Here is a 115,343-nt window from a genome sequence, read left to right on the forward strand (position 1 = left end):
CCTGCGTTGGAGGCTGAGCAGCGATTTTAGCGACAGCCTTGTGGAAACGCTGCCCAGCCAGGCCGCAGTTTTTCAACCGACAGGGGAAAGATTGGCAGTTGTTGGGCACCGCCGTGTCTCGCGGACACGATCCGCCGGTGTTCGGGAGTGCGTACTTCCGGACGGCGGAAAATCAGCCGCGGCGGTCCACATCGCCAAGCTGCCTACCCTGCCGTCGCAACCGGGCCCTATCGATTCTAAGCAAGGTCGAATGCCAGACCCTGCGGATGGCGTTAAAGATAAGTAGCATTTCTTCGTTCCTATGCAGCCCACCGCCAGGACGTCAAAAGCCCTCCACCATCTCATTCCGATCTTCAGTCAGCCAATTTCATCGTGCTTCAAAAATAGCTATCGACCCGAATCGGGTCGGTATCAGTCTGTTTTTTTCGCTGCCTATGCAAGGCGTTTTTGAGCGCCGTCCTTCGCACGGTGCCCTTCTGCGTTTGCGGCTGCGGCGGGGCGATGCGGAAGCAGCGCAGGATCGCCGTTCCGTCGTTGGGGAAGAGTGCCTGAAATGGCCGCGTGCGCGGCAAGTCGGCTTGGAATGTCAGCCAAAATCTGGGATTTTCTAGGCGCACCACTTCCATCCGGGAATTGTAAAACGAACGCATGGCGTGCGAACGATCAAGCGGGCCGTTGGATGGCTGGCTGCCTCCGGTCAGGCAAGATCCCGATTCTCCGCCACGATAGCTGTAAACGTCAACAGGCTGCATCGATGTCAGCTTTGCCCTTCGATGGCGGCAACACATCCCGCACGGAGGCGATTATGATGCAGCTGATAAGCCCTGACCTCTGCAATGAGTTCGCAAGCGAGCTCAAAGAGATGCACGGGCTAAGGTATCGGGTTTTCAAAGAACGGCTCGATTGGGAAGTTCAGACCAACGGCGAAATGGAAACAGACGCATTTGATGATCTCAAACCAGTCTATCTGCTTCTCAAGGGATCGGACTGGCGAATCCGCGGGTGCGTTCGCCTTTTGCCCACCACCGGACCCACGATGTTGCGCGACACATTCCCGGGGCTGCTGGGTGCTGACGTTATGCCCTCGACTCCCGGAATATGGGAAAGCAGCCGTTTCGCGCTCGACCTCCCTCCATCAGCGCCCAAGGCGGCGGGCGGGCTGGCCCAAGCAACCTACGAGCTCTTCGCCGGCATGATCGAGTTCGGCTTGGCCAACAATCTGACCGGGATGGTGACGGTGACCGATACGCGTGTGGAACGGATCCTTCGCCTCGCAACATGGCCATTGTCGCGCATGGGACAGCCGAGACCCGTCGGCAAAACGGAGGCTGTGGCCGGCTTTCTCGAGATTTCCCACGCGAGCCTTTTGCGCATCCGCTGGAGGGGACGCCTGAGCGGACCGGTACTGTGGCAACCGGCTCTTAGCCGCTCAGCATAGCGCCGGATATCCAAACCGTGAACAATGCTCGTTTGCCCATGCGCGCAACGGAGTGTCGTCAGGCTGGCCGGACTGGCGCCATCGCTCAGCTTACGACTATGCAAGTCGGTTGCCACGCACCGCCTGGGCCTGGGAATTTCTTCGGCGCAATCCGCAATTCCAGCGCGACCGCACCAAACGGCGCCGCCCGCGTTCATTGCCCGAAGACGCGCCGAAATGATGATTATCGAACTGAAGACACGAGCCTCCCGCCCACGCAATGGAATCTCCTGTTTCGCGGACGCCCCGCAGTTGGACGCCACGTCAGCAAGGGTGTTTTGGGATCCGCGCAATTGCGCGCACATCCTGCAAGCGGCTGCGGAGCCGTTGGGCGCGAGCGCGGCTTTGAACTGCTGGACCTTTCTTCACTGTCCTGCGGTAAGGACATTCTGCTGACGTTGGCGGAAATGCAGCATGTGCTGCTGAGACAGGACTGCCGTAGCCTGCAAATCGCCGTTTCCGCTGCCTCCGTGCTCCGCCCGGTCCGGCTACGCGTCGACGCGATCGTGCCGCCGCAGCGCTTGAACTCCTACATCGCTGCCCTTCAGCGCCTGAATGAGATCCACGGCAGCGACCGCCTGGCGGCCGCTTACTGTCCACCGGAGCCTCGCGGAGAGGGTGTCTGCGTGTCGTGCTCCAGGCCTTTGGATAGCTCACTTGCAGGGGCATCCCATCAGGAGATCGCCATAGGCCTGTTCGGGCGACCGCGTGTCGAACAGGATTAGTCTCATCAAGGCGGCCATCTTCGCGATCAGGTCCGTCGCGCCGTCCGACGCGGCCGCTACCTGATGGGTGGCGGCGATAGGCCGTTCCTCACTTAGTTCAAGGGACAAAGCCCGCGCCAGTTGGCAAGCAGATCCCGGTCGCGGCTTGTTCACGAACATGGCAGTCTCGACGCTTCGAGATCATCGGCGGACGGCGGCGTTGCCAAGGCGTAAAGACCATCGCCGATGAAGGCCTGGCGGCCGAGACCCGGGTTGCGCCATCATGGAACCGGGCCAAATGCGGCCGCTCGAAGCCGCGCTAATCGAGAACATCGCCCGGCTCGACTCCAGATGAAGTTTCCAAGGGAGACTTCATCCGGCTGCTCAAAAGACAGGTCGCAAACGCGGCACGCCAGCGAAAACTTTTTCGCTGTTGCAGCCGTGACCGTCTCTTGCTTGTGCGATGGCACGACGCCTTGTCAAAGCCGTTTGCGAGCTGACTGAGCATGGCGACCGTGGGCTTGTGTCAAGATGCTGAACAACGAGGGATTTGGATTTTGAGTATCCACAGTGTCGATGGTTCTCCATCCAAACAATCGATTTTGCCGATCTTGCCGAGTGCTACTAGAAGGCACCGAATTTCACCCGGATCCGGCGCGAAATCGCCGGCCTCGGCTATGATCCAGCCCCGAATTGAGACGGCGGCGCGAGCAGCGTATCTCTTAACTCCCTACTTTTAGGAACCGCAAACGCTAGCGAATGAAGAAGTCCCTAACCGCTCAGTCCAGACCTGCCAATCCGAACTGACCATCGAAGAAATGCAAGCAAATAACGGATCTAGTCGGCGCCAAGCTTGAGAGTCCGGCGCTTCGACTGGACTTACGAGACAGGGCAGCAGGAGGAGCTTTCCGTGATCACGAGAATTCCGATTCGGATCGAGCTGGAAGCGCTTAACTCGCGAGTCATCGAGCTGTTCGAACAATCTCTCCACGTGTATTCAGTAATCGAGGAATGCTATGCTGTTGCTGGCAATACCGATTACCTTTTGTTCGTCTCCGTGAAGGAGGTCCAGGAGTTCGAGGCGATACACCGGAACGTTCTTTCAAAGCTACCCGGTGTGAAGAAGATTAAGGCCGAGATCCCCTTGCGGCGCGTTCTCCCGACTTGATGGAAAGTGCTCCATCAGCCGAGCTGATAAGACGTTGGATGTGCCACCATCACGCCGCGGGAGCGAAGCGTCCAACTGGCGCTCGCCTTCGGCACCGCTTTCAAAAAGTTTCTGGAGGGAGGCAGTTACAGGCACGTGAACGGACCATCGGAGGCAAGGAAGTGTCGCTTCCACAAGCCCTCGGGTGCGTCCGGGACGAAGCGGGAAAGAGGTGCTGCGGGTTGTTGTCACGCTGAATGAAGTGCCGCGGCCCCGCGAGTGCACTTCAACAGGACAGCAGCAAATGCCGTTGCTGCCGCACTGAGCGCGGCAAGGCGTAATCCGCCGTAAATCCTGCTAAGCAGCCCAGCGATCGTTGTTTTCCACGATCGCCAGCAAGCCAGCCTTGTCTTGGACGCCGTTTTCGAACGCGGCAATAAGTGCTTTCGCCAAATAGCTCGCAGCTGGAGAGTCCGCCGCTATCTCGTTATGTGCGCACACCTCGTTGAAGACTTCCTTCAAGACCGCGATATCAAGGGAAGTGAGATAGGTGCACTTTGACATCGCATATTCCTCCCAAAATGGCTGAGGCATTAACTCACAATACGCGTCCCTCCCGTCATAAATGTGACGGGTGAGTGCATGATTGGTACGGAGTGTGCCCGGCGCCCGCCGCCGGCAAAACGAGAATGGCTGATGATCCGGCAAGGGGATATGCCACGGGCCTTACCGCCGTCGGCCGGCGATTTCGTCCATTCGTTGGAACCGCCGGTCGGGATCAGGCAGCGCGTAGTTCCGGACGCTTGCTTCAACTCGCCCATATCAACAGTCTCAATTGGGGTTTTGAACATCGCGGCCTTCGGCAATTCCTTCGCCCGCCAACGGGACCGGCATCAGGGCTATCATCCCGGCGAGGAGTCCGGTAACCGCAATGATCTTGGACTGGAGACGCTGGTTTGCACCTGTGGCCAGGTACGATGCGCAGTGGGCCTCGCGGCTTCGCTGTTGCGCTGCAGATCACGCGAGCTCCGCGTTGTCTGGACGTTTCCATCCACCGACTGCGCCTCACGGGCGAGGGCGGTCCGAATGAGGGTGGTGCGACGACATGGCGTTCCGCGAACTCGACTGATGATTGGCTTCAGGATGGCGCGACGGCGACGATCTGATGTCACAAGCTGAAATGCGGGCATCGGGGGCCCTTGGACCTCAAAGCGCTCAAGTGACGGTTGGGCGGCCGCCGCGGCATGCTGCTGGACGAGATCAAATCATGTGCTGGCTTGCCGGGCCCCGATAGCAATACTCAACCCGGCAGATCACCTCGCCGAAGATCGTGCCCTTCTCGTTGAACCTCTGAGATCCGCCAGGACCGCATCGGTCAGCGCGGCGCCGTCGGACACGACGGTGCCGAGCAGTCCGAACTCGCGCGGAGCCTCTTTAGGCCCCGTAGATGCCACGATTTCCGACATAGCCATCGCCCGCTTCTCCCCGCAGTCAAATTTCGACACAGCGGCCGATGGACCGCAGGAAGGCGACGATCCTCGGTAGCAAGTGATCGCGCTCACCAAACATCTCATGGATCTCACGCAGCCGCGGCTCGATCGCTGCCCGTTCGTGCAGTGACAAATCGGCGTCGCCGAATACGTATCCTTCGTGGCCGACAGCGCAGATGTAGCAACCCGCGTCAATGACCGCTTGCACGAATCGTGGGATATCGGCCTCTTGCATCACCCTGACCGTATACAGCACGGAACGCGGAGGCAACAGGCGGGACAATCCGGATCATCTCCGTTCGTCGGTGCCGATAGCCGACGCCATGATGTATGTTGAGGTGGAATTTGCCCGCCTCTCCAGCAGGGCCGAGCAGATTTGCTGGACGCACCATGTTGACGTTCGCGGCGACAGGCGACCCGACGACAATCTAACCATCTTCCTGACAGCCGGGCAGGCTATCGATCTTTCCTTCGCATGGCAGGACGTTCAGGCCAGGGCAGCGCGGTTAGAAAGGCCTATCAAGCCGCGTGCAACAACGTCGATTTTCGTTGCCCGCACAAACCCGCTACGGTTCCCTTTGGCGGGCTGTTTCATTGGCAAGCGGTCAGCGGCCCAGGGGATTGGCGGGGTCGTGACGTTCACGCATAATGGAAAACCGGCTTGCCGTTCGGTGTGAAAACCTGATCATCTTTGACGAAATAAGCAGCTGCGCCGCGTTCGATTTGATACCACCAGCCGCCGTTTTCGTAGAATTCGCATGTCCCGGTTTCGGGTGCGTAGATCCGCTGACCCTCCTGGCGATATGTGGGCTTTCCCTCGGTGTCATAAATCCAACGAATGGCCATCCGATCCCTTTTCGAAGTTGCGGCTCGAGGTCGAAGGAGCAGTGAAGTCCGTCTGCATTTCCATGTTGCTCCCCAACGTTGCCAAAGGTTGCGCGACTTTTGTGGTCTTGTTGCCCTCTTTGAGGGGGTACACGGGTTCAAGGGAGGAGCGCATCGCTTCTCTTGCGCATTTGCGTGCAGTCACCCTCGTTCCGTGTTGCCACCTCCCAATTTGCAAAGGCCGTGCCAGCACCTCAGCGCCCAGCAAGCGGGATTTGCCGTGAAAACCTCGACAGTGCCCAGATGTCGGTTGTAGTGAACCTGACATTTTGTCTGCCGCTGTCAGCTTTTGGACACGGGATCACACGCTTCGCACCGCCAGAAAAGGCGTGGCCAGCGCCCAACGTCGTCTGACGCATCGATGCCAGGCGCCACGGTGTTGAAGTCGCCACACGCCAGATCGTCGTGAACGAGACGTTCAAGCTTGACCCGGGAGCTCGAGCCGAAAACGGCCCGAGGTTTTGGCTTTGTCTGAGGCGCCGGATGAGGACGGCGCGAAGCCGGCGGCAATGGCGGCGACTATACCACGGCGCCAATCTTCCCCTGCATTAGGAGGTCTCCGACGACGATGTGGTGCGCTCTTACCATCGTCATGGCGAGTTGCTGGAGGGCCGGATGTGCCGTGGTCCAAGGGGCGGCACCATCTGAATGTCGGCATGAGCGCATCGTGGCAGCCAGACGAGACCTTCCTCGATCTGCATACGTGACAAGGAAGTAGCCAACGCGATGCTGGCGCACATCGCTGGAACGCAGGTCGCTGACGCCAATGTCTCGGAGAAGGTGAAGACGCAAAAGCAGATCGTGCGCGTCTTGCCCGAAGGCACAATGGGGCGCTCGAAGCTGGCCGCCTGGATGGCGGTTCCGGCCCGCGCCTATGCCGATCGCGGCGGCTTTCCGGACCGCTGACCAGTGGGCCGAGGCCGCGCCGCTGTTTGCGCCGCCAACCGCTGAATGAGCGGACAGGGCAGGGCGGCGGGGATTCCGCCGCCGGTCCCGCCGCCCGTCGCCGAGTTGACTGTGCGGGTATTCGCCAGCAGAGAGTGCTGGGATCCGCACAAGCGCGGCGCGAGAGGCCCTTATGAATCCCCGAAACCTGCGTTTGTCGGCGCTGTCGCAATTGGCGCGGAGCTTGCAGCTTCCCCTTGGCGCGTTCGATCGGAGCGCAGCGACGGGAGATGCCCGGGAGGGGGAACCCACCGTGATCCGGTCAGGAGACAGTAAGTTGCTACTTGTGACCTGCAAACCGCCGCGCGAGCCCCGCGGCCCGCAAGCCCTCTTTGGCGTCAAAAAAGGCCAGCCGTTGCTGCCCTGCCGTTCACTGTTGATTGGAGCCTGACCCATGCCGGAACAAAGAATCCGCCTTATCGGTCTTTTAGTCCTGGCCCTGCTTCTCGCCGGGCTTGTAGCGCAACTTCCGGTTATCAAAAACTACCTGCACCCTTGCGACGACCGTTGCCAGCTCGAGGCGGATTTGCAGAAGCTCATTCCGGAGCGGCGCGACGCACTCTTCAACGATCCCGTCGCGCCAACTGCTGGCAACCCAAATGGCGACGTCGCTCTGGTGGAGTTTTTGGACTACAACTGTGTGCACTGCCGAGCGGGAGACGTGGTCCTCCAGCAAATCCTCAAGGACGATCCCAAGCTGAAGGTTGTCTACAAAGAGTATCCGGGCCAGGCACCGGGTTCCAAATTCGCCGCAAAGGCGGCGCTCGCCGCCCGCAAACAGGGAAAATTCGAGCCGTTTCATCACGCCCTTTTGGCTGCTCCCGGTCAGCACAGCGAATCCTCCGTCTTGACTATCGCACGACAGGTGGGCCTCGACGTTGAGAGGCTCAAGCGGGACATGGAAGATCCCGCCATCGAAGACGCCCTCAAGCGCAATCGCGCGCTCGCCACGGAGCTGTACATCACCGGCACGCCGGCCTTGGTTCTCGGCGACGAAGTGATCGCAGGGGTGCCCGCGATTCCCACGCTGGAACGCTTAATCGCCAAAGCGCGGGAAAGCTAAGCGTCGATACAGCGCCGGATCACTCACTTCGGCATTTTTTGACAGTGATGACGGCCGGTGCAATCTTGATCTCTGGCGATGAGTGCCGCGTCTCGCGCCGGCCAAATCGCTTATATGGCCAGGCAACGCGGTCGTGGGCGCACCACGCCGTTCCTTCGGCAGCGTGCAGTCGCGCATTCAGCGGCGCTTTCCTCAACCTCGTCGAACGGAATCGCACAGCTCGGCACCCGTTCGGCGGCGTTGGTTTTCCATCCTTCCGTCGGCGTTTTTTCACCGAAAGCCTCGCCAAAAGGCGAACGACCAGGGGTCCCCATGCAGCCGCGCCGAACAGGCATTACACACGGAGATCGACGCCAAGCGCAGCCGGTTCGACTTCGAGTCGGAATGGCAAGCCTGTGGCGTCAATGCCTGCCGAATGTGCGGAGTGACAGGATCTCGGGGCGTGGCCGACGGCTGACGATGAGAAGCCCGGTCACCGCACATCCTGACCGAGCCGCGCGGTGCCAAGTCGTTGAGCGCCTCGCGGAAGGCCGACAGTTCCTGCGCCCGCCCCCCAAGGGTCATCACCGGCTCAGCGGATCGTCAGGCGTATACACGCCGCGCTCCTGCAGACCTGACAATTCGATCACTCTCCAGCAAAGGACAACAACATGCTCCAAACATACGTGCAGTCGCCGAACGGCCGGACGCGGGCTGCCGCGCGAGAGCAGCGCCAAGCCGGCCCATCAACAGCGGCGGCGCGAGCAGAATGCAAGTCTGAGGCAGCACACGGCGTATCTGACGTAAGAAATCTCTACACGGAGGCGCTGGACGAAACACGCGGTCAGCTGATGAAGCGCGCTGTCATCGGATCGGTAGTCACTTTCTGTTTTCTGATGGCCACCTCGTCATTCGCCGCCGCGGACGACGTTGTGTTTTCCTCCGACGCCGGCAATTTCATCGTTTTCGGCGGACTCAGCCTCGCTAACATCAAGGCTCAGGAATTTGTCTATGGCGATGAGGAAGAGTGCACCGGCGCGGACTCCAAGTGCAGCCAACTGAACTGGCAGAGCAAGGGGGTTACGCTTTTCACCCTCGGGGCGGACGCGCAGATCGACAATGACTGGAGCTTGAAGGGCAACGTCAGCCTCGGCGTCGGCGGCAACGGTCACATGGTCGACACCGACTGGGAGGTTCCCGGCCATGATGACTGGAGCCACCGCTCAATCCATCCCCACGCCAAACTCGATCACTATGTCGCCGGAGCGATCGAGCTGGATCGGATCATCTACAGCAATGAGACCAGCAGTTTCTCAGTCGGCGCCGGTTTCCGCTACACCGACGTTAAGTGGACGGACTATGGCGGATCGGGTATCTATTCCAGCAAGCACGGCTTCCGCGATCAACCCGTGGCATGGCCAGACGGGGCAAGAGGCATCAGCTACCGGCAAAAGATTCCGGTCGGCTTCCTCAGCTTGGGCGGCAAACAGGCCCTAGGCAATCTCACGATCAGCGGCGGCCTTCTGGGCGGCTTGAGCCTCGGCATCAGGGGCATCGACGACCATTGGACGAGGCAGTTCCGGGCCTATGACGACATGGATCCGGCGCCGACGATAGGCGCGACTGTTGGCGTCAACTACGCATTGACGCCGGGTGCTTCGCTCTATCTGTCCGGTTCATGCGAGCGGGTGTTTCAACAACTCGGCAAATCGCAGGAACAGAATACTGTGGATGGCACACGCTCCGCTTGGGAAAAGGATGTGACAGGGGCAAACTTCGAGTCGATGTCGGTCTCCTTCGGGCTCAAGGGCTCGTTTTGATTGACAAACGAGTCAACACGAACGCGAACGCCATTGGCAAGAAGGAAGTTTGATGCGTCCAGAGCGCTCGTCCAAGGTCGGGCCCTCACTAACAAGGCCTAATCGGCCCGAAGCTCCGATTTGGCCAACTCGCGGAACAATCGAGAATTTTACCGCTTGTGCTCCTTGGCTTGGAGGAGCATGTCGACATTTTCGGGAATTCGCTCGGCGGAGATCGGGTCGGGCGGCCGCTTAGGGTCGATGCCGATGATCCGGGACCGTTCACTTCCAGTGCGGTACTGGCGTTCGAAGTCCGAAGGCGCCAATCCGTATTGCGCAGAGCATCGACGTGACGATGGACGGCGGCGACCGGTTCGCACAGGCAAAGCAGCGCTTGGCGGCTTACGGCTCTCTCGTGGGCAGGCTGCTCGCTTCGGAACTCGACGCTTTGCGCGCCGCCGTCAAGGGCAAGGGCAAGGGGCTGATCCTGATGACGAGCGGTCCGAAAGTGACGGCCCACGACAAGGATTCCCGCTTCGGCTGGGTGCATTTCCAGCTTCCACCGGCAGTCGAGGATATTGACGCCGTCACCAACGGTGAAGCGATCTCCTCCGAGTTCCTCCGTGCCTGCTAGATCCCTTAAGGGCCGCTTCGACTCTTAGTCGTGCCGAGCGAGAGGGCCGGTGCTCAGACTGCCACCGAGTGTCTCGCCGTGTCACTCTCGAAATATTTATCGAATTTCACCGCAATGCTCCTCACGAAGGGACGACTTTCTCTCGGCACGACAAAACTGTCCCCCTGTAGTTCAAGCAGTCGAGCAGGACGATGAATTGCGATGGAGCCTGCCTGGACAAGGAGCCTCCGGCCGGCTTCCCCGAAGCTCTCCACCAGCTCGGTTGCTGAAAAGGCGAAGTCGCACATCAGCCGCTCGATGATCCAGCCTCGGACGCGATCGTCGTCGGAGAGCACGATGCCGCGCACAGTCGCCAACCCGCCGTTTCCAACCATGCGCCCGTACTCGCCGGCCGAAGATATGTTCTGCGCGTAGCCCTGGCGAAAATGGCTGATGGATGACGGGCCAAGTCCGATCAATGTCTCGCAGTGATCCTCCGTGTAGCCCTGGAAATTGCGATGCAAAGCCCCTGTGCAGGCTGCCACCGCCAGCGCATCACCCGGCTTGGCGAAATGATCGAGCCCTATTGCTGCATATCCCTTGTCCATAATCGCTCGCGCAGCGATTTTCGATTGGGCGAAACGCTCTTCGGGACCTGGCAGCCATGCCTCGTCAATCATCCTCTGATGCTTCTTGAACCAGGGTACGTGACCGTAGCCGAAGAGAGCCATCCTATCCGGTTCCAGAGCCAGCGCTTGTGCGACGGTGGAACAGACGCTCTCCTTATTCTGGTGCGGCAGGCCGTAAAGCAGATCGAGATTGACCGAAACGACTCCGCGTGAACGAACTCCATCGACGACTGCCTTAGTCTGTAAAAAGCTTTGCTCGCGGTTTATCGCCTTCTGCACTTTCGGATCGAAATCTTGTACGCCGAGGCTCGCCCGGGTCATGCCGATTTCGGCGAGCGCGTCCAGGTGAGCGTTGTCCATATCGTTCGGATCGATCTCGACGCTGATTTTCACATCGGGAACAAAAACGAAGTTGTCCCGCAAGAACGCTGCCAGAGCCACCATATCTTCAGGCTTCAGCATGGTCGGCGAGCCGCCACCGAAGTGGATTGCGCGGACGGAGGCCTTGCCGCTGACGCGATCGGCAACCGTCGCTATCTCCGCGTATAGGGAGCGCAGATAGGTGGTCACCGGTTCATAGCGGCGCGTCTGCTTGGTATGGCACGCACAGAACCAGCAGAGCCTGTCGCAATAGGGAATATGCAGGTAAAGCGATATCTCGTCACCGGCTTCGAGCGCTTCCAACCAGCCGCGGTAAACGGCGGCATCGACGCCAGGATGGAAATGCGGCGCGGTCGGATAACTGGTATAACGCGGGACGTTCTCGCCCAGTCTGGCAGCTAATTCCGGCCGCATATCGTTGTCCACCGTGTTTGCGTCGGCGGAGCTCTGGGCGCAAGAGCCACCCAAAGCCATGATTTCGGTCAACGTCCAGCACAGACAAACTGCCGCAGGATTTCTCTACGGTGGATTGCTATCGTGCCGGCACTTGGGATTCGTTGGACGAACGCGATGACAGTACGCCAGGACATTCACAGTTTCCGAATTCCCGTTCTTTGCGGGCCTTGCAAGGCACGGCATCACGGCGTCTGCGGTGCGCTCGATCCCGACCAATTGGTTGCCCTCGCCAAAACTTCGTCGAGACAGAAGCTCGAGCCAGGGGTCGAACTGATCGACAACGCCGAGGCCATCGGCAGCTTCTCAAACGTGCTTTCAGGCGTGGTGAAGCTGACGAAGAGCCTTTCCGATGGCCGCCAGCAGATCGTCGGACTCCAGTTCGCACCGGATTTTCTGGGACGGCCCTTTAGGGTGGAAAGCGCAATCAATGCGGAGGCGGCAACAGCTGTTTGCCTGTGTTCGTTTCCGAAAGCGGCCGTCGAACGGATGATGAAGGAATCGCCGGAACTCCAACATCGCCTGCTTAGGCAGACGCTGAACGAACTCGACGAAGCACGCGAATGGATGGTGACACTGGGCCGCAAGACTGCACAGGAAAAGGTGGCGAGCTTTCTCCTGATGATCGCCCGGAATATCGATCCCACGGTTGATCCGGCGGCCAAGTCGGCGTGCTTCGATCTGCCGTTGACGCGCAGAGACATCGCTGATTTCCTTGGGCTGACCGAAGAGACCGTGAGCCGGCAACTGAGCCGGTTGCGGGCCGACGGCGTGATCCGGATCGAGAACAACCGCCAGGTGACGGTGAACAGCGTGAGCCGGTTGGAGCAGCGCTGCGGCGATTGAGGCGCAATTCCAACCGCCTTTTGAATAAGACCGAAGCGACGCGGTCACGTCGCTTACTGCGATCCGCGGCAGGACATGCTCGCGTTCAAACGCGATCTGGCCCGCAAGCCTTCGAAGAAGGCTCGTCGCATGAACCCGACAGCTCCGGCATTCACCATCGGATCATCAGGGCCGATCGCTAAGAGCATTTCCGTTACCTCATGGGCGAAGCTTGATCCTCGACATGCTCGACGCGCAACCGGCTGGAGGCAAGATTGGCGTCCGCCGAGGTCAGTATCGGCTAATATGCCGGGACATGACCGTCTCCTCGAACCGCCGAATGTCACGAAGCAGCGGAATTATTCGCTTGGCTGTGCCAAGGCATTGAGTTGATCGACGTTCGGCAGGGCAGCCTCCCAGGCAGGTCCGGCCCGGCACGCCGGACTTGTCCATGAGCTGGCGCGGCCCGTGTTGCGTTACATGTTCAATCGCCCCGTGCTGATTCCACCATGCTCAATGGGGCTCAAAGCAAAATCGTCCTGACATGGATCAAGGCGAGCAGGCTGCGGCTGCGGAATTCATGCACTGCGGATTTGGCGTCCGCCGAAACTCGAGATCGGTGAGTTGCGATGAAATTCGGCACAGAGATCGTCCTCCTATTCCTGTTTGCGTTTGCGGCGCTTGTAGCTGCCGGCTTAGGCGTGGATGAACCTTTCCGCCAGCATATGTTGGTGTTGTTCTTCGTCCTTACCGGCTTCACGGCGATTCTGTTGCGCAATACGGATTTCAAACCGGCGACCCCGGTTGATCCCCTAGCTTACATGGATGGGCCGATCCGCTACGGGGCCGTCGCAACGGTGATCTGGGGCATCGTCGGCATGCTGGTCGGTGTGTTCGTCGCCCTACAGCTTGCCTATCCGGATCTCAACTTCGAGCCTTGGTTCAATTTCGGCCGCCTACGGCCCTTGCATACGTCCGGCGTCGTTTTTGCATTCGGCGGCAATGCGCTGCTTTGCACATCCCTGTATGTAGTGCAGCGGACTTGCCGCGCGCGGCTATTCGGCGGCGATCTCGCGTGGTTCGTGTTCTGGGGTTACCAGCTTTTCATCGTCATGGCAGCGACAGGCTACCTGCTCGGCATCACCGAGAGCCGTGAATACGCCGAGCCCGAATGGTATGTCGACCTGTGGCTGACCATCGTCTGGGTCGCGTATCTAATCCTTTTCCTCGGCACCATCCTGAAGCGCAAAGAACCGCACGTTTACGTCGCCAACTGGTTCTACCTGTCCTTCATCGTGACCATCGCGATGCTGCACGTGATCAACAACCTGTCGATGCCGGTCTCCTTCCTGGGCTCCAAGAGCTATTCAGCTTTTTCGGGCGTGCAGGACGCTCTAACTCAGTGGTGGTACGGCCACAACGCCGTCGGTTTCTTCCTCACCGCCGGCTTCCTCGGCATGATGTACTACTTCGTGCCCAAGCAGGCAAACCGGCCGGTCTATTCCTACCGTCTGTCGATCATCCACTTCTGGGCGCTGATCTTCCTCTACATCTGGGCCGGGCCGCACCATCTTCACTATACCGCCCTGCCGGATTGGGCGCAGACCCTGGGCATGGCGTTTTCAATCATGCTCTGGATGCCCTCCTGGGGCGGCATGATCAACGGCCTGATGACGCTGTCCGGCGCTTGGGACAAGCTGCGCACGGATCCGATTATTCGCATGATGGTGATGGCCATCGCCTTCTACGGCATGTCGACCTTCGAAGGCCCGATCATGTCGATCAAGGCGGTCAACTCGCTGTCGCATTACACCGACTGGACCATCGGTCATGTCCATTCCGGCGCGCTCGGCTGGGTAGGCATGATTTCGTTCGGCGCGATCTATTACATGGTGCCGAAGCTATGGAATCGTGAACGGCTCTATTCGCTGCGGCTTGTCACCTGGCACTTCTGGCTCGCGACCCTCGGTATCCTTGTCTATGCAGCGGCAATGTGGGTCTCCGGCATTATGCAAGGCCTGATGTGGCGCGAGTACGACGAGCATGGCTTTCTGGTCTACTCCTTCGCAGAAACCGTTGTTGCCTTGCATCCCTACTACATCATGCGTGCGATCGGCGGCGCGATGTATCTGTCCGGCGCTCTGATCATGGCTTGGAACATCGCCATGACCATCTTTGGCTATCAACGCGAGGAGGAGCCGATGCCGGGCTCCACCCCCACCATCCAGCCTGCGCGATAAGGAGCCAGACATGGGATTGATGGATAAACACGCGGTCATCGAGAAGAGCGCCACGCTCCTCCTCATTGGGTCCCTCCTCGTGGTGACGGTCGGCGGTATCGTTGAGATCGCGCCGCTCTTCTATCTCGACAATACCATTGAGAAGGTCGAAGGCATGCGACCCTATTCGCCGCTCGAACTTGCCGGGCGCAACATCTATGTGCGCGAGGCCTGCTACACCTGCCACAGCCAGATGATCCGCCCTTTCCGCGACGAGGTCGAACGCTACGGGCATTACAGCCTGGCGGCAGAATCGATGTACGATCACCCGTTCCAGTGGGGATCGAAACGCACCGGACCGGATCTCGCGCGCGTCGGCGACCGCTACTCCAATGAATGGCACGTCCAGCATCTAAGCGCGCCACGCTCAGTGGTGCCGGAATCCATCATGCCGAGCTATGCGTTCCTGAAGGACACACCGATCGACCTGAAGGATTTCTCGACACATCTTATCGCGAACAGGCGCGTCGGGGTTCCGTACTCCGACCAAATGATCGCCAACGGCAATGCCGATCTCATGGCGCAGGCCGATCCGAGTGCCGACACATCGGGCCTCGAGAAACGCTATTCGAAGGTCAAGATCGGCGACTTCGACGGCAACCCGCAGCAGGTCACCGAGATGGATGCGCTGGTTGCCTATCTCCAGATGCTCGGCACATTGGTCGATTTCAAGACCTACGACGAAGCCGCAGGCGACCGCTGAGGAGAGTGTCATGGACTACAATTTGATGCGGGAATTCGCCGACAGCTGGGGCCTGCTCGCGATGGTGCTCTTCTTCGTGGGATGCATTGCGTTTGCACTACGCCCCGGCAGCCGCAGGCACGCCGATGAAGCCGTTCAAATTCCTCTCAAGGACGATTGATAATGAGCAGCGAGCACATCGACGAGGTCTCGGGCATCTCAACGACCGGCCATGAGTGGGACGGTATCAAGGAACTCAATAACCCACTTCCGCGCTGGTGGGTCATCACCTTCTACGTCACCATCGCGTGGGCGATCGGCTACACTATCGCCTATCCGGCATGGCCGATGCTGACTTCCGCCACGAAGGGCGTGCTTGGCTTTTCCAGCCGAAATGACGTCAAGAACGAGTTGGCGGCCGCTGAGGCGGCCAAGGTCAAATATATCGCCGCGATAGAGTCGAAAACCGTCTCTGAGATTGCTGCCGACGATGAGTTACGTGAATTCGCCATTGCCGCCGGCGGGGGTACGTTCAAGGTCAATTGCGTGCAGTGCCACGGCGCGGGCGCGCAAGGGTCCAAAGGCTTTCCCAATCTCAATGACGACGACTGGCTGTGGGGCGGCACGGCCGAGCAGATCCAGCAAACCATTACTCATGGCATCCGCTTCGCGTCCGACCCGAATACGCGTCTGTCGGAAATGCCCGCTTTTGGTGACATCATCACGGCCGATCAGATCGCGCAGGTCAGCACCTACGTTGCCAGCCTGTCCGGCCCTGTCCGGGACGCAAATCTGATTGAACCCGGTGCCAATGTATTCGCCGAGAATTGTGTCGCTTGTCATGGTGACAATGCAAAGGGCAACCGGGAACTCGGCGCACCCGACCTGACCGACGCGATCTGGCTGTATGGATCGGGCGAGGCGGCTATTGCCGCGCAGGTCCGCGCGCCGAAGCACGGCGTTATGCCGGCCTGGATCGAGCGTCTCGGCGAGTCCAAGATCAAGGAACTTGCGATCTACATCCATTCGCTTGGCGGCGGAGAATAGGAAGAGAGGCCTGTTCTCCGGGCCCCCCTCGCCAAGCGACGAGGCCCGGCGTGAGCCGGGCCTCGACACCACTCCAGCGTTCGGCGATTTGACCTGCATCAATGCGGCGCTTCCCGCCACATGGCAAAGCTTGTTCAACGTTGCATTCCGGACGTCAGCCAAGCTCGGTCGCACGCCAAATCATCACCTGCGCGACTGGAGATGCTCGTGCTGGACAACATTCAGGTGAAACGGCCCGAAGACGAGGCGGTCAACTCCCCCAAGGTCCGTCATCCGCTCTATGCCGCACGCAAAAAGATATTCCCCAAGCGGGCCTCTGGCAGCTTTCGCCGCGTCAAATGGCTGGTCATGGGTATCACGCTTGGGACCTACTATCTGACGCCCTGGCTGCGATGGCAGCGTGGACCTTTTGCCCCGGATCAAGCCGTGTTGGTCGATATTTCCAACCGCCGCTTCTTCTTCTTCTTCATCGAAATATGGCCGCAGGAATTCTACTATGTGGCCGGCCTGCTGGTCATGGCCGGCATTGGCCTGTTCTTGATCACATCGACAATCGGCCGGGCCTGGTGCGGCTACACCTGCCCGCACACCGTATGGGTCGATCTGTTTCTGGTTGTGGAGCGCGCGATCGAGGGCGATCGCAACGCCCGCATGAAACTCGACGCCACACCCTGGAGGGCTCGCAAGCTCGTGCTGCGCGGTTCGAGTCACGCGATCTGGTTGGTGACAGCGGCCGCGACGGGCGGTACCTGGATCATGTATTTCGCCGATGCGCCAACGCTAGTTGGCGAAGTCTTCACCGGCAACGCCGCGCCCGTTGCCTACATCACCATCGCCGTGCTGACAGCGACCACTTACACATTTGCTGGACTCATGCGCGAGCAGGTCTGCACCTATATGTGCCCCTGGCCGCGCGTCCAGGCGGCCATGCTCGACGAGAATTCTCTCACCGTAACTTACAATGATTGGCGCGGCGAGCCTCGTTCGCGTCACGTCAAGAAGGTTCAGGCAGCCGGTCAGCCGGTTGGCGACTGCGTCGATTGCAAAGCCTGTGTCGCGGTCTGCCCGATGGGCGTCGACATTCGCGACGGCCAGCAGCTTGAATGCATCACCTGCGCACTCTGCATCGACGCCTGCCACGCCGTTATGGACAAGCTGGGCAGGGATCGAGGTCTCATCTCCTATGCGACGCTATCTGACTACAACGCCAACATGGCGCTAGCGACAGCAGGCGGCACGCGCACGATCGATCCCACTCTCGTTCGCACCGCCGGCGGCGCTTTCTCCGACAGGTTGGCGCATTTCCAAATTCGCAAGGTCTTCCGGCCGCGCACCTTCATCTATATGGGCGCCTGGTCCGCGGTCGGGCTTGCGATGCTCTATTCGCTGCTGACGCGCGACCGGCTCGAAATCAACGTTCTGCACGACCGCAACCCGCAATTCGTGACCCTGTCCGACGGCTCGATCCGCAACGGCTATACCGTCAAGCTCCTCAACATGATCCCCGAACCGAGGACTATCGTCCTCAGCTTGCAGGGACTGCAGGGCGCCGAGATGAGCATCGTCGGCATCGACCTTCCTGCCGACCGCTCCTTCGTCATTGCGGCCGAACCCGACCGGCTAAAAGTGCTCAAGGTTTTCGTTCGTCTGCCGGCCGACAAGGTCAAGGACGAGGTGCAGACCTTCAAGTTCCGCGCCGAGGACAATGCGAGCCTCGAGAGCAACGAATACAAGGCCAGCTTCAACGCACCGGAGACCCACAGATGAACGCCGACCCGCAAAAGCCCTATCAGTTTACCGGCAGGCATATGTTGTTCACCATTCTCGCCTTTTTCGGGGTAGTCACCGGCGTCAATGTGACCATGGCGGCGTTCGCCACAACGAGCTGGACCGGACTTGTCGTCGAAAACACCTATGTGGCCAGCCAGCAATTCAACCGGAAGGCGAGGGAAGGGCGGGCGCAGGCGGCGCTGGGCTGGACCGGCAAACTGACGATCGAGGCAGGCGAAGTCCGCTACAGTCTCAGCGACGCTGCCGGCAAGCCAGTCCCCCTTCACGGCGTAAAGATCCAGTTTCGTCATCCTGGCTATGAGGCGGAGGACAAGACTGTCACACTTACCGGCGCCTCCGGTCAGATATTCGCCGCGTTACATACGCCGAAGGATGGCGTCTGGATCGTCGAAATTAATGCCGACGCCGGCTTTGCTGAATCCTATCGCGACGTTCGCCGGATCATGATTTCCCGGGGAGTTCAGCAATGAGCTGCTGTGCGCCGGGCGCCGAAACGGCCCTTGGTGTGGTCGGCGCCGCACCTGTTTTGCCGTCGAGCCAGGAAATCAAACTGGCGAGCCGCCCGCTCGGCGGCGATGTGTATCAGACCGTTCTCTCGGTGCCGGCGATTCACTGCGCGGCCTGCATGCAGACCATCGAGACGGCGATTGGAAAGCTGGATCGGGTCGAGGGCGCCCGCGTCAGTCTGTCGACGAAGCGGGTCTCGGTGCGGTGGCGTGGGGAAGAGGTCCCACCATTTGTCGCCGCGCTTGGTCGGTTGGGCTATCAGACGCATCTGTTCGATCCTGTGCTGGACGAGAAGGACAAGACGCTTTCGGAACTCATCCGGGCCGTCGCGGTTGCCGGCTTCGCGACGGGCAACATCATGCTGCTTTCGGTGTCGGTCTGGTCCGGTGCCGAAGGTGCCACCCGGGACCTGTTCCATTGGGTGTCGGCGCTGATCGCAATTCCGGCCCTCGTCTTTGCTGGCGGCATCTATTTCCGCTCGGCGTGGAATGCGTTGCGCCATGGCCGCATGAACATGGACGTGCCGATCGCAGTCGGCGTTTCGCTCGCTTACGCTATGAGCCTCTACGAGACGATCCGCCATGGCGACGACGCCTATTTCGACGCGTCGGTGTCGCTGCTGTTCTTCCTGCTGATTGGCCGAACGCTGGATCACGTGATGCGGGAGCGGGCACGTACCGCGGTGAACAGCCTGTCGCGGCTGGCTGCGCGCGGTTGCATGGTGCTTCGCGGCGACGGTACACGCGACTACCTGCCGGTCGGCGAGATCGAACCGGGCATGCAGCTTTTGATCGCGGCCGGCGAAAGGATCCCCGTCGACGGCAACATCGTTGAGGGCTCGTCGGACCTCGATTGTTCCCTGGTTTCCGGCGAGAGCGCCCCCAGAGCCGTTGCGCCCGGGGAAAAGGTACAGGCCGGCACCCTCAATCTTACCGGCCCGCTGACCATGGTGGCGACAGCCGCGGCGAAGGATTCTTTCCTGGCGGAAATGGTCCGGCTGATGGAGGCGGCCGAAGGCGGCCGGGCCCAGTATCGCCGGATCGCCGACCGCGTCTCGGCACTTTATGCTCCGGTGGTCCACCTCACTGCGTCTGTGACCTTCCTTGGCTGGATGGCGGCGACTGGTGACTGGCACGGCGCCCTAACCATCGCCATCGCCGTTCTCATCATTACGTGCCCCTGTGCACTCGGCCTGGCGATCCCGATCGTGCAGGTGGTCGCGGCGCGGCGTCTGTTCGAAAGCGGCATCATGGTCAAGGATGGTTCGGCCATGGAACGCCTGGCGGAGGTTGACACGGCGGTATTCGACAAGACAGGCACGCTTACGCTCGGACAACCAAATCTTGTCAACGCCGCCTCCATCGACTCTACCATGCTGGCGATCGCGGCCGACATGGCCGCGCATTCCCGTCATCCGTTTTCAAGCGCGATTGCCGGCTTTGCAGGGGTTTCCGGCCAGCCCAAGTTTGAATCCGTCAGCGAGCACCCGGGCTTCGGGATCGAAGCCCGGGTGGCCGGAAACATCTGGCGTCTTGGCCGGGTCGGATGGGCAGGATGGAAAACCCGAATTGGCAGCGAAGGCAAATTAGGCGGCCACGGCGGTACGGTCCTATCGAAGAATGGGATCATTACCGCATCCTTCGCTTTCGAGGATACGCTCCGCCCCGATGCCAAGGCAGCCGTCGAGCAACTCAAAGATGCTGGCCTGTCGGTGGAAATTCTGTCGGGCGACACGGCAAAGGCCTGCGGGGAGGTGGCCGAAACATTGGGCGTCGACCGCTTCGCGGCCGCGATGTTCCCCTCCGGCAAGGTCGAACGAATCGAGACGCTAGGGAAAAACGGACACAAGGTTCTGATGGTCGGCGACGGCCTCAACGATACGCCTGCGCTGGGCGCGGCACATGTGTCGATCGCACCAGCGACTGCGGCCGATATCGGCCGCTGTGCCGCCGATTTCGTATTCCTACGCGACAGCCTCATGGCAATACCGCGCGCGCTCGACATCTCCAGGAAAGCCGGGCGGTTGATCCGGCAGAACATCGTCATAGCGCTCGTCTATAACGCCGTCGCGGTGCCGATTGCCATTCTGGGCCATGTCACGCCGCTGATCGCGGCAATCGCTATGTCTGCCTCGTCGCTTTTGGTCATCGGAAATGCGTTGCGCCTGCAGGGCTTTTTGCTCGCCAACGTCACGAGGGCTCCTTCCGCCAAGCGTTCCGGAATTCGCGCATCGGTGCAGCCTTCATGACAACGCTCGTCTACCTCATACCAGTAGCCATGTTCCTTGGCGCACTGGGGCTGTCCGGCTTTCTGTGGGCGTTGAGGAGTGGTCAATATGAGGATCTTGATGGGGCCGCTGAGCGCATCCTCATCGACCGGGAGGACAAGTCGGAACACTGACCCAGATCGCTGCGCCGATGACTGCGGACGCTAGCCATCTCACGACTGAGCCTGGCCGGGCGCACCGGAGGGAAAGGCCGCCATTCGATGATGATCTGAACAGACCATGGCCAAAATTGTTGGGGCAATCGACCAGTCGACCGTGAACCCGCCGTTGCCCCGCTTTGTCGCGTTTGGTTGATCGATATCAAGATTATCCTCTCATCGGCGTGGTTACGTCGACCAGTCATTCAAAGGAGAACGCGTGTCTAACGGACAGTTTGGTCGGCCGTCTCATCGTCTTGGCGGTTTTCGGATATTTCATCGTAGCGGTCGGGCTAGGGCTCCTTTGACGAATCGCGCCGCCGAAAACCTCGGCGACCAGTCTGGATCGAGACCGACACGAAGAATCGCCAAAGCTGGACCGGTTCGATCAGCCGCGCCCGTGTTTGATGAGACTGCACCTTTGTTGGGATATGATGCTGATCTCCTCTGCCCAGTAGCTTGAACGATGCAGCGGCAATGAAACGCAGCCACCAGCATCTTACGAAGATGGCCGACTCAATGGCGGCACGCTGATGGTCCGCTCCGACGAAAGGTTCGACATCGTTGTCGTCGGCGCCGGGCCGGTGGGACTCTCCTTCGCCGCATCGCTTGCCCAGAGTAAACTTAAGGTGGCGGTTGTTGAACAGCAGTCCCTGGAAAGGCTGGCGGATCCGGCTTTCGACGGTCGCGAGATCGCGCTGACCCACACCTCCATCAGAATCCTTCGTGAGATCGGGGCCTGGGATGCCATTCCCGCTTCGGACAAATCACCGATTCAAGGCGCGCGCGTGCTCAATGGATCGAGCGCTTTCGCTCTTTGTTTCGATCCCCCCAGCGGATCTGGGGAACCACTGGGAGTTCTGGTCCCAAATTGGCGGATCCGCGATGCTTTATTCAAGATCGTCCGCTCGCAGGATCATGCCCGGCTGCTGTGCGGCTACTCGGTTGTCGACGCAGCAAACAGCCACAATGGAGCAGTCATGACACTCTCCGATGGCAGGCAGCTGACCGCTCGGCTTCTCGTTGCAGCTGATTCACGTCTGTCCGCCACGCGCGACCTACTCGGCATCGGCGCCGATATCAATCGGCTTGGCAAGTCGATGCTGATTTGCCGAGTGAGGCACGAGCGCGTCCATAACCAGATCGCAGTCGAATGGTTCGATCACCATCAGACCGTAGCGATGTTGCCGCTCATGCAAGGCGTGTCGTCGCTGCTTCTAACCTTGCGCTCAGACCAGGCAGATAGACTGCTTGCCTTCGACGACGATTTGTTCGTGACAGAATTGACGAACCGGTGTCACGGGCGCCTCGGAAATATGACCTTGGCAAGCAACCGCCATTGCTATCCGCTCGTCACGACGTGGGCGCACAAGTTCTGGGCTCCGAGCGCCGCGCTCATCGGCGACGCTGCCATTGGGATGCACCCGGTGACTGCCTATGGCTTCAACATTGGCCTAAGCGGCCAGAAGCAACTCGCCCATAGGATATCGACAGCATGTCGCGACCGTCGCGACATTGCCGATCCCGACTTGCTCTACAGGTACGAAAGCTGGCTGCGCCTGTCGGCGGCGCCGATTTATTATGCCACGAACTTGCTCGTCAGACTCTACTCAGGCGAGCACCCGGCGGCACGGCTGGCAAGACATATGGGGCTTCGCTTTGGACAATATCTTCCCTTTGTCCGCCAGGGCATTTCGGCGATGCTGAGCCGGTGAACCACCGTCACCACAAGGTGAACCTCACTGAGGACGCTATCCCGCCACGGGCTCCTTTTTTCTATCTCACTGTCTATGCGTGAGCGACTTGAGATCTGTTGATGTATGACAAGGTCATTCCTGCATTTGGCAGCAGAGACATGCGGCTTACGCATCATTTCTTTGCCCGGGCGATCAACGCCACCGCCATCCACACATTCCTGTTCGCCGCCGGAACGGACATATGCCGCCACCTGCTGCTGTCGGCGCTAAACGGGCTGACGAGGGCAGGGAGCACCTGCTGGTCCTCGGCGGCCAAAACGCTATTGAACGCGTCGCCGCATTTCTGGTTGATATGTGGGCGCGGCAAGGCGGATATCGCGGGCGTCAAGCGACAGGTCAGTCACGCAACAGAGGCGGGGATGAACCCGCCTCTTCTTTACCGGCTAGGCGGCTTTCCTGCGCGCCCGCTTTACAGGTTCCGCCGCGTCGGGATTCCGGCCGAGCCCCACCTTCTTGGCGAGTTCTGAACGCGCCGACGCGTAGGACGGAGCGGATAGTCGGGCGGCAGATTCCACTTCGCCCTGTATTCTTCAGGAGTCATTCCAAACTTAGTCTTCAAATGCCGCTTCCGGGATTTGAACGTCTTCCCGTCATCGCGGCAGATCTGCCATTGAGGCCAAACGTCGATGCCGAAACGCGGTAAGCGCTCGGATATTCGTTGGAATCGCGAAGTAGCCGAAGTTCCCTGACACGACACGGGCCAGCCATTTCCCCTGTTCGGGATCGGCCAGTGCATCCGCCGCCGCAGCTCCCCTTGATGTCCTTGAGCTTCGCCCCGCCCGCATGCGGTCGCATCGGGTCTTCCGCTTAAGCTGGAAGCGCCCCTTTCGCGATTTGCCACAGATGAACGTGAAGCCCAGGAATGCAAAGCTTGCCCATCCATTGCGCCATCTGCGACCGGTCGATCTCGACCTGGTCGCGGGCATAGATCACTTCCTGCCGGTAGAGCGGCAGGCCATCGGCATATTTCAACACCGCGATCTGCGACAGCAGCGCTTGGGTCGGAATGCCGCTTTCGATGATGCGGGCGGGTACGGCTGCCTGGATGACGCCGTCCCAGCCCTTGAATGCATATTTAGGGCGACGCGTGACGATCACCCGGGACTTCGCCGGGGTGGTGACATCGAGCCGTTCGGATACGTCCTCGCCAATCGCATTGCGCCGCCAGCCAAACAGCTGCGAGCTCGCCAGTCCAGCCTGGCGCGCGATCGCCGACACGTTCGCACCCGGCTTCAGGGACTCTTCAATCAGCCGTGCCTTCGCTTCCGCCGACCAGCGTCGCCGCGGACGCTGCGGGCTTTGCATCCAGCCGGTTCGGAACCGCCTCAAGCACATGGAAACTTCTATCATCAGACATCGGTGCAGACATAGAACTTAACACTGCAAGCTCCTCGGCTCCTTCAGTGTCATCATCTCTCGCCCATCGTCTTATGCCGCGCCAGATGGGGTGAGCTTCACGCTTACGATTGAAAACGTCTTTCTGAAATATCAATAACAGCCGCTTCATCCGATACGACAACCGGGCAGATGGCCAGGCTCCTTGCGCCGTATCTCAATGATTGCAACAGATCCTTCAAATGGAATTACCAGAAACTTTACAATCGTCGATCGCCAACAATGATACGTCCACTACATAGGTTTGATCCGGCAAAAAGCTGACGTCGATTTACGACTGCCACACAGAACACAGGGCAACTCTTTCCACGGCCATACAGAAACGATTCCATGACACAGCCTCCGCTTCCCCCCCACCCTTTGCAGTGGAAGAATTCCGCTCGCGCCTCGCAGCATTGCGCACCGTTATGGCCGAGCGACAAGGGGGCCTTCTATCGTCGACCAGTTTTAGCACATGCCATATTTCGGCAGTCACGGTGCACAGCGGCCATGTATCAACCCTTGCTCCCACTTGATGACAAGCCGGCCGCAGTGATCCATGCGCTCGACGCTCCCGTCCTCAGCGAAATGAACTGGCTCATTGATTGCGTGGCATTCCGCGATAACGACAACCCGATCAAAGTCGTTCACGCGACGATCCTAGCCCCCGGCAATGGAACTTCGGCCATAGGCGTCGTGGGCGGCAGCCACCTTTTTATTGTTAACCGGGCACTAGAGCTCAAACCCTGCTGCCGGATTCCAGGACCGCTGATTTCTGCGGCGTCATGTGGGAAATGTGGCAGGTCAAATCGCCACTTGAACTCGCCTGTCTCAAGGTTGCCGCGGACATCTGCGACCGCGCAACGGTTGCTGGTGTTTTGGATGGCTTCACTATCGTGGCGGGGTGGCGACCTCATCGTGACGCGGCCGCCGACCAAGGGCACCATAGCGGCTCCGGCGATATCGTCGTGATCCTGTGTAACACTGATGTCAGGTTTGGCAACATGGGGGTCAACATCTTTGATATCCGATCGTTCAAAGAGGAGGTCCGTAACCTGGGTACGGCGGTGCCCATCACATCAGCTTGCCGGAGCTTGCGCCTGATTGAACGCGGTGGGTTCAATTGTGTGAGCTACGCGAACAACTTGATTGGGGTCTCGAACGTATGCACGAGGCGTGTCGGGTGCTCGATCAGAATGGCATCGTCTACGCGGTGTGGGCGAGAGCCTGGCATAAGGGACGCCGCCCGCCTTCTCCAGACGCCCCGCGGTCGCGTGGCATCCCTGTCGGTTGCGGACTTAAGCCTTACATAGAAAGGGCAATAGACTATGCGGAGCAGTGAGATCGAGTTTGCCGAGTTCCGAGCCGAACATCTCGACGAGACGCTGAAGCTCGCGGGCCAGGCCGGATGGACAAACAGCAAGGATGATTGGTCGACGCTTCTTGGCTTGGGCTGTGGATATGTTGCGATTTTGAACAATCACGTCGTCGGTACGATGTGCATGACGATGTTTGGGGAGGTCGCGACTATGGGCGCTTTGATTGTCGACGACACGATGCGCCGCCAAGGGCTCGGCAGTCAGCTTATGAAGCTCGCCCTAGAAAAAGCGGGCAAACGTGAATGCCGCCTCATAGCATCGTCCGATGGGAAGCCGCTCTACCGCAAGCTCGGATTTGACGAGTTGGAAACTATACATATTCATCAAGGGGTAGTTGCACGCGTGGAGGCCCCGGATGGAGCCGAATGGGCAATCCGAGGTGATTTTGACCAGATTTCCGAAATCGACCGAAGCGCAACGGGAATAGATCGCCAGGCACTCATATCGAGACTTTGGAACAAGGGAGTGTTTGCCGTCATCCGGTATGCGGGGAAGGTGGTGGGCTATGCTGCAGTGCTACCGTACGGGCGTGGCGAAGTAGCCGGGCCGGTCGTCGCATGTAGCACCAACGAAGCAAGGCGCCTGTTGTCCTTCCTGTTTTCACACCGTAAGGGCGCGTTGATCCGCGTAGACCTCCGTCAGCAGTCCGGGCTCGAAGGCTGGCTAACCTCGATTGGGATTGCAGAGGAGTCAACTCGCACGGCGATGGGACGCGGCACGGCCCACACTAACAAGGAAGCACCCTTCCGCACCTATGTGCTTGCCACAAGTCAGTTCGGTTTTCCATAATAAAGGTGCATGTTCCTGCATCTCCTGAACCGCCCCCGTTTCAACGAGACACCTAGGATATCCGTGTTGGTCAGGGAAGGGGAGATTGGGTCCATTCACGACCGTCCCTGAACAGTGAGTTTGCGAGGATGACCAACTTTCGCATGATGGCTGTGATGGCCTTCTTGGCAGGTTTGCCGGTCGCGATGAGGTGCTCGTACTTTGCCTTGAGGTTTGGATTGAATCGCATGGCGACGAGGGCGGGCATGTAGAGCGCCTGGCGGACATTGGCCCGGCCGCCGCGGATAAAGGCGCGGCCGGTCCACTGCCCGGACTGCCGCGCGACGGGAGCGAGGCCTGCCAGCGAAGCCGCTTGCCCGTTTTCGAGTGATCCGAGTTCGGGCATGTCGATGAGGAGCGCGAAGGCGGTGATCGCTGAGACGCCGGGGATCGAGACGAGGATGGCGAAGCGCGGGCGAGGTCGGTGTCTGCCGTGATGAGAGCCATGATCTCTTTCTCGATCGCGGCGATCTGGCGTTCGACCTGCCTGAGCTGCTCGGCGCGGCGAACTGCCGAACTCATTCCTGCCCGGCGGCGCTGGTCGCCGCGAGCGACGATGCGGACCGCGGTCAAAAACGATACCATCGGCGTCGAGATCTCGAAAGATCATCTCGATGCCCACCGCATGAGCGACGGCGAAAGCCACCGAGACCGAGAGGTGGAATGCGCGAAGGCCGCGTCTTGTCGCGCAACAGCCCTTCGAAGCCTTCCTCGGCAAAGCGTTCTTGCCAGCGCCACACGGAGGTCTTGGATCTACCGGTTTGCCGCATGATGTCGACGGTGCCGACGCCGGCGGCGCTCAGCAGGATTATCTCGGCGCGCCAGACGTGCTTCTGCCGCGTGTTGCGATCCTTGATGAGCGCCATCAGCCTCTGGTGATCGGTTGGCGAAACGGCGAAGGAAATCCCTGCGCCCATGCGCCAGACTCGCATGCGCACTCGCCCAAGGGAATCCCCATTCGGACTCTTATGTTAGGTGGTATCCACTAGTCGAGCACGAAGTGCGCAGCTCTTGCTCCGATATACCGTCGAAAGCTCGAGGATTGTTTCCGTGAGCGGTTCCTGCTCCATCGCCACCTCACCCTTCGGGCAAGTCGTCCAACCAGCAGGCGCCCTCCAGGTACGGCCGAGAAAAAATCTTTCCGATCTTTTCCAGACTCATGTTTTGATGATATCGCATATACACTCGGCCATCAGTTCCAACGTCGAGGATCTCAATCTTTCCTGTATAATGTGACATAATGTATTTGAATGTCTTTTGAATGCCGCTGAGACGTTGGTTGATGCCATGCGCAATCTCTAGTCCTCGGCGCAATGAAACCTGAAAATGCGACGCGCCTTTCACCGGCCTGCCTTGAAAGAGATAATAGGGACGGACACCCATTCGGTGACACTTGGCGAAGGTCGCTGCCAAGATCTTGGAATCATCATTGACTTTCGCGAGAAGCACGGACTGGTTGAGAAACTGCACGCCCTGTGCGCGCAGCGAGCGAATTCTGCGTTCCGCGTCGATCGAGATTTCCCCGATGTGGTCGAAATGTGTGACGATCACCGCGGCTTTACCCGCTTCATAGATCCGTTGGAACAAAGCCGGTAAAGCAGGATCCTCGAACCGCTTGGGCTCATAGGCGAACATTTTTGTGCCAAATCGAATCGAATCCAAATGGGGGATCGGCAGGAGGTGATCAAGAATTTTGTCGAGCTTGGCGGTGCTGAGCACGAATGGGTCGCCTCCCGACAACAGCACGTTCGTCATCTCAGGATGGCCACCTATATATTGGGCAATCTGAGCGAAGTCAGCTGTGATTTCATTGGAATCCTTCCCAACGATCCGTTTGCGAAAGCAATAACGGCAATATGAAGCGCAACGGTCCGTCACCAACATCAGCCCGGTCTGGGCGTATTTGTGTTGAAGTCCGGGCATGACCGTGTTGTCGTGCTCGCCACTCGTATCCAGATTGCCGGGACTCTTGAACTCGTGGAACGATGGCTCCACAATGTACTTAAGCTGATCGTAGTAACCGCTGTTGTTGATCTGCTCACGATAGAATTTTGATACATGATAACGCGTGATGTTGTTGGCTTGTAGTTCAGCCTCTGTAACGACGCGCGTCCCCTCGATGAAATTCATGACCCCAGTTTGGGGTTCCGGACTCGAGTTGGTGAGCGATGATTGAGGCGGGCAAACGCCATCCGCCGCCGAGATTGCCCGCACGTTAGGCTCGCGATAGCTCAGGCCCCGGCCCTCAAGGATCGCGATCGCCTCCGGATCCCGCTTCACCCGCGCCTCAAACACGTCGTGAATGCGGCGGTCCTGCGGATACGCCGCTTCCATCGAGTTGGGCTCCACCAGAACACGATGACGTCCCCCCGCCAACAGGAGCGGCGTCGACCATGCCCGCTGACCGGGGTCTGCCGCCATCTGGCTCAGCGCCTGATGCAAATACCCTACAAACGACTCAACCGTGCTCCGCTCAAATAGCGGCGTCGCGTAGGTTAACCTTCCACGAATCGCCTCGCCGACCTCAGCAAGGTCAAGCACAAGATCATGTTGCGCGACACAGTCGCCAGCGCCGACGGGTTCAAGTTCAAGTCCCGGCAGCTCTGCAGGCTCCACGAAATTGATTTGCCACGCAAGTATGACCTGGATGATCGGGGCGGGAGCTATACGCGGGTTGATGAGTTCCATCGCTTGCTCAAATGGAAGGTCCTGGTTCGCCTGCGCCCCAAGTGCAGCGGCATTCACCCGCTCCAGCAATATTGCCAGCGTGGGATCGTCCGACAGGTCGATTCGTAACGGTAGCGTACTGAGGAAGAGGCCGATCAGCCCCGCGATCTCGGAGCGCGTGCGATTGGCGCTCGGCGTACCGATGAGCAGCTCGTCCTGACCCGACAACCGTGCCAGCACGAGCGCCCAGCCCGCCAGCAGCGTCACGAACAGCGTCGTCCCGTGGCGTTCGTTCAGCGCCTTGAGCTGCGTGGTCAGTGGCTCATGCAATACGAACTCGATGAAATTTCCGCGGTAGTCCTGCTGAGCCGTACGCGGCCGGTCCGTCGGCAGCTTCATCATCGTTGGCGCGCCGGCCAGCGTCCGGAGCCAGTATTCAGACTGCTGTTCCAACGCCTCGCCTACCAGGCAGCGGCGCTGCCAAAGGGCGTAATCCGCATATTGTACCGACAACGGCGACAGCCGATCCGCACGACCTTCCCGGGCCGCAGCGTAGAGTTCGCTGAAGTCGCTCGCTATGATTTTCCGCGACCAATCGTCCGAGATCATGTGGTGCATGGTGATCAGCAGCACATGATCGTCCACCGCAAAGCGCACCAGCCGTTCGCGGATCAGCGGTCCGATTTCCAGATCGAATACCGCCTGCGCTTCATGGCGCATTAAATCCGAAAGCGTCGCTTCCACATCAGTTGCCGCTGTCAGATCGTCTCGTTTCAGCGGCCGGCCGACGCGCGCCGGCCCAATCCGCTGGAATGGCTCGCCGTCCTTCATCCCGAAGGTGGTGCGTAGCGCCTCATGACGCGCCACCAACCCGTCTAAGGCCGACTGCAGGGCCGCCTCATCCAGCTCGCCGCGAAGCCGCAGGCCCATCTGAATATGACAGGTCTCTCTGCCGCCCGCCAGACGCGATAGGATCCACACCCGCTGCTGGGGGAATGACAGGGGCACCCGCGACGGACGCGGCAACGCTTCAATTGGCGGGACCGCATTCAACGATGCGCCGGCTTTCGCATTGGCCTGGATCGTTCGAGCAGGGTTCATGTGGACCTCCGGAGAACAGTGAGACTACCATGGTCGCAACGGGTGCTTACCGTGTCCCTTGCAATCTGCGTGCCACCGAAAAGGCTGTGCTGGCGCCGTGCGAGAAGCAGTGTGTTTCGCGCCGCAGTGGCGGAATACTTGCGCCTGAGTTTGTCTGGTTCCGAACACAGACGTTTTCAACCGGACACGGCTGACCATTGCAACACCGACTTCTGCCGTGTTGCCTCATGTAATTTTGTTACCGACTGCCTCACCAAGAATGTTACTAGGACGTAGACTCATTACCGCGTAGCAAGATGCGGATTGAGACGAGTTTGAGAGCGGCGAGATAGTTCTCGGCTAGCTTGTCGTAACGGGTTGCGATGCGGCGGAACTGCTTGGCTTTGTTGTTGAAGAAGCGCTCGACGAGGTTGCGCGCCTTGTAGAGGAAGGGACTGAAGCAGATCGGGTCCTTGCGGTTGGCCTTGGGCGGGATGTTGGCCCATGCCTTTCGCTCGGTGACGACAGTGCGCAAGGTATTGGCATCATAGCACTCGTCGGCGAGCAGCATGGCACCCTCCGGCAAATCCTTGATCAAGTCCACTGCGGAGGCGATGTCGCTCTTCTGGCCTGCCGTGAGCATCAGCTTGATCGGCCTGCCTTGCGCGTCGACAAGAGCGTGGATTTTGGTTGTAAGCCCGCCTCGGGAACGACCGAGACAATGATCTTGATCCCCCTTTTTGCCGTCGCAGCCTACTGGTGGACGCGAACGATTGAGGTATCGGTCATCTGGACTTTGTCCTCGTGGGCATTGGTAATCACATCCATCAGGCGGTCCCGCGGCTGTGGCGTGCGCAAACTGGCGGTGATAATGCATACGATGCTCAACATCGGCGAGCTCTTCAATCCGAATGCAGGAGCCAAGCCACAACGCAATCCGAACAGCGTACAGAATCTGAACGTCTGCTGGCGTGCTTCGCACCGTCTGGTCGGCTCCGACGACGGATGCCAAGCTCAAGAAGCGCATCGTGCGCACCGTTATCCATGAAGTAGTCGCCGATATCGATGATGAAGCCTCCGAGATCGTCCTGCTGATCCATTGGATCGGCGGCGTCCATACAGAACTGCGCCTGCCCAAACGGCGACGTGGCCAGCGCAATGCGACCTCCGCCGACATCATCGCAGCCATCCGGCAACTGGTGCTGATCGCCAGCGATTGACCTGATCGCCGGCATTCTCAACCGGAACGGCCTGTGACCGGGCATGGCAATCGCTGGACACGGGAGCGGGTCACTGCGCACAGGTCGCATCACAAGATCCCGGTCTTCCGCCCGGCGCTGGACGGCATTGAGCCTTACCTCAATCTGAGCAAGGCGGCGCGCCTCCTCGGCGTCTCACCGAAGACCCTCAGGCTCGTCGTCGAATCCGGCGAGATCAAGGGTATCTATCCCTGCCGGATGGCCCATGGATCTTCAAGCGATCAGAACTTGGAAAGCCGGAAGCCCAGCGGATTGTTCATCGCGCGCGACAGAACCCCAAAAACCCCGCGGGAGCGCATCCCGATCAGCAAAACCTATTCCATTCAACGACATAGAAGATGGGTGTTATGAAACAGATGGTGTAATGGGCCACCAAGGCGCTCACTTCGCTACGGCGCTGTTGAGTTGCGCGCTCAGCTCGTGGCTTGCTTTGGGAGACAGCGGTCGTCCCTCACAATGATGGTGTGAAACGGAGTCGGGACTGGGCCCGCTCCAAGCATCCAGGAGAGACGACCATGGATTATTATGCCGGGATCGATGTGTCATTGGGAATACTCGAGCGTGTGCGTTGTCGACGCAAGCGGCAAGATCGTTCGCGAAGCCAAGAGCGAACCCGAGGCGCTGATTGCCTGGTTTGCGTCGCTTGGCGGGCTGGCGCCGATAGGGCTCGAAGCCGGGCCGCTGTCGCAACGGCTTTATGCAGCGATGCGAGAAGCGGGACTTTCGGTCGGACTCCTGGAGACGCGAATGTGCGGGACGCCTTCAAGGCGATGCCGGTGAAGTCGGATCGCAACGATGCTCGCGGCATCGCCCAGCTGATGCGGCTTGGCTGGTTCCGGCCGGTGCATTGCAAGTCGCTGGCGGCACAGGAGGTGCGGGCGGTGCTGACGGCGCGCAAGCTCGTCCAGTCGAAGCTGCGCGATGTCGAGAACAGCCTGCGCGGCTTCGGGCTGAAGGTCGGCAAGACGACGCCGCTCAGCTTCGGCGCCCGTATCCGTGAATTGGTCGCCAGCCACCCGAACCTGAAGACGGTGGCGGCGGGGCTGCTTTCGGTTCACGCCGTGCTCCTGCGCGAATTCCAGGCTTTCGAGAAAAAGGTTCGTGCGCTGGTGCGCCAGGACGCAAGAGCCAGGCGGGTGATGTCGACGCTTGGGGTGGGTGCGGCTCTCAGCATCTACCTTGATGCATCCGAGAGTTTGGGAGCCAACACAATGGCGAGTCCATGCCCTGACCCTCGTGCAACTTCAGAGGTCGGCAAGTGAAATACCTTCCGGCCCATTCACCCCTACATCAAGACCGATATGGCGTGGGGACGGCGAGGCAGACGACTGTAGGCTGTTGTGGCATAACCGCGGATGCCCGACTTCGTGGCGGCCGAAATCGGGCGCGTCGATATCCTGCCCCGCCTGGACGATCGAGCGGCGGACGGCGCGCGTGCGGGTGAAGAGATCGAACAGCTTATCGCTGTCGCCCCAACGGATCGCCCGCTGCAGCGAGGCTAGATCCTCCGAAAAGCGCGCCAGCATTTCGAGTATCGCGTCCCGGTTGTGCAGGCACACGTCGCGCCACATTGTGGGGTCGGAAGCGGCGAGGCGAGTGACGTCGCGGAAGCCGGAGGCCGAATATTTGATGACCTTGCTTTTTGTGACGGTCTCTAGGTCGTCCGCCGTGCCGACGATGTTGTAAGCGATGATGTGCGGCAGGTGTGAGACGATCGCCAGCGTCATGTCGTGGTGCCGCGGGTTCATCGTGTCGATATTCGAGCCGCAGCGGCGCCAGAATTCGGAGAGCTTCTCCAGCGCGGCGGGATCGGTGCCTTCCAGTGGCGTGAAGATGCACCATCGGTTTTCGAATAGTTCGGCAAAACCCGCATCGGGGCCTGACTTCTCCGTGCCGGCCAGGGGATGGCCGGGGATGAAGTGTACGCCCTCCGGCACGAAGGGCTGCATCTGAGCGATCACGGAGACCTTAGTGGAGCCGACATCGGTGAGGATAGCGCCCTTCTTAAGCGCCGGTGCGATGTCTTCAGCCACGGCGCCGGATGCACCGACGGGCACTGAGACGATCGCAAGATCGGCGCCACGCACCGCCTCTTTCGCGTCGGTTGTGTAGCCGTCGCCGAGTTTCAGCTCCTCGGCGCGCTTCAGGGTCTCGACGCTACAAGTTGCAATGGCGATATGTCCGGCCAGCCCCTCGCGGCAGATGACGCGCGCCAGGGAAGAGCCGATCAGGCCGATGCCGACCAAAGCGATCTTTTCAAACAGGGGCTTCGACATAACTACTTTCAGGAATTCGGTGAGTGCGCGGACTATGCAGCGATCGGCTTCTTCGGCTCCGACCGCCATCCGCAACGCATTGGGACAACCTGCAAAGCACAAGCGAATATAGCCGCGCCCTGAGATGATCAACGAGACGATCCCGCCAAAAGCGCCGCTGCTCTCCTGCTCTCGATAGCACCAATGTTGGCGACGATCACCTCTTACCCGGGGCCTCCTGTGCCGGTGTAAGGGCCGCAGAACGTTCCTGGCCCGGGGTCGGAAAGGGTGTGATCGACCAATCGATTAAGTCGACAGCACGCTGAAGTATCGTCTCCGTCTGAGCTTGGCTGTCTGAAGCGGCGATGACATGTCCGATTGTATCTCGGTAATCGCCTTTTCTGGCGATAGGCGTCTTGGGTTCAACATACCACTTGACCTCCGCGACACCTGGTATGGCAGCCGCCCGAGTGTCGTCGCCGATCCTATCGAGGATGCCATCGCGATCAGCAACTAGGAGCCGCGTGATCGCGGTGTGCGAATGCCTTCTGCGCAAGTCCCACTCCTCGCTGATGATTAGCTTGATGTGCTCCTTGATGAGATCGACACCATAAGCCAGATGAACGCGCCGAGGATTGGTTCCACCCGCAAGACGCGGATTGACTTCGATGACGACTGGACCACGCGTTGTCCACCGGAATTCAATGCACTTAGGGCCCCAGCCAAGGCTGAGAGCTTGCAAACATCTCAGCGATACTTCCGCGATCCGCTGCTGATCTTCGTCAGGCAGCGGGGCCGGAAAGATACTCTTACGGCCGACGAAATACGGTGGTGGGCCGAAGTCGGCGGCACCAATCCCAATGACCTCATTTCCCATTATCTCAGCGCAATAGTAGGGGCCCTGTGCAAATTCTTCGACCAGCATCCGGGGCGAAGACCGCCATATGTGCTTCCCGCCCAGCAGGTAGGTCGTATGTTCGGCTAACTCATCGGCATTGCGGCACAATCGAACCCCGCTGCTTCCGGTGCCTACGGCTGGCTTAAGAACCAACGGTAGGCCGATCTCCGCGGCAGAGCTTTCGACCTCTCTTGCATTCGTTGCCAGACGATAAGAAGGTATGGGGATGCCGGCCTCCGCGAGGAGCTGACGTTGAGTGAATTTGTCGCAGCATCGTTCAATTGATACGGGATTCGGTCCCGGGAGATCGAAATGCTGGCAGAGCTTGCCAACGCTCGCACAGACCGAGTCCACGACGCCCGTAATGCCAGCAATGTGATAAGTCGCACGCAGCCGGGAACATTCGTGGATCAGCGCATTAAGATCGTCGGTATCGACCTGGACTGTCTCAAGCTCTTCCGGCGCATGATAGTCATAGTGAGTTGGATCAGCTGACAGGGTAATTGGATGAAGACCAAGACGCCGAGCCGCTTTGACGTAAAGCGGACCATTGGACCTTGTACCTTCAACCAGGATGAGCGCTCTTCTTACCATCTGCGTCGACCTTCCGTTGGATGCTGTGCGGGAGTCTGAGCCTAATCAGGCGTTATTTTTATTCGCTACTGACCTCAGACCTTAGCGATAAATACCATTGCCAGCGATCTGCGGTCGCAAAGATTTTGTAAAAGTTATTTGAAGGATCTATTTGTGGATTTCGCAAAAGCCGGACAAGAGTTCCGCTAAGTCCCGGACAGCTTTTTCGCTAATGCCGGGACAGTTTGGCCGGAAGCTGCCATCGAGGCCAGCGAGCGCAAGATCCTCGAACAGGCGCGGCACGCGAACATAGAGCACGGAATGATCGAGCCGTGCCGCTTGCCGGCCGAAGGCGCAGGCTAACCATGACTTGCCGGTCTCTCCGGTGACGATCAGATCCTCATGCGCCTTCAGCCATTCGCCATGGCGAGCGCCATGGTGTTGCGCCGGTCGAGGCCACGCGGCGCGGCAAAATCGATGTCCTCGATGCAGGCTTCTGGAAAGCGCAGCTTGGCTGAGGCGATGTGGTTCCTGACGCGCTTGTCGGCACGCCTCTCGTCGCGGCTGAGCTCATTGGCGCTGCTCTGTTGAGCCAGTTCGCGCCAGGCGGCGGCCATCCAGCAAGTCCGAGGGCTTGCATCTGATCAAGGGTAGGATTTGTCAGCATTCGTTCTTCCTTTCCTTCACTGGTAATAGGTGCTGCCGCGGATGTTGGCGTGCGGAGCTGTCGGCTTTGCCGGCTCTGCGGAGCTGGCCCGATCGAGGCCGGACTTGAGAATGGCGGTGACGGACGCGTAGGTGATCGCGTTGATCAGCAACGCCCGCTCGCAGGCGCCTCTGTGCAGCGCGGCAGCATGAGCATGCACTCGGCGACTGCGAGGTCATGATGGGCGGCATGTGAGGAGGTCGTGAACGTCAAGGGCAAATGATCCGTGATCGGCATCAGGAAAAGCACCGAGGCTCCAGCGAAAAGCTCGTTGAGTTGATTTGCGCCTGATCCGCGAATCGCATGACGGCCAGCGGCACCTCCGATGCCGCATCACAGGTCTGACACATGACCGCACCCGATCACATGCTCGAGACGCAAACGGCACTTGCATGAGACGGGGCCAATGGTATGGACCCCGCCCTCGCGGCGAGGTGTTATCTTGGACGTCTCAACTGCGATGAAGGAGGAGTCTTATGCAGGTCGTTCGGATAGGTCTGGATTTGGCGAAATACGTGTTTGCAGTTCATGGAGTCGATGCACGCGGCAACATCGTCCTGCGAATGATGCTGCGGCGGGATTCCGTGTTGCGCTTCTTCGCCAATCTGCCTCCGTGCCTGATGGGCATGGACGCTTCGAACGGGGCGCATTACTGGGCCCGCGTTCTCACCGACCTCGGCCATCAGGTGCGGCTGATCAGTCCTCAGTTCGTGACGCCATACGTCAAGTCGAACAAGAACGACCGGAACGATGCAGAAGCCATCTGCGAAGCCGTCGGCCGGCCGTCAATGCGCTTCGCTCCGCCGAAATCCGATGAACAGTTGGCCGTGCAGGCCGTCCATCGGATTCGCCGTCGCCAGTTCGCGGCGTGGCTGGGCCTTGTGCCGAAGCAGCGATCAAGCGGAGGACGGGCCCGACTGTTCGGCATCAGCAAACGCGGCGACCGTTATTTGCGCACGCTGATGATCCATGGCGCTCGCGCCGCTCTGGGTCGCGCCGGCGGCAAACAGGATCCGCGAGGCCTATGGCTCGGCAAGTTGCGGGAACGGCGTCATCCCAATGTCGCGGCGGTCGCGCTCGCCAACAAGAATGCGAGGATCGTCTGGTCAATGCTCTCGGGTCATGCGGCCTATCAACCGGACCTGTCGGTGAAAGCAGCCTGACGCTCCCTGGAGAGCGAGAAGGAGATTCCACCTCGGCAATTGCAGCAAAATGGCAGGAGATGGCGAAACGGTCACCCCGTCGCTTCCCGAACCTGGTGTGTGGACCGGCACGGCTTCGGCCGATGTCTGGGGGCCGTTGAGGTGGAAGCGGCGAAAACCCATCGAGGCTCGCGGCGCTGAACATCGAGCCGCATGAGGAAGCCGGATATACGTCAGCAGTTGTGACCATCAACCGGATTCAGCCAACCTGTTGCAATCGGGCGGGGTCCATATACGTCCACATATGGAATTGGAACGCCTGCCCAGCGCTCATGGCCCCGGCCGCCTGAACAAGGTGCGGAACAGTGACTCCGCACGCCGCAGGCCTTCATCTGTCAGAATCACTGACTTCGCCTTGTTTGCAGGATTCTCGATCAGCCCCTTCTGGTGCAAACGATCAAGAGCATTCCAATCCAGACCCTTCCAGGCGCGCCTCTCGTCATGCAGCGTTAGCCAAAGCAAGCCCAGAGCAGCATCATCGATCTTGTCGGTCGATCTCCATGAACGTAGTTTAACACGGGAAACGGTGTCTGCAGCGGCTCGGACCGGATGGATACACCCAAACTGCGGCTCCCAATAGGGAACAGCAGGCACTAGCGGTGCTGTGAACCAACTGCCGAAGTGCGTAATGCGGGAAAGCCGCACGCCACATTCTGTGGGAACGGGGGCGGGTGACCACCTTCGGTGACCCCGGTGGGCGGCGCCGCGAGGCGTCCCCTATCCCGATCAATCCCCGCGCTGCCGATTTTCCGAACAGCCTCTTACGGCCGCAGCGTTCGAGCCGGGCGCAATCGCTGCCGCGCGGGACTCGCAGGCAGCCGATCACAGGCGTCGAGCGCGCATACATCGCTCTTGGTCGAAAATACGGTGTGCATAACACCCCCGCGTTTCTATCCGCTGATGCCAAGGACGTGCGGACGTGATTATGCGAGCTCGGCGACTCATCAATTTAATTTTACAGGGCGAACTCCTCGAATTGGCCGTGCGAAACAAGTGGTCGGCGCATTCGCATCGGCACAAGGTCAGTAATTTACCAGCAGGTCGCGTGACATATTGCTGAGCGACTTCGCGCCATTATCTGTCACGCGAACGGTCTCACTGAAGATGTAACCATCGGTCTTTTCAAAGATGCCAATGAGGAGGTGGAAGGTCATGTTGGCCTGAAGCACGGTCTCATCTCCCTCCTGGAAGTTCGCACCGCCTTCCACCCAATCAATGCCTATCGCGTATCCGATTCTGGATTCCTTTCTCACACCTCGGGGTCCAAATTCGAGTCGAAAAGCTCGCTCAACATCGCTGCACCTCACTCCGGGCCGTATGGCTTCAAAGGCTGCGAGGAAACCGTCAACGCACGCTTGGTGCACGTGCCGCGATCTGGCGTTTGGCTCTCCCAAAAATACCGTCCGCGCCAGTGCGCAGGCATATCGGTGACGGAACGCGCCGAGCTCGAAATTAGTCTGGCATCCCATTTTGTAACGCCCATCAGTCCAGGTAAGATGTACCGCGTTCGCAGGGGAGCCTACATTCATGGAGATAGGACTGCGGGAGGTCCAGCCCGGAAATTCCGGAGTGCCCGTGTACAAAGCATGGTTTACGGCGGCGCCTACGTCGCATTCTCGGGCGCCAACAGAGATTGCGAGCCTGCCGACCTGCATAGCCCTATCCACGATCTTTCCCGCCTGCTCCATGTAGGCCAGCTCTGAAGGTGATTTTATCGCCTTCAGCGCGGCAACCACCCCATCGGCATCGATGAACTCAGAGACGCCTAAACTCTTGCTCAAGACAGCATGCCCCTTCACTCCAAGCACTTTGCCTGACAGTTCGACCCCAATACGGCTCGACTTGCTGCGCTCGCGAACAAGTTCACCAATGGGCTCCCATGCCGTGAACTGGCCCGTCGCAATGTATCTCTCCGGATAACTAAGAATGCGCGATTCCGGCAGGTAAGAACTGACCGGGCAACACAGAACGTCCATCTCACGCAATATGAGCCATGGATCTTCCTCGTCTTGGCACACAAGAGCGAGTTGCGGAACGTAGTCGGAAAACCCTTCGTAACCAGTGAGCCAGTTCATGTTTGCTTCACTTAACACAAGCAGCGTATCAATGCCTCGCTCGGCCATTTTCTTACGCAGTCGCGCTGTCCGTTCGCGATATTCATCCTGACTAAATGCGGGCACTAGCAGTTCTCCTATGTTAATAAATGACGCATTTGCATGAGGCATTCAATCCGGCCTTGCTTTCGTAATATTTCTTTAGCGTCGAACACTGTTCGAATCTCGCAAGATATTCCGCATATTCAGGCGCGCCCAACATTATGGTTGCATGCGTGCATCTTGCCGCGACCCTGCGAGGATCAGCGCTTGTTCGAGGGTCCTCGGATCGGCAAGGGATCCATGTCCCTCAATGTCGGCGCTTTCCAAATCAGCACTCCACGATATCGTCTCGGCTATTCTCGTTTCAGCATAATCGATGCCGAATGAAGTTCCTTATCTGCCGCCAACGGCTCTATGTTTTCGACCGATAATAGCGTTGGGATTCTGGTGGAGATAGCGCGCCCCTCATTTGCTTTAACCTGAAAGCCCGACGGGCCTCAAGAGCTATGGCTGAAACTGGGTGATGACGGTTTGACGAGAGCGGCGTATCGAGGCGGGTGATGAAGCCTGCCAGAACCTCTCAAGGAGAGCGATACGCCATGAATGAGGCTATCAACATTGTTCGCCTTCGTCAGCCTGACGAAATCGATGATCCCTGACGGATGTGCTTCGATCTGGCGCGCGCAAATCGTGAAGGCGCGGGAGGTGAACAATGATTTAGCAATCATCTCTCAAGCTTGCTGATTTCCAACCGGCGGCTGCAATGCCGCCCTGCCCGCAGGAGCAGCGGATGGAAGGGGGTCGAGAAGCTCAACCGGGCGTCGCCGGTTGGGTGGCATAAGCAGATTGGCCTTAACTGTACCGGATGTGGGCCATTGACCGCAGGCCGGGCTACCACAGTGCCTATGGCGAGACAACGAAGTGAGCGACTGAAGCCTCGTAACACAGATACTGCCTCTGAATCGCGCAATGGCGTGGAGGCACCGACAGCGATCAGATGCGGTAAGGCTCGTCTATCCTTACTGCTGGGCGCAGCGGTTGCGTCCGGGACGGGAGCCGCTCCTTTGACCCGTTCACCGTATCGCGCGGGGTAGAGCTCACCGCCTAAGGGCACCCAGGTTGGAGATCAGAACACGGGAACTTGGATCGTCTGCCCAGCACGGAACTGGGCTCGCCGCGACGGCCGGAGATGGACGACACCAAGGGCGGAGCTTCCGTAGTAGTCGGAGTGCGGGAAAGCCGCGCACAAGGCGAAGGGAAGCAGGAAGACGGTAGACTTGTACGACGGAGGAGCGATCTGTGGACATGGATCACTGGGCCGACGAGGCCTGGGTACTCGGCGTTCAACGCAAACTCTATCAGTGGAGTAAGGCAAATCCCGAAGGCGCGTGGCGAGACATGTGGGGTTGGGTTACCGACCTGCGTATGCTGCGTCATGCCTGGCAACGCGTAGCCTCTAACCGGGGCGGACGCATAGCTGGGATCGACGGGATGACTGTGGGGCGCATCCGGCAGAAGGGTGAGCATCGCTTCCTCGAAGGGCTTCAGGCAGAATTGCGCACGGCGATCGATGCCGTCAGCTACACCTGTATGGGGCGATGATTGTCAAGCCAGCTCCTGCTTCATTTCGTCCATCTCCTAGTTCGGCCGATTGGTGACCATCTCCTCGCCCCGACCTACCTTTGCTCTGGCCGCCGCGCGCAGTAACGGTCAAGGCAGGGCTGCAGGCCCGATCGCGCAGCGACTTGTCCTTGACGGTCACGAGCATGGTGGCAGGCTTGCTCGGTCGGCAGGGAGCCCTGCGAGGTGCCGACAATGGATTCCGAGGCGGAGTTCGCCATAAGCAGGCGCGGGTGCCGCGCGGCAGACTTGTATTCGGTCGATCTCAGTGGATCTGAACCATGATGCAGCATGCACATCGGTGGGCGAAGCTCCGGGGCGGCGGGCCCATTCTACGTCCGCGGTCCGAGGACCATGTGTAGCTTCGGGTTGCCGCTCGGATCATCATCGGCAGACCCTGCTGCGGGCCAGCCAATCGGATGTGCGTTTGCTCTCCTCTTCCACATGCCCCCGTCACGCCGCACGCAAACTGACGCCCTGCGGCGTCTTGCCCGTGGTGACGAGGCGCCACAGCGCAATCACAAGCTTGCGCGCCAGCGCGACGATCATCGTCTTGCGCGTGGCTTTGCGGCCGTCGGCCGTGCGCGTATGGAACCATTGGACGAGGGCACTGTCCTTCTGGAAGAGGAGAAAGCGCCAGGCCAATTGGATCATACCGCGCCGCACGCGGGCACTGCCGGCGCATGCCAGCCCCTTCTCGCGGCGGCGTTTGCCGCTCTCATCCGGCGACCCCGTGAGCCCGGCATAGCGCGCCACCGCGCGGCGATCGCGCAAGCCGCGCGACAAGATCTCGTGGACCAGCATGTCCGCCGTCTCGACACCGACGCCAATGATCCGTGCGATGAGGCGCACCATCGCATGTGGGCCTTCTGGTGCAGCCTGAGCCGCGGCGAGCCTACGCAGGCGGTCCTGTTCGATGACGCGGATCTGCGCACGTACGAGGTCGAGCCGCTCGAGCAAGCGGTGCAGCTCGGCGCGGGTGTTGTCTGGCAGCGGCGTTCCCTCCGCTGTGTGCATGGCCATGAGCCTGTCGGCCGCATTGCGCAGGCTTAAGCGGAAGCTGCGAATGCCCGAGCAAGAATCGCCTTGATGCGGTTGATGAGCCGCGTCTGCTCACCGACCAAGGTTTGCCGCTCGCGATTCGGCCGCCGCGCGTCCTCCTCTTCGAGCGTCGGGATTGCCGCCATACTGCAATGGCGCTTCTCGCCGCGCAGCCAGCCCAGAAAGGCGCGCATCAAAAGCTCGGTGTCGAGACGATCGGTCTTGGCGCGCCGGTGCTCACGCGACACCGCAACGCTGGCGGGGTGGATGGCATACGCCTCGATGTCGCGCGCCCACAGCCAACGTGCCAGCCAAAAGCCGTCGCCGGCCGCCTCATGGGCGATGGCGATCCGCTTGATCGCATGCCCGGCCTGGCCGGCTTCGTCGCGCCAGCGCTGCAGCAGCTTCAACAGTGATGGTGCGCCGGCATCGATCTTCTTGAGGGGCTGGCGCTCGAGGCCGGGTACGAGCGCGGCAATCAGCCATTTCGCCTTGCTCATTTCGATGACGGCGATGACCGTGTTATCCTGTTCAAGAGCGGAAAGGGACCGGCTCGCGTCAAAAGACTGCGACATCGGGTGCCTCCTTCTGATGGTGGATCCAACAGCGCCGAAGGATGCCACACCCTCGCCGCTCGCCCCATAGCATCTACGCCAGTGGGCACGATCCCCGTAGAGGCGCGTGATCGCTCTGGCTAGCGCGCAAGCGCTTTTTCGCGCCCCGGATTCGCTGGCCTATGAAACCGTCTGTCAGATTAAGTTTAAAGCTTTACAAGTCACCCTAGCGTCCCTTGAACATTGCATAATCAGAAATTCGGCGAGGCGCTCCGTGCCGCACCGCGGGTAACCAAAACGTTGCAATAGATCCTTCAAAAAAACTTTACAGAATATTTGCGACCGCAGATCGCGGGCAATGATAGGTTCATCGCAAGTTCTGAGGTCAGGCATTGATAAAAAGCCGACGCCTGCTCACGCTCAGATCGCCGCAGAGTACGCAACGGAGGGCCGAATGGCAAGAAGAGCGCTCATCTTAGTTGAAGGCCATATGAGCAATGGCCCGCTTTACGTCAAAGCGGCTCGGCGTCTTGGTCTCCATCCCATTACCCTGTCGGCCAATCCAGATCGATACGACTATCTTACGCCCGAAAGTCTTGAGGCAATCCGGGTCGATACAGATAATCTCGATGCGCTGATCCGCGAATGTTCCCGGCTCCGTGCGACATATGACATTGCTGGCATTACTGGCTTTACCGACCTCGACGAATTGGCCTATGCGACAGTTGGTAAGCTGTGCCGGCATTTCGATCTACCAGGACCGCATCCTGCATCGATTGAACGATGCTGCGACAAATTCACTCAACGTAAACTTCTGGCGGAAGCCGGCGTTCCAGTACCTGCTTATTGTCTGGCAGCAAATGCGAGGGAGGTTGAAAGCTCTGCCGCGGAGATCGGGCTGCCGGTGATCCTTAAGCCAGCCGCAGGCAGCGGCAGCACCGGTGTCCGATTGTGCCGCAACGTCGATGAGTTGGCCGAACATACGACGTACTTGTTGGGCGAGAAGCACCTATGGCAGTGCTCGCCACGAATAATGGTCGAAGAATTCGCACAAGGCCCATTCTATAGTGCTGACATAATGGGAAATGAAGTCGTTGGGATCGAGGCCGCTGACTTCGATGGCCCACCGTATTTCGTCTTTCGTGAATGCATCTTTCCGGCCCCGCTGACTGACGAAGAGCAGGAGCGTATCGCCGATATATCGCTAAGCTGTTTGCAAGCTCTCGGCCTTGATTGGGGGCCGACGAATATTGAATTCCGGTGGACGAAGCGCGGCCCAGTCGTCATTGAGGTGAATCCGCGTCTTCCGGGTGGGGCCAATCCTAAACTGGCTCGGCTGGCTTACGGTGTCGATCTCATCAAGGAGCACATCAAGCTTGTAATCGGGGAGGAGTGGGACTTGCGCCGAACGCAATCGCACGTTGCGGCCGCGCGGTTCCTAAATCCTGATCGCGACGGCCTCCTTGATTGGATCAATGGCGACACTCGAGCGGCTGCCATACCAGGCGTCACTGAGGTCAAAATTTATGTTGAACCCAAGACGCCTATCGTCAGAAAAGGCGATCACCGAGATACAATCGGACATGTCATCGCCGCTTCAAACAGCCAAGCTCAGACGGAGACGATACTTCAGCATGCTGTCGACTTAATTACTTGGTCAATCACACCATTTTCGACCTCTGACGAACAGGGACAATCAGCGGTCCTTGCACACGCACCAGCACAGCCGGCACCGGGGGAGGTGCACGAGAGCAGGCGAAGGACGCCGATCGGTGCTTGGCGGTCCGTGAGGAATTCCGATTAGGCTGATTTTGGCTGTTTTGGATAAGGAAGCTACCGACACTGCCCACCCTGGAGTGGCCCCCATTTCGCCGGACATGCGGCGGTTGGGTTTAGGCACTGAGGCGCAAGAACTCGCGAGGTGAGCGGAACTTGAGGCCGGAGTGCGGGTGGACCTCACAATAATCGTCGATCCATTTGGGCAGCAAGGCCATGATGGTGTCGGCGTCTTTGAGGATGACGGTCGAGGCATAGTCCCTTTTGAGGGTTTTGACGAAGGCTTCGGACGTGCCGTTGCTCTGTGGGCTTGGAACGGGGGTGTAGAGTTGGTCGATGCCGAGGGCCGCGGCCACCTGAGCAGTCTGGCGGGCGAGTAAGGCAATGTTTCAGAAATTTGGCATCTTACAACAAAAACTTCACAACTGTTTTCTTTTCAGATTGCCAGAGATATGCAAATATCCATCCAAACTGTTGCAAAGTAGAGAAAAACATGGACAATATTAGCAGAGCAGTTTCCCTATCGGAAATCAAGGATTACTTCAGCGACGACTATCTATACTTCGGAAGTGTAATAAATCCTCCGGCAATTTGTGACCGGCAAGCTAACGCAATTTGGGAACTCCTTTCTCTTAAACAAGGTAGATCGGTTCTTGAACTCGGATGCGGTTACGGGCGGATTGCTAACCGATTAGCTGAAAAAGGAGCGCGGGTCACCGGGCTTGACATCTCGCCCATCTTGCTAAAGAAGGCCGAAGCGGATGCAGCAGAGCGCGGGGTAAATGTTCAGTACGTTCTGGGCGACATGCGCTCACTTCCATGGAAAGATCAATTTGACGCAGTTTTTTTGTGGAACACGACGTTTGGCTATTTCGATGATGCGGACAATGAAACAGTTCTTCGAGAATCTGCCTCTTCACTTAGAACAGGCGGGCGTCTTCTAATCGATCACTCTAATCGCTTCGATTTCTTGCGCCACAAGTCGCCTATCTACATTGTGCGGCGCAATGACGATCTAAGAATCGATATAATGAGCAACGATGTGCTAAGTGATCGTCGGAACCTTGAGAGGATTATCGTCCGTGATGGATCCGTTAGACGGACGCACCTTTCTTTCAGACAATATGGGTTTTCTGATTATGTTCGCATGTTGCGAAGCGCGGGGTTCGAAACTGTTGACGCTTATGGGCAGGAAGGTGGAACGTTTACATCCGATAGCCCGCAGCTTGTGGTTGTTGCACGCAAATAATACCATGCTTTGTCCTGTGGATCTTTCCACCCGCCATTTGTTTGAAGCGGAATTATAAGGTATTGCTATGAGAGTATATTGTCGCAAGTTTTCGGCTGCCAGACCATGGAGGCGAAGCCGAAGTGATTGCCTCGTACAATTGTCATTTAGGTAGGAGAAAGACTGGTGCCAGCATTTGATGGGCGTGGCATTGACACGCTGCTTGTTTTAAGTGAATTAAACACGAGCTGGCTTACGTTATGAAGTGTATTTTGACTACGTTCCGCAACTCGCTCTTGCGTGCCCAGACGAGAGGATCCGTGGCGCGGATTACGCGAGATGGACAGTCTGTGTTGCCCGGCCAACCGTACCTGGGAATCACGCGCCCGCTCCGCAGTCCAAACTCTGAGATCGGAAAAGGGCCACGGCTCCTAATCGCCGCTAGATGAAAGTTGCGTAGTTGGTCACTAGGCTCACGACTTCGGTAACGGGGCCGGTGCAGTCAAGTCCAAAAGAGACGCAGCGAACGGTTCGGCAACACACTGTGTCGGCCGATTGAGGGCTGTTCATTCCGAGCGCGTGATCGCGATGAGAGCGCTGGATCGAAATCCCTTCTTCTGAGGCCACCCCAGGGTTTATGCTTCGGTCCGTGGTCAGCGCGATGTCTGCCATCATGATGCTGGTCCAGTGCGGTAACCCGATTTGCCCATCTCATAAGCGTGCGCGACCGGAGGCCGGCGACAGTCCTGACCACGGCATCATCGGGGACCGCGTCCCGGTAGTGTAGGGACCTCGAAGGGCTGCGGTCATGCAGCCATCAGGCGGCGATGTCCGCGAAGCGCTGATCATGTTGTGGGAGGCTTCGGAGCGGCTGTGTTCCAAACGTCTTAAGCCGTTGATCCCTGTTTGTTGCCTGCGCTTGAGCGACATGGCCGGTTAGCACTCGATCAGGCGCTCCGCGGCAGGTGCAGGCGAATTTGCGTCTTGAAGCGGCGGACCTTGTTCGTCTTCGCCGACGTTCCAAAACGCGCCATTGTGCCGGTCTCCAAATCCGCGACATGCTTGCGCAAAGTCGTGGTGGGCGCCAGGCCGATAATGAAGTCGACGCCGTTGGCGCGGCACCAGTCGATGACCTGCGGACTGCAATAATGTGTAAAAGTTTAAACTTAATCTGACAGACGGTGTCACAGGCTGAAGCTTAAGCCGAGGCGGGCGCTGAGTGGTCAGGGTTCGCAGCGCCCGGCCTCGGCGTTCGAAAGGATACCGACATGACCAGGATCAGAAGATCATTCGCGCCAAGGTGGGGCTGCTGAAGCTGGCCAAGCAACTCGGCAATGTCAGTCAGGCCTGCAAGATGATGGGCTATTCGCGCGACAGCTTCTACCGGTTCAAGGAGCTTTATGAGACCGGTGGTGAGCTGGCGCTGCAGGAGATGACGCGCAGAAGCCGCTGCTGGCCAACCGCACGCCTCCGGAGATCGAGGCGATCATCCTCGAGCTGACGATGGAATATCCGGCCTACGGGCAGATGCGGATTGCCAACGGGCTGCGCAAGCTTGGCCATTCGGTCTCGCCATCGGGCGTGCGCGGGGCAGCGGCATGCTCTGGAGACGATGAAGAAGCGGCTGAAGGCGCTCGAGGCGAAGGTCGCCCAGGACGGGATCATCCTCACCGAGAGCCAGCTCGCCGCGCTGGAGAAGGCCAAGCTGGACAAGGAGGCGCATGGCGAGTTTGAGAGCGAATACCCCGGCTGTTGCAGCGGCCAGGACACCTTTTACGTCGGCAACATGAAAGGGGTGGGGCCGCATCTACCAGCAGACCTTTATCGACACCTATTCGAGGATCGCCTTTGCCAAGCTCTAAGACCGCAAGACGCCGATCACCGCCGCCGATCTCTTGAACGATCGCGTGGTGCCGTTCTTCGACGCCCATGAGGTGAAGCTCATTCGCGTACTGACCGACCGCGGCACCGAATATTGCGGCAATCCGGAGCGGCATGAATACGAGCTCTATCTGGCGGTCGAGGATATCGACCATTCCCGCACCAAGACCAAGAACCCGCAAACGAATGGCATCGTGGAGCGGTTCCAGAAGACGGTGCTGGACGAGTTCTATCGCGTCGCCTTCCGCAAGAAGATTTACGGCTCGATCGAGGAGTAGCAAGCCGATCTGGATGAAGGGGTCAGAAGCTACTATGAGGCGCGGCCACATCAAGGGCGCTGGTGCTTCGGCAAGACACCGATGCAGACCTTCCTTGACGCGGTGCCGATGGCGAGGGAGAAAGTGATCGCTGCCTGATCCCTGTCGGACAGGCACACCAGACCATTCTCAGACGCCAACCGTCCGATCAAGCACAAACTTCTACGCGAGATTGTTCCGCCTCATTCTTCTGATCCCATCAAGCCGACGGCCGAGCGCCGATCCCGCAGAAAAGCATGACCCCGCGAAAGACATCACGCGCCGGCGAAGCGGGAAGCTGGACAAGCGCTTCAACCTGACGAATAGAAAAGCAACCCCCGTTTGGTTACAGCAGCAAAGACTAGGACGGGCCGCCGCTCAGACCGTCGAACGTCTAGATCGCAGCCACCGCGCCTTAGGGAGTATGCCCAGCTCGTCCCCGAGCACACCCGGCCAAAGCTCCCAGTCACCGGGCCGCCGGCGCCCGAACAGCGGTCCAGCCTACGGTTCCGTAAGGGCAGCCGGCGGCCATCTGAAAATGCGATGGCACCGTCCGGGACATTATATTGGCGACCTCAATGCCAAACGGCGCATACTCCTGGTCAGAATTCGAACCGCGACCTTCTTCAAGATAGTCCAGCAGAAATCGAGCGAAGTGAAAGTGCAGATCAAGGACATTCTTCTCGCGCCTGGTAGTGGAGCATTTTTCTATGACGACCAGGCTGCGATCAGGGCTGGTGCAGCCCAGGATGGTCTCATCCATCTCGGCGAGCCAATAACGCCCGGGTTCACGTCAATTCGCGTTCCGGCAACTTCACTCAGCATCGGGCTCGTCCTTGCGGACGACACCGTTGTTTGGGGCGACATGATGGGCGTTCAGTACTCTGGTGCCGGCGACCGCGATCCTCTCTTTGAAACTGCTCAAATTTGGGATTTGACGTCGCAGGTTATGGTGCCCCGGCTTCTCGATGTCGATGCCTCTCGTTACCTTCATGCGTGTGCGAAGGTTTTCGAGCCCTTTGAACACAAGCGATTGCCTCTCGCGATCGAGTATGGGGTCAGCCAAGCGCTGCTTCGAGTCGCGGCCTACCTCCAGCGCACCACCATGGCAGAGGTTATATGCGCTGAATTTGGCTTACTGCTGCCAACGCGCAGGGTGCCGATTTACTGTCAGAGTGGTGACGCTCGCGAAATTAACGTCGATAAGATGGTTCTGAAGGGCGTGGATGTGCTTCCCCACGGTCTGATCAACTCACGGCAGAAATTCGGCGTTAACGGCCAGACGTTCGTGGAGTTTGTCAAGTGGGTTGCGACGCGCACGCGTGAAATCGGCCGCCCCGGCTATCACCCGGTGCTGCATTTCGATGTGTATGGTTGGATAGGGCTGGAATTCGGCCTAGAGCCGCAGCGGATCGCCGACTTTATCTGCGGGGTTGCCGATACCGTTCCGGGCTTTACGCTCAATATCGAGTGCCCGGCGGATTTTGGCTCGACGCAAGCCCAAATTGATAACTACGCCCGGATTGTATCGATTTTGGATGACCGGGGTTCCAGCGCTCGCATTGTCGTAGACGAGAGGTGCAATACGCTCGAGGACATCCAGCTCTTTGCCGAAGCAAAAGCCGCGCATCTCGTCCAAATCAAAACCCCCGATGTCGGCTCAATTGCCGACACAGCGCGTGCCGTTCTCCTGTGCAAGGCAAACAAAGTCGGAGCGTATGTCGGAGGAAGCTGTACCGAGACAGATCTCTCCGCACAGGCTTCGGTCCATGTATCAGTGGCAACCCAGGCCGATATGATGCTTGCAAAGCCCGGAATGGGTGTTGACGAGGCATTCTCGATTGTTGGGAATGAACAAAACCGATTGCTGGCGATGCTGAATCGTCGTCGGGCTCAGAACGAAAACGTTGGATGAAGAGCACGGTGTCGCATGCAGAACTCTCTTGAAGGGGTCACCGTCGTTGCGGTGGAACAGGCCGTGGCGGCGCCTTACGCATCGTCGCGACTCGCGGACGCTGGCGCCCAGGCGCATCTCTTCGCCAATCCCGTGGTCGAGCTCGCCGGCCGGCAGATCGCGCCGCTGATCTGCTACGAGCAGCTCATCGTCTGGCCGGTCCTGCAGTCGATGCTGTACAGGCCAGACGCGATTATGGCCACGGGCAATGGCTGGTCGACCATCGGAACCTCGATCGTCTCCATCCAGAACGCCAGGCGATCGCCTGGGCGCAGCTGTGCGGGCTGCCGCACGTCACCGCCTTCAACAAATGGACAGGGAGCTGCCCATGGTCGACGCCGCCCTCATTCCGCACTGTGACGATCCCGATCTGAAGCCGGCAACCGTCGAGAAATTCATTGAGCAGGCGGGGTCACCCGATCCGCTAGCCGTCACGGTAAGACCCGGCAATCGGTTCGTGCTCGTTCCTCGGCGAGCACGCCAGACCAAGCATGACCCTTCTCCACCGGCATGTCGGCAACGCTGTGGTGCGCGTCGGCGTCGCCCGACATCCGGCAAGCCTTGGCGTCGCCCACGTGTTCTGAACCCCGACCTAGTCGATGCCCTGCGCCAACATCCGTATGGGTGCAAACCGGAGCGACGGCCGCCCATCTCGGTTCTAGATGATGCGGGTACACAACCTATATTTGACGAGAGCATCCTTGCTAAAGATGCTCTACAGAGGTTCACAAATCGGCAAAGTGCCAACCGGGCACATCAAGCAAGCGGAATAATAAATGCGCAACATTGAAGCCCTCCGGATTTGCAGATTTCGGCAACCGAGTGGAGCCGCATTCTCCACCCGAATCCCTAGTGAAGGCGGGCACAGACGCCTTGCCGATGGAGAGCCCTCGAACAAGCGCTAGTCCTCGCAGGTTCCAAGCAACATGCGCCCAGAGGACCATACTGCTGAGCGCGGCAAACATCTGTTGCGTGTTTTTTGCTGATCAGCGCACGAAGTTACGCTACGAGGAAAGCAAAACCGGATTGATTGCTTGAAGCAGTCGTCAAGTATCAAAACAGGAGAGTGGGATATGACAGCATTTAGTCAGGATGAATATCGCGAACGGACAGCGCGACTGCGTAAGAAAATGGCCGAGCGAGGCATTGATACGCTGCTTGTGTTAAGTGAAGCAAACATGAACTGGCTCACTGGTTACGAAGGGTTTTCCGACTACGTTCCGCAACTCGCTCTTGTGTGCCAAGACGAGGAAGATCCATGGCTCATATTGCGTGAGATGGACGTTCTGTGTTGCCCGGTCAGTTCTTACCTACCGGAATCACGCATCCTTAGCTATCCAGAGAGATACATCACTTCCGGTCAGCACACGGCATGGGAGCCCATTGGTGAGCTTGTTCGCGAGCGCAGCAAGTCGAGCCGTATTGGGGTCGAACTCTCAGGCAAAGTGCTTGGCGTGAAGGGCCATGCTGTCTTGAGCAAGAGTTTAGGCGTCTCTGAGTTCATCGATGCCGATGGGGTGGTTGCCGCGCTGAAGGCGATAAAATCACCTTCAGAGCTGGCCTACATGGAGCAGGCGGGAAAGATCGTGGATAGGGCTATGCAGGTCGGCAGGCTCGCAATCTCTGTTGGCGCCCGAGAATGCGACGTAGGCGCCGCCGTAAACCATGCTTTGTACACGGGCACTCCGGAATTTCCGGGCTGGACCTCCCGCAGTCCTATCTCCATGAATGTAGGCTCCCCTGCGAACGCGGTACATCTTACCTGGACTGATGGGCGTTACAAAATGGGATGCCAGACTAATTTCGAGCTCGGCGCGTTCCGTCACCGATATGCCTGCGCACTGGCGCGGACGGTATTTTTGGGAGAGCCAAACGCCAGATCGCGGCACGTGCACCAAGCGTGCGTTGACGGTTTCCTCGCAGCCTTTGAAGCCATACGGCCCGGAGTGAGGTGCAGCGATGTTGAGCGAGCTTTTCGACTCGAATTTGGACCCCGAGGTGTGAGAAAGGAATCCAGAATCGGATACGCGATAGGCATTGATTGGGTGGAAGGCGGTGCGAACTTCCAGGAGGGAGATGAGACCGTGCTTCAGGCCAACATGACCTTCCACCTCCTCATTGGCATCTTTGAAAAGACCGATGGTTACATCTTCAGTGAGACCGTTCGCGTGACAGATAATGGCGCGAAGTCGCTCAGCAATATGTCACGCGACCTGCTGGTAAATTACTGACCGTTTTTTTAAGATTGCGACGCCGGCGTGGCACCAATGCGCTGCGCCGGCATGCAGCACCACCAGGCTGCGCTAGTGTCGTGACTCCAGCATTTGTTTTTTGCACTGGACGGCCATTTTGAGGAGTTCGCCCGCAGGCTTGGGGTGGTCGTTCAGGTTTTCCAAGATGGCGCTCTCAAGTGGCTTCCGTGGCAGGTCACACCACGCAACGACGTCGCACGTCTAGATGGCAACACTTGTTTCACCGCTACGGCCTGCGCCACATGGCCCGTTTCCTTACTCCGGCGACCGGCGCGGCGAACAAACGGCGAGCGCGGTGAAAACTGAGCCCACGTGAAGATCGGCATATGACGTCAGGGTCGCCGGTGGCGGAGCCTAACTCCGCCAGGCGACTTAACTGCGGCCAGGCGGGCGCGAAGTTGTGCCATCGCACGATCCGCCTCGAGAGTTGCGGCGCGAATCTCCGGAATATAATGCTTCGACGCCGACCACGCGATATAAGTGGTATGCGCGGATTCTCGGGCGTTGCAGTAAGAGATTGCTCAGATTCGAACTTTAGAGGGTGATCGTCAGCTTGCCCCAGCTCTAACTTTTGGTCGACGGTCGCTCCACGGTCTGGCTTCCTCGAGATCTCGTGCCACACGGACTAGCGTGGCCTCGTCACCGAAGCGGCCGACGATCTGAATACCAATCGGCAGCCCATTGGCATCTTGTGCCAAAGGCAAGGACACAGAGGGTTGTCCGGTGACGTTGAATAGACCAGTGTACTGACACATGGTCGTATCCGCTTCCACGAATTCCTCTGCGGAGATGGTCTGGTTGGTCGCAGAATAGATGCCGCCATGCGGCATGGCGACGATTGGAAGTGTGGGGGTCAGGAGTATATCGAAGGGGTGAATTGCCTCGCCCACGCGGAAACGCATTTTCCGGAGGGCCTCTTGTAAGTCCGCTGCTCGGGAAAGAGGCAAATTGCGGCCATATTCATACCGCTTGAGGGTGACGGGCTCCAAAGTGTCCGCGCTGAGAGTGCGCCCCATAGCGCGCGCCGCTTCTTCGAGCCAACTCGCGGTCAACGAAGAGTACGTTCTGCTGTACTCGATGGGCTCATATGGCGGCTCGATGTCAGTTACCGTGTGCCCCATTTCCTGGAGAAGCGTTGCCGTGGCCTCGACAGAGTGCAACACTTCCGCCTCGAGGTTCACCGCGCCCCAACTCGTTCTCGCGACTCCAACTCGCAGACGGCCGGTAGGCTGTGAGAGCTCGTCCACATAAGGACGGATCGGCTGGACGATGACAAATGGATCGCCGGGATGAGGACCAGAAAAAACGTCCAAAGCGGCCGCCATGTCGCGCACAGTTCGACAAAGAACAAATTCGCGGTTGCGACCAAACGATGCGTCCTGATTATTAGGGCCGCCGGAAACACGTCCTCGGGAGGGGTTCAGGCCGACAAGGCCGCACCAGGACGCCGGAATCCGGATTGAGCCTCCGCCATCATTGCCATGGGCAATAGGAGTTATTCCGGCGGCCACAGCCGCTGCTGCGCCCCCTGAGGAGCCTCCTGCGGAGCGTGCCAAATCCCATGGATTACCGGTGATGCCATTGAGAATCGATTCGGTCATCACGGTAGCTGCAAGCTCAGGCGTCGTCGTTCTTCCTATAGTCCGAAGCCCCGCCTCCCGCGCGCGACAAAAAAAATAGCTGTCGATATCGGAGCGGCAGCCTTTGAACAGACGGCTTCCATTTTCCTGGAGGCGGCCAGCTTCGCTGGCGCCGTAATCCTTGCGAAGGAATGGCACGCCATGGAAAAGCCCTGCGTCCACGCCGGCAACGGTCTCCGCATCTTCGTAGAATTCGATGACGGCGTTGATGCGCGGATTGACCTCGTCGTGGGCTTGGCGGGCCAGCCGCGTCAATTCCAAGGGCGTCACTTCGCCCGAGTTCACGAGAGAGGCCAAACCGGTGGCGTCGTAATCTACGTATTCACTTAGACTCATGGAAGCTATTCTCCATTTGATTTTGTTGCTGCTGATTTCCGGTCGCGCGGAAAGCCGCAGCATGAAACGCTCGCCATTCCCATGAAGCTGGCATCTTGGCGCCTAACGGCGGCTTCTCATTAGGTGACTTGAGAAAGGTGGCGATGAGTTCCCGGCATGCTGTCCACAGAATGCTGCCGCGCCAGAAATACTACCCGCTGCAGATCGGGCATCATCTGGGAGAGTCGTTCGGTCGAACGGATATTGCAGCACATGTCCAACTGTCCGTGAATCGTCACGGCTGGCATATCGCCACGTCGTGTTCAGGCTGGTAGGGGGCGCCGATAGGCACATCGCCGCTCTCGGCCCCTGAGCACACAGATTGAGGCAAGGAACCATGGTTTTTGGACGAATACCTGGGTTACAACTGTGCCTCGATAGAGCATGGGGGCAATCCTTAAAAAGAGTTCACGACCTTTACTGTTCGACGGTGTAATCCACCCCGTACCACTTCGTAGACAGCTTGGAGAGCGTGCCGTCATCCCTCATGCTCTTGATGGCGGCTGCTATCTTGTCACTGAACTCCTTGTCGCCATGTAGAACCGGAATTGCAGAGGGCGACGAGAACAGAGGGTCACCGAGCTGTTTGAACGGATAACCGGCCTTGAGCAAATTGGGGAGTTCTTGTTCCGTCATGAGGACCGCATCAAGACGAAGACCATCGCCGAGGCGAAGGTCGTCATACGCAATACTGTTGCTTTGGTAAGTCTTCACTTGGCCAGGCGTGAACTGGAATTGTATAGGCTTAGCGTTGATCCAGTTCGGCGTGAGCGTGTGATTGGCATAGGTCTCGTCCGCGGTGTTCGCCGTAACGCCGACCACCTTGCCGTCGAGATCGGAAAGCTTCGTCGCCTTACTATCCTTGTGAACGAGCGCGATCGTGCGAGTGTAGAAGTAGATGGCCGGAAAGTCGAATTTGTCGGTACGAGCCTTGGTCGGCACCATCTGGCCCAGGGCCATGTCCCAACGGCCCTCCCACTTGCCCGCGGTTATGATGTCCCAGCCCGGCGTTACGAATTTGGCCTCCACGCCGAGGTATTTTGCGATGCCCTTGGCGACTTCCACATCATAACCATCGAGCTCGTGTTTGTCGTTCAAGAATGACATCGGCGCCCAATCGGTCCCGGCCGCCACTGTCAGCGTCTTTGTGGCAAGCACGCGATCCAGTACGGCCCCGGCATCGGCCGTGGTCGCCGAAGCCACGCACGCAACCGCGAGCGAGGCTGCAGCTGCTAACATTTTCATAAGCTTGTTCATGCGATGTTCCCTTCTATTTGTCTTACAGATTTCATGCCCCGGCCGGTTCCCATGCTTGAGGCAATATGCGCGATGCATTCAATCCTAGTTCAACCTGCCAGTAGGTTGACAAGAACATTATCAATATCACGCCCATCTTGACCCTAGATGGCTACCAGCGCCGCGCTTCGCCGCGCGATTAGGAAAAGCTGACCAGCCGGCGTGGGTTTTGGCTCCTCGGAGCACAGATACATCAGATCGTCCGATACCAGTGATCCGGGCAAGTGTGGCGGTGATTGCGTGTTTCAGATGATATGGGGCGAGCAGCGAGGGTGTGGCATCCTTCGGCGCTTCAAGCATCCAGCAGAAGGAGCGTCCCCATGTCGCAATCTGTTGACGCGAGCCGGTCCCTTACCGCTCTTGAACAGGATAACACGATCGTCGCCGTCATCGAAATGAGGAAGGGCGAAGTGGCTGGTCGCCGCGCTGGTTCCGGGCTTCAAGCGCCAGCCGCTCAAGAAGCTCGATGCCGATGCGCCAGCTCTGTTGAAACTACTGCAGCGCTGGCGCGACGAAGCCGGACAGGCCGGGCACCCCATCAAGCGTATCGCCGTCGCCTATGAGGCGGCTGGCGACGGCTTCTGGTTGGCGCGCTGGCTGCGGGTTCAAGCCATCGAGGCCTACACCATCCACCCCGCCAGTGTTGCGGTGTCGCGCGAGCACCGCCGCGCCAAGACCGATCGCCTCGACACCGAGCTGTTGATGCGTGCCTTTCTTGGCTGGCTGCGCGGCGAGAAGCGCCATTGCAGTATGGCGGCAATCCCGACGCTCGAAGAGGAGGACGCGCGGCGGCCGAATCGCGAGCGGCAAACCTTGGTCGGTGAGCAGACGCGGCTCGTCAACCGCATCAAGGCGATCCTCGCCCGCTTCGGCATCCGCCACTTGCGGCTGAGCCTACGCCAGGCTGCGGACAGGCTCGAGGCAATCCGCACGGCTGAGGGGACGGCGCTGCCGCATAACACCCGCGCCGAGCTCCACCGTTTCCACCCGAGGACCAACGTCGTCAAACTGTCCGGGACTTAGCGAAGCAACTGTCCGCGACTTAGCGGAATCGTTGTCCGGTTTTTGCGAAATGCGCAGGTGATCGCGGATAGGTCGGTCGTCGATACGCCGGAGACCTGCTTCGGGCAGGCATGGTTGGCCTCTACAGAATTTAACCCGCAGAGGGTAAAGGGCTGTGGTCTCTGCGTGCTATTTGTTCCGGAAATCGTCTGCGGGATCTTCTACGTGCGGCCGAGATAGTGGTTGACGACATTGTGGGTCACGCGTCGACGATGACGCTGCGTGTCGCGAGCGACCGCAACGACCGTCTCGTTAGGATGTCGCGCCTCAGTGCTTCAAGATCTGGCTGAGGAATAGCTTTGTTCTGTCGTGCTGCGGATTGGTGAAGAAGTCGTGCGGCTTGCCCTCTTCAACGATCCGGCCTTCATCCATAAAGATCACCCGGTCCGCGACAGAGCGTGCGAAACCCATCTCGTGGGTTACGCACACCATGGTCATGCCGTCGCGCGCGAGACTGGTCATCGTCTCGAGGACTTCGGCGACCATCTCCGGATCGAGCGACGATGTCGGCTCATCGAAGAGCATGACGGCTGGCTCCATGCAGAGCGACCGGGCAATGGCGACGCGCTGCTGCTGGCCTCCTGAGAGCTGACCGGGGAATTTGTTCGCCTGCTCGGGTATGCGTACGCGCTCGAGGAATTTGAGCGCAATCTTCCTTGCCTCCGCCTCGGGCACGCCCTTGATCCACATCGGGGCTGCCATGCAGTTCATCAGCACCGTCATATGCGGGAAGAGATTGAAGTGCTGGAACACCATGCCGACGTTCTTGCGCACTTCAGCCACGTCGCGCATCTTGCTGTGCAACCTGATCCCATTGACGGTGATCTCGCCCTCCTGGTGCGCCTCAAGCCGGTTGAAGCAGCGGACCAGCGTCGACTTTCCCGATCCGGAGGGGCCGCAGATGACGACGCGTTCGCCTTTGCGGACGGTGAGATTGATATCAGTCAATGCTCTGAAGGCACCGTACCACTTCGAGACGTTTTTGGCTTCGATGATTGCTTCGCTCACTGCCACTTGCCTCTGGCTCGATGACTTCCGACCCGAACTTTGCTCAGGATACGGCATATGGGCAAGCGCCTCGGAGTACCGGTTTGGACCGCCCTTCACTTGCCTTATACTCTCGACGGTCATCGCACCTTGCTCCTGGCGTAGTAGCGCTCGATCCTGGACTGAATCAGCTCGAGGCAGATGGAGAGAATCCAATAGATGATCGCCGCCGCTACAGCATCTCCATATGGTTGAAGGTGGCCTGGCCCAGGGTGCGAGCAAGGAACGTCAGTTCCCACACGCCCAGCACCGAGACGAGCGAGCTGTCCTTCAGCATCCCAATGAACATGTTTCCCGTAGGAGGGATGATTACCGGAAGCGCCTGCGGCAGAATGATCCTGCGCATGGTGAGGCCGAAGCCGAACCCCATGGACCGGGACGCCTCCCATTGACCGCGGTCGATGCTCGCAATGCCGGACCGGAAGATTTCCGTCATGTACGCACCAACACAAAGCGAGAGTGCCAACACGCCTGATGGGACGGCATCCATCACGATGCCCAGCTGCGGCAGGCCGAGATAGATCAGATAAATCTGCATCAGAAGCGGCAGGCCGCGGAAAAACGACGTGTAAAAGCTGGCGATGGCGTAGGCGAAGCCGTTGCTTGACAGTTTTGCAATAGCGGCAAAAATTGCGATAGTAGACGCACAAACGAGTGAGATCGCCGAAACGTAAAGCGTCGTCACCACACCCTGCGTAATCAGGAATGGCAGATTCTTCCAAATAAAAGGCATGCTTAAGTCAAATGTCTCGAAGAACGCGAGAAACAGGATCAATAACTCAAACCACACGACGCCGATTTGCACCTTTAGTGGGGCAAAACCTATCAGGATGAGATTGAGGCAGAAAATAACCGCAATCACAAACGCGATCGCGAAGCGCCCGTAAAAGCCGCTTTCCAGCGGCTCGCCAATGACTGGCCGCATGAGATCGCCCATGGTCGTGCCCGTCAAGTTGAACGCCAAAAATACCGCAAGAACGACTGCGAAGATCGAGGCGATGAACCATGGTTTATGGACAAGAATCTCGGATTCGACCGTATCCTGATAGAGCATGAGCAGTCCTCTAAAGAAAGAAGCGACCCAGGCTAGCCTTGGTCGCTAGCTTCACGATCTCTATTTGTCGGTGGTGTAGTCCACACCGTACCACTTCATTGACAGCTTTGAGAGCGTGCCGTCCTCTTTCATGCTCTGGACAGCGGCCGCAACACTGTCGCTGAATTCCTTGTCGCCATGAAGCAGTGGGATGACGCCCGGCGCGGAATATAGCGGGTCGCCAAGAAGCTTTATTGGATAACTGCCACTAATTGCATCTTCCGCATAAGTTTGGTCAGTGATAACTGCATCAAGCCGGACTCCATCGCCCAGCCGGAGGTCATCGAACGCTACATTGGTGCTTGCGTAGGTCTTAACTGCGCCCGGTTTGAATTGATATTTTACGGGCTGTGCGCCTATCCAGTCGGGGCTGAAAGTTTGGTTTGCGTATGATTCTGCCGCGGAGCCTGCGGTAACGCCTATCGTTTTGCCGTCTAGATCGGCAAGTTTGGTCGCCTTGCTGTCCTTGTGCACAACAGCGACCGCCGGCTGGTAGAAGTAAATAGCAGGGAAGTCGAATTTCTCGGCACGAGCCGCGGTTGGCGTCATCTGACCCATGGCCATGTCCCAGCGGCCCTGCCAATTGCCGGAAGTGATGATGTCCCAACTCGGCGTTACGAACTTGATCTGCACGCCCAGATGTTCGGCGACACCCTTCGCAACGTCGATGTCGTAACCGTCGAGCTGGTGATTGTCGTTCAGGAACGACATTTTCCCCCAGTCCGTCCCGACTGCCACCGTTAGCGTCTTTGACGCCTCTACCTTGTCGAGCACGCTCCCGGCATTAGCTGCGCCTGTCGTAGCCGCGATCCCGACCGCAAGCGATGCCGCGGCTGCAACCATCGCCAAAATTCTGTTCATGGACATTTCCCCTGTCTTTCGTTGCTTTTTCCTTGGCCGGCACTGGCGCACTCCCTGACCGGCAGCAGTTCAAATTCTACCTTGTCGCTACCGACTTTGCAACAGATGTTCGCGCTTGCCACAGAATGGTTCATATGGATCACTGCCAATGTGGCTCGCATCTCCTATTGAGGCTTGATGAGAACGACCGCGAGAGTGCATCGAGCTGAACCACAAAAATTATCCCGCCTCTGCTGGGAGCTGAGGCCAACTTCTCGCCCATGCTGACGATAGCCCATCCCTATCAGCCTGAACGGCCCACCGCGAAGGCATAAGTGACGCCTGCGGCGTTGGCCGTTCCAGGCCGGTCGTTCATCACGTGGACCCACAACCGGCAGCGATTCCGGTGGCCCCGGCCGGGTCAAGCACCGGCAGTGGGGTTTCATCACAGAAGACCCGTGCCTGCTCGTGGGTGATCTGAAGTGCCGCTCGTAGAGCGGGCGCAGCCGTCACGCGAGATGCTTCAGCCACAGGCCCAGCGTTGTGCGGTCAAGATGGATGCCTTGCGCGGCCAACATCTGCATGTGCGGTGATATTGCCCCGATCTCGCCGCCATGCCCCAGGGCGCGGTTCCATGGTGGCTCCAGTTCCGCTGTAACCAGCCGGTCGGCGGCGTAACGGACAGAGAACCTGGTCGCGGCGATCGGCTGCCTGGCGCCTTGGCCTAGGCGGCGGCAGCGATCGCGCCCGACTAGAAGACACGCAGCAGTTTTTCCTCAATAGCATCATCGACACGCAGTCCGCCAAAGGCGATGCAGCGCGGCTCGACCATTGTCGAGGGATCGCTTCAGCCCTTTCCCAACTGACGTATCTTCATAGCTGCCCCGGATCAATGCGAGCCATTCCTCGCGCGTCCTGCGTCGGTTCCTGTTCGATCAGCGGCCGGGCCAAATCCGAGCGCAGCACGAAACTTACCATAGGCATTGGCGCCGCCGAATGCTGGCGTAGAAGATCGCGTTCGTACTCGTTGAGACTGCCCTTCAGTCCCAGCAGCGATCGGTTATTGCCCCATTGCGGCGCATAGACCGTCTCTTGGTCTATCAATACGTATCGACGAAGCGACACTTCACGGGCCCCTACTGCCGACTTTGCCGGGGACCGATCTCTGCAAATATCTGGTCGAAGCGGGCTCGGGCGACGCGCCGGGCGGCAGACCAACGAAATCGCCACCGGTGGTTGGTATTCGACACCAGCCGAGCCCTGTCAGCCGGTCACGCATCGTGTGTTGAAGCGTGCTGCCCTCCCGATTGTGCAGAACTTGATGGGCCGACGACTGGGGTACATAAAGAATTGCCTTACGCTCCAAACGGTTCCGGCTGATCCTCTCATGCATCGTGACCCGTGGCCTCCCAGAGCTATGGCGGAAACTGGGTGATGACGGTTTGAGGAAGGCGGCGTATCGAGGCGGGTGACAAAGCCTGCCAGAACCTCACGAAGGAGCGATACGCCATGAAGACAGATACCACCGTTGTTTCCTTTCCGCATCCCGACACACTCGATGATCCCCTGACATCGGTTCTGCGCGAGGGCGCCCGGCGACTTCTGGCGCAGGCCGTCGAGGCGGAAGCCGAGGCATTCCTGGCCGCCTTGGCCGACGAGCGCCTGGCCGATGGGCGGGCCCGCTTGGTACGCCACGGGCATGGCCCTGAGAGAACGATCCAGACGGGGATCGGCCCGGTTGCGGTGAGCCGTGTCAAGCTGCGCGACCGGGCCGCGGAGGCCTCCGGCGACGACCGCATCACCTTCACTTCGGCGATCTTGCCGAAATGGGCGCGGCGGACGAAGAGCCTCGACGCGCTGCTGCCGGTCCTTTACCTGCGTGGCATCTCGACCGGCGATTTCCAGGAGGCGCTTGCCGCGCTTCTCGGCAAGGACGCACCGAACCTGTCGCCGTCGGTGATCGGACGGCTGAAGGAGGAGTGGCAGGCCGACTATGATCGCTGGCAGCGCCGCGACCTCTCGGCCCGCCATTATGTCTACATCTGGGCCGACGGGGTCTATCTTCAGGCGCGCATGGAGGATGATGCCGCCTGCATGCTGGTTGTCATCGGCGCGACGCCGGAAGGCAGGAAGGAACTGGTCGGCTTTCAGGTCGGCGTGCGAGAAAGCGCGCAGAGTTGGCGCGAGTTGCTCGTTGATCTGAAGGCCCGCGGGCTTTCGGTCGTACCGCAGATCGCCGTCGGCGACGGCGCGATCGGCTTCTGGAAGGCGCTTGAGGAGATTTTTCCGTCGACCCGGCATCAACGGTGTTGGCAGCACAAGGTCCTCAACGTGCTCAACAAGGTGCCGAAATCGGTGCAGCCGAACATGAAGGCCGATCTCAGGGAGATCCGCGACGCGCCCGATCGGGCGACCTCCGAGGTTGCGATGGCCATTTTCGTCGACAAATACGAGGCCAAATATCCCAAGGCCGTCGACTGCCTGACGAAGGACCGCGAGGCGCTGCTGACCTTCTTCGACTTCCCGGCCGAGCACTGGGACCATCTGCGCACCTCGGATGAGATCGACAAGCGCTATGTTGTGACGAGCCCTAAAACCTCCCCGAGTATGTTCTTTGGTTCGACCGCGTCGCTGGTGTTCTTCCGTCACGACCGCCCCATTCACAGCCGCCGCGCGCAGGGGGCAGTCAAGGCTGGCCGCGTTTTTACGCGGCCACCGCAAGGCTTGGGCCTTGACCGACCCGAGCACGGCGGCCCGATCGGATCGGGTTGCAAGGCGCAACTGGAAATACCCAACGCAGTCCGCTACGGATGAGATCGACAAGCGCTATGTTGTGACGAGCCCTAAAACCTCCCCGAGTATGTTCTTTGGTTCGACCGCGTCGCTGGTGTTCTTCCGTCACGACCGCCCCATTCACAGCCGCCGCGCGCAGGGGGCAGTCAAGGCTGGCCGCGTTTTTACGCGGCCACCGCAAGGCTTGGGCCTTGACCGACCCGAGCACGGCGGCCCGATCGGATCGGGTTGCAAGGCGCAACTGGAAATACCCGACGCAGTCCGCTATTGTCGTCGTGCGCGGGCGACCTCGTGGCGAAGCGTGGTGCATCGGCTGAAAGCGCCGCCGGGCCGCCTTATTCGAGCCTTGCCGGACTGAGGCGCCCGCGCGCCTTTTCCTTTGGCAGGCGCGGGCGCCAAGCCTCAACGAAGTGTTCGTATCCTTTCTGGGCCTGCTCGGCGACGCGCATCTCCTGGTTCCGCAGATCCTTGACATTGTAGGCATAGGTCGGTCCGCGGCTGTTGCCCTTCTTCTGCGGCTTGCCGGCCTGCAACTCCATGCTGCGCATCTTGTGTGCAACGAGACTGGGTCTCGCCCAGAGGTAGTCCGCCTCTTTCGTCAACATATGCCAGACGAGCACCGTCAGCTTGTGCGCCACGGCGACGGCGGCAACCTGATGGCCGCGCCGGGCCCGGATGCGGACAAAGAACGCATGGAGCGGCCCCGGGGTCTTGGCGGCCGCCCAGGCGGCTTCCACCAGCATCGCGCGGGCATGGCTGCGTCCGACCTTGCTGATCCGTCCGTGATGGGCAGCGCCGAGCCCCGACTGGCGCACTCGTGGGTTCAGGCCGAAATAGCTCACCAGCTTTTGCGGGCTGGAAAAACGGCCGATGTCGCCGATCGCCGCCATCAACCCGGCCGCCACCGCCAGATTGACGCCAGTGATTGTGAGCAGCCGTTTGATCGCCGCATCGTCGAGCGCGCGCTCGGCAATCTCCCGGTCAAGCACGCGGAGATCGTCACCCAGCCGATCCAGTTCCCGGATATGGCGCTCGATTGCGGCGCGCTCGTCATCCGGCACCGGCTGTCCGATGAGCCAGGCACGACCGAGCCGCCCGAACAGGTCCGCATGGGGACACCGTGGAATCAGATGAGCGTAGAGGATCGAATGTACCTCGTTCTTGATCCGGGTCCGATGCCGCACGACCTGGTAGCGCCGCGCGACCAGTCTGCGCATCCGCTCGGTGGCGGCATCCGGTGTCCAGATCTCCGGCAGGTAGCCGGCTGCGTACAAGCTGGCCAGCGTGCCGGCGTCGATCTTGTCGGTCTTCACATGGGCGTGCGCGATCGCCTTCACCTGCAGCGGGTTGGCGATCACCACCCGCTTCACGCATGGCGACAGCACCCGAGAGACCGCCATGCAGTTGCCAGTGGCTTCGATGACCACCTCGTCGTCGGCCAGAAGGGTTTTGCCGAAGCCTTCCAGCGCGGTTCGCGTCATGTCGACCCGGCCCACATGCCGCAGTCGACCATCTTCCCAGATCACCACCTCCCCAAAGGTGCGGTGCGTGTCGATTCCGATTACACGTCGCATTCCCTTGTCTCCTCTCGATCAGTTAGTGGGGAGCCGCGGGCGACACGACAACTACGGATTCGCGCTCTCAGCGCAACCGGGCGAGTCGCAGAGGCGGCCATCTACTAACACGAGCTCGCAGCTCAACGTACTGGATCGGCCTGCCCGCACCTTCGTGCTCCCGGTGCCTCTGTCCCGGATGGTCGCACCATACGCCGCGATCGCGAAAACCGCAGCCGGAGATCGGCACCGAGAATCTTATACCGGTTACGAATCCGATCGAAAGCGTCTTCGCCACCGTCCGGCACCGCACGGTGCGCACCAAGGGAAGCCTGTCGCACAGGACGGCCCGGCTTATGGTCTTCAAGCTCGTCATGAGCGCTGCCAAAACCTGGCGTCGGCTGAAGGGCGAAAATCAGTTGCCAAGGGTCATCGCCGGCGTCAAATTCACCGACGGTGTCGCTGACTCGCTGACGCCGGACCACCGCGCCGCCTGATCGGCCTCGTCACCCAATTCCGACCATAGCTCGGCCTCCCATCGCACGGCGCGATCGCCGTCGACGTGGTCGGGGATCAGGCGCAGCAAAGCCTGCTCAGCCGCCGGCGCGTCTCTTCCGGCAGCGCCTAGCGCGGCGGCGGCCGGGCGGACTTCCCAGCAGGCTGATTGGAGAACAGATCGAACGATGTGTTGCGCTAAGCAAAGAACTTGCTATGGAATACGAGTTCCGGCATCATCTTACCGCGGGGAACGGGCCTCAGCCACGGTCCCCCGCACTTAAGGGCCTTTAGATTAGGCCCGTGAAGGGCTTGCGCACCAACCCTCGTACGAAGAACTCGACCATCGAGGTGAAGTCGAAGACAGGAATTTGGGTCGCCTGCTGAATCGCATGGGCGTAAGGCGGCAGATCGCCGCATTCCAGCAACAGCATCCCAATGTCGGGGCGCTCCTTTTGTAGAGCTACCGCAGTATTGACTAGGTCAGCCTGGCAGCCGCCGACGTCCAGGTCGCCCTCGGGTCTAACATAAGAGGGCGCGAATACGGGAGTGTCCTCCAGCCCGACGACGACAACCCTACGGCCAATATCGGCTCGCAACCCGCTCGCTTCCAACATGTCCTGAGTTAGCGCAGGCTTGTTTGCCACAATGATGCCGAGGGCCTGGTTCGATGGAAGCATCATTTCGAGAAAAGGAGCGAGGAGAAGGGGCGATAGGAACACCGGCACGTCTACCGCGTCACGCACCGCTTGCTGGTACCGAATCGAGTACCCGCAGTTACAGGCGATCAACTGAGCGCCCTCACGAACGAGCTCACGAGCAGTCTGCACCACAGCCGCTGTCATCTTGTCGCCGTCACTCGCAAAGATCGACGCATTGTTGAGACCGGGCACTGTCTTGTAGCGCACGGGGACGCTCCAAGTTGTCGCATTGCCAGTGTCTCCGGGTAAATAAGGGCGGACGCCGGGGGTAGGCCAGCGTTCAGTTAGCATGATTCCAAGGGGCGCGCCGTGGAACGCCAAGCCCTGCTTCACCCAGGCGGGCCACCGCTTACCTTTGGTAGGATAAGAATCGAGCATTGGGATATCACCTTTTTAGCAGCCCATACCTTCTGATGGGCGGTTATTATCGCGGCCTCTATCGCTAGCTTGTCGCGACCGACTTTGCAACAGATGTTTGCGCTATCCATGAAATGTCGCATATGGATCATCCAATGCAGGCGGCTCAGTCTTCCGTCGGGCTTGACGAACGGTGACCGAGAGAGTGCATCCAGATGAAATCACAAAAACTGTCTCGCCTCGCTGGGAGGTCACAAGCGCCGTGGCGGCAACGAGGCCGGGCCCGCGGGCCCCGATGGCTCTGCCGCAGGAACTGAATCAGCGCTAGAGGACGGATGAGAACGCTTCGGCATCGACAACCATGAACGCTATGTCGGAAGCTGTTGAACGAGCTCGGCTTCTCGCACATGAGCGCCAGGCCGCGCCATCCATGGGCAGGACGCTCGTGTCATGGACGTGTTCAAAAACTCGCGCATGTTGAGTGCCCTTCTCTGATTGGGGTCGTCGATGTCAAGCTGCTCCTGTTCTTTTTCCGGATCGTATCGTCCGCGGGTCACGCGCTTCTCTTCGCGGTCGGCGCTTGGGGCCGCCGCATGATGGGATCAGGAGAGCGAGACGTCTCTATCTGTTTCACGACCTTGCGAACCTTGGTTCGGCAGGTTCGGGACACCCAACGAGATCGCCTCGCCCATCGCCCCCACGGAACGATCCGGGCATCGCCCTTTCGGACGAAAGCTTTGTTCGTGTTCTTTGCCTCCTTTGATTTGTCTCGGGTCACGCCGCCAATGCGGCAGGCTCCTTTCCAAAGCGTAACTCGGTCGCGTCGGCCCACATGCGATGGAGGATGACGGCAAGCTTGCGGGCGACTGCTACCCGGGCCCGCGCCATGCCGCGGCGTTTGGCGATGTTCATGCCCCAGGCGCGCAAGCTCGACCATTTCTTCGAGCGCACGAGCAGCGAATGCGCCGCCTCGTAGAGGGCGGTGCGGGCGAGTTCGTCGCCGCAGCGGCTGACCTTGCCTTGGATGTCGGTCTCACCGGACTGGTGGCGCGCCGGCGCCAGCCCCAGATGCGCTCCCACCGCCTGCGAGGAGCCGAACCGCTCCGGTCGGTCGATTGTGGCGCGGAAGGTGAGCGCCGTGATCGGCCCTGGTCCCACGTCATAATGCCCATCTCGCTACGCTATTGAAAGACAAGGGTCTTCTGATCCGAATCTGATGATGGCGGCCCCTTGGAGCACGACTTGATCCGCTCGATCAGATGCGAATCTTCGATATTTCCTCGTTTGAGAACCCAAGGTGCGCCCATGCAATATTGCTGGGCAGGGATGATGCCGGCGCGAATCTGGCGAAGGACCGTCGCAGGGCTCAGATTGAGCATGCTGGCGGCTTCAGTCAACGTGACTTCGCCGCGCTCGGCCCATTCGCCATCCCTGTAGACCGCGATGTCGTGCGTATTGCGGAAGCCCCGCACACGCGACTGTGTCCATCCATTCGATCGACCTGTCCGCTTTCCCATCCGGTTGAGCATGCCGGCAATGGCCTTGTCAGGCATCATTCGTGCGCAGGCGCGGATCAACTCCACCGTCTCAGGCTCGACGCACCACCGCGTCTGACCTCGCCGGTTCTTTCTCACCGTCAGGCTGGTGTGATCGCCACCCTGCCAATGCAACAACAAATGAACCTCGTCACCCTCGACCTGTGCCACGATCTCGCGCAACACGACCCGGACGATACGCTTGCGCGTGACGGAAGTGGCCGCCGGATGATGCCAGGCAGCCTCCAAATCGGCCCCCATTTGCAATAGACGCTGGCGCTCCTCGACGCCCAAAGCTGCCGGCCGCTGTCGCAGCAGGGCCTCCAATTCTTCCTCGAGAGCGCGTACGCTCGCGAGGGCGCCATTCCACCGTCGCTCAAGTTCGCCAGCTACCAGACGATTGTCGGGGTCGACCGTGTCATACTGTCGGTGCGCCCTGGTTGCGTCATATCGCGCCTGTTCGAGCGCCAACTCGATCTGGCGCTGTTTTTCGCCAGACTGGTGCTCGCACTGCGTGATCGCTTGGATGGCCGCTTCAACGCCGAGCGGCTGCAGCAACCGCACGATCTCGACACCCACCGCTTCGTCGACGCGCAGTGCGCCGAACGAGATACAGGGATCACCGCCAGGGTTGCTTCGGGTGGCGTCACACTTATAGCGGCCGACATCGCCCTTGGTGCCGTTGTAGCTGACGAGCAGGCGGCGGCCGCAATGGCCGCAACGCAGCAGGCCCGCGAGCAAAGCCTCCCCCTTGCGCACCGGCCCGCGCACCATCATGCCCTTGCCGTTGGCATTGTCAGCGATCAGCCGTTGGTTCCTTTCAAACTCCGCCCAGGACAAATAGCCTTCGTGATGGTCAACGAGCAAGACAGCCCAATCTGAACGATCTTTGCGACGGCCGCGCACGATTCGCTTGCGGCCGTTTTCGATTATCGTCCGACTTCCGGTTCGGCCAAAGGCGTAAGCGCCGGCATAAACAGGATTGGTGAGAAGATTGCTCACCGTCGCATAGACCGGAAGCTTCCACAGCACCTCTCGTTGTCCGGAGTTCCTGGAGTTGAGGTACGGCAGCGCGATCTGGTCGCTTCGAAGCGACAAGAACACCTGGCGGATGCTTTGCATTTCGGCAAAGCGGGTGAAGACCAACCCGATCGCCTCTCGCACACGCAGGTCTGGATCCATTTCGATCTTGTCGCGGCCCATTTTCATATAGCCGACAGCTACCGTGAAGAAGAGCTCGCCCCGTCGTGCCTTCTGCTTCAAGGCTTCCATCGAACGGGCCCGCAGGAGCGACAGTTCGAGTTCGCTCATCGTCCCTTTCATGCCCAGCAACAACCGATCGTTTGGATGGCGTGGTTCATAGATTCCATCCTCATCGACAATCACCGTGCCAACCAGTCCGCAAAATTCGATCAGCGTGTGCCAGTCGCGTCCATTGCGCGCCAGACGCGACACTTCGATCGCAAAAACGGCACCGACGCGGCCTTCGCAGATCGCTGCCAACAGCTTCTCGAAGCCCGGACGACTGACGCCCGACCCCGAGCGGCCAAGGTCGTCGTCGATGACTGTCACATCCGTCCAGCCAAGAGCATGGGCACGGTCGGCAAGTCCATATTGACGCCGCCGGCTCTCATGATTGTTGGCAAGCTGATCGACGGTGGATTGCCGAATGTAGATGAAGGCGCCGCGCGCCAGGTGGTCAGACGTGATCTTCATCGCCGGCCTCCGTCACTGCGGGGACGCTGAGTGTTTCCGACAGCAGCGCGCTCACCAGTGGCAATAGCTTCGTCCGCTCGGACGCTGCTACCAGTACCGGTGGGGTCTTGGGCACGAAGAGATCGAATTGGCGGTGACAGGGTTGCCGTTGCTTCATGCATGTCTCCTCCTTCGTGACGGGAATCGTCACGCAGCAAGGTTAGACAGGCATCGAGCTCAAGACGAAGTTCGTGCAGATAGGCCAGCGGCAGACGAGGATGCTCCGTCATCATCATCGCCTCCGCTTGATCTTCCGTCATCCAGATCGGCAGATGCGCCAGGGTGCCGTCTGGCTGGCGGATGGTCAGACTGACCTCGTCACCACGACGATTGCGCCCGGCAACAGTCACCGTTTCCCCGTAACGGGGATGGAATCGGTAACGGATAATCGTCTCGCCCGACTGATAGCGGGTATTATGAAGCTGTTGTCCCGACGCCGGGCGCGCTCATCAGCCGCCGACAGACTTCCTCCTTGCGGACGATGTCGAGAACTTGCTTGGTCAGGCGGGCGAACTCCTTCAGCATGACGCTGAGGATTGTAAGCAGCGGCCCGACCATCGCCATCACCTCGGCGTCAGCGCCGGCCAGTTCGTGCACACGACCAGCGAAGGTGGTTCGCGACGGCGTGCCCAGCTTGATGCCGGCCTCCCGCAGGGTCGCCCGGACCACATTCTCGATGCTGCGCATTTCGTTCAGCACAGTGCGGCGGGCAACCAGGAGAGAACGCCAGAGCCGGCATTGCCGGCTCTTGACATGCACCTGCCGATACCAGCCGGTGCGCATGATCTGCGCAAGCGCGCGGGCATCGTTGCGATCGGTCTTGTTCGGCATCGTCTTCATGGCCGCATTGGCAGCCCGCGTCTCAATGCAGATCGCCGGCAGGCCTTCGGCGCGCAATCCGTCGTGAAGCCAAGCCGTCAGCGAGCACGCTTCCAGGCCGATGCGCTCCAGCCGAAGCCCGACTTTGCGCAGCGCTTTGATCAACGCCTCCGGCTCGCTCGCCGCACGCGTCTCCTTGACGATCCGTCCGCTCTCCTCGACCACGCAGATCGCAGTCTCTTCTAAAGACACGTCCAGTCCGGCAAAATACTTCATGGCTGCTCCTTCCCGATGTTTGTGGCGAATCAACATCGACCACGTTCTCACATCTCGACAGGAGCAGCCGCCCTCATCCGGGCTCGGCAGAGACCCCAATCACCCCATCTGTCCGATCTGCCGAAGGAGACGTCGGTCGAGATCTGGTTCCAGGATAAAGCCCGCATCGGTCAGACGAACGGCACCGTCAGGCAGTGGGCCACGCCCGGCACGCGGCCCAGGCTGCGTGCGCGACCTGGAGCGCATGCTTGGTCGCAAGACCGTGGAGGTCGAGATCCTCAAGGAAGCGCTCGATCTCGCCGCCCCCAAAAAGCCAGCGTCGCGGCTCGCCTCGCTCGACAAGGACGGTTCCCTGTGAAGAGCGTCGCGGACACAATCGGCGTCTCCCGCTCCAACCTTGCCGAGCAGACGCGGAAACACCCTCTCGAAAGCCCTGCGACGCGTAAGCCCTACGCCAAGCCTGGCGATGTTGCCGTGCTGCCCATGATCCGCAGGCTGGTCGACCAGCGGCCGACCTATGGCTATCGGCGCATCCGCCTTGCTCAACCGCGAACGGCGCGACCAGGGCTTGCCGCCTATCAACCGCAAGCGGGTGCTGCGCATCATGCAGACCAATGGTCTGGTTCTTGACGCGCCATACCGCCTACCGCCCGGCGTCATCGCGCTGCACTCCAACATCCGCTGGTGCTCGGACCATCTCGAACTCAAATGCCGCAACGGCGATATTGTCCGCGTGCTGTTCGTCATCGATGCCTGCGACCGCGAGATAATCGCTTGGTCGGCCGTCGCCCATGGCGGCGTCTCGAGCCAGATGGTGCGTGATCTCATGATTGAAGCCGTCGAGCGGCGCATTGTTGGCGCCAAGAAGCCGCATCCCGTCGAATGGCTGTCCGACAATGGCAGCGCCTACATCGCCCGGGAAACGGCGACCACCGCAGCGGCACTCGGCCTCAGGCTCGCCTTCACTCCAGTCGGCTCCCCGCAAGGCAACGGCATCTCCGAGGCATTCGTGAAAACGCTGAAACGGGACTACGCCCGAAACGTCATTCTGCCCGACGCCGAAACTGTCCTGGCCTTGCTGCCGAAATGGTTCGACGACTACAATGAAATCCACGGGCACTCCGGCTTGCGCTTCCTCTCGCTACGCGAGTTCAGGGCGAAAGCCGCTGGTGCTTAATGCAACCCGCTGCCTGTCCGGTAAAACGGGGGCCACTTCAGACACTGAGGCTATGCAGCTTCATCTCGACGAAATCAGTCGCCATGTGGCGCCGGGAGCCATGCCGTCCTGCTGCTCAACCGAGCCGAATTGCACGCCGCCGACAAGCTCGACCTGCCGGCCGATTTGACGCTCATCGTCCTGCCGCCGCGCGCGCCGGACGTGAACCCGGCCGAGAACATCATTGGACGAGGCTATCAGCGCCCTTGGAACTGAGCGGGACGCTTATCCAGGAACGCTTCGATCGCCTCAATATGATCCCTTGTGTTGTGGCAGATGCCCTGAAATAGTGCACAGAGATCGAGGAAATCAGGCAAATCCAACCGCCGCGTCGCCTTCAGCAGCCGTTTAGCAAGCCGCAGCGCCTGAGGTGGCTTGCTGGCAATGCTTGCGGCGAGTTGCTGCGCTTGCGAGTGCAATGCCCACGCCGCCGTGATCTCAAGCAGGATTCCCATCCGTAAAGCCTCCTTGGCGGGCACCAGTCGCCCGGTGAATATGAGATCCGCCGCTCTCTGTGGGCCGAGCAGGTCCTGCAGGAACCAAGCACCGCCATCTCCTGGAACAATGCCCAGATTGATAAACGTCGAACCGAATACCGCATTGTCGGCCGCGATTCGGATATCGCACATAGTTGCGAGATCGAAGCCCGCCCCGATCGCAGCGCCGTTAACGGCGGCAATAGCTGGCACCTCCAGGCGGTGCATGGCCAGGGCCATTCGTTGGATGCCACGGCGGTAGCGATCCTGCACGTCATGGACATCGCCAGCAAAGCTCCCCTTACGGTCGCGCATGTCCTTAACGTTGCCGCCGGCGGAAAAGGCCTTACCGGCCCCGGTCACGACCAATACTGAGACGGCCGCGCCATTGATCCAGTCGACTGTTTGCACGATATCGTCGATCAGGGCCGTACCGGTCAGTTCGTTGCGGACGTCGTCGCGGTCCAGCAAGAGCACAGCGACACGATCGCTCACCTCGAGTTTCGCGTCGATCAGTCTCGGCAGATCGGTCATGCCTCAATCCCTTGCTTGTGTGCCGAGTGCATTCTGGAGGACTCGGTGAGAAGGATGCGAACATCCAGAACAGTCAGACCGTGGGAATAGGCAAGGACGGGATTAAGGTCGAGTTCGTCGATCTCCGGGAACGCTTCAACGAACCCCGAAATACGCACCATCAAGTCCGCGAGCGCTTCTCGATCGACCGGCGCTCCCCCTCGCACGCCATCGAGAAGCGCTCGCGCCCTGATTTCGTCCAACATCGCAAAGGCATCACTCCGCGAAATCGGAAGCGCTCGGAACACTACATCTCCAAAAACTTCGACGAGGACTCCGCCCAGCCCAAACATCATTACTGGACCGTATACAGGGTCGCGCACAACGCCGACGATGACCTCGACGCCCCCCTTTGCGGCCATCGGAGTGACGAGGACGCCGGCAATATTCGGATTAGTAACTGCAGCCTTGGCGTTTGCGACGATCTCCAGGAAGCGGCGACGCACCGATGCGGCGTCGGTAACGTCGAGTTTGACGCCGCCGGCCTCGGTCTTATGCAGGATGTCGCGAGATACGATTTTCATCGCGACCGGCTGTCCACCGAGCTGGCGAAAAGCCTCTTCGGCCTCACTTTCATCAGTGGCCAGAAAAGTCGGAGCGAGATCGAGGCCGAAGTCGCGCAGGCTGGATCGGCCTTCGTGCTCCAAGACCACCCGCCTACCCTCGGCCGTGCACCGGGCGAGCACCTGCGCGAACACGCCGTCGGGCTCCGCACGAAGCGGCAACGATTCAAAGGTGCGGCTCACCTCACTGTACTCCGCCAAAGCTTGCATGCATCGCACAGCGGTTTCCAGGGAACTGTGCACGGGGATACCGGCTCGACGCATGTTCACGAGCGGTAATGGCCGCTGATCTGCTTGAAGCACACCGTACAGGCTGTGAACGACTACGGGCTTTCCAAATCGGTGCGGCATCGCGCCGATCATGTCCGTCGCACCGATTTCTGCGGCGAGCAAGTCTGGTGAGAAACGGACCGCATACCCGCCATAGAGGCCGGATATAAGAAGTCCGTCCACCGCCGCGTCCTGCAGCAGGATCTCTGCGCAAGCGGCAAAAACTGATGGATCCGCATCGGTACCGCCGGCCAGGTCGATTGGATTGATGAGCGACGCGGCCGGAGGGAGCACCGCCGCTAGCCGCCGTCGTGTCTCGTCGCTTAAGGAAGCGAGCGCCACACCGCGCTCAGATAACGCGTCGGCCGCAATGGTGGCGTGACCCCCGCCGTCTGCAAGGATGGCAACGCGACACGAACGCAGAGGCGGTAGCAACGATAGCGCTTCCGCCATTGGCAGGATCTCGTCGGATCGGTGCGCGATGACTGCACCGGCTTGTCTCAGGACGCCCTCGTTGACCGCATATTCGCCAGCCAAAGCACCGGTATGGGACTTTGCGGAAATGCGCCCGGCACTTGTCCGACCTGATTTATAGATAACGACTGGTTTTTCTAGCGAGATGCGCTTCAGGGCGCTCAAGAAGCGGCGGCCGTCCTTCAGTCCTTCAACGTAAGCGATTACAACGTGGGTGTTGGGATCGGCCGCAAAGTAGTCGAGATATTCGTCGAATCCGATGTCGGCCTCGTTCCCGACGCCGACATAGGTGCTTAAACCGAGATGGCCGTTGGCTTGCGCGTCCGTGACCAGCGACAAAGCCATGTTTCCGGATTGAGACAAAAGCCCAATGCTACCCTTGCGCAACTCCGAAAAGCCGACAAGGTTACAGGCTTTGTGGGTGTTGAAAATACCAGAGGTGTTTGGGCCTATGATCCTCACGCCACCAGCGCGCGCAGCGGCGAGTACCGCATCCTGGAGCCGCTTGCCATCGTCTCCAGTTTCCGCGAAGCCTCCCGCCAGTACCACGGCACCGCGCACCCTTTTTTCGGCGCATTCGGCAATGACTGATGCAACCGTCGCAGCAGGAGTACAGATCAGCGCAAGGTCGACAGGCTCCGGCAAGCTGCCCACATCGGGTAGACACCGAACGCCGCAGATTTCATTCTCCTTAGGATTGACCGGGTAAATTGCCCCGGCATAGCCGTCATCCAAGAGTTTTCTCAACGACCGATATCCGCGCTTCGCAGGATTATTGGACGCGCCGATGATTGCAATGGAGTTGGGATAAAGGATGTGGAGCAGGTCGTTCGATACCATTGTTACTCCCCCCGGAACACTGGCGGACGCTTCTCGGCGAAAGCTTCGACGCCCTCCTGCCAATCACGGGTAGTCGAACAAAACATCATGCCCTCAAGCTCAGCAGTAAGCACAGAGTCGAACGTCCCGTGAGCAGCCGATGCTAACTGTTGTTTGGCAAGCTGCATCGAGTATGGGGCCTTCTTCGACAGTTCGGCTGCCAAAGTCCGGATGCCTTCCGCAAACTCGTCGTCGGGGACACAGCGTGACGCCAGCCCCATCCGGACCGCTTCAGCTCCATCGATCTGTCGACCAAGGAAGATCAGCTCACGCGCTTTTGCCAGGCCGACAAGTCTTGGGAGGATATGCGTGACGCCGCCGCCGAGGAATGCACCAAGGCCAATCTCCGGAAATCCGATCCGCGCCGATGCGGCCATGACCATGAAATCACAAGCGATCGCCATCTCGGCACCGGCACCCAGCGCATAGCCGTTCACGGCCGCAATGATCGGCTTTGGATGTGAAAGCAGACTTCGACACACCCTTTGTTCGCTCATCAGGTATTGTCGCCTGTCAAAGGCCGAACGACCGGCCTTGTGCTCCTTCATGTCAGCACCGACACAAAACGCCCGCCCTTGGCCGGTCAACACAATCACGCGCACGTTTTTATCTCGTTCAGCCTGATTGAGAGCCTCCAGGAGATCGTCGTACAGTTGCTGCACCACTGCGTTTAGCCGGTGCGGCCGGTTCAAGCGAATTTCGGCAATATCGTCCTGGATTCCGTAAGTAACCGTTCCAAACATCATGCTTCCTATCAACACGAGATGCAGTGACCACGCTCGCCCGGCACGATATCAGACCCAGTCAGATTTGCAACACATGTTGCAATGTAGGATTTGTGAACGAAATGGATCATTCCAAAATTGGAATAGCCGGGCCAGTGCGCGGCCGGCCGGCAGAAGCTGGCCATCTGTCCTTCGCCGCTGGGGGCCGCGCGATGTGGCGCGGAGGGTCCCAAGGAACCCTCGATACGGCAACGTTCTTCATCCGCATGACCGGTGCTTTCGGAACAGCCGATATGTCCTTTATCCTCGGCCTATCGGGGTTTCGTTCACGGGATGCGGCCCAGTGACACTGGAGAGCCACCATATGATCCGATCTGATCCATGCTGCAGCCAGCTGAGCGAGCCCGAAGGTTCGCTAGGTCGCTGTGATCAGGCCCGTTGGGGTTGTGAACCGAGGGGCGCGCAATCGACCGCGATCCCGCTCCCCCGGCTAACACCTCGGCGGAGATCAGTTCTAGTCGCCACTCTTTTCGGATTTCCGACCAAGCGCATTTTTCGCCGCTGAAGATGCCGGTTTGGACGAGCGGAGCTTTCGATTCCGGTTTCTAGATTTCAGGTGGGTGTTGAAATCCGCAAGGTGAGCATCGAATCGGAGCAGGGATTCACGCGCGGCTTCAGCACCCTGTCCGGCAATCAATGCGCCCAGCACTTCCGCCACCGCAAAAGCGGGTGTCATCGCGTGAAAGAATGAAGGACTTTCTGTTTGGACAAGGACTACGTCGTCGGCGACGCGGGCGAGTGGAGCAACCTTGCTGTCGGTAATGGCGACAATGGAAATGCCATGCTGATGCGCATATTCCGCGAGCTCAACCGTTGAGCGTGTGTAAGGAAATACACTTGTCGCAAACAGAACGTCGTCGCGGGTGGCGCGGGCAAACGCATCCGTACCCGTTCCGGCCATCGCATCGAGCATGACGGACTTTTCCCCGATCATCGACAAGATGTAGTGCAGATGCCAGGCAATCGCGTGACTTGACCTCAGGCCGATGCAATAGACGCAATTGGCAGACGCAAGGCGCCGCGCGGCCGATACTATTGCATCAAGTTGGGAGGATTCGGCTAGCTGTACGATTTGCGCCGCTTGTGTTCGGAGAACCTCGCGAGCGAAACCTTGGTCGCCCTTGCGTTTCTGGGTGACCACTTGCGCGTCCGCCTTTCGCGCGAAACCCGCGTCGCCGTTGCGAACCGCGTCAGCGTACATTCGTCGAAGTTCGTCATAACCCGCCAGGCCGAGATGCTTGGCCAGCCTTGTCATAGTAGCAGGCTGGACCCCGGCCAGTCGCGCTTGATCCCGCATGGATAGCAGGGCGACGTCATGTGGATGATCGATAATATAGCGCGCCGCCGATTGGAATTGCTCCGACAGGGCGTCGAAGCCGGCAACCAATTGCTCTGATAGAGGTCCGTCAGCCATAACCCACACGTAACGCAACGTTTTAACCTGTGCAACACGTGTTTCAGCGCCCGTGACAGTTCGGCAGACCGGTTTCAAGTCGCTGAGAAGCCGCCGGTAGTCCGCGACGCAATGCGGGGGCTAGATGAGGAGGACTACAGGTCTTGCCAAAATCGACGAAGCTCGGCCGCACTGGCGCGGGCGATGCCAAGTCCTTGGAGGCTTTTCGCTACACCTGCGACCAGCTCGGCATTCGACCCGGCCAGCTTCCCGCCGGCAAGCCGGCGGTTGTTCTCGAAGCCGACGCGGACATGCCCGCCGAGCAGAGCCGCCGCGGTCACGCAGGCGGCTTCGCGTTCGCCAAAGGCGCACACGCTCCAATGGGCGAAACGGGGCTTGGCCGCGTCGATGAACGGCAACAGGTCCGCGGGACGCGATTTCTGACCCGGGGTGTAACGTCCGAGCACGAAAAGAACCGGAACCTGGCTCCATGGGATGAGGCCTCGGCGGTGAAACTCGCCCAGACGGAACGTCTCGTCCGGATCATAGAGAATGATCTGCGGCCGAATTTCTTCGGCGCGGAGCCAGGACAGCAACGATGCGAACCCGGATTCGTGAGCTTGCGTCGGGACCAGTTCGCGTAGCGCCAAAGAAACGGCCTCCGGCCGGGTCTCCTTGATGACCGCGATCTGTTGCTCCGGAGTATAGCGACCAAGCGCTTCGCTCGTAACCTGAACGATCATTTCATCGCCGACGACCTCGCTGATGGCATCTATGACCTCGCGATATGCGGAGGCATCGAGGAGGTGTCCGCCGTCGTGATCCCGCACATGGACGTGGATAAGGCACGCGCCTGCATCGAGACACTCCTGCGCCGTCCGCGCCAGTTCAGCCGGGCCGAGCGGCAGGGAAGGGTGGTCGGACTTACTCAGTTTGCCGCCATTGGGAGCGACGCAAATCGCCGTCGGCTGTTCGACATCGCTCATTTCTCACCGCCTACTGACAAATTCTGTTTTCCGGTCTGCACTGCGAGCGAACGGCAGGTTGCTTCGCCCAATCCTGACCCAAATTAGCAATGATCCATGCAGAACAAAATTACAAGTGTATGAAACGCCTGTTGCGATTGACCTCCATCTGCAAATCGAGTCCGCCGGTGCTCACGTTACGAGGTGAGAGGGCGGTGGTTAGCGGCAAGGCCGAGTTCGTCCTTCTTCGGGCGAGCGCGTCGATCCGGATGGTGCGTCCAAGCTAAATGGAAACATTTGTTGCGAAGCGGGTCGATTTTGCTTAGTGTCGCTGGCAGATGGTTCAGCCGCGTCGGGCTCGTTATGAAATGGGTCACCCGACTCCTATATTGACTGCAAGCACGAGACTTTCATGAGCAAAATTTTGCATCGCGCGATCCACGCCGACCTGCCAGTGGCTGTTGGCGGTCGTGGAATCGAAGTGTTCGGTGCCGATGGCAAGGTTTATATCGATGCGTCAGGTGGTGCCGCTGTGTCGTGCCTAGGTCATGGTCATCCGGACGTACTGGCAGCGTTGCACGCGCAACTTGACAAGCTCGCCTACGCCCATACGGCTTTCTTCACCTCGGAAATTGCCGAGCAGCTGGCGGATCGCCTCACTGCCGATTCGCCGGATGGTATCGAGTACGTCTATCTCGTCAGCGGAGGCTCGGAGGCGATGGAGGCGGCGCTAAAAATGGCGCGCCAGTTCTTCGTCGAGAAAGGGGAGAGTCGACGCAGGCACATCATCGCGCGCCGTCAAAGCTACCACGGCAATACGCTCGGAGCGCTGGCCGCTGGCGGCAATGAATGGCGCCGGGCCCAGTACCAACCGCTGCTTATCGAAACCCATCACATTGCACCATGCTACGCCTATCGTGGCCGCTTGGCAGCTGAAAGTGAGTATCAGTACGGAGAACGCGTCGCCAACGACCTCGAGGCAAAAATTCTCGAACTAGGGGCAAACGAGGTGATCGCTTTCATTGCCGAAACAGTTGTTGGGGCGACGGCGGGCGCGGTGGCTCCGGTGGATGGCTATTTTAGAAGGGTCCGCGAGATCTGCGACCGCTACGGCGTTCTCCTGATCCTTGACGAGGTCATGTGCGGAATGGGGCGCACCGGAAGTCTGCACGCTTTCGAACAGGAAGGCATTGTACCGGACATAATGGCAGTCGCGAAGGGGCTGGGCGGAGGCTATCAGCCGATCGGCGCCGTGCTATTTGGACGCCACATCTACGACGCTTTTGCTTCCGGATCAGGCTTTTTCCAGCATGGTCATACGTATATGGGACACCCGATGGCAGCGGCAGCCGGCCTTGCGGTGCAGGACGTCATCCGCGAGCATCGGCTTCTCAACAACGTCATTGAGATGGGCGAACTGCTCAACCGGCGGCTTCGGGAGCGCTTCCATAATCATCCTCATGTCGGTGACATCCGCGGGCGCGGTCTCTTTCGTGCGGTAGAACTCGTGGCCGAGCTCTCTGACAAGTCGCCGTTTGAACCGGCCCGGAAACTGAACGCGGCGGTGAAGGGAGAAGCTATGGCGCGCGGGCTGATGGTGTATCCGATGGGTGGCACAATTGATGGCGTGCGAGGCGATCACATCCTGCTAGCGCCTCCGTTTATCGTCAACGCCGACCAGATTGACACGATTGTGGAGCGTCTGGGCGATGCCGTGGACGCCGCGATCGCTCGTGGAATCGCCTAATCAAGGTAGTACCTGCGCCATAACGGTGGGGACCTCAATGGAAATTCTGCCGAATAGTCGCCTTTCCCGCCGATGAGAAGCCCGCGGACGTGCAGTCCAAAAAAAACTGCATCGCAGGGCTTTAAGAAGCGCAGGCTGAAACGAGGACGGAAAATCCATTGAAATACGAATTTTGCTCGCTGGGATCGCGCCATGAGCCACCGCTACGAGTCTGAGATTATCCCGCATTTTGCGTACTATTCGAAGAGGCTTATCCATGGCTTTGCAAGGCAGCCCTATCCTTGGAATTCTTGAGCTTGATGAAGGCCTGATGCCCGATAGTCGGTGCCATGTTCCGCGAAAAGGGTCCCTTATGGAACCGACGACTTTTGGCGGTCCAATCATCACGGAAATGGTGGAAGGTGCATCGGCGGAGACCGTTATTCGCGGCAACCCTTTACTCGAAGGCCCTTGTGTGGCGGCTGCTCGGCGCTTGGTCGAACGAGGCGCCGGGATGATTTCTGCTGACTGTGGCTTTTTCATCCGACTTCAAGCGGCGGTCTCCGCAGCAGTAAATGTGCCGGTGGCCATGTCAAGCCTACTCCTTATTCCAACGTTGCTCCGTCAATTATCACCTGCTCAGAAGCTCGCAGTAATAACCGCTGATTCAAGACACTGCAGTGAAGACCTGTTTGGCATCGAGAATTCGGCAGGCCAATCGAGAGTGGTCGTCGGCGGAGTCGAAGAAGGCGAATACGTACGCAACGCGTTGGCGCGTCCACTGGTCCGAACCAGTGTGGATCGGATCGAGCAGGAGGTCGCCGCATGTATCACCAAACTTCGTGCTAAGCATCCCGAGATCGGGATGTTAGTCTTCGAATGCACCGGGTTCCCATGCGTCACAGGTAGTCTCCGCTGTAGGACCGGGTTACCTATCTACGACATTACGGACGTTTGCCGGCTCACCCTTGCGAGCATCGCTAGGCCCGCGTTGCTGTAACAATTCTCTCGGCTGGAGAGTACGGGGTAGTAACCCCTGTACCGTTCTCATGTGGTGCCTGGTCTTTCACCAACACACCGGCCTGCCCCCTGTTTGCGGGAGCCGTTTGACCCGACTTGAACAGTTGCCGGCAGATTCCGGCGCATTTTCTGCGTTATCTCGTTGTTTTTGTTGAGGTGGAGCTAGGCGCGGTTTTTAGGCGTAATGCTAAATAATGTCCTGCTTTGAAGCGCGGAGCTTGACGAATCACCGTTTTTGGTAATGCTGATTGCATGTTCGTGCGCGAGAAGAACATCCGCGGCTACACCTACCTCTACCTCGTCGAGAGCGTGCGCGAGGAAGGGCGGATGAAGCAGCGGATCATCCGCAATCTCGGGCGCAAGGAGGCGGTCCTGGCCTCGGGTGATCTCGATCGGCTCGCCTCTTCAGTTGGCCGCTACGCTGAGCGGGCCATGGTCTTGCAGGCCATCGAGCAAAGTTCGACAAGCCTGCACACCCGCCGCATTGGCGCACCGCTGCTGTTCGGCCGGTTGTGGGAGGACACCGGTTGCCGGGCGGTCATCGAAGGGCTGCTGACGGAGCGGAAGTTCGAGTTTGCCGTCGAACGGGCCGTGTTTGCTGCCGTGCTTCACCGCATCATGGCCTCCGGCTCCGACAGGGCCTGCGAGAAGTGGCTCGTCGACTACGACATCCCCGGCGCCGACGATCTTGCCTTGCATCACTTCTACCGGGCCATGGCCTGGCTCGGCGAGGAACTGCCCGAGGCGCGCCAAGCCAATGCGACGCCATTCTCGCCGCGCACTGTGAAGGACGAGATCGAGGAAGCGCTGTTCGCCAGGCGCAAGGATCTCTTCACCGACCTCAGTGTCGTGTTTATGGATACCACCTCGCTCTCCTTCGAAGGCGCCGGCGGCGCCACGCTCGGCGCCCATGGCCATTCCAAGGACCATCGGCCCGATCTCAACCAGATGATCGTCGGCGTGGTGATCGACGGCGAGGGCCGACCCGTCTGCTCGGAGATGTGGCCGGGCAACACCGCCGATGTCAGCGTGCTGATCCCGGTCATCGACCGGCTGCGTCATCGTTTCGGCATCGGCCGGGTCTGCGTCGTCGCCGACCGCGGCATGATTTCCGCTGCCACGATGGCCGCGCTCGAGGAGCGCGGGCTGGAATACGTGCTCGGCGTGCGCGAGAGGACGGACGTCCTGGTGCGCCGTGTCGTGCTCGAGGACGACAAGCGCTTCACGCCTTTGCTGATCGAACGCGCCACCGGCGAGACGCAGCTCTTCGTCAAGGAGGTGACCGTCGAAGGACGGCGCTACATTGTCGCCCGCAATGAAGCCGAGGCGGACAAGGACCGTGCCGATCGTGCCGCGATCGTCGAGGGCCTCGACCGCCAGCTGAAGAAGGGCGACAAGGCGCTTGTCGGCAACTCGGCCTACCGCCGCTATCTGCGCAGCACGAGCCCCGGCGCTTTCGAGATCGATGCCGGCAAGATCGCTGACGAGGCAAGGTATGACGGCATCTTCGTGCTGCGCACCAATGCCAGGATCACGCCGCTGCAGGCCGTCCTGCGATATCGCGACCTCCTCCAGGTGGAGGAGCTGTTCCGCACAGCAAAGGCGCTGATGCGCACCCGGCCGATCTATCATTCCTCCGACGAGGCCATCCGCGGCCATGTGTTCTGTTCGTTTATCGCCCTCGTATTGCGCAAGGAATTGCACAAGCGCTGCGAAGCGGCCGCCATCAAGCCCGAATGGGCCGACGTCCTGCGGGAACTCGACCGCCTACAGACCGGCGTCATCGAGAAGGACGGCAAGGTGATCACCGTTCGCACGCCGGCAACTGGATCTATCGGCAACGTCTTCCGCGCGGCCGGCGTCGCCTTGCCGCCGAACGTGGCCGAAGCACAGGCTGCCTGAGCCGGCTTCGGAACCCTCCCTCGAGCGCTTCGTAGTGCTAACAACCCTGCGCACGCCCTCAACACATTGAAACACCAGCGCTTTCCAATTCGCGGTGTTTAAGTTGGGTTTGACTTGGTGACGGAGTGCCCCATCCGACGGCAACACAATGTGCCAAAGATGATAATCAGCGAAGACACCACGGAAGGAAACGCGTTCAACCCGCGCATCATCAAGAGGCATTCGCCCTCGAAAACTCGAAAAGGACCTGCGCCCTCGATAATTGTAGGATCGCCTACGACGTGAGACTTCGGTGCCGTTCTCATAGACGATCATGAGCGACCGGCCTCGTGAACTTGGCGAGACAGCCGAGTTGCCTCGCTACCTACGCCGGAGGGCGAAGTCCGGGCACTCGGGGGGCGGTCATCAACGACCCACCAGGACCGGATCGGTGCCCGTCCGACCAATAGGTCCGAGATGGAGGTCGTCCTCTAGCGCTGATATAGCCCCTGCGGCAGGGCTATCGTGGCACGTGGGCCGTAGGCTCATTGGCGCTACGACGCTTCTTCAAGTTAGCTCACCTCCCAGCAGAGGCGGGACAGAGTTAGCTCGATCCACCCTGCGGTCTCCCTCATTAATTATCAAATGGGAGATGCGAGCCGCGCTACATCCTCCGTGGTCCACATGAAGCATTATCCAAATGATCCACATGAAGCATTATCTAAAACTGAAAACAGATGTTGCAAAGCCGGTCGCGGCAAGCTAGCTTGATGGCGAAACAGCTGGCGGTCAGGGGGAAGGGTCAGTTTCCTGGGCCAGGATCGCATTCAGGTGCGGAGTGCGCCCGTGCCGGCGAAGCAAAAAGCCACGAAAATACAGGGGAAGCCATGAACAGACTTTTGACAACGGTTACAGCTGCGGCGTCATTTGCGGTCGGGAGCACAGCTACTGCCGGGAGCGTGCTCGACAAGGTGCTGGAGTCAAAGACGCTAACAGTGGCAGTCGGTACGGACTGGGGTCCGGTCTCGCACCTGAACGAGAAGCACGAACTTGATGGATTCGATGTTGATATTGCGAAGGTTATCGCAAAATCGCTCGGCGCGGAGATCAAGTTCGTCACGCCCGGTTGGGATATTATCACAGCCGGCAAGTGGGAAGGCCGATGGGATATCGCCATGGGTCAGATGACGCCAACCGCGGCTCGAGCCGAGAAATTCGACTTCCCCGCTATTTACTTCTACGAGCAGGTGTTCGCTGTTGTGCACAAGGACAGCAGGGCGACCAATCTTGCCGATCTAGACGGCAAGACCGTCGGTGTCACTTCGAACACAACGTATGAAGCTTATGCCAATCAGACGCTTACCGCAGACTGGAAAGGCAGTACCCCTGTCACTTATCTATTCAAGCCTGGCGCAGTCAAAGCCTACGCGAGCGCCAATATGGCGTTCGATGATCTCAGGCTCGGCGACGGAGTTCGGCTTGATGCCGTTGTTACTGACGGAACTTCAGCCAATAACGCTATTCGCGCTGGGTATCCACTAAAGCTTCTTGGCGACCCGCTATACGCCGCGCCGGGAGCCATTGCAGTACTTCGTGGGGATCGGGGATTCAGCGACAGGATTGCCGCTGCAATCCAGCAAATGAAAGATAACGGCACGCTCTCGAAGGTGTCAATGAAATGGTACGGGGTGGACTATACCACCGAAAAATAGAAATCATCAAGCTCTAGCTTCTAGGCCAGCCTGGCTCGCTTCTTTCATTTAGAGGGCTGCCCTCCTATCGGGAGACAGTCTAATGCGAGATACCTGTCCATGAACTATGGATCACCGCCTCGATCGTTGCAGTCGTAGTCATCTCCCTCAGGAGTTGTCTCCACACGGGTGTGCCCTTCAAATAGATGTAGATCTGATTAGCGATAATCAGGTCCATCACTTAGAGTGTCTCCAAAGGAACACGCCATTACTAATCCAGTATTCAGCGTTGTACTGTAATCGAAGGATCCACTATGAGCGCAGAAATGCTTCGGTTTGAAGTGTCCGAATACAAAATACGTCTAGAAAAGGCTCGCAAGGCGATGGAGAAGGCCGGCCTCGATCTGCTGGTCGTTACGGACCCGGCCAATATGAATTGGCTTACGGGCTACGATGGCAACGCCTTCTACGTCCCTCAATGCGTAGTTGTTTCCAAGGACAAAGATCCCCTCTGGTTCGGCCGCGAGATGGACGCCAATGGTTGCCGTCGGACAGCCTACATTGGCGAGGATCGGATAAGGTGGTACGAAGACCACTACGTCCAATCCGACACGCTGCACCCTATGATGGTTCTCGGTCAGATCATCACTGAAGAGGGGCATGGCTCGGCGACTATCGGCGTCGAAAAAGACAACTACTACTTCTCTGCCTTATCGTTCGAGATTCTGTCAGCGGCGCTCCCAAACGCGAGATTCAAAAACGCTGACCGACTTGTCAACTGGCAGCGTATCGTAAAATCACAACAAGAAATCGAGTACATGCACGGTGCCGGAAAAGTCGTCGAAGCTATGTACCAACGCCTTTCGGAAGTGCTGCGCTCCGGCATAAAGCAATCGGATGTAATTGCGGAACTGACGCATGCAGGAACGCGCGGCGTGGGAGACTACTGGGGAGACTATCCGGCGGCCGTGCCCAATATCGGCGCCGGTGCGGATGCATCCGCACCCCACCTCACATGGAGTGACCGTCCAATTCGATCCAACGAAAGCATTTTCTTTGAACTCGCAGGGGTTCACAAGCGGTATCATTGCCCCCTTGCGAGAACGTATTACCTCGGGAAGCCGACACTTCAAATACTCGACGCTGAAAAGGCCATTCTCGACGGGATGCAAGCTGGTCTCGACAAGGCGGTGGCCGGTAACCGGTGCGAAGACATCGCCAAAGCTTACGTTAGCCAATTGGCTCGCTACGGCTTGGTTAAGACGGGCCGCTCTGGCTATTCAATGGGCCTCGGCTATCCCCCCGCATGGGGGGAGAACACCGCTAGCTTCCGAGACGGCGATAAGACGGAACTGCGCCCGGGTATGACTTTCCACTTCATGACAGGCCTGTGGTACGGCGATTGGGGCATCGAAATTACCGAAAGCATCCTGATCACCGAGGGCCAGGTTGAATGCCTCTCAAACGTTCCACGCAAGTTGCTGGTAATCGACTGAATCTGTGCATGAAGGTATGCCGACGAATAGCCTACCAGGGCTCAATCTTGCGACGAGCGCCGGCAGGTTGAGAGCGAGGGAAAGCGCAAGGAACTGGTGTTCGAGGCCAACGCCGGTCGGCTGCCCTATAGGCGCAGCTCGGCTTTCAACCATCTGAGTTCTAGATGGATATGATATTGATAATATTCTTGCGAACTCATGGGCTGATCCGACAATCTGAACAAAGGCAATGGCATGGAGCAACGAGCGCTCGCCGCTGCTCAGGCTTGGAAACCTGATCGGATTACCTACCGCAATCCTACGTCTTCGGATGCGGGAATGGCCGCCAACAAGCAAACCCACAAACACAGGGGAACGTCACATGAACAAGTTCATAACGATGGTGGGGGCTGCGGCCTCCCTGGCAATTGCGTCCGTGGCTTCGTCGGGTCAGGCCGAGGCCGGCGCCGTGCTCGATCACGTACTCGCGACAAAGACGCTGACGGTGGCGGTCGGGACGGACTGGGGGCCGATCTCACATTTGGACGAAAACCATGAACTCGTTGGCTATGACGTGGATGTCGCCAATCAGATCGCAAAATCCCTCGGTGTGGAGGCCAAATTCGTGACGCCGGGCTGGGACATCATCACCGGAGGCAAGTGGCAGGGCCGTTGGGATGTTGCCATGGGTCAGATGGTGCCGACCAAGGCCCGAGCAGAAGTATTTGACTTCCCGGCTGTCTATACCTGGGGACCCGCTTCTGCCATCGTTCACAAGGACAGCAAGGCAACCAAGCTTTCCGACCTTGAGGGCAAGGTGGTCGGCGTTGCTGGGGGCACCTCGGCAGAGGCCTATGCCAATCATGATTTGACGCCGGCCTGGGAAAACGCCAGCCCGGTTCACTATCAATTCAAGCCGGGCGAGGTGAAGACTTACGGAACTACCAACATTGCATTTGATGACCTTCGCCTCGGCGAAGGCGTTCGCCTTGATGCTGTTCTCACAGACACTTCGATCGCGCGCGATGCGATCAAGTCTGGCTACCCCTTGAGGATTCTTGAGCCGGCGCTGTTCTCCGCGCCGGGAGCTATCGCGGTTCTGCCTGGCGACAAGGAATTCAGCGACAAGATTGCGGCGGCGATTAAGCAAATGAAGGACGATGGCACGCTCTCCAAGCTTTCGATGAAGTGGTACGACGCCGATTACTCTGAGGAACAGTGAGATCGCAAGCTTTAGGCGGCCAGGGTTCACCCGGGCCGCCATGTCATGACGGAGTCCTCATGCTCTACCAAGATACGGTTGAATCCGAGGTGATGGTCCACAGGCCGTGGTTCATCGCCTCGATCTTCGCGGTTGTGCTCGCAGTGTTTTTGGCGTTCAACCTGACGGGTACGGCCATGGGCGATCTCATGCGGCCGGTCATTGGCGAGCCGCTGGAGAGCGGCTTTTACGGGCGCTTCGCGATCGCGTTTGTGATTGCGGTTATTTTCTGCCTCAATCTCATCCTGATAGGTTTTGCCCCACTAAAGGTGCAAATCGGCGTCGTGTGGTTTGAGTTATTGATCCTGTTTCTCGCGTTCTTCGAGACATTTGACTTAAGCATGCCTTTTATTTGGAAGAATCTGCCATTCCTGATTACGCAGGGTGTGGTGACGACGCTTTACGTTTCGGCGATCTCACTCGTTTGTGCGTCTACTATCGCAATTTTTGCCGCTATTGCAAAACTGTCAAGCAACGGCTTCGCCTACGCCATCGCCAGCTTTTACACGTCGTTTTTCCGCGGCCTGCCGCTTCTGATGCAGATTTATCTGATCTATCTCGGCCTGCCGCAGCTGGGCATCGTGATGGATGCCGTCCCATCAGGCGTGTTGGCACTCTCGCTTTGTGTTGGTGCGTACATGACGGAAATCTTCCGGTCCGGCATTGCGAGCATCGACCGCGGTCAATGGGAGGCGTCCCGGTCCATGGGGTTCGGCTTCGGCCTCACCATGCGCAGGATCATTCTGCCGCAGGCGCTTCCGGTAATCATCCCTCCTACGGGAAACATGTTCATTGGGATGCTGAAGGACAGCTCGCTCGTCTCGGTGCTGGGCGTGTGGGAACTGACGTTCCTTGCTCGCACCCTGGGCCAGGCCACCTTCAACCATATGGAGATGCTGATAGCGGCGGCGATCATCTATTGGATTCTCTCCATCTGCCTCGAGCTGATTCAGTCCAGGATCGAGCGCTACTACGCCAGGAGCAAGGTGCGATGACCGTCGAGAGTATAAGGCAAGTGAAGGGCGGTCCAAACCGGTACTCCGAGGCGCTTGCCCATATGCCGTATCCTGAGCAAAGTTCGGGTCGGAAGTCATCGAGCCAGAGGCAAGTGGCAGTGAGCGAAGCAATCATCGAAGCCAAAAACGTCTCGAAGTGGTACGGTGCCTTCAGAGCATTGACTGATATCAATCTCACCGTCCGCAAAGGCGAACGCGTCGTCATCTGCGGCCCCTCCGGATCGGGAAAGTCGACGCTGGTCCGCTGCTTCAACCGGCTTGAGGCGCACCAGGAGGGCGAGATCACCGTCAATGGGATCAGGTTGCACAGCAAGATGCGCGACGTGGCTGAAGTGCGCAAGAACGTCGGCATGGTGTTCCAGCACTTCAATCTCTTCCCGCATATGACGGTGCTGATGAACTGCATGGCAGCCCCGATGTGGATCAAGGGCGTGCCCGAGGCGGAGGCAAGGAAGATTGCGCTCAAATTCCTCGAGCGCGTACGCATACCCGAGCAGGCGAACAAATTCCCCGGTCAGCTCTCAGGAGGCCAGCAGCAGCGCGTCGCCATTGCCCGGTCGCTCTGCATGGAGCCAGCCGTCATGCTCTTCGATGAGCCGACATCGTCGCTCGATCCGGAGATGGTCGCCGAAGTCCTCGAGACGATGACCAGTCTCGCGCGCGACGGCATGACCATGGTGTGCGTAACCCACGAGATGGGTTTCGCACGCTCTGTCGCGGACCGGGTGATCTTTATGGATGAAGGCCGGATCGTTGAAGAGGGCAAGCCGCACGACTTCTTCACCAATCCGCAGCACGACAGAACAAAGCTATTCCTCAGCCAGATCTTGAAGCACTGAAGGGTCACGTCTGCGACACAGCCGGGCTTGCTGCACCTGCCTATTTGGCAGTGACCGAAAGAATATGGGATTTGCCATCATGACAAAGCTTCCGAGTGACTTTCCAGATTTCGGGCTGACGCCCGAGGAGAGGCGATTTGCGGAGCGCGGACATTTTTACGAATGGGCCGGTATGGATGGCGCGCGTGGCGAGATCTGGTGCTACAGCGACCGGTTTTCCTATGGTCCCGGGGATACGGTGCGGCTGCAGGTAAGTTCGACCGCGCCGCGCTTCACCATCGAGGTTGTGCGCGACGGCGGGACCGAGACAAAGATATTCAAGCAGAGCGGTATCGCCGCACGCTGGCAGGACACGCCGGACCAGTGCTCCGTCGAGGGTTGCGGCTGGGAAACTGCGTTCGAGTTTAAGATTGGCGAGGACTGGCCGTCCGGTGCCTACCACGTCAAGCTGACCGCCGATGGGCGCGATGGTCGGCCAATCCATTGTCATCACATTGTGATTGTGCTGCCCAAAGGCGGTCGCAAGCCGGGCCGCATCCTGCAGGTGGCGGCGACGGGAACGTGGCTTGCCTACAACACTTGGGGCGGCTCGAACCACTATGACGGCATCACCGGGCCGAACCGCAACCAGTATTCCCCCATCGTCTCCACACAGCGGCCATGGTGTAGAGGCTTTGTTGTACTTCCGCCGGAAGCGCCTCGTGTGCCGCTGGAAATGATGATGCCACCCAAGACGGTGCCGCGCCATCCACACAAGGAATGGGCATATGCCACCGGCCACTCGAAGAAATACGCCTCCGCCGGTTGGGCGACCTACGACAGCCACTTTTTCCGATTCGCGGAGCGCGCCGGATATGGTGTCGATCTCATCAGTCAGCACGAACTCCACTTCTCTCCCGAAATCCTATCCGACTATGACTGCATCGCCTTCATTGGCCATGACGAGTATTGGACTTGGGAAATGCGTGACGCGGTCGACTCTTATGTCGACTGGGGTGGCCGTGTGGCGCGTTTCGCTGCCAACTTCATGTGGCAAACCAGACTCGAGGACGAGGGACGTCAGCAGGTCTGTTACAAATACCGGGCGCGCGCCGAGGACCCGGTCTACAAGGAGGGCGACATCACCCGCGCCACCAATTCATGGGAAGCGCCGGAGGTCGGCCGGCCAGGCGCACAGACTTTTGGTCTCAACGCCACCAATGGCATCTATGTCGGCTGGGGCGGGTGCTTGCCGCGTGGCGTGCGCGGCTTCCCTATTTATCGGCCGGAGCATTGGGCGTTCGCCGGCACCGGGATCTTTTACGGCGACCTGCTCGGCGCCGAGAGTCACATCTACGGCTATGAGGTGGACGGCCTCGATTACGAAATCCGCAACGGCCTGCCTAATCCTTCGCCGACCAGCGGGGCGCCGGACGGGCTTGAAATCCTCGCCGTCGGCATGGCGACCCTGGTTGAAGAGAGCGCCGATCTGGCGCCAGAAGACCAGATAATGGGCGATGTGGACGGCCGGTTTGTCGCTGAATTGCTGCTCGGCGAGGCGAACAACGCCAATATGGAAAAAGTGAAGCGCGGAAGCGGGATGATCGTCAACTTCAAACGCGGCAAGGGCGAAGTGTTTCATGCCGGCAGCTGCGAATGGGTGGCGGGCCTTCTGAGAACCGACAACATGGTGGAACGTGTGACCTGCAACGTGCTTGATCGGTATCTTGGCCTCAGCTAGGCCCCGGCGCAATAGCTGCCTTAGCGAGAGTCGAGCTTGACGGAGGTCGCCGGATCCGGTGTCGATGGCAATGCTCGGTCACTGGTGGTGCAGGAGACGTTGAGCGCGAGCACCTGTTCGTCCTCAGTCGCCGGCCAGGTTACCGAACCTGGCCGCGGGCTCCCCAATCGGATGTCTACGTCGACTACCGCGCGGGCATTAAGCTCGTCTACGGCGCCTGAGATGAGACGGAAAGAATGAGTACTTGTCTTAGCGGAAGGTGGGCCCTTCTTGCAGCCAGGAGAAGATCATGCATGTAGATGCAATCGTTCAGCACCTGCTCGGTCGCCAGAACAAGATTTTGGATAGACTTTGCGCCTTCTTGCGCCTGCCAAGTGTAAGCACAGACCCAGCTTTCATAGGAGGGATGCGCGATGCGCAAACGTTTCTAGTGAACTGGCTCAAGCACATGGGTTTGAGCGACGTCCAGCTTCTCGATGGCGGCGGCCATCCAGCCGTTTACGGAGCTTGGAACGGTGCGCCCGGAAAACCTACTTTACTCATTTATGGACATTACGATGTTCAGCCCCCCGATCCGCTAGAAGATTGGGTAACCCCACCTTTCGAACCGACCATCCGCGATGGACGACTCTACGCGCGCGGTGCATCTGACGTGAAGGGCTCGACTGCAATCGCACTCGAAACTATCGCTGCCTTTCTGAAAGTCCGAGGCGCCTGCCCTGTGAACGTCAAAGTCTTTTTAGAGGGGGAAGAGGAAACCAGCAGTCCAAGTTTGCGCGCGATAGTGGAACAATACGGCGACTTGCTGCAGGCTGATGGAATGATTTCCGCTGATGGCGCACGAGCGCATCCCGAAATTCCGACGATCAATGTCGGCTCGCGCGGAATTGTAGAGTTTGAGATTTCAATTCGAACAGCCGACAAGGACCTTCATTCTGGTCGTTACGGCGGCGCGGTCCGGAACGCCGCACATGAGATGGCGAGGATCATCGCTTCGTTACATGACGAGGATGGCGCGATCGCAATCCCGGGATTGCTGTCGGCCCTACCTTCCGTCTCAGACCACGCCCGAGCTGAGACCGCCAGATTTCCCTTCGATGGCGCCGCCTTCGTCAAGGATGTTGGCGCGCGCGCCCACGGAGAACATGGCTTCTCGATACGTGAGCAGCTGACGCTTCGACCGGCCTTGGACGTAAACGGAATGTGGGCAGGTTACACGGGGGTCGGCGGCAAAACGGTAATCCCAAGTACTGCCCACGCTAAGCTGTCGATAAGAATCGTGTCCGGGCAGGACCCTGACCAGGTCGCAGATACGCTCAAGGCTCATCTGCGTGCTGTTTGCCCCCCGGATGTTGAGCTCTCGATCGGCGACCCGGGAACTGGGAGCCGCGCCTTCAACCTGCCTACCGAGCACCCACTGGTGCTTGCGGCAAAAAAAGTCTTGTCCGACGCGACGGGTCAAGAGCCGCTGCTTGTTCGACTAGGCGCGTCAATTCCCATCACTGTGATATTCCAAGAGTTGCTCGGCGTCCAGACACTAATGTTCGGCTTCGCCCTTCCCGATGAGGATATTCATTCGCCCAACGAATTCTTCCGGTTGGTCTCGCTGGTGGAAGGCCTTTCTGCGTGGCCAAGGTTGCTAGAGCTAGTCGGTGAGCGCAGCGCCGATGAGTTCCGGTCGATGGCCACAGCGGCTGAGAAGGCGGACATTTCAGCCTGCTTCAGATGACGGGGCTTTACAAGGCAGTGCTGGGTCTCGGAAATCCTTAGCAGGATGAAGACTTGTTGTCCGACAGCTCGTTCGAATTCTTCGAGCGGGGTTCGAAGCAACCATACGACTCTATGTCCGCCTCTGTCTGTTAGGGGTGAGGTCGCTCGCGTTGCAGTGCGTGTCCGAGGTTGCTCGGGCGGGCCGAGCCGAGCCTCAGGAGGACGGGCCGCGGCACATTAAAGAGAAGAATCTGTCGGAATCGATGTCGGCTAATCTGAATAGCGAGATTACGGAAGGAAGGAGAGGTTCGCTTCTTTGGCGAAGTGCCGCATCGGACATGAGTATGCGCTGCGTTGTCCGGCGTATCGCCGCTCTGGTTGTGCCTGAATGGTCCCCTCTTTTGTCATCTCAAAACGCGATGGTACAGTTCGCGACTTTATGTTGGCGGGTACAGCGCCAAGTGCCGCATACTTGAGAGAACTAGTTGGTCCGGCCACGTAAGGTGAAGTGTGCAGCTCAAAGATTTCCTTCTCGCGCGCCGCAATGGCGCAATCTTCTTGACTACCAGGCTGCTAGCCCGTTCAGCGCGACTGAAAACCGCATGATCTATGGTGCAATCATACCGCCTGGATTCACGGTCATCCGCATTTGGCTTAAGGACGTGGGGCTCGCGATCTCCGAAATCCCCTACATCGCCAAGCGGGGCGCGGAAACCTTCTGCGACTTCTCCCGACGCCTGTTCATTCAATAGCGGGATCAGCATGCACGGCTATTCGGCTCTTTCCATTCTTCGCAATGGGCTCACCGGCCAAAGGCACTGGCGGCGCGCCTGGCGATCGCCCGATCCGAAGTCCGCCTACGATGTTGTTATCGTGGGCGGCGGCGGGCACGGTCTGGCGACTGCTTTCTACCTCGCCGAAAACCACGGCGTCCGCAATGTTGCCGTGCTGGAGAAGGGCTATATCGGCGGCGGCAATGTCGGTCGGAACACCACAATCGTTCGGTCAAACTATCGGCTTGACGGCAATACCCAGTTCTACGAATTTTCGATGAAGCTGTGGGAGGACCTGTCGCGGGCGCTCAATTTCAATGTGATGTTCTCGCAGCGCGGCTTTTTGCTGATAGCCAATTCACCCGGCGAACTCGACACGTTCGGCTATCGCGCCAACGTCATGAGGCTGAACGGAATCGACGCTGAATTGCTTGATCGCGAGGAGGTGCGCCGGATGGTGCCTTATCTGAACTTTTCGGAAAAGGCGCTTTACCCGATTCACGGCGGGTTACTCCAGGGCCGTGCGGGTACCGCGCGCCATGACGCGGTGGCTTGGGGCTACGCGCGCGCCGCCGACGCCCACGGAGTCGACATCATCCAAGGCTGCGAGGTGACGGGCTTCGTCCGTCAGGGCGAGCGCATCGTGGGTGTCGAGACGACGAGGGGCCGAATCGGGGCGGGAAAAATTGGGATTGCGGTGGCGGGGCACACCTCGGTGCTCGCCCGGAAAGCCGACCTAGAACTGCCGATCGAAAGTCATATCCTCCAAGCCTTTGTGACCGAACCGATCAAGCCGCTGGTTCACCACGTGGTCGCCTATGGCGCCGACCACTTCTATGTCAGCCAGTCGGACAAGGGCGGGCTGGTGTTCGGCGGGGGCCTAGACGGTTATAATTCCTATGCGCAGCGTGGCAATCTCGGGGTCGTTCGTGAGGTCGCCGAGGCTGCGATCGCGATGATGCCCTGCATCTCGCGGCTACGCATCCTGCGACACTGGGGTGGCGTGATGGACATGACCCCCGACGCAAGCCCGATTATCTGCCCAGCGCCCATAGACGGACTCTACCTCAACGCTGGCTGGTGCTACGGCGGCTTCAAGGCCACACCCGCTTCGGGCTGGTGCTTTGCGCATATGCTCGCCAAGGGCGAAGTCCATCCGCTCACCGCCGCCTATCGGCTCGACCGCTTCCGCACCGGCCGCACGATCGACGAGGCAGGCGCCGGCCCATTCGCCTGGCTACAATAATCGAGAGACGGAAAGATCATGCTGCGCATCGAATGTCCCTGCTGCGGGCCGCGCGATCACGACGAGTTCCGCTATGGCGGAGACGCCTCGGCGATCCGGCCAGCGTATGACGATCCGGATTTTGAAGCCTGGTACCGTCACGTCTTCGTGCGCGAGAACCCGGCTGGGCTGCACCGCGAATATTGGCAGCACGTAATGGGGTGCCGGCAATGGCTGGTCGTCGAGCGCGATACGCGGAACCATGCCATCGCCTCGATCCGCTTCGGTCGGGAGATGCGCGCATGAGGCGGCTTCCTACAGGTGGGAGGATCGACCGCACGCAGCCAATCGAATTCACCTTCGACGGCCGGGCGATGGCCGGTTTTCGCGGCGATACGCTCGCCTCGGCGCTGCTGGCAAACGGTGTTCGCCTCGTCGGGCGCAGTTTCAAATATCACCGGCCACGCGGCATCTATTCCGCCGGGCCAGAGGAGCCGAATGCCCTAGTGACACTCGGGGCGGGCGGCCGCCGTGAGCCGAACCTAACGGCGACGACGGTGGAGCTGGCTGAAGGGCTGGTTGCCGAAAGCCAGAACCGCTGGCCGTCGCTCAAGTTCGACGCCCAAGGCCTCAACGGCTTGCTTGCACCCTTCCTGTCGGCAGGCTTCTACTACAAGACCTTCATGGGCCCGACTAGACGGGCCTGGATGTTTTATGAACACTTCATCCGCAAGGCGGCGGGGCTCGGCCGTGCGGGAGAAGAACCCGATCCGGATCGCTACGAAGTCCGCCATCTCTTCGCGGATGTCGCGGTGATCGGTGCGGGGCCAGCGGGACTCTCGGCGGCGATGGCGGCGGGCGAGGCGGGCGCCATGGTGGTCCTCGTGGAGCAGGATTTTCTGGCCGGCGGTACGCTTTTGTCGGAACCGGCGGACGGTGAAGCCGGGGTCTGGCTTTCCAGAACGCTCGCACGGCTCACCGACATGCCGAATGTTTCCATGATGATGCGCACGACGGCGTTCGGCACCTACGACGGCAATGTGCTTGGGCTTGTGGCGCGGCACAGTTCCAGAACCACCGATCCGAAAGAAGGGCAAGCGCGCCAGACGCTACTGCTTCTACGTGCGAAATCGATCGTGTATGCGTCTGGAGCGATCGAGCGGCCGCTTACTTTCGGCAATAATGACCGGCCCGGCATCATGATGGCCTCCGCTGCACGGTTTTATCTGAACCGCTTTGCCGTACTGCCGGGCACACGGGTAGTCGTTGCGACTGACAACGACAGTGCCTACAGAGCAGCCTTCGATCTTGCGGCAGCCGGTGCGGAAGTGACGATAGCTGACAGCCGCGCCGAACCGGCACATGAAATTATTGAACAGGCGCGCCACCGGGACATTGACGTCCGCAGGAAATCGCTTATCGCGAATACTTTGGGGCGTCATGCCGTACGCGCTGTTACACTTTCCGAACCGGGTGGTGTGGCCACGGTCAGATGCGACCTGGTTGCGGTCTCCGGCGGCTGGTCGCCGACCGTGCATTTGACTTCCCATCTCGGGGTGAAGCCGGTCTACCACCAAGACACCCACACTTTTGTTCCCGGTAAGCTCGGAGCGGGGCAGTTCGTGGCCGGTGCTGTGACGGGAGGCTTCACCAGAGCCGCTGCTATGGAGGAGGGGCGTCGTGCAGGGGCCGAGGCATCTGCGTTCTGCGGCGCAGAGAATTCGATCCAGCAGCCGGCCAGGTCGGAATTTACTGAGATCCAGGCGGGACCTGATGACAACAATGTCTACTCCCCACTTCGCTCGGCACCTCTTCATCGCCCTTATCGATCCGGGGAGAGGTGGCTCGCGAAGCGAACCCGCGAGGGGGACGGAAAAGGGGCGAAACTTGCCGTAGGCAAGGCCTTCGTAGACCTACAGATGGATGTGACGACGCAAGACATAGCTCTCGCTCACCGGGAGGGTTACGACTCAGTCGAGCACCTGAAGCGCTACACGACACTCGGCATGGGTACCGACCAGGGCAAGACCAGTAATTTCTATGCCCTTTCGGCCATGGCCGGCCTGCGCGGCATGGCGGTTCCGGAAGTTGGCACCACGACGTTCCGGCCGCCCTATACACCGGTCGCCATTGGCGCGCTGGCCGGGCGCAGTGTTGGCCATCACTATAAGCCGATCCGGCGCACGCCAATGCATGACTGGCATGTCGCCAACGGCGCGCAGATGCTGGAGGGCGGGCTTTGGATGCGGCCCTGGTTCTATCGTACTTCCGGTCGCGACGTAAACGAGGCCTACGTCGCTGAGATGCGGATGGTGCGCGAGGCGGCCGGGCTAATGGATATCTCTACGCTCGGCAAGATCGACGTACAGGGACCGGACGCGGCCGAATTCCTTGACCGGGTCTATGTTAACGGCTTTGCCAGGCTGCCGGTTGGCCGCGCACGCTACGGCATAATGTTGCGCGACGATGGCATCGTCTTTGACGATGGCACCACGACCCGGCTCGGTGAGCGGCACTTCTTCATGACGACGTCGACCGCGAAGGCCGCGGACGTCATGTCCCGGCTCGAATTCCTGCTCGATACTGCTTGGCCCGACCTTCGCGTTTCGGTGACTTCGGTCACGTACGAATGGGCAGCGATGTCGGTCGCCGGTCCGAACAGCCGCGATATCCTGGCCGCCGCGTTTCCGGACTTAGACGTCTCGAATGAGGCGCTGCCACATATGGGGCTCCTCGAAGAGCAATATCGCGACATGCACCTGCGCATTATCCGCCTTAGCTTTTCAGGCGAGCGGGCTTACGAGATCTATGTCGGCGCGAGCTTGGGCAACGAGGTGTGGTGCCGGCTGATTGAGGCCGGGGCGCCTTTCGGCCTGAAGCCTTACGGCGTTGAGGCCTTGGGCGCCCTGCGCGTCGAGAAAGGCCATATCGCGGGGCCGGAGATCGACGGCAGGACAACGCTCGACGACCTAGGGCTCAGCCGCATGGTGGGCAAGCGCAGCGGCTATGTGGGGGAGGTGCTTGGCCGTCGCGAGGCCTTTAGCGACCCGGCGCGCCCGCGGTTAGTTGGGCTGCGCTGCTTCGAACCCGGGAAGCAGCTGCACGCCGGCGCAATCCTGTTCAGGCCTAACGAGTCGATGCAGGGCCACGGTCTCGGCCGCATCACCTCGGTGACATACAGCCCCACGCTCGACGCTTGGGTGGGGCTCGGACTGCTTGCCCGGGAGGCAGCGGTGGAGGGCGCCGAGATCGTCGCTGCTTATCCGATCACCGGCCAGGCTGTGCGGGCCCGGGTAGTCTCACCCATATTCCTCGATCCGAAAGGAGAGCGGCTCCGTGGCTGATAGCTCAACCATGGCGGGATTCGAAATGGCGGCGGATGATTGCGTGATCGTCCAGTTTGAGGGCTGGGACGGGGCGATGGCGCAATTTGAGGCGGAACTGCGCCGGATGCTGGACGGGCCGCTGCCGAACGAAGTTGGCGAGACCGTTCGTCATGACAGATGGGTCGTGATCCGCGTTGCGCCACGCAGGTTCTGGTTGCTTGGCGATGACCCGCTGCCCATTAGGAATATCGATCCGGAACTTGGCTGCACGCTGCCGCTCGGTGAAGGCAGGGTGCGGCTGCGGCTTTTCGGCGGGGATATCAAACATGTTCTCGAGCGGTGCGTCGCGGTTGACTGGAAGACACTGGGTGAGGGACGGGCAGTCCAGACCGGCCTCCATCGCGTGCCAATCCTGCTGCTGCGCAGGAGTGCGTTCGAATGCGACCTACTCGTCCCGCGTAGCTTCAGCAGGAGTCTGATAGAGTGGATTGTGGACGCCGCAGCCGGGCTCAATAGAGCCATCTATGCGAGCCCGAGAACTGATGCTTTGTCATCAGCTCATGCAAGCGACGGACTGGTTAGACAGAGCGAATAGGGAGCAAATGGAGGGCGCAGACGACGGTGTAAGTTCGCCAGCGACGTTTGCGCCGCCCATCAGGAACCACAACTTTCGTTCGATCTTGGCTCGCCGTCGCAGGTCTACAGCCTCGGCTGGTTAATGCAGACTGTTGCCATCAGTTGGCTGAGGGACTGTCAGGAATTCTGTGCGCGAGGCCGATTTCGTCATTGGCTGACGAACCTCTCGCCGAAGACGACGGCGAACTGGGTCTTGGCCTCGAACCATTCGCGCGGCGGTCGTTTCCATTCCTCGGCCGCGTAGTTCAGGACCAAATATAACAGCTTCATGGCCGCATCGTCACTCGGGAAGTGTCCCCGGGTGCGGACGGCGCGGCGCAGCGCCAGGGGTTCTATGCGGCCATGAATCTCAACATCAAACGCTGGAAACGGCTACTCGACCTCAAGAACCCCAACCACGGCCTGCTGCTGCCGATCCTGATCTACTGCGTCGACAAAAAGAGGCGGCCCGTCCTCGGCAAACCCAGGCCGGGACCCGAGACCGCGCACTTCATCGAGCACGAGGCCTACAAGGACATCGCCCTCGTCATCCCCGCCATCCGCGAACTCCACTATGTCACCCGTCAAGACAACCCGCAGTGATCGCCCCGGCGCGCCGACTAACGGCTGACCGCCATACACGCATCAGGCGACTTCGGGAAAGGTGCCTTGGTGCACCGCTTACCATTCGACAGAGGCGGTCCCTCGAGCGATACAGCATAGTCAAGAAAGCTTGAGGGCGCTGGCCAAGCGCTATGGGATCAACCAGAAGATCGTGGCGAAGTGGAAGGGACGGACCACAGTCGCCGACCTGCCGACCGGACCAAAGGAGCCGCGATCGGCGGTGCTCTCCGTGGAGGAAGAGTCGGTCATCGTCGCCGTTCGGCGCTACACGCTGCTGCCGCTCGACGACTGCCTCTATGCGTTAGCCGACAATTCCGCATCAGACGCGCTCTCCCTTGCACCGCTGCCTGCAGCGCCACGGCAGCCGGGATTAAACATCTAGGCCTCGCACACCGCGTAGATGATGGTGCCGTATGTTTCGAAGCCTGGGTCTGAGAGCCGTTGGGAGCGCAGGTACGGCAGAAGGATCGGCGTGATGTTCTCCTGCACGTCGAGATCTGCCGTTGTGTGCCATTCAGCGCGATCCATCAGCAGTACGGTGTGCGCCCTTGCGACACGGGGCTGATCTCGCCAAGCTGGAGCTGCATGGCTTCGGTGTCGGCATGTGGCAAGGCCAAGGCAGCATCTTTACCGCGTGTCGGGAAGAGGGCGCCGAACAGACAGGCGTTCTTCTGGCGTTGGTGAGCGAGTTGTCGGGAACGCGTGCCATGTCTTGCCCATTGGCGAACCAAGCCGTTTTTCTGCGAGAATCCCATCCGGCCCGGCTTCGTTGAATCGGTGTGCCCAATCGCGCTGGCTCTGCCGGTCCATCCCGCCGATCCTGGCCGCGTCTGCCCGACTCATCGCGTCAAGCGCCTCCGCCAGCGAAAGCAAACGCTGCTCTGCCGCGCGTCCTTCGAAGCCCGTGTCAACCGGGCGAAACTCCGAGGCCGAATAGTCTGCCCGCAATTGAACTGCTGATCCCATAGGCGAATACCCTTCGCTCCAAACCATCATAAACCGATCGCGTAGGAATCGCGGAGCGAGTCACAAATCGGCAACGCTGAGACCATATGATCGCCCAAGCGGTGTGGCTCTACGTTCGGTTCCGCTCAGCCGTGGCGGAGCCATGGCCTGAAATCAATCCGCAGGGCAGAGCGTATCGCGCGTATCCCGAGTTCAAGTTAAGGTGACATCGCCCTCGACAGGCACCTCGCCGATCAGTTGGAAGACCTGATGAAGGCAGCGTAACAGCGTCTGCTGAGGCCCTTCCGTTCGGATCATGCGCTCAGTCGTCCATAGTTGTACATGACCTGTTTTAAAGCGTCGTGGTCGATAGCTGCAACACGCCGATTCTCGCGCCCCACCATGGGCTCGGCTGCCACCATGGCATTGATAATTGCCTCCTCCACGGATTGCGCCGTCGCTTCGAACAGTGTGTCGAGCTTATTGTTCGGTATGAATGCGAGGTCGCCCATTGCGGGCGCGGCCGCCGACTCACTCTTGGTGAGGTTTGCTGTTGAGAAGGCAAGACACAGATCGCCAGAGCCGTCTCCTGACGGTGTACCGGTGCGGCCGATGCCGAGGCCGGCGCGCCGAGCGATCCGTTCCAGTTGAGTGGGCATAAGTGGTGCGTTGGTCGCAACGACGACGATGATCGAGCCCTGCTCGCGGACCCAGAGCCGGTCCCCAGTTAAGTGTTCGCCAACCGGGACGCCAAGAACCTTCAAGAGGGGACGAATGCCAAAATTCGCCTGCACAAGGCACCCGATCGTGTAGCTCTCACCGAGCAGTTCTATGACGCGGGACGACGTTCCTGTGCCTCCCTTAAACTCGAAGCAGATCATCCCGGTCCCCCCGCCAACACTGCCCTCGGCCAAAGGCCCGTTGGACGCGCTATTGAGAGCCTGCATCACATGCCCTGGAGTGACATGGAAGGCGTTCATGTTGTTGAGATAGGAGTCGCATGTCTCTGCTACGACAGGCAGCATCCAACTATAAGCCCCAAACCCTGTATCGGGCTTCTCAATCATCCATTGCAACATCGCCTGATGAACGGTTCCAAGGCTATGGGTGTTCGTGATGCCAATAGGCCCTAAAAGATATCCAGCTTCCTTAATCCAGTGTGTGCCCGTCATCTCGCCGTTTCCGTTTAGCGAGTGAAAGCCTGCCCAAACCGGGGCCCTCAGAGGCCCAGAGCGGCCCCGCGGCAGAATTGCTGTGACCCCCGTGCGCGCCGATCGATTGCTCGATCCAGGTGGATCGCTTATCACGGTGGCATAGCCCACTTCCACACCGACAACATCGGTAATGGCGTTGAGAGGTCCGGTCTTTCCGGCAAACGGCAGTCCCAGATCGCGTGCCCGCAGCTTTGCCGAGGCTCCGGACATCGAACTCTTATCGGCTTTCATTAAGAGTGTCCTCTTTGGCCAAGTTTTTCGTCTGTTTCACTATGCCGACTCCAAGTGTCCGCGCCGGCTCGGCTTACGAGCCTAATTCCAATGTCTACCAAGTATGGGTCAGCTGCGATTGAATTCGCCAATATAATCTCCCGCGCGGAGCCATCGCGCTTTTAGATGGCTGCCGCTTGCTTCAAAATGCCGAATGCCCTCTCGATGTGCATACCGGGGCACGTACCTCTGCCTGAACTCGGGATACGCGGACGCTCTGCCTTGCAGGTTGATCTGAGGCGAGTTTTCCAATCCGCGATCGCTTGGAGCAGGAAGAACCCCAGCCGGCAGGTGACCCAATACCCTTCATCGGGGATGCCCCCCGGCACGATGCAATGGAGATGGGCGTGAATAAGTGCAGGCGCGGCAACGGAGGCTGTGGAGCTGCGCCGAGAGGCGCGCGTTGGTCGATTTGGGGAGCGCGGCGGGGGAGTCGGTGACCGAGGTCGCGCATGTGTTCGGCACAGCTGCATCCCAGCTCTATGCATAGCGCAAGTAGATGGCAGGCGGCGAGCTCGATGCATCAGCCTAAAGAACGAAGCGAGCCCCCTGATACTGAACGCTCCGTCCTCAAGCCTCGGTTGCTGGACGCGCGCGTTGAAGGCCCAGCGTCGATCTCCACCCCGTAGCGAAGAGGATCATTAGGATAAACAGGGGCAAAAGAACCAATAGAGTCGCTACTGCGGCAATTGTCGGGTCGATCTGGTGACGAATATCCTCCCACATCTTTAGAGGCAGGGTGCGTATCGAGATACCTGCTACCAAAGACGTAATGACGACCTCATCAAAGGAGTGAAGGAAAGCGAACACAGCGCCGCCGATAATACCCAGCCGAATCAGCGGCAGCGTCACCCTGATGAAGGTCTGCAGCGGTCCAGTCCGCATGCTCATGGCTGCCTGCTCCAGCTGAGGGTCGAAATTCGCCAGCGACGCCGAGACGATCACAAGCACGTATCCGATGGCTCCGATGGTATGCGCCAGGACAATGCCGGTGATTGAACCGAGCAGCCCGAGTTTGACTAGCCCCAGATAGGTCGCTATGCCGACTATGATAGCCGGAAATGTGATCGGCGCCAGCATCACCATGGTCAGGAAGCTGCGCAGGTGCGGAAGGGTGCGGTTGAGCCCGACGGCCGCAAGCGTGCCGACAATGGTCGACAAGATGACAACCATAGCGCCGACCTGGGTGCTGGTCCAGGCGGCGGCGTACCATGCCGGATCACCAAGGAAGGATCTATACCACTGCAGTGAAAAACCCGAGGGAGGGAATTCCAAATACTTGCCGGCACTGAAGGACATGATGACGACGAGAAGCTCTGGAAACAGCAGGGAGCACATAACGAGCGCGAGAAACGTTTCGCCGACTAACTGCGGCCAACGGCTGTCACCACCTGCTCGGTAGAGCTGTGCCATCCAACGTTTAGCCCGATAGGGAATAAAAAACTCACCGACAGAGCGCTTCATCATGGCGAATAAAGGGGAAAGACTGTGCCGTGACTTCAGCGATGGTTGCACCGTGCGGCGCGACGTGCCTGAAAGATCAAGCCCGACTATGGCGAGCATGACGATGGCGACCGCCAGGAGACAAAGGCCGAGGCGGCGAGAGGTCCCATGTCAAACGAGCTACGGACCTGCGACGCAATGAAGGTCGATAGCATGGCATCTCCCAACGCCGAGTGCCGCCGGCGTGATGTAGAACCCGAGGCAGATCACAAAAACCAACATACAGCCGCTGCGCACTCCCGGCATGCTGAGCGGGAAGAAAACGCGCCAGAAAGCGGTGGACGGTCGCGCGCCCATACTGCGAGCCGCTGACATAAGCGATTTGTCGATGCCCATCATGACACTGACCAGAGGCAGGATCATCATAGGAAGCATGATGTGCACCATTCCGATATAGACGGCCATGCGGTTGTAGATGAGCGGCAGCGGACTGGAGATAAGTCCGTGGTCAAGCAGCAAATTGTTTATCAGGCCGCCATCGCCAAGAATAACGATCCACGCATAGGTCCGCACCAGCCCACTGGTCAGATACGGCACAAGCACGAGCACAATAAGCGCCATGCGTAGCTGTTTGGAGGCGGCCGCGATCAGATAGGCCGTGGGATAGCCGACTAGGAGGCAGATTGCAGTTGCTACCACACTAATCTCAATGGTCTGTAGGAGAACGCGAACATTTGCCGGCGGGCCGAAAAACGCCTCATAATTGGCGCCGAAAAAGCCGGTGCGTTAAAGCTGATCAGGAATAGCTGAACGATTGGTATCCCGAATACAATGAGAAGCACAGCGAGGGCTGGCCCTGTGAGAGCGATGGGCATTCGGCCGAATTCCCGAAGCGTCTTCATGGGAATCTCACGCCGCGACAAAGCGAATGTCGGACCGCAGCCAGTTGAGGCGTACCTCTTCGCCAGGTCTGAAAATCGGTTGGTCCGCAGCCACGTGCTCGCGAACAATGACCACACTGTTGCGCATTTCGCTGATTGTGAGCAGCCATTTCACGCGATGGTGAGCGCTCATTTCATTTGATCGTGAGCAGGTATTTCACGCGATCATGAGCGGCCGCTTCGACCGTCCTGTTCATTGATTCAGGTGTTTGCGGCTGCGTCAAGAGCGTGGGCGCGAGCGTTGTGTTTTCGCATGCTTTCTCCGGTGAGTTGAAGGCGGTGAGCGTTGTGAACGAGACGATCCAGAATCGCATCACCGAGGGTGGGATCACCGAAGTTGTCATGACGCCTCCTTCTTTGATCGCCTGGTGCGTGCGATCCGTGTCCGCAGGGTGTTGATCTGCTCGTCTGAGAGTTCGATTTGCCACGGCTGCCCGTTCGTGAGCTGCCGCCCCTTGAGCCAGCCGCGTGCGAGATAGTCGAAGACGGTTTGTGGTGTTACGCCCAGAGCGGCCGCCGACCCTTGAACAGAGTAGGTTCCATCTGGCCAGCGGTCGGGATTGGCGCTCGTCCCGTTGATCTTGACGGTGGGGATGCCCCAACGTGTCCGCAGAAGCCAGACATTCTCACCTTTGAACGCGCAACCGCGTGCTGCGACAAAGCCTTCCGCGTTCAAGGTCGCCGCGATCTCCTTGTCCATTTTACCCGCGGCGTTGAGTTCGATCACTCGGCTCCGCAGCCGCTCCAGATCAATGTAGTCACCATAGGTGTGGACCCGCCTTTGGAGAGAGTGCTCGCTTGTCGCTCCCGTCTGCCACAGGATCTTGAACCAGACCTGGCCCTGGAAGCGCTTTTGGTCGAGGACGACCTCGCCAATGATGAGACGCAAAATGCCCTTTCGCTCGGCCGATGTTGTGGAAGAAGAGTGCCAGATGCCGGGCAGATCTTCGCCCAGCTTTTGCAGCGCCTCGCGATCCGGCTCGTTCAAGACCAGGGGCTCGTCATCTCGCCACCGTTCGTAATCGTGTTCGATCGCCTCGGCGGCGCGAAGCTTCTCTTCCCAGACGCGCTCCAGTGAACGCGCCACCAGGCGGTTCTCCGGCTCGACCGCATCATATTGACGCCGCGCTCTTTCCGCCTCATAGCGCGCCCGCTCGCGCCGCAGCGCCCACTGCCGCTCAAGCTGTCGCGTCTCCTCTTCGATCTGCCCCAGTGCGGCGATGGCGATGGCGATCTTGTCCGGCGTCAAGGCCTCGAGCAGAATGCTTTCGACATGCGCATCGACGGGCAATGCCCGCACTTCCTGGCATAGCGGCCCCCCGTCCTGATCGCGGTCGGCGCGACACGTGTAGACAGGGTAGTCGCCCGCAGGGCCGCTATAGCGTAGGCTCATCCGGCGCCCGCACCGTCCACAAACAGCGATACCCTGCAGCAGTGCCGCTCCCTTGCGCGGCACGCCCGAATGGCCGGCTTCGTAGCGGTTGATGTTGTTGGCCAGTCGCCTCTGGTTCTCCATGAACTCCTCCCAGCCGATATAACCAGGATGGGCAGCCTGAAGGCAAACCTCCCAGTCCGCGATGGCGACCTTGGTCGTCCTCGGGCGATAAACGCCATGGCGAATCCGCCCGCCTTCCACCCGCCGCCGGCCATAGACATACGCTCCGGCATAGGCAGGATTTTGGAGAATGCTGAGAACCCGTGAACTGTCGGCCTGGCGCCACACGACATCATGCGGCGCCGGGCCGAGAAGGGGACGCACGGGCAGCGGCAAGCCGTTCTTTCGCAGGTAGCGCATCACGGCCCGCGCACTTCGAAGCTCGCGGAACTTGGCGAAGACGAGGCAGAGCCTTGCCTGCACTTGCTCATCGGGATTGAGAATGATCTCGCCCGAGCGATCATGAGCCAGTCCGGCGGGAACGGGAAGGCGTAGCTCACCACGCGCCGCCTTCTGACGCTCGCCCTGATGGAGGCGCTGCCTGATCTGGTGCAGCTCCGCTTCGCTCATGATGCCGGACAAACCGAGCAGCAGGCGGTCATGGTAAGCGCAGGGATCGTAGAGACGTTCGCCGTCGGCAATGATGACGCCGAAGAGCGAGCACAAATCGAGGAGTTGATGCCAATCGCGGTTGTTGCGAGCAAGGCGGGAGGCATCGAGGCTGATGACAAGGCCGGCATTCCCCAGTCCGATCTCGGCGATCAGCTTCTTGAAGCCCACCCGCTCGACGGTCCCGGCTCCGGATTTGCCAAGATCTTCGTCGATGACATGCACACGCTCATGCGGCCAGCCAAGAGCGACCGCGCGATCGACGAGACGGTACTGCAACTCCGTGCTTTCCTGATGATGCCGCACCTGGTTCACGGAAGACTGGCGGACGTAAATGTAAGCGAGCTTGCCGCGATGCGCAGCAGTGACGCACTCGTCCGGTCTATTCGATGCTCTCAACATGCCGATCCGCCGCTGTCGGCGCGCCCGTCGATCGCATCCGCAAGAGAAGTCGCGCGAGGCTTTGCGCGATCTGCTTCTGCGTCTCCCCCGGCAAGTTGAGCCAAAGGCTCGGGAGTGTTGTCATGTCCGGGTTCGGAAGTTCGGTGAGGGTCTGGGACGCTACGCGGTACAGATTCGACTGTATATTCATCGCGAATCACCTCCTCGATACGGGAGGCCAAGGTGCTGTTCAAATGGTGCATCAATGTGAGCAGCGTTCGGACGTTGATGCGGGCCAACGATTTCGACGCGCCTTGTTCTTCCGGTGACGCCGCTGCAAGGTCGGTCACCGAGCGCCGAATTGAGCGGCGGCGTCCGTCAGGCAGTCGAACAACGACGAAAGCCGGACCGCGCGCAGAACGGGACGTCACGAGCTCCAGACGCTGACCCGCAAGGCCGTGACGCGGGTCGATAACCGTCAAATGAGACACCACCCCGTCGAGAATGGCGGCAGTATCCGATGTTTGGTTCGCCGATGACGTCGTGCCAGTGCTGCACGGGGATTTGGCTGGTTACGATGGTCGAAGCGCGGCCATGGCGATCATCGAGAATTTCCAGGAGGTCGCGGCGCTCGGCAGCGTTGAGAACGGACAGGCCCCAGTCGTCGAGGATGAGCAGCTGAACGCGCCCGAGTGTCTTGAGCAGACGGCCATAGCGTCCATCGCCCCGCGCCAGGGCGAGCGCCTCGAACAGGCGCGGGACACGATGATAGAGGACCGAGTGATTGTCGCGGCAAGCTTTGTGGCCGAGCGCGCAGGCAAGCCAACTCTTGCCCAGGCCGGTTGCGCCGGTGACAAGCAAGTTCTCGTGGCGGTCGATCCAGTCGCCGCTGACGAGCCTGGCGAAGACGGCGCGGTCGATGCCGCGCGGGGTGCGCAAATCGACATCCTCCACGCATGCGCTCTGGCGCAGCGCGGCGAATTTGAGGCGCGTCGTGAGCCGTTTGGTGTCGCGCTCGGCGGCTTCGCGGTCGACAAGCAGCCCGATGCGTTCCTCAAATGACAGGGCATCGAGATCCGGTGATCGTCGTTGCTCCTCGAAGGCTTTGGCCATTCCGGTCAGGCCAAGTGCGATCAGCCGTTCATGGGTGGGATGGGTGAGCATTGGGTTCTCCCTGGTTCAGTGGAAATAGCCCTGACCGCGAATGTTGCCGTGGCGCAGGGGTTGGTGATCGGGCGTCTCGTCGAGGAAGCTGCGATCAAGGCCGTTCTTGAGGATCGAACGGATCGAGGCGACGGAGCGAGCCTTGATGAGGATGCCGCGTTGGCAGGCTGCATCGACACGCGCATCACCGTAACTCTTGGTCAGTGCCAGAATGCCGAGACAGGTGCGAAAGCCCTGCTCGGGGTGTGGCCGGTCAGCGATGACGGCCTCGAAGAAGGCGGCCGTGGAAGGACCGATCTTCTCGCCGGCAGCGATCAGACCTCCCGGCGTCCACTTGCCGTAGCGGCGATGCGCGCTTGGCATGTGATCGGCAACGGTCGTATGGCCGCGCCGGTTGGGCGCACGGGCGTGGCTGGCGATCCGCTGCCCCTTGTGGAAGATCTCGACGGTGTTGTCGGCGATGCGCACATCGACGAGCTCGCGAATGAGGCGGTAGGGCGTGGAGTACCAGTGCCCGTCGACCTCGACGTGATAGTCGGGCGCGACGCGGCACCGCTTCCAGCGCGCAAAGAGGTATGGCTGGTCCGGCAGTTGTCCCAGCTTCGGCCTGTCGATCTCGGCGAAGAGTTCAGCGCGGCTGGAGCCGAAGCCGCGCATCTGGCGGGCATTGAGTTCGGCGACGAGCAGGCGGATGGCAACGTTCAGCTCCGCCAGGGAAAAGAAGCGCTGATTGCGCAGACGCGCCAAGACCCAGCGCTGGGCAATTTGCACGGCGACCTCAACTTTTGCCTTGGATAAAGCCGTCAACTGCAGCCCGTGTGGGGACGACCGGCCTCACGGTCAGCATTACTCACCCATTCCGTCCGCTTAAAGGCCAGAGCTTCGAGATGATCAGCCGCAGCCCGCATTGGGGCGAGGATCGGGTGATCTACCGGGCGGCGGACGGGACCTTGCCCACCATTGCCGCCGCAATGACGGACATGGAGCAGCCTGACGCATTCCGGCGCGTCGCGGCCGGGCGCGCGGCGTTCCGGACGGCCGACCTATTGGCTCTGCTCACGCTGCTGGATCGGATCTCTGCGCTGGTGGAGGCGGAGGATGCGTAAGGTTAAATACGCCGCCGGTGTAAGGCAAATTACGCCGCAACACCTGCTCAGGTACCGCAGCTATGCCCAGTGTTGCAGGATTTGGACGATGGTCATGGCGAAGCCAAAGCCAGGACGACGCGACCCAAAAGCCGAGGCTTTGGCCCGCGACGGCGCACTCAACCCTCACCCCGAGGCCGTGCGCGACACGCTGTTTGCCGCCAATCCCTTCTTCGACGCCAGGGACCTTGTGCAGGTCCGCTACGAGATGGTGCGCCGCCATCAGGCCGATCGCGTGCCGATCAGCGACGTCGCCAGCGCCTTCGGGGTCTCGCGGCCAACCTTCTACAAAGCCCAGAGCGCCTTGGCCGACCAGGGCCTCGCCGGGCTGGTGCCCCGGCAGCGAGGTCCAAAGGGCGGACACAAGATCTCTGCCGACGTCCTCGCCTACATCGACCAAATCAGGACGATGCGGCCCGACCTCACCGTGCCGCAATGTGTAGACGCTATCGCCACACGCTTTGGCGTCAGGGTGCACCGGCGAAGTCTGGAGCGGGCCATGGCGCCCAAAAAAAACGACTCGATCTGCCTTAACCGTCCGCGCGATCAGCCTCGTCGCCACATACGAACAACTGCGCGCCGCGGTGCTCAGCGCCCGGCTGATCACCGGATCAGGACTCGTAATCCTGCACCGTCAAGGCATGGTCGCCTGGATCAGGGCCGCAACGACAACACCCAACTTTACGCCGCCTTGCCCGGTACATCGCCCCCCGTCGGCAGGCGCGATCGCTTCCAGCGAGCTCACCCTCATCCTTGCCAGCCTTGTTGTCACGCTAACCGCGGAGCCAGCACATGCCTGACCTCAAAGTCACCGCCGATCACCTCCGGCGCGACGCCTACCTCTACATCCGTCAGTCGACGCTGCGGCAGGTCGCCGAGAACGGCGAGAGCACGCAGCGACAGTATGGGCTGCGTGATCGCGCCATTGCCGCCGGTTGGCCGGCCGAACGCGTCCACGTGATCGACTGCGACCTGGGCAAATCGGGGTCCAGCGCCGTTGCCCGCGACGGCTTCCAGGAACTGGTCAGCGAAGTAGCGCTCGCCAAGGCCGGCGTCGTCATGGGGCTGGAGGTCTCGCGCCTGGCCCGCAACTCCGCAGACTGGCACCGGCTGCTTGAGCTGTGCGCCCTAACCAGCACCCTCATCCTCGATGAGGATGGCGTCTACGACCCGGCCAGCTTCAACGACAGGCTTCTTTTGGGTTTGAAAGGAACGATGTCGGAAGCGGAGTTGCACTTCCTCAAGGCGCGCATGCGCGGTGGCCAACTCAACAAGGCGAGCCGTGGTGAGCTGAAGATAGGGCCGCCCGTAGGCCTGGTCTACTTGCCCGATGGCACCCTTGCGCTCGACCCGGACGCCGAGGTGCAGGCCGCGCTCCGCATGGTGTTCACGACCTTCCAGCGCCTGGGCAGCGCAACCAGAACCGTCAAGTTCTTCCTCGACGAAGGCATCCTGTTCCCGCGACGACTGCGCAAGGGACCGCACAAAGGCGAGCTCATGTGGGCGCCGCCACGGCACGCCCGCATCCTCCAGGTCCTGCATAATCCGAGATATGCCGGCGCCTTCGTCTACGGTCGAACGCGTGGACGGCCCCGGCCGGGCGGCGGCGTCTCGCAGATCAAGGTTGATATGGCTGACTGGCGGTTCGTCATGCCCGACCTGCATCCGGGCTATATCGACTGGGAGCGCTTCAAGGCCAACCAGGAGCGTCTCGCCACCAATGCACAAGCCTATGGAATGCAGCGCCGCGCCGGGCCCGTCCGCGAAGGATCCGCCTTGCTCCAGGGCAGAGTTCTCTGCGGCCTTTGCGGCGGGCGCATGGGCGTCCATTACAGCCAGGAGCACGGTCAGCCTGTCCCGACCTATATCTGCAAGGAGACGGCCACCCGCCGTGGCGGCAAGGTCTGCCAGTCCGTCCCCGGCAAAGTCGTCGACCCGGCGGTGGGTGCATTGCTTGTCGAGCTGATGACGCCGATGACCCTTGAGGTCACCCTAGCGGCGCCGCTACATGAAGGTCGATCCCGACAATCGCCTCGTTGCCGACACTCTCGAGGCCGAGTGGAACGAGAAGCTGCGGCTCCACACCGACGTCGTCGAGGACTATGAGCGACGCGCGCCCGAGGAAGCCGCTGCCCTCGATGCCGAGACGCAGCAACGCGTCCGCGATCTTGCCGAGCAGTTCCCGCGGATCTGGAGCGATGCCCGCATCGACGTCCGCGAGCGCAAGCGCATCCTGCGGCTGCTGGTCGCCGACGTCACCCTGGTCAAGGCCGAGATGATTACCGCAAACGTGCGACTATCCGGCGGGGCGACCCGCACCTTGACGCTGGAGCGGCCTTTGCCGATCGCCCAGATCCGCAAGTTCAAGCCTGAGCTCGTCGCCGAGGTCGACCGCTTGCTCGACCGTCATTGCGATCGCGAGATCGCCCATATCTTCAATGATGGTGGCCTGCGAACCTGGGAAGGCAAGCCGTTCAATACCAAGAAGATCGCCTTCATCCGGGCAGCCTACAACCTGCCCAGCCGTCGCCAGCGCCTGCGGGATTGTGGTCTGCTCACCACCCAGGAAGTGGCCGAACACTTCGCTATCGCCGAGACCACGGTGCATCAATGGGGGCGCCAGGGGCTCATCTCCAAAGCCTGCAGCGACAATCTCAACCGTGGTCTGTGGGACATTCCTCACGACCTCGAGATCATCAAAGGCCGCCCCGGCCGAAACGCCGTTCCCGCCCGCCGAGCCTCAATTACCGTGCCCTCAACCGAACAGGACTCATTATGAAACAATCGCCTTATCCTTTGGACGTCTCGGCCTGGCTGCGAGAACTGCTGTGCCGTAATGGCTCGCCATCTCGGCATAGGTCCGGTTGAGGCCGGGGTCGTAGCGATCGGGGTTGGTGACGGCGGCCTTGAGATTGTCGCAGACCACGAACTTCGGCACACCGCCCAGAAAGCTAAAAAGGTTTGCATGCACGCCGATCCAGTCGGACAGGCTCTCGCTCGGGCACGCCTCGGCGTAGGTGTAGTTCGAGGCGCCCATCGCTGCGACGAACAGCTTCATGGGGCGCGCTTCGCCGGTGACGGGATCGAAGACGTCGATGGTGTCGCCGGCAAAATCAACAAACACCTTCTCGCCGCCCAGGTGTGTCTGGCGCATCGTCGGGCGGGTGCGCTCTTTCCAGGCCTCAAAGGTCGTGCAAAACCAGGTATAGCCAAAGCCGTCGGGATTGGCGGTGCGATATTCTTCCCACAGGAGCACCCGCGTTACGCCGCGGCGGCGTAATTGCTTCTCCACATAGCTCCAATCAGGCACCGGCCGCCGGGGACTTTGCGACCCAGCCTTGGGCGCCGGAAAGAGGAGCAGCTCAAGGCCTTCGTCATCAATCCCCTCGGGCAGCGGCCAGCTCAGCCCGGCAAGACGGGCGCGCCGCAGATAACCATGCACGACGCCGTTGCTCACCCCGAGCGTGTGCGCGATGACGCGTTCGGTCAGGGCTTGGACATGCCTTAAACGTAAAACTTCTCTGATCCGGCGCATCGACAATCTCTGGGTTGGCATCAGGCTTGCTCGTTTTGAACGAGGCATCCTGTAGACCGGTTGAGTTGTCGGCCGAAGCATCCCGCACCTCCGAAAAGGTGCTCACGATCGCCTGAAATCGTTGCTCACGATCGTCTGAAATCGTTGGTCATGATCCCGTGAAATCCGTTCTCACGATGCGGTGAAATCCGTGCTCACGATCGCCTGAAATACGCAACACTGTCCCCGGCGCGTACCTGGTACTTCCGCAAGGGGCCAGCATATATCATGTCTTCGACAATGCCGCTGACAAACTGTCTTTGGTCCGCGTCCACTCGCCTTGGAGCCCCCCTCTCGGCAACGCAGATACGCTCTGGCCGGAGCATCGCGACGGTGCCCAAGGGCGGCGCGACATCGGATTCGACCTGGAACCCCGGGGGTTCAAGGAAATTGGCCTCGCCCAGAAACTCCGCCGCGAATCGTGTCGCGGGTCGGTCATAGAGAGCCTCAGGTGTATCGATTTGCTCGATTTCCCCGGCGTGCATGACGACGATGCGGTCCGATAGCGTGAGCGCCTCCTCCTGGTCGTGCGTGACGCAGATGGTCGTTTTGCCAAACTCCCGGTGCAAGCTTTTAATCTCGCCTTGCATCTGCTCGCGAAGGTTCCGGTCGAGGGCACCCAGCGGCTCGTCTAGCAGGAGAAGCGGCGGATCGGCGATCAGGGCGCGGGAAAGCGCCACACGCTGTTGCTGCCCACCGCTCAGTTGTGATGACAACCTTGTCGTGCAGCATTTGTTGGATGTCGGATCCCGTAGTGGTCCATTTGCGGATATGCGGTTTTATCTTGTCCAGGCTCGCGAAAGCTCGATCGATATCCAAAGGGTAGAGAGCGTGAGCAGGCACACCGTCTGCCAGCAGAGCTTCTTCCCAAGGGCCGGCTTCTCCGTACTCGCCGGTTGGCAACGTGCGAACTCCGGGATACTTCACGACATCCCAAAATTCTGCCCAAGTAGCGGGCCGCGGTTTGTCAGCTGGGAACCTCTCGAGGTTGTAGACCATGCATAACGCGTAAACAATCGACCCGACAGCGTGCGAACCCTTTGCGAAGTCCAGCATCGCGTCCAAATCGTCTGCCTTGTAAATAGAGTAATCAATCTCTTCGAGGTAGCCCTTTTGCGAAGCCAGCAAGGTTGTGCCCGGGCTGACAGGAACCACATCAACCGAAACAGTATTGGTCAATGTCATTAGCTGAAGCTTGGCCAGGGAAAACTCATCGGCACCGGGGGTCACTTTGATTCCCGTCTCTGCTTCGAATGGCCTTGCATAAGCCTCCATACAGGCCTTTGCGTAGTCGCCGCCATTGAGCATGGCTATCACCTCGCCCGCGGATGGGCTGCAGCGCGGCGGGGTCGATAAGACATCGCACCTACTGCCACTGCGGATGCCCTGTGAATGAAACGTCTGCGGTTTATCGACACCACTTTTCCTCCTCCTCCTCATTGTTCCCGTCGCTGGGCAGGAATCGTTTGTTGTTTTGGAACTGCAGCCTTAGTCCGGCCACTAGAGCACGTCCCGAGATCGATGAATCGATTGTGATGTGACGGCGGCGTTTGTAGGTGATTCAACATCCACCTCGATGGAGGTGGATTATGGGAAGAGCACTGAGCGGGGATCTTCGGTCACGGGTGCTGAAGGCAACGGACGAAGGCATGTCGGCGCGGCAAGCAGCGGCGCGGTTTGGCGTGGGAGTATCCAGCGCGATCCGGTGGATTGCACGGGCCAAAATCGGCGAGTTGGCACCCCGCCCGCAAGGCCGTCGCCGCGCCTCCAGCCTCGATGCGCATGAAGCGTTCATCGTGGGGATGATCGAGGAGTGTAAGGACATCACGCTGAACGAGATGGTGGAGCGGCTCTTGGCCGAGCAGTCGGTGCGGATCAGCCGCAGTGCCTTGAGTGCCTGGCTGCGCGGCCGAGGCTGGACGCATAAAAAAAGTCCGCGCACGCATTGGAGCAGGACCGCCCCGACGTCCTGAAGCGCCGCTGGGACTGGTTCGAGGACCAGCTCGATCTCGATCCGGCGAAGCTCGTGTTCATCGATGAGACCGGCCTCTCCACGAAGATGGCCCGACTTCGGGGACGTGCGCCGCGCGGCGAGCGCTGCCGCGCCGGTGTGCCGCATGGCCATTGGAAAACCACGACCTTCACCGGCGCGCTGCGGCTGACCGGCATGACCGCACCCTTCGTCTACGATGGCGCCATGAACGGCAATGTGTTCCTGGCCTATGTCGAACAGGTGCTGGTGCCGACGCTCGAGCCCGGCGACATCGTCGTCATGGACAACCTGCCCGCTCACAAGGCCGCCGGCGTTCGCAACGCTATCGAGACGGCCGGTGCAAGCCTGCTCTACCTGCCGCCCTACAGTCCTGACTTCAATCCGATTGAAGACGCATAGTCGGGAAACCTCTGAAGGTGAGGTTCCGTTGATACCACGCATTGGCCACGATTCTGTTGGTTCAATGGATAGTGAGTCGCGATGAACCAGAAGCGGACACACATCCGATGGACGGATTTTCCAGCAGACCGGCGTCGACGCCTCGTGGCGATGATCAGCAGTCTGATACAACGGAGTGTGTCGACGGATCGGGAGATCGGTCATGAATGCGGAACCGAGCCTGCTCACCTTCGCGTTGCCGGAAAAGATCCACAGCTACGGCTACAGTCGCTTTTGTGAACTCCTGCGCGGATTCCAGCAGCGACTGTCACCGACAATGCGTCAGGAGCACGCCGCCGGCGACAAGGTCTTCGTGGATTATTCCGGCAAGAAGATCCCGATTGCCGACCGCAAGACCGGCGAGATCCGCGAGGCGGAGATCTTCGTGGCGGTGCTGGGTGCCTCCAGTTACACGTTCGCCGAGGCGACCTGGACGCGAACGCAGCCCGACTGGATTGGCTCGCATGTCCGGATGTTTCGGTTTTTCCAAGGCGTTCCCAGGCTCGTGGTGCTCGATTTTTTTCCCGGGAACAAAACCGGGGTAAACCCGCATTTGAGAGAAGACGCTCGCGCTGTTCGATGCCTATTTGTCCAAGAACAACAACGGTGGCCTTGCCGAGATAACCCCGGCACTGGTGGATGAGTTTCTCCTCTCGCGTCCAAGGTCGCGCCCGAGAAGCTATAACCAGCTGTGCTGTACGGTAGGGCGACTGTTCTGGTATCTCGTCGATCACGAGAAGCTCGCACAGACACCGTTGAGATCCCGCCACGGCGCGGAAGATATCAGCGCACGCCATTTATCTTCGACACAGACGCAGTCACTCGGTTGCTCGCTCTTGCCAAGGCGCTTCCGAGCCACAATACGATCGAGCGTGGCAACACGTATTTCGTACTGTTCGCTGTCCTTTACGGGCTGGGATTGCGCGTCGGCGAGGCCTGCCGACTATGTCTCAAAGACGTCGATCTGGAACGGCGGCTGCTCGTTATGCGGGAGACCAAGTTCTACAAGAGCCGCCTTGTCCCATTTGGGCCGAAGCTCGGAGCACTCCTGGGCCAGCATCTGCATCAACGCCAGACTACCGCGCTCGCAACAAGCACTGCGGACGATCAGCCGCTATTTTGCTTGCGCGGAGGTCGCCCAATCAATCCTAGGACCATCAGCCAGACCTTTCACGCTCTGGTCCCGAGCCTAAATCTACGGATCCCACCCGGCATTTCGCCTCCACGCCTGCACGATCTGAGACACTCGTTTGCCGTTGGCACACTCACGCGCTGGTACAGGCTCGGCCTGGATCCTCAGACGAAGCTTCTTGCCCTCTCATTCGCTAACGTTCGGAAATGGTGTGATTGACCAATCGATTAAGTCGACGGCATGCTGAAGTATTGCCTCAGTCCTCGCACGACCGGGTGAAGCGGCGATGACATATCCGATCGCGTCTCGGTAATCGCCTTTTCTAACGATCGGTGTCTTGGGTTTAGCATACAACGTGACCTCGGCGACACCTGACACAGCAGCCGCCCGACCATCGCCACTGATCCAATCGAGTGTGCCATCTCTATCAGGAAGGAGGAACCACGCGGCCGCAGTTTGCGAATGCCTTCTGCGCAAATCCCACTCCTCGCCGATGACAAGCTTGATGTGCTCGGTGACGAGATCGATACCATAAGCCAACTGAAGCAGTTGAGGTTCGCCTGAGCCAGCAAGACGCGGATTGACTTCGATGACGACCGGGCCACGCTTCGTCCACCGGAGTTCTATGTTCGTCGGCCCCCAGCCAAGACCGAGAGCTCGCAAACAGCTCAGTGAAACGTCGGCGATATGTTTATGCTCGTCATCGCTCAGCGGGGCCGGAAACGTCGTC

General features: G+C 59.7%; 89 protein-coding genes and 25 pseudogenes (1 of these 114 running past the window's edge). 60 read left to right on the forward strand and 54 right to left on the reverse strand.

Annotated features, from left to right (window positions below):
• Window positions 1–377: 377 nt before the first annotated feature.
• Window positions 378–752, reverse strand: a complete 375-nt coding sequence (locus ABVK50_RS04620) for a hypothetical protein (RefSeq protein ID WP_353642640.1) — start codon at window positions 750–752, stop codon at window positions 378–380.
• A gap of 53 nt (window positions 753–805) precedes the next feature.
• On the opposite strand from ABVK50_RS04620, the gene ABVK50_RS04625 reads away from it, so the two are divergent.
• Entirely contained in the window at window positions 806–1,438 is a 633-nt protein-coding gene (locus ABVK50_RS04625; protein WP_353646024.1) for an acyl-homoserine-lactone synthase, read from the forward strand.
• 52 nt (window positions 1,439–1,490) lie between these two features.
• Window positions 1,491–1,658: a DUF6499 domain-containing protein gene (locus ABVK50_RS04630; protein ID WP_353642639.1), complete on the forward strand. Its 168-nt coding sequence runs from the start codon at window positions 1,491–1,493 to the stop codon at window positions 1,656–1,658.
• Window positions 1,659–2,130: 472 nt separating this feature from the next.
• Here the strand turns inward: ABVK50_RS04630 and ABVK50_RS04635 are convergent, their stop codons facing one another.
• On the reverse strand, window positions 2,131–2,310 hold the full coding sequence (locus ABVK50_RS04635) for a hypothetical protein (protein WP_353642638.1): 180 nt from the start codon (window positions 2,308–2,310) through the stop codon (window positions 2,131–2,133).
• A 781-nt stretch (window positions 2,311–3,091) separates the two neighbouring features.
• Here ABVK50_RS04635 and ABVK50_RS04640 point away from each other — a divergent pair.
• Window positions 3,092–3,349, forward strand: coding sequence for an Lrp/AsnC ligand binding domain-containing protein (locus ABVK50_RS04640; RefSeq protein ID WP_353642637.1), 258 nt, complete (start codon window positions 3,092–3,094; stop codon window positions 3,347–3,349).
• A 336-nt stretch (window positions 3,350–3,685) separates the two neighbouring features.
• Here ABVK50_RS04640 and ABVK50_RS04645 read toward each other — a convergent pair whose 3' ends face one another.
• The 3 genes from ABVK50_RS04645 to ABVK50_RS04655 all read right to left on the reverse strand — a co-directional run bounded on the left by ABVK50_RS04645 (window position 3,686) and on the right by ABVK50_RS04655 (window position 5,664).
• Complete coding sequence (locus ABVK50_RS04645; protein WP_353642636.1) at window positions 3,686–3,892, reverse strand: hypothetical protein; 207 nt, start codon at window positions 3,890–3,892, stop codon at window positions 3,686–3,688.
• 927 nt (window positions 3,893–4,819) lie between these two features.
• Entirely contained in the window at window positions 4,820–5,101 is a 282-nt protein-coding gene (locus ABVK50_RS04650; protein WP_353642635.1) for a hypothetical protein, read from the reverse strand.
• A 356-nt stretch (window positions 5,102–5,457) separates the two neighbouring features.
• Complete coding sequence (locus ABVK50_RS04655) at window positions 5,458–5,664, reverse strand: hypothetical protein (RefSeq protein WP_353642634.1); 207 nt, start codon at window positions 5,662–5,664, stop codon at window positions 5,458–5,460.
• Between the two features lie 765 nt (window positions 5,665–6,429).
• Here ABVK50_RS04655 and ABVK50_RS04660 point away from each other — a divergent pair.
• From ABVK50_RS04660 to ABVK50_RS04675, 4 genes are all read left to right on the forward strand, one after another.
• Window positions 6,430–6,609 carry a hypothetical protein gene (locus ABVK50_RS04660; protein ID WP_353642633.1) on the forward strand — a complete coding sequence of 60 codons (180 nt, stop codon included), beginning with the start codon at window positions 6,430–6,432 and terminating at the stop codon, window positions 6,607–6,609.
• A 433-nt stretch (window positions 6,610–7,042) separates the two neighbouring features.
• A complete protein-coding gene (locus ABVK50_RS04665) occupies window positions 7,043–7,711 on the forward strand; it encodes a DsbA family protein (protein ID WP_353642632.1) in 669 nt (222 codons plus the stop codon).
• Between the two features lie 650 nt (window positions 7,712–8,361).
• Window positions 8,362–9,510 (forward strand): omptin family outer membrane protease, encoded by a 1,149-nt coding sequence (locus ABVK50_RS04670; RefSeq protein WP_353642631.1) that lies wholly within the window; start codon window positions 8,362–8,364, stop codon window positions 9,508–9,510.
• A gap of 328 nt (window positions 9,511–9,838) precedes the next feature.
• Complete coding sequence (locus ABVK50_RS04675) at window positions 9,839–10,123, forward strand: hypothetical protein (RefSeq protein WP_353642630.1); 285 nt, start codon at window positions 9,839–9,841, stop codon at window positions 10,121–10,123.
• A gap of 53 nt (window positions 10,124–10,176) precedes the next feature.
• Here ABVK50_RS04675 and hemN read toward each other — a convergent pair whose 3' ends face one another.
• The gene (hemN, locus tag ABVK50_RS04680; protein ID WP_353646023.1) at window positions 10,177–11,526 is read right to left on the reverse strand and encodes an oxygen-independent coproporphyrinogen III oxidase; all 1,350 of its coding nucleotides are present in this window, start codon (window positions 11,524–11,526) and stop codon (window positions 10,177–10,179) included.
• Window positions 11,527–11,682: 156 nt separating this feature from the next.
• Here hemN and ABVK50_RS04685 point away from each other — a divergent pair, with 156 nt between their 5' ends.
• The 11 genes and pseudogenes from ABVK50_RS04685 to ABVK50_RS04735 form a co-directional block, all read left to right on the forward strand.
• A complete protein-coding gene (locus tag ABVK50_RS04685; RefSeq protein ID WP_353642629.1) occupies window positions 11,683–12,411 on the forward strand; it encodes a Crp/Fnr family transcriptional regulator in 729 nt (242 codons plus the stop codon).
• A 608-nt stretch (window positions 12,412–13,019) separates the two neighbouring features.
• The gene (ccoN, locus tag ABVK50_RS04690; RefSeq protein WP_353642628.1) at window positions 13,020–14,630 is read left to right on the forward strand and encodes a cytochrome-c oxidase, cbb3-type subunit I; all 1,611 of its coding nucleotides are present in this window, start codon (window positions 13,020–13,022) and stop codon (window positions 14,628–14,630) included.
• Between the two features lie 10 nt (window positions 14,631–14,640).
• On the forward strand, window positions 14,641–15,372 hold the full coding sequence (gene ccoO / locus ABVK50_RS04695; RefSeq protein ID WP_353642627.1) for a cytochrome-c oxidase, cbb3-type subunit II: 732 nt from the start codon (window positions 14,641–14,643) through the stop codon (window positions 15,370–15,372).
• A 10-nt stretch (window positions 15,373–15,382) separates the two neighbouring features.
• Window positions 15,383–15,532: a cbb3-type cytochrome c oxidase subunit 3 gene (locus ABVK50_RS04700; protein WP_353642626.1), complete on the forward strand. Its 150-nt coding sequence runs from the start codon at window positions 15,383–15,385 to the stop codon at window positions 15,530–15,532.
• Window positions 15,533–15,534: 2 nt separating this feature from the next.
• A complete protein-coding gene (ccoP, locus tag ABVK50_RS04705) occupies window positions 15,535–16,398 on the forward strand; it encodes a cytochrome-c oxidase, cbb3-type subunit III (protein WP_353642625.1) in 864 nt (287 codons plus the stop codon).
• Window positions 16,399–16,605: 207 nt separating this feature from the next.
• Window positions 16,606–18,165: a cytochrome c oxidase accessory protein CcoG gene (gene ccoG, locus ABVK50_RS04710; RefSeq protein ID WP_353642624.1), complete on the forward strand. Its 1,560-nt coding sequence runs from the start codon at window positions 16,606–16,608 to the stop codon at window positions 18,163–18,165.
• Complete coding sequence (locus tag ABVK50_RS04715; RefSeq protein ID WP_353642623.1) at window positions 18,162–18,659, forward strand: FixH family protein; 498 nt, start codon at window positions 18,162–18,164, stop codon at window positions 18,657–18,659. Before ccoG ends, ABVK50_RS04715 begins: the two co-directional genes overlap by 4 nt.
• The gene (locus ABVK50_RS04720; RefSeq protein WP_353642622.1) at window positions 18,656–20,944 is read left to right on the forward strand and encodes a cation-translocating P-type ATPase; all 2,289 of its coding nucleotides are present in this window, start codon (window positions 18,656–18,658) and stop codon (window positions 20,942–20,944) included. The genes ABVK50_RS04715 and ABVK50_RS04720 overlap by 4 nt, the downstream gene beginning before the upstream one ends.
• Window positions 20,941–21,096, forward strand: coding sequence for a cbb3-type cytochrome oxidase assembly protein CcoS (gene ccoS / locus ABVK50_RS04725; RefSeq protein WP_353642621.1), 156 nt, complete (start codon window positions 20,941–20,943; stop codon window positions 21,094–21,096). The genes ABVK50_RS04720 and ccoS overlap by 4 nt, the downstream gene beginning before the upstream one ends.
• A 557-nt stretch (window positions 21,097–21,653) precedes the next feature.
• Entirely contained in the window at window positions 21,654–22,835 is a 1,182-nt protein-coding gene (ubiM, locus tag ABVK50_RS04730) for a 5-demethoxyubiquinol-8 5-hydroxylase UbiM (RefSeq protein ID WP_353642620.1), read from the forward strand.
• A 149-nt stretch (window positions 22,836–22,984) separates the two neighbouring features.
• Window positions 22,985–23,196, forward strand: a pseudogene (locus ABVK50_RS04735) (transcriptional regulator); the annotation flags it as partial.
• 64 nt (window positions 23,197–23,260) lie between these two features.
• Here ABVK50_RS04735 and ABVK50_RS04740 read toward each other — a convergent pair.
• The 3 pseudogenes from ABVK50_RS04740 to ABVK50_RS04750 form a co-directional block, all read right to left on the reverse strand.
• A pseudogene (locus tag ABVK50_RS04740) lies at window positions 23,261–23,487 on the reverse strand (MucR family transcriptional regulator); the annotation flags it as partial.
• A 257-nt stretch (window positions 23,488–23,744) separates the two neighbouring features.
• A pseudogene (locus tag ABVK50_RS04745) lies at window positions 23,745–24,032 on the reverse strand (transposase); the annotation flags it as partial.
• Between the two features lie 18 nt (window positions 24,033–24,050).
• Window positions 24,051–24,227 (reverse strand): annotated as a pseudogene (locus tag ABVK50_RS04750) (transposase); the annotation flags it as partial.
• Window positions 24,228–25,579: 1,352 nt separating this feature from the next.
• Between ABVK50_RS04750 and ABVK50_RS04755 the strand changes: the two are divergent.
• A complete protein-coding gene (locus tag ABVK50_RS04755; protein WP_353642619.1) occupies window positions 25,580–26,419 on the forward strand; it encodes a GNAT family N-acetyltransferase in 840 nt (279 codons plus the stop codon).
• 70 nt (window positions 26,420–26,489) lie between these two features.
• Here the strand turns inward: ABVK50_RS04755 and ABVK50_RS04760 are convergent, their stop codons facing one another.
• From ABVK50_RS04760 to ABVK50_RS04775, 4 genes and pseudogenes are all read right to left on the reverse strand, one after another.
• Window positions 26,490–26,804: a transposase gene (locus ABVK50_RS04760; protein ID WP_353642618.1), complete on the reverse strand. Its 315-nt coding sequence runs from the start codon at window positions 26,802–26,804 to the stop codon at window positions 26,490–26,492.
• Between the two features lie 304 nt (window positions 26,805–27,108).
• A pseudogene (locus ABVK50_RS04765) lies at window positions 27,109–27,375 on the reverse strand (helix-turn-helix domain-containing protein); the annotation flags it as partial.
• Window positions 27,376–27,535: 160 nt separating this feature from the next.
• The gene (locus tag ABVK50_RS04770) at window positions 27,536–30,226 is read right to left on the reverse strand and encodes a condensation domain-containing protein (RefSeq protein ID WP_353642617.1); all 2,691 of its coding nucleotides are present in this window, start codon (window positions 30,224–30,226) and stop codon (window positions 27,536–27,538) included.
• 265 nt (window positions 30,227–30,491) lie between these two features.
• Window positions 30,492–31,042 (reverse strand): annotated as a pseudogene (locus tag ABVK50_RS04775) (IS5 family transposase); the annotation flags it as partial.
• 134 nt (window positions 31,043–31,176) lie between these two features.
• On the opposite strand from ABVK50_RS04775, the gene ABVK50_RS04780 reads away from it, so the two are divergent.
• The 4 genes from ABVK50_RS04780 to ABVK50_RS04795 all read left to right on the forward strand — a co-directional run bounded on the left by ABVK50_RS04780 (window position 31,177) and on the right by ABVK50_RS04795 (window position 32,726).
• Entirely contained in the window at window positions 31,177–31,425 is a 249-nt protein-coding gene (locus ABVK50_RS04780; RefSeq protein WP_353642616.1) for a hypothetical protein, read from the forward strand.
• Window positions 31,426–31,458: 33 nt separating this feature from the next.
• A complete protein-coding gene (locus ABVK50_RS04785) occupies window positions 31,459–31,815 on the forward strand; it encodes a hypothetical protein (RefSeq protein ID WP_353642615.1) in 357 nt (118 codons plus the stop codon).
• Between the two features lie 210 nt (window positions 31,816–32,025).
• Window positions 32,026–32,244 (forward strand): hypothetical protein, encoded by a 219-nt coding sequence (locus tag ABVK50_RS04790; protein WP_353647010.1) that lies wholly within the window; start codon window positions 32,026–32,028, stop codon window positions 32,242–32,244.
• Entirely contained in the window at window positions 32,214–32,726 is a 513-nt protein-coding gene (locus ABVK50_RS04795) for a hypothetical protein (RefSeq protein ID WP_353642614.1), read from the forward strand. Before ABVK50_RS04790 ends, ABVK50_RS04795 begins: the two co-directional genes overlap by 31 nt.
• On the opposite strand, the gene ABVK50_RS04800 is transcribed toward ABVK50_RS04795, so the two are convergent.
• From ABVK50_RS04800 to ABVK50_RS04820, 5 genes are all read right to left on the reverse strand, one after another.
• Window positions 32,709–33,740, reverse strand: a complete 1,032-nt coding sequence (locus ABVK50_RS04800) for a prephenate/arogenate dehydrogenase family protein (protein WP_353646022.1) — start codon at window positions 33,738–33,740, stop codon at window positions 32,709–32,711. The genes ABVK50_RS04795 and ABVK50_RS04800 overlap by 18 nt on opposite strands.
• 196 nt (window positions 33,741–33,936) lie before the next feature.
• Window positions 33,937–35,211 carry an acetyl-CoA carboxylase biotin carboxylase subunit family protein gene (locus ABVK50_RS04805; protein ID WP_353642613.1) on the reverse strand — a complete coding sequence of 425 codons (1,275 nt, stop codon included), beginning with the start codon at window positions 35,209–35,211 and terminating at the stop codon, window positions 33,937–33,939.
• Between the two features lie 147 nt (window positions 35,212–35,358).
• Entirely contained in the window at window positions 35,359–35,682 is a 324-nt protein-coding gene (locus tag ABVK50_RS04810; RefSeq protein WP_353647041.1) for an ATP-binding protein, read from the reverse strand.
• Complete coding sequence (locus ABVK50_RS04815) at window positions 35,601–35,807, reverse strand: hypothetical protein (protein WP_353642612.1); 207 nt, start codon at window positions 35,805–35,807, stop codon at window positions 35,601–35,603. The genes ABVK50_RS04810 and ABVK50_RS04815 overlap by 82 nt, the downstream gene beginning before the upstream one ends.
• A gap of 66 nt (window positions 35,808–35,873) precedes the next feature.
• Entirely contained in the window at window positions 35,874–36,008 is a 135-nt protein-coding gene (locus ABVK50_RS04820; protein ID WP_353647058.1) for a hypothetical protein, read from the reverse strand.
• A gap of 364 nt (window positions 36,009–36,372) precedes the next feature.
• Between ABVK50_RS04820 and ABVK50_RS04825 the strand changes: the two genes are divergently transcribed.
• Window positions 36,373–37,059 carry a transposase gene (locus ABVK50_RS04825; RefSeq protein WP_353642611.1) on the forward strand — a complete coding sequence of 229 codons (687 nt, stop codon included), beginning with the start codon at window positions 36,373–36,375 and terminating at the stop codon, window positions 37,057–37,059.
• Window positions 37,060–37,368: 309 nt separating this feature from the next.
• Here ABVK50_RS04825 and ABVK50_RS04830 read toward each other — a convergent pair whose 3' ends face one another.
• Both ABVK50_RS04830 and ABVK50_RS04835 read right to left on the reverse strand, forming a co-directional pair.
• Window positions 37,369–37,581 (reverse strand): DUF6429 family protein, encoded by a 213-nt coding sequence (locus ABVK50_RS04830; protein WP_353646020.1) that lies wholly within the window; start codon window positions 37,579–37,581, stop codon window positions 37,369–37,371.
• A gap of 539 nt (window positions 37,582–38,120) precedes the next feature.
• A complete protein-coding gene (locus ABVK50_RS04835; protein ID WP_353642610.1) occupies window positions 38,121–39,278 on the reverse strand; it encodes a Xaa-Pro peptidase family protein in 1,158 nt (385 codons plus the stop codon).
• Between the two features lie 1,215 nt (window positions 39,279–40,493).
• On the opposite strand from ABVK50_RS04835, the gene ABVK50_RS04840 reads away from it, so the two are divergent.
• Window positions 40,494–40,796 carry a hypothetical protein gene (locus ABVK50_RS04840; protein WP_353642609.1) on the forward strand — a complete coding sequence of 101 codons (303 nt, stop codon included), beginning with the start codon at window positions 40,494–40,496 and terminating at the stop codon, window positions 40,794–40,796.
• 471 nt (window positions 40,797–41,267) lie between these two features.
• Here ABVK50_RS04840 and ABVK50_RS04845 read toward each other — a convergent pair whose 3' ends face one another.
• Entirely contained in the window at window positions 41,268–41,837 is a 570-nt protein-coding gene (locus ABVK50_RS04845; RefSeq protein ID WP_353642608.1) for a transposase, read from the reverse strand.
• 26 nt (window positions 41,838–41,863) lie between these two features.
• Window positions 41,864–42,478, reverse strand: coding sequence for a transposase (locus ABVK50_RS04850; RefSeq protein WP_353647011.1), 615 nt, complete (start codon window positions 42,476–42,478; stop codon window positions 41,864–41,866).
• Window positions 42,479–42,863: 385 nt separating this feature from the next.
• On the opposite strand from ABVK50_RS04850, the gene ABVK50_RS04855 reads away from it, so the two are divergent.
• Entirely contained in the window at window positions 42,864–44,213 is a 1,350-nt protein-coding gene (locus tag ABVK50_RS04855; protein WP_353642607.1) for an acetyl-CoA carboxylase biotin carboxylase subunit family protein, read from the forward strand.
• Window positions 44,214–44,301: 88 nt separating this feature from the next.
• Here ABVK50_RS04855 and ABVK50_RS04860 read toward each other — a convergent pair.
• Window positions 44,302–44,529, reverse strand: a pseudogene (locus tag ABVK50_RS04860) (integrase core domain-containing protein); the annotation flags it as partial.
• A gap of 149 nt (window positions 44,530–44,678) precedes the next feature.
• On the opposite strand from ABVK50_RS04860, the gene ABVK50_RS04865 reads away from it, so the two are divergent.
• The 6 genes and pseudogenes from ABVK50_RS04865 (at window position 44,679) to ABVK50_RS04890 (ending at window position 51,775) form a co-directional block, all read left to right on the forward strand.
• Window positions 44,679–45,434, forward strand: a complete 756-nt coding sequence (locus ABVK50_RS04865; RefSeq protein ID WP_353642606.1) for a methyltransferase domain-containing protein — start codon at window positions 44,679–44,681, stop codon at window positions 45,432–45,434.
• Between the two features lie 1,333 nt (window positions 45,435–46,767).
• Window positions 46,768–47,710, forward strand: a pseudogene (locus ABVK50_RS04870) (IS481 family transposase).
• A gap of 541 nt (window positions 47,711–48,251) precedes the next feature.
• Window positions 48,252–49,505, forward strand: coding sequence for a methylaspartate ammonia-lyase (locus ABVK50_RS04875; protein ID WP_353646019.1), 1,254 nt, complete (start codon window positions 48,252–48,254; stop codon window positions 49,503–49,505).
• A 15-nt stretch (window positions 49,506–49,520) separates the two neighbouring features.
• Window positions 49,521–49,852: pseudogene (locus ABVK50_RS04880) on the forward strand (nitrilase-related carbon-nitrogen hydrolase); the annotation flags it as partial.
• Window positions 49,853–49,872: 20 nt separating this feature from the next.
• Window positions 49,873–49,959 (forward strand): annotated as a pseudogene (locus tag ABVK50_RS04885) (conjugal transfer protein TraH); the annotation flags it as partial.
• A 658-nt stretch (window positions 49,960–50,617) separates the two neighbouring features.
• Window positions 50,618–51,775: a Xaa-Pro peptidase family protein gene (locus ABVK50_RS04890; RefSeq protein ID WP_353642605.1), complete on the forward strand. Its 1,158-nt coding sequence runs from the start codon at window positions 50,618–50,620 to the stop codon at window positions 51,773–51,775.
• Between the two features lie 569 nt (window positions 51,776–52,344).
• Here the strand turns inward: ABVK50_RS04890 and ABVK50_RS04895 are convergent.
• Window positions 52,345–53,835, reverse strand: coding sequence for an amidase (locus ABVK50_RS04895; protein WP_353642604.1), 1,491 nt, complete (start codon window positions 53,833–53,835; stop codon window positions 52,345–52,347).
• 393 nt (window positions 53,836–54,228) lie between these two features.
• Window positions 54,229–55,068, reverse strand: a complete 840-nt coding sequence (locus tag ABVK50_RS04900) for a transporter substrate-binding domain-containing protein (RefSeq protein ID WP_353642603.1) — start codon at window positions 55,066–55,068, stop codon at window positions 54,229–54,231.
• 525 nt (window positions 55,069–55,593) lie between these two features.
• Between ABVK50_RS04900 and ABVK50_RS04905 the strand changes: the two genes are divergently transcribed.
• Window positions 55,594–56,130, forward strand: coding sequence for a transposase (locus ABVK50_RS04905; protein ID WP_353642602.1), 537 nt, complete (start codon window positions 55,594–55,596; stop codon window positions 56,128–56,130).
• A gap of 306 nt (window positions 56,131–56,436) precedes the next feature.
• On the opposite strand, the gene ABVK50_RS04910 is transcribed toward ABVK50_RS04905, so the two are convergent.
• The 4 genes and pseudogenes from ABVK50_RS04910 to ABVK50_RS04925 all read right to left on the reverse strand — a co-directional run bounded on the left by ABVK50_RS04910 (window position 56,437) and on the right by ABVK50_RS04925 (window position 60,274).
• Entirely contained in the window at window positions 56,437–57,234 is a 798-nt protein-coding gene (locus ABVK50_RS04910) for an amino acid ABC transporter ATP-binding protein (RefSeq protein ID WP_353646017.1), read from the reverse strand.
• Between the two features lie 62 nt (window positions 57,235–57,296).
• Window positions 57,297–58,270: pseudogene (locus ABVK50_RS04915) on the reverse strand (amino acid ABC transporter permease).
• Window positions 58,271–58,330: 60 nt separating this feature from the next.
• Complete coding sequence (locus ABVK50_RS04920) at window positions 58,331–59,170, reverse strand: transporter substrate-binding domain-containing protein (protein WP_353642600.1); 840 nt, start codon at window positions 59,168–59,170, stop codon at window positions 58,331–58,333.
• 852 nt (window positions 59,171–60,022) lie between these two features.
• Window positions 60,023–60,274, reverse strand: coding sequence for a hypothetical protein (locus ABVK50_RS04925; protein ID WP_353642599.1), 252 nt, complete (start codon window positions 60,272–60,274; stop codon window positions 60,023–60,025).
• 384 nt (window positions 60,275–60,658) lie between these two features.
• Between ABVK50_RS04925 and ABVK50_RS04930 the strand changes: the two are divergent.
• A pseudogene (locus tag ABVK50_RS04930) lies at window positions 60,659–61,717 on the forward strand (IS256 family transposase); the annotation flags it as partial.
• A 560-nt stretch (window positions 61,718–62,277) separates the two neighbouring features.
• Here ABVK50_RS04930 and ABVK50_RS04935 read toward each other — a convergent pair.
• Complete coding sequence (locus tag ABVK50_RS04935) at window positions 62,278–63,498, reverse strand: IS110 family transposase (RefSeq protein WP_353646018.1); 1,221 nt, start codon at window positions 63,496–63,498, stop codon at window positions 62,278–62,280.
• Window positions 63,499–63,764: 266 nt separating this feature from the next.
• On the opposite strand from ABVK50_RS04935, the pseudogene ABVK50_RS04940 reads away from it, so the two are divergent.
• A pseudogene (locus ABVK50_RS04940) lies at window positions 63,765–63,992 on the forward strand (IS256 family transposase); the annotation flags it as partial.
• Here ABVK50_RS04940 and ABVK50_RS04945 read toward each other — a convergent pair.
• The 6 genes and pseudogenes from ABVK50_RS04945 to ABVK50_RS04970 form a co-directional block, all read right to left on the reverse strand.
• Entirely contained in the window at window positions 63,911–64,081 is a 171-nt protein-coding gene (locus tag ABVK50_RS04945; RefSeq protein ID WP_353642598.1) for a hypothetical protein, read from the reverse strand. The pseudogene ABVK50_RS04940 and the gene ABVK50_RS04945 overlap by 82 nt on opposite strands.
• Window positions 64,082–64,280: 199 nt before the next feature.
• On the reverse strand, window positions 64,281–64,898 hold the full coding sequence (locus ABVK50_RS04950) for an aspartate/glutamate racemase family protein (RefSeq protein WP_353642597.1): 618 nt from the start codon (window positions 64,896–64,898) through the stop codon (window positions 64,281–64,283).
• A 924-nt stretch (window positions 64,899–65,822) separates the two neighbouring features.
• Window positions 65,823–66,197 (reverse strand): annotated as a pseudogene (locus ABVK50_RS04955) (transposase); the annotation flags it as partial.
• A gap of 32 nt (window positions 66,198–66,229) precedes the next feature.
• Entirely contained in the window at window positions 66,230–68,299 is a 2,070-nt protein-coding gene (locus ABVK50_RS04960; RefSeq protein ID WP_353642596.1) for a recombinase family protein, read from the reverse strand.
• Window positions 68,296–68,688, reverse strand: a complete 393-nt coding sequence (locus ABVK50_RS04965) for a hypothetical protein (protein ID WP_353642595.1) — start codon at window positions 68,686–68,688, stop codon at window positions 68,296–68,298. Before ABVK50_RS04965 ends, ABVK50_RS04960 begins: the two co-directional genes overlap by 4 nt.
• Window positions 68,689–68,767: 79 nt before the next feature.
• Window positions 68,768–69,433, reverse strand: a pseudogene (locus tag ABVK50_RS04970) (transposase); the annotation flags it as partial.
• Window positions 69,434–69,659: 226 nt separating this feature from the next.
• Between ABVK50_RS04970 and ABVK50_RS04975 the strand changes: the two are divergent.
• Window positions 69,660–70,610 (forward strand): annotated as a pseudogene (locus ABVK50_RS04975) (IS3 family transposase); the annotation flags it as partial.
• A gap of 129 nt (window positions 70,611–70,739) precedes the next feature.
• Window positions 70,740–70,865, forward strand: a complete 126-nt coding sequence (locus ABVK50_RS04980; RefSeq protein ID WP_353642594.1) for a hypothetical protein — start codon at window positions 70,740–70,742, stop codon at window positions 70,863–70,865.
• Here ABVK50_RS04980 and ABVK50_RS04985 read toward each other — a convergent pair.
• The 5 genes from ABVK50_RS04985 to ABVK50_RS05005 all read right to left on the reverse strand — a co-directional run bounded on the left by ABVK50_RS04985 (window position 70,847) and on the right by ABVK50_RS05005 (window position 77,048).
• Window positions 70,847–71,659, reverse strand: coding sequence for an enoyl-CoA hydratase-related protein (locus tag ABVK50_RS04985; RefSeq protein WP_353642593.1), 813 nt, complete (start codon window positions 71,657–71,659; stop codon window positions 70,847–70,849). The genes ABVK50_RS04980 and ABVK50_RS04985 overlap by 19 nt on opposite strands.
• The gene (locus ABVK50_RS04990) at window positions 71,656–73,845 is read right to left on the reverse strand and encodes an acetate--CoA ligase family protein (protein ID WP_353642592.1); all 2,190 of its coding nucleotides are present in this window, start codon (window positions 73,843–73,845) and stop codon (window positions 71,656–71,658) included. Before ABVK50_RS04990 ends, ABVK50_RS04985 begins: the two co-directional genes overlap by 4 nt.
• 2 nt (window positions 73,846–73,847) lie before the next feature.
• Window positions 73,848–74,627: an enoyl-CoA hydratase/isomerase family protein gene (locus ABVK50_RS04995; protein ID WP_353642591.1), complete on the reverse strand. Its 780-nt coding sequence runs from the start codon at window positions 74,625–74,627 to the stop codon at window positions 73,848–73,850.
• Window positions 74,628–75,123: 496 nt separating this feature from the next.
• Complete coding sequence (locus ABVK50_RS05000) at window positions 75,124–76,083, reverse strand: MurR/RpiR family transcriptional regulator (RefSeq protein WP_353642590.1); 960 nt, start codon at window positions 76,081–76,083, stop codon at window positions 75,124–75,126.
• Between the two features lie 134 nt (window positions 76,084–76,217).
• Window positions 76,218–77,048 carry a 3-keto-5-aminohexanoate cleavage protein gene (locus ABVK50_RS05005; protein ID WP_353642589.1) on the reverse strand — a complete coding sequence of 277 codons (831 nt, stop codon included), beginning with the start codon at window positions 77,046–77,048 and terminating at the stop codon, window positions 76,218–76,220.
• Between the two features lie 391 nt (window positions 77,049–77,439).
• Between ABVK50_RS05005 and ABVK50_RS05010 the strand changes: the two genes are divergently transcribed.
• From ABVK50_RS05010 to ABVK50_RS05075, 14 genes are all read left to right on the forward strand, one after another.
• Window positions 77,440–78,774, forward strand: coding sequence for an aspartate aminotransferase family protein (locus ABVK50_RS05010; protein WP_353642588.1), 1,335 nt, complete (start codon window positions 77,440–77,442; stop codon window positions 78,772–78,774).
• A gap of 1,251 nt (window positions 78,775–80,025) precedes the next feature.
• On the forward strand, window positions 80,026–81,675 hold the full coding sequence (locus ABVK50_RS05015; RefSeq protein WP_353641105.1) for an IS1634 family transposase: 1,650 nt from the start codon (window positions 80,026–80,028) through the stop codon (window positions 81,673–81,675).
• An 866-nt stretch (window positions 81,676–82,541) separates the two neighbouring features.
• Window positions 82,542–83,366: a transporter substrate-binding domain-containing protein gene (locus ABVK50_RS05020; RefSeq protein ID WP_353642587.1), complete on the forward strand. Its 825-nt coding sequence runs from the start codon at window positions 82,542–82,544 to the stop codon at window positions 83,364–83,366.
• 293 nt (window positions 83,367–83,659) lie between these two features.
• Window positions 83,660–84,841 (forward strand): Xaa-Pro peptidase family protein, encoded by a 1,182-nt coding sequence (locus ABVK50_RS05025; protein WP_353642586.1) that lies wholly within the window; start codon window positions 83,660–83,662, stop codon window positions 84,839–84,841.
• Window positions 84,842–85,202: 361 nt separating this feature from the next.
• Window positions 85,203–86,042: a transporter substrate-binding domain-containing protein gene (locus ABVK50_RS05030; RefSeq protein WP_353642585.1), complete on the forward strand. Its 840-nt coding sequence runs from the start codon at window positions 85,203–85,205 to the stop codon at window positions 86,040–86,042.
• A gap of 59 nt (window positions 86,043–86,101) precedes the next feature.
• On the forward strand, window positions 86,102–87,076 hold the full coding sequence (locus ABVK50_RS05035; RefSeq protein WP_353642584.1) for an amino acid ABC transporter permease: 975 nt from the start codon (window positions 86,102–86,104) through the stop codon (window positions 87,074–87,076).
• Window positions 87,077–87,138: 62 nt separating this feature from the next.
• Window positions 87,139–87,936, forward strand: a complete 798-nt coding sequence (locus ABVK50_RS05040; RefSeq protein ID WP_353646017.1) for an amino acid ABC transporter ATP-binding protein — start codon at window positions 87,139–87,141, stop codon at window positions 87,934–87,936.
• A 79-nt stretch (window positions 87,937–88,015) separates the two neighbouring features.
• Window positions 88,016–89,656 carry a N,N-dimethylformamidase beta subunit family domain-containing protein gene (locus ABVK50_RS05045; RefSeq protein ID WP_353642583.1) on the forward strand — a complete coding sequence of 547 codons (1,641 nt, stop codon included), beginning with the start codon at window positions 88,016–88,018 and terminating at the stop codon, window positions 89,654–89,656.
• A 289-nt stretch (window positions 89,657–89,945) separates the two neighbouring features.
• On the forward strand, window positions 89,946–91,385 hold the full coding sequence (locus ABVK50_RS05050) for a M20/M25/M40 family metallo-hydrolase (RefSeq protein ID WP_353642582.1): 1,440 nt from the start codon (window positions 89,946–89,948) through the stop codon (window positions 91,383–91,385).
• Between the two features lie 583 nt (window positions 91,386–91,968).
• Complete coding sequence (locus ABVK50_RS05055; RefSeq protein WP_353642581.1) at window positions 91,969–92,118, forward strand: hypothetical protein; 150 nt, start codon at window positions 91,969–91,971, stop codon at window positions 92,116–92,118.
• Between the two features lie 10 nt (window positions 92,119–92,128).
• Window positions 92,129–93,385: a sarcosine oxidase subunit beta family protein gene (locus ABVK50_RS05060; RefSeq protein WP_353642580.1), complete on the forward strand. Its 1,257-nt coding sequence runs from the start codon at window positions 92,129–92,131 to the stop codon at window positions 93,383–93,385.
• An 18-nt stretch (window positions 93,386–93,403) separates the two neighbouring features.
• Complete coding sequence (locus ABVK50_RS05065) at window positions 93,404–93,670, forward strand: sarcosine oxidase subunit delta (protein WP_353642579.1); 267 nt, start codon at window positions 93,404–93,406, stop codon at window positions 93,668–93,670.
• Window positions 93,667–96,708, forward strand: a complete 3,042-nt coding sequence (locus ABVK50_RS05070; protein ID WP_353642578.1) for a sarcosine oxidase subunit alpha family protein — start codon at window positions 93,667–93,669, stop codon at window positions 96,706–96,708. Before ABVK50_RS05065 ends, ABVK50_RS05070 begins: the two co-directional genes overlap by 4 nt.
• Entirely contained in the window at window positions 96,701–97,285 is a 585-nt protein-coding gene (locus ABVK50_RS05075) for a sarcosine oxidase subunit gamma (RefSeq protein WP_353642577.1), read from the forward strand. Before ABVK50_RS05070 ends, ABVK50_RS05075 begins: the two co-directional genes overlap by 8 nt.
• Before the next feature lie 188 nt (window positions 97,286–97,473).
• On the opposite strand, the pseudogene ABVK50_RS05080 reads toward ABVK50_RS05075, so the two are convergent.
• Window positions 97,474–97,647: pseudogene (locus ABVK50_RS05080) on the reverse strand (transposase); the annotation flags it as partial.
• 21 nt (window positions 97,648–97,668) lie between these two features.
• Between ABVK50_RS05080 and ABVK50_RS05085 the strand changes: the two are divergent.
• Together ABVK50_RS05085 and ABVK50_RS05090 are read left to right on the forward strand one after the other, a co-directional pair.
• Window positions 97,669–97,908 (forward strand): hypothetical protein, encoded by a 240-nt coding sequence (locus tag ABVK50_RS05085; protein WP_353642576.1) that lies wholly within the window; start codon window positions 97,669–97,671, stop codon window positions 97,906–97,908.
• Window positions 97,909–98,017: 109 nt separating this feature from the next.
• Window positions 98,018–98,291 (forward strand): annotated as a pseudogene (locus tag ABVK50_RS05090) (IS481 family transposase); the annotation flags it as partial.
• 897 nt (window positions 98,292–99,188) lie between these two features.
• On the opposite strand, the gene ABVK50_RS05095 reads toward ABVK50_RS05090, so the two are convergent.
• From ABVK50_RS05095 to ABVK50_RS05130, 8 genes and pseudogenes are all read right to left on the reverse strand, one after another.
• A complete protein-coding gene (locus tag ABVK50_RS05095; RefSeq protein WP_353642575.1) occupies window positions 99,189–100,319 on the reverse strand; it encodes a P1 family peptidase in 1,131 nt (376 codons plus the stop codon).
• Between the two features lie 609 nt (window positions 100,320–100,928).
• On the reverse strand, window positions 100,929–101,921 hold the full coding sequence (locus tag ABVK50_RS05100) for an ABC transporter permease (RefSeq protein ID WP_353642574.1): 993 nt from the start codon (window positions 101,919–101,921) through the stop codon (window positions 100,929–100,931).
• A gap of 60 nt (window positions 101,922–101,981) precedes the next feature.
• Window positions 101,982–102,500, reverse strand: coding sequence for an ABC transporter permease (locus tag ABVK50_RS05105; protein ID WP_353647012.1), 519 nt, complete (start codon window positions 102,498–102,500; stop codon window positions 101,982–101,984).
• A 443-nt stretch (window positions 102,501–102,943) separates the two neighbouring features.
• Window positions 102,944–103,087: pseudogene (locus ABVK50_RS05110) on the reverse strand (ATP-binding protein); the annotation flags it as partial.
• Window positions 103,083–105,188 carry a recombinase family protein gene (locus tag ABVK50_RS05115; RefSeq protein WP_353642572.1) on the reverse strand — a complete coding sequence of 702 codons (2,106 nt, stop codon included), beginning with the start codon at window positions 105,186–105,188 and terminating at the stop codon, window positions 103,083–103,085. The pseudogene ABVK50_RS05110 and the gene ABVK50_RS05115, both read right to left, overlap by 5 nt.
• Window positions 105,182–105,661, reverse strand: a complete 480-nt coding sequence (locus tag ABVK50_RS05120) for a DUF5372 family protein (protein WP_353647013.1) — start codon at window positions 105,659–105,661, stop codon at window positions 105,182–105,184. The genes ABVK50_RS05115 and ABVK50_RS05120 overlap by 7 nt, the downstream gene beginning before the upstream one ends.
• Complete coding sequence (istB, locus tag ABVK50_RS05125) at window positions 105,546–106,331, reverse strand: IS21-like element helper ATPase IstB (RefSeq protein ID WP_353642571.1); 786 nt, start codon at window positions 106,329–106,331, stop codon at window positions 105,546–105,548. The genes ABVK50_RS05120 and istB overlap by 116 nt, the downstream gene beginning before the upstream one ends.
• Window positions 106,332–106,346: 15 nt before the next feature.
• Window positions 106,347–107,123, reverse strand: a pseudogene (locus ABVK50_RS05130) (transposase); the annotation flags it as partial.
• Window positions 107,124–107,218: 95 nt separating this feature from the next.
• Here ABVK50_RS05130 and ABVK50_RS05135 point away from each other — a divergent pair.
• From ABVK50_RS05135 to ABVK50_RS05150, 4 genes are all read left to right on the forward strand, one after another.
• Window positions 107,219–107,437 (forward strand): DUF5372 family protein, encoded by a 219-nt coding sequence (locus ABVK50_RS05135; RefSeq protein WP_353642570.1) that lies wholly within the window; start codon window positions 107,219–107,221, stop codon window positions 107,435–107,437.
• A 247-nt stretch (window positions 107,438–107,684) separates the two neighbouring features.
• On the forward strand, window positions 107,685–108,437 hold the full coding sequence (locus ABVK50_RS05140; RefSeq protein WP_353647042.1) for a helix-turn-helix domain-containing protein: 753 nt from the start codon (window positions 107,685–107,687) through the stop codon (window positions 108,435–108,437).
• A complete protein-coding gene (locus ABVK50_RS05145) occupies window positions 108,323–109,582 on the forward strand; it encodes a recombinase family protein (protein ID WP_353646015.1) in 1,260 nt (419 codons plus the stop codon). The genes ABVK50_RS05140 and ABVK50_RS05145 overlap by 115 nt, the downstream gene beginning before the upstream one ends.
• Entirely contained in the window at window positions 109,485–110,255 is a 771-nt protein-coding gene (locus tag ABVK50_RS05150; RefSeq protein ID WP_353642568.1) for a hypothetical protein, read from the forward strand. Before ABVK50_RS05145 ends, ABVK50_RS05150 begins: the two co-directional genes overlap by 98 nt.
• A gap of 6 nt (window positions 110,256–110,261) precedes the next feature.
• Here ABVK50_RS05150 and istA read toward each other — a convergent pair.
• The 3 pseudogenes from istA to ABVK50_RS05165 form a co-directional block, all read right to left on the reverse strand.
• Window positions 110,262–111,032: pseudogene (gene istA / locus ABVK50_RS05155) on the reverse strand (IS21 family transposase); the annotation flags it as partial.
• Between the two features lie 197 nt (window positions 111,033–111,229).
• Window positions 111,230–111,769: pseudogene (locus ABVK50_RS05160) on the reverse strand (ABC transporter ATP-binding protein); the annotation flags it as partial.
• 28 nt (window positions 111,770–111,797) lie between these two features.
• Window positions 111,798–112,490, reverse strand: a pseudogene (locus ABVK50_RS05165) (extracellular solute-binding protein); the annotation flags it as partial.
• A gap of 149 nt (window positions 112,491–112,639) precedes the next feature.
• Between ABVK50_RS05165 and ABVK50_RS05170 the strand changes: the two are divergent.
• The 3 genes and pseudogenes from ABVK50_RS05170 (at window position 112,640) to ABVK50_RS05180 (ending at window position 114,832) form a co-directional block, all read left to right on the forward strand.
• Window positions 112,640–113,527: pseudogene (locus ABVK50_RS05170) on the forward strand (IS630 family transposase).
• Between the two features lie 171 nt (window positions 113,528–113,698).
• Window positions 113,699–113,998: pseudogene (locus tag ABVK50_RS05175) on the forward strand (IS21 family transposase); the annotation flags it as partial.
• Window positions 113,999–114,172: 174 nt separating this feature from the next.
• Window positions 114,173–114,832 (forward strand): tyrosine-type recombinase/integrase, encoded by a 660-nt coding sequence (locus ABVK50_RS05180; protein ID WP_353642567.1) that lies wholly within the window; start codon window positions 114,173–114,175, stop codon window positions 114,830–114,832.
• Here the strand turns inward: ABVK50_RS05180 and ABVK50_RS05185 are convergent.
• Window positions 114,800–115,343: the 3' portion of an acetyl-CoA carboxylase biotin carboxylase subunit family protein gene (locus ABVK50_RS05185; RefSeq protein WP_353642566.1), read on the reverse strand. The gene runs 683 nt beyond the window's last position; the window shows 544 of its 1,227 coding nt (coding positions 684–1,227); the start codon falls outside the window, past its right edge; its stop codon occupies window positions 114,800–114,802. The two genes, ABVK50_RS05180 and ABVK50_RS05185, sit on opposite strands and share 33 nt — an antisense overlap.

The sequence above is a fragment of the Mesorhizobium sp. WSM2240 genome, from assembly GCF_040438645.1.
In the GTDB taxonomy this organism is placed as follows: domain Bacteria; phylum Pseudomonadota; class Alphaproteobacteria; order Rhizobiales; family Rhizobiaceae; genus Allomesorhizobium.

What these genes read in the sequence shown, in the direction of transcription:
- ABVK50_RS04900 (WP_353642603.1), bottom strand. Translation starts at nt 55,068, where the DNA reads ATGAACAAGCTTATGAAAATGTTAGCAGCTGCAGCCTCGCTCGCGGTT.
- ABVK50_RS04720 (WP_353642622.1), top strand. Translation starts at nt 18,656, where the DNA reads ATGAGCTGCTGTGCGCCGGGCGCCGAAACGGCCCTTGGTGTGGTCGGC.
- ABVK50_RS04645 (WP_353642636.1), bottom strand. Translation starts at nt 3,892, where the DNA reads ATGTCAAAGTGCACCTATCTCACTTCCCTTGATATCGCGGTCTTGAAG.
- ABVK50_RS05065 (WP_353642579.1), top strand. Translation starts at nt 93,404, where the DNA reads ATGCTGCGCATCGAATGTCCCTGCTGCGGGCCGCGCGATCACGACGAG.
- hemN (WP_353646023.1), bottom strand. Translation starts at nt 11,526, where the DNA reads ATGCGGCCGGAATTAGCTGCCAGACTGGGCGAGAACGTCCCGCGTTAT.
- ubiM (WP_353642620.1), top strand. Translation starts at nt 21,654, where the DNA reads ATGGTCCGCTCCGACGAAAGGTTCGACATCGTTGTCGTCGGCGCCGGG.
- ABVK50_RS05035 (WP_353642584.1), top strand. Translation starts at nt 86,102, where the DNA reads ATGCTCTACCAAGATACGGTTGAATCCGAGGTGATGGTCCACAGGCCG.
- ABVK50_RS04895 (WP_353642604.1), bottom strand. Translation starts at nt 53,835, where the DNA reads ATGCTGCGGCTTTCCGCGCGACCGGAAATCAGCAGCAACAAAATCAAA.
- ABVK50_RS05020 (WP_353642587.1), top strand. Translation starts at nt 82,542, where the DNA reads ATGAACAGACTTTTGACAACGGTTACAGCTGCGGCGTCATTTGCGGTC.
- ABVK50_RS04960 (WP_353642596.1), bottom strand. Translation starts at nt 68,299, where the DNA reads ATGAAGATCACGTCTGACCACCTGGCGCGCGGCGCCTTCATCTACATT.
- ABVK50_RS05005 (WP_353642589.1), bottom strand. Translation starts at nt 77,048, where the DNA reads ATGAGCGATGTCGAACAGCCGACGGCGATTTGCGTCGCTCCCAATGGC.
- ccoP (WP_353642625.1), top strand. Translation starts at nt 15,535, where the DNA reads ATGAGCAGCGAGCACATCGACGAGGTCTCGGGCATCTCAACGACCGGC.
- ABVK50_RS04760 (WP_353642618.1), bottom strand. Translation starts at nt 26,804, where the DNA reads ATGCCCGAACTCGGATCACTCGAAAACGGGCAAGCGGCTTCGCTGGCA.
- ABVK50_RS05070 (WP_353642578.1), top strand. Translation starts at nt 93,667, where the DNA reads ATGAGGCGGCTTCCTACAGGTGGGAGGATCGACCGCACGCAGCCAATC.
- ABVK50_RS04845 (WP_353642608.1), bottom strand. Translation starts at nt 41,837, where the DNA reads ATGGCCATGCACACAGCGGAGGGAACGCCGCTGCCAGACAACACCCGC.
- ABVK50_RS05150 (WP_353642568.1), top strand. Translation starts at nt 109,485, where the DNA reads ATGAAGGTCGATCCCGACAATCGCCTCGTTGCCGACACTCTCGAGGCC.
- ccoN (WP_353642628.1), top strand. Translation starts at nt 13,020, where the DNA reads ATGAAATTCGGCACAGAGATCGTCCTCCTATTCCTGTTTGCGTTTGCG.
- ABVK50_RS05000 (WP_353642590.1), bottom strand. Translation starts at nt 76,083, where the DNA reads ATGGCTGACGGACCTCTATCAGAGCAATTGGTTGCCGGCTTCGACGCC.
- ABVK50_RS05045 (WP_353642583.1), top strand. Translation starts at nt 88,016, where the DNA reads ATGACAAAGCTTCCGAGTGACTTTCCAGATTTCGGGCTGACGCCCGAG.
- ABVK50_RS05095 (WP_353642575.1), bottom strand. Translation starts at nt 100,319, where the DNA reads ATGAAAGCCGATAAGAGTTCGATGTCCGGAGCCTCGGCAAAGCTGCGG.
- ABVK50_RS04920 (WP_353642600.1), bottom strand. Translation starts at nt 59,170, where the DNA reads ATGAACAGAATTTTGGCGATGGTTGCAGCCGCGGCATCGCTTGCGGTC.
- ABVK50_RS04660 (WP_353642633.1), top strand. Translation starts at nt 6,430, where the DNA reads ATGCTGGCGCACATCGCTGGAACGCAGGTCGCTGACGCCAATGTCTCG.
- ABVK50_RS04985 (WP_353642593.1), bottom strand. Translation starts at nt 71,659, where the DNA reads ATGACCGATCTGCCGAGACTGATCGACGCGAAACTCGAGGTGAGCGAT.
- ABVK50_RS05085 (WP_353642576.1), top strand. Translation starts at nt 97,669, where the DNA reads ATGAATCTCAACATCAAACGCTGGAAACGGCTACTCGACCTCAAGAAC.
- ABVK50_RS04685 (WP_353642629.1), top strand. Translation starts at nt 11,683, where the DNA reads ATGACAGTACGCCAGGACATTCACAGTTTCCGAATTCCCGTTCTTTGC.
- ABVK50_RS05060 (WP_353642580.1), top strand. Translation starts at nt 92,129, where the DNA reads ATGCACGGCTATTCGGCTCTTTCCATTCTTCGCAATGGGCTCACCGGC.
- ABVK50_RS04855 (WP_353642607.1), top strand. Translation starts at nt 42,864, where the DNA reads ATGGCAAGAAGAGCGCTCATCTTAGTTGAAGGCCATATGAGCAATGGC.
- ABVK50_RS05015 (WP_353641105.1), top strand. Translation starts at nt 80,026, where the DNA reads ATGTTCGTGCGCGAGAAGAACATCCGCGGCTACACCTACCTCTACCTC.
- ABVK50_RS04755 (WP_353642619.1), top strand. Translation starts at nt 25,580, where the DNA reads ATGCGGAGCAGTGAGATCGAGTTTGCCGAGTTCCGAGCCGAACATCTC.
- ABVK50_RS04715 (WP_353642623.1), top strand. Translation starts at nt 18,162, where the DNA reads ATGAACGCCGACCCGCAAAAGCCCTATCAGTTTACCGGCAGGCATATG.
- ABVK50_RS04655 (WP_353642634.1), bottom strand. Translation starts at nt 5,664, where the DNA reads ATGGCCATTCGTTGGATTTATGACACCGAGGGAAAGCCCACATATCGC.
- ABVK50_RS04910 (WP_353646017.1), bottom strand. Translation starts at nt 57,234, where the DNA reads ATGCCGTATCCTGAGCAAAGTTCGGGTCGGAAGTCATCGAGCCAGAGG.
- ABVK50_RS04620 (WP_353642640.1), bottom strand. Translation starts at nt 752, where the DNA reads ATGCAGCCTGTTGACGTTTACAGCTATCGTGGCGGAGAATCGGGATCT.
- ABVK50_RS04770 (WP_353642617.1), bottom strand. Translation starts at nt 30,226, where the DNA reads ATGAACCCTGCTCGAACGATCCAGGCCAATGCGAAAGCCGGCGCATCG.
- ABVK50_RS05055 (WP_353642581.1), top strand. Translation starts at nt 91,969, where the DNA reads ATGATCTATGGTGCAATCATACCGCCTGGATTCACGGTCATCCGCATT.
- ABVK50_RS04625 (WP_353646024.1), top strand. Translation starts at nt 806, where the DNA reads ATGATGCAGCTGATAAGCCCTGACCTCTGCAATGAGTTCGCAAGCGAG.
- ABVK50_RS04805 (WP_353642613.1), bottom strand. Translation starts at nt 35,211, where the DNA reads ATGGTAAGAAGAGCGCTCATCCTGGTTGAAGGTACAAGGTCCAATGGT.
- ABVK50_RS05140 (WP_353647042.1), top strand. Translation starts at nt 107,685, where the DNA reads ATGGTGCGCCGCCATCAGGCCGATCGCGTGCCGATCAGCGACGTCGCC.
- ABVK50_RS05100 (WP_353642574.1), bottom strand. Translation starts at nt 101,921, where the DNA reads ATGCTCGCCATAGTCGGGCTTGATCTTTCAGGCACGTCGCGCCGCACG.
- ABVK50_RS05010 (WP_353642588.1), top strand. Translation starts at nt 77,440, where the DNA reads ATGAGCAAAATTTTGCATCGCGCGATCCACGCCGACCTGCCAGTGGCT.
- ABVK50_RS04670 (WP_353642631.1), top strand. Translation starts at nt 8,362, where the DNA reads ATGCTCCAAACATACGTGCAGTCGCCGAACGGCCGGACGCGGGCTGCC.
- ABVK50_RS05025 (WP_353642586.1), top strand. Translation starts at nt 83,660, where the DNA reads ATGAGCGCAGAAATGCTTCGGTTTGAAGTGTCCGAATACAAAATACGT.
- ABVK50_RS04990 (WP_353642592.1), bottom strand. Translation starts at nt 73,845, where the DNA reads ATGGTATCGAACGACCTGCTCCACATCCTTTATCCCAACTCCATTGCA.
- ccoS (WP_353642621.1), top strand. Translation starts at nt 20,941, where the DNA reads ATGACAACGCTCGTCTACCTCATACCAGTAGCCATGTTCCTTGGCGCA.
- ABVK50_RS04995 (WP_353642591.1), bottom strand. Translation starts at nt 74,627, where the DNA reads ATGTTTGGAACGGTTACTTACGGAATCCAGGACGATATTGCCGAAATT.
- ABVK50_RS04665 (WP_353642632.1), top strand. Translation starts at nt 7,043, where the DNA reads ATGCCGGAACAAAGAATCCGCCTTATCGGTCTTTTAGTCCTGGCCCTG.
- ccoO (WP_353642627.1), top strand. Translation starts at nt 14,641, where the DNA reads ATGGGATTGATGGATAAACACGCGGTCATCGAGAAGAGCGCCACGCTC.
- ABVK50_RS04815 (WP_353642612.1), bottom strand. Translation starts at nt 35,807, where the DNA reads ATGGCCGCCGCCTGGCGCGAACTGGCTCAACAGAGCAGCGCCAATGAG.
- ABVK50_RS05135 (WP_353642570.1), top strand. Translation starts at nt 107,219, where the DNA reads ATGATCAGCCGCAGCCCGCATTGGGGCGAGGATCGGGTGATCTACCGG.
- ABVK50_RS04800 (WP_353646022.1), bottom strand. Translation starts at nt 33,740, where the DNA reads ATGTCGAAGCCCCTGTTTGAAAAGATCGCTTTGGTCGGCATCGGCCTG.
- ABVK50_RS05050 (WP_353642582.1), top strand. Translation starts at nt 89,946, where the DNA reads ATGCATGTAGATGCAATCGTTCAGCACCTGCTCGGTCGCCAGAACAAG.
- ABVK50_RS04865 (WP_353642606.1), top strand. Translation starts at nt 44,679, where the DNA reads ATGGACAATATTAGCAGAGCAGTTTCCCTATCGGAAATCAAGGATTAC.
- ABVK50_RS05030 (WP_353642585.1), top strand. Translation starts at nt 85,203, where the DNA reads ATGAACAAGTTCATAACGATGGTGGGGGCTGCGGCCTCCCTGGCAATT.
- ABVK50_RS05040 (WP_353646017.1), top strand. Translation starts at nt 87,139, where the DNA reads ATGCCGTATCCTGAGCAAAGTTCGGGTCGGAAGTCATCGAGCCAGAGG.
- istB (WP_353642571.1), bottom strand. Translation starts at nt 106,331, where the DNA reads ATGCTCACCCATCCCACCCATGAACGGCTGATCGCACTTGGCCTGACC.
- ABVK50_RS05115 (WP_353642572.1), bottom strand. Translation starts at nt 105,188, where the DNA reads ATGTTGAGAGCATCGAATAGACCGGACGAGTGCGTCACTGCTGCGCAT.
- ABVK50_RS04825 (WP_353642611.1), top strand. Translation starts at nt 36,373, where the DNA reads ATGCAGGTCGTTCGGATAGGTCTGGATTTGGCGAAATACGTGTTTGCA.
- ABVK50_RS04700 (WP_353642626.1), top strand. Translation starts at nt 15,383, where the DNA reads ATGGACTACAATTTGATGCGGGAATTCGCCGACAGCTGGGGCCTGCTC.
- ABVK50_RS04890 (WP_353642605.1), top strand. Translation starts at nt 50,618, where the DNA reads ATGACAGCATTTAGTCAGGATGAATATCGCGAACGGACAGCGCGACTG.